The organism is Ruegeria sp. AA3 (assembly GCF_056542905.1).
The window spans coordinates 567,283-681,680 of record NZ_JBQGAQ010000001.1; the positions used below are offsets into that span (position 1 = coordinate 567,283).

Annotated in this window: 104 protein-coding genes, 5 tRNA genes and 1 pseudogene (2 of these 110 only partly in view); 65 read left to right on the forward strand and 45 right to left on the reverse strand. The window is 55.4% G+C overall.

What is annotated here, in order from left to right; genetic code table 11:
* From ACR0JR_RS02840 to ACR0JR_RS02850, 3 genes are all read left to right on the forward strand, one after another.
* Positions 1 to 501: the 3' end of a Ppx/GppA phosphatase family protein gene (locus ACR0JR_RS02840; RefSeq protein WP_010440229.1), read on the forward strand. 612 nt of this gene lie to the left of the window's left edge; the window shows 501 of its 1,113 coding nt (coding positions 613-1,113); its start codon lies beyond the left edge, outside the window; it ends in the stop codon at positions 499 to 501.
* Positions 501 to 1,217: an RlmE family RNA methyltransferase gene (locus ACR0JR_RS02845; protein ID WP_480454929.1), complete on the forward strand. Its 717-nt coding sequence runs from the start codon at positions 501 to 503 to the stop codon at positions 1,215 to 1,217. Before ACR0JR_RS02840 ends, ACR0JR_RS02845 begins: the two co-directional genes overlap by 1 nt.
* A 154-nt stretch (positions 1,218 to 1,371) precedes the next feature.
* Positions 1,372 to 2,025, forward strand: a complete 654-nt coding sequence (locus ACR0JR_RS02850; RefSeq protein ID WP_480454930.1) for a leucine-rich repeat domain-containing protein — start codon at positions 1,372 to 1,374, stop codon at positions 2,023 to 2,025.
* Positions 2,026 to 2,044: 19 nt separating this feature from the next.
* Here ACR0JR_RS02850 and ACR0JR_RS02855 read toward each other — a convergent pair whose 3' ends face one another.
* The 3 genes from ACR0JR_RS02855 to ACR0JR_RS02865 form a co-directional block, all read right to left on the reverse strand.
* Positions 2,045 to 2,239: a hypothetical protein gene (locus ACR0JR_RS02855; RefSeq protein ID WP_480454932.1), complete on the reverse strand. Its 195-nt coding sequence runs from the start codon at positions 2,237 to 2,239 to the stop codon at positions 2,045 to 2,047.
* Between the two features lie 91 nt (positions 2,240 to 2,330).
* A complete protein-coding gene (locus ACR0JR_RS02860) occupies positions 2,331 to 4,235 on the reverse strand; it encodes a cytochrome c3 family protein (protein WP_480454933.1) in 1,905 nt (634 codons plus the stop codon).
* On the reverse strand, positions 4,235 to 5,092 hold the full coding sequence (locus tag ACR0JR_RS02865) for a YihY/virulence factor BrkB family protein (protein WP_170703207.1): 858 nt from the start codon (positions 5,090 to 5,092) through the stop codon (positions 4,235 to 4,237). The genes ACR0JR_RS02860 and ACR0JR_RS02865 overlap by 1 nt, the downstream gene beginning before the upstream one ends.
* Before the next feature lie 123 nt (positions 5,093 to 5,215).
* Here ACR0JR_RS02865 and ACR0JR_RS02870 point away from each other — a divergent pair, with 123 nt between their 5' ends.
* From ACR0JR_RS02870 to ACR0JR_RS02905, 8 genes are all read left to right on the forward strand, one after another.
* Positions 5,216 to 6,352 (forward strand): AI-2E family transporter, encoded by a 1,137-nt coding sequence (locus ACR0JR_RS02870; RefSeq protein ID WP_480454934.1) that lies wholly within the window; start codon positions 5,216 to 5,218, stop codon positions 6,350 to 6,352.
* Complete coding sequence (locus ACR0JR_RS02875; RefSeq protein ID WP_480454935.1) at positions 6,327 to 7,463, forward strand: acetoin utilization protein AcuC; 1,137 nt, start codon at positions 6,327 to 6,329, stop codon at positions 7,461 to 7,463. The genes ACR0JR_RS02870 and ACR0JR_RS02875 overlap by 26 nt, the downstream gene beginning before the upstream one ends.
* 114 nt (positions 7,464 to 7,577) lie before the next feature.
* Complete coding sequence (locus ACR0JR_RS02880; RefSeq protein WP_480454936.1) at positions 7,578 to 8,555, forward strand: AAA family ATPase; 978 nt, start codon at positions 7,578 to 7,580, stop codon at positions 8,553 to 8,555.
* 20 nt (positions 8,556 to 8,575) lie between these two features.
* Positions 8,576 to 9,523: a DUF58 domain-containing protein gene (locus ACR0JR_RS02885; protein ID WP_480454937.1), complete on the forward strand. Its 948-nt coding sequence runs from the start codon at positions 8,576 to 8,578 to the stop codon at positions 9,521 to 9,523.
* Positions 9,520 to 9,993, forward strand: coding sequence for a DUF4381 domain-containing protein (locus ACR0JR_RS02890; protein ID WP_480454938.1), 474 nt, complete (start codon positions 9,520 to 9,522; stop codon positions 9,991 to 9,993). The genes ACR0JR_RS02885 and ACR0JR_RS02890 overlap by 4 nt, the downstream gene beginning before the upstream one ends.
* The gene (locus ACR0JR_RS02895) at positions 9,993 to 10,979 is read left to right on the forward strand and encodes a vWA domain-containing protein (RefSeq protein ID WP_480454939.1); all 987 of its coding nucleotides are present in this window, start codon (positions 9,993 to 9,995) and stop codon (positions 10,977 to 10,979) included. The genes ACR0JR_RS02890 and ACR0JR_RS02895 overlap by 1 nt, the downstream gene beginning before the upstream one ends.
* Positions 10,979 to 12,475, forward strand: a complete 1,497-nt coding sequence (locus tag ACR0JR_RS02900; RefSeq protein WP_480454940.1) for a VWA domain-containing protein — start codon at positions 10,979 to 10,981, stop codon at positions 12,473 to 12,475. Before ACR0JR_RS02895 ends, ACR0JR_RS02900 begins: the two co-directional genes overlap by 1 nt.
* A complete protein-coding gene (locus tag ACR0JR_RS02905) occupies positions 12,472 to 13,701 on the forward strand; it encodes a hypothetical protein (RefSeq protein WP_480454941.1) in 1,230 nt (409 codons plus the stop codon). The genes ACR0JR_RS02900 and ACR0JR_RS02905 overlap by 4 nt, the downstream gene beginning before the upstream one ends.
* A 3-nt stretch (positions 13,702 to 13,704) precedes the next feature.
* Here ACR0JR_RS02905 and ACR0JR_RS02910 read toward each other — a convergent pair whose 3' ends face one another.
* Positions 13,705 to 14,385 (reverse strand): Crp/Fnr family transcriptional regulator, encoded by a 681-nt coding sequence (locus ACR0JR_RS02910; protein WP_480454942.1) that lies wholly within the window; start codon positions 14,383 to 14,385, stop codon positions 13,705 to 13,707.
* A gap of 241 nt (positions 14,386 to 14,626) precedes the next feature.
* On the opposite strand from ACR0JR_RS02910, the gene ACR0JR_RS02915 reads away from it, so the two are divergent.
* The 3 genes from ACR0JR_RS02915 (at position 14,627) to cls (ending at position 18,678) form a co-directional block, all read left to right on the forward strand.
* A complete protein-coding gene (locus ACR0JR_RS02915) occupies positions 14,627 to 16,195 on the forward strand; it encodes an arylsulfatase (RefSeq protein WP_037321012.1) in 1,569 nt (522 codons plus the stop codon).
* Positions 16,196 to 16,267: 72 nt separating this feature from the next.
* Positions 16,268 to 17,242, forward strand: a complete 975-nt coding sequence (locus tag ACR0JR_RS02920; RefSeq protein WP_480454943.1) for an HAD family hydrolase — start codon at positions 16,268 to 16,270, stop codon at positions 17,240 to 17,242.
* Between the two features lie 23 nt (positions 17,243 to 17,265).
* On the forward strand, positions 17,266 to 18,678 hold the full coding sequence (gene cls / locus ACR0JR_RS02925; protein ID WP_170470506.1) for a cardiolipin synthase: 1,413 nt from the start codon (positions 17,266 to 17,268) through the stop codon (positions 18,676 to 18,678).
* Here cls and ACR0JR_RS02930 read toward each other — a convergent pair.
* Positions 18,675 to 19,109: a potassium channel family protein gene (locus ACR0JR_RS02930; protein ID WP_170540417.1), complete on the reverse strand. Its 435-nt coding sequence runs from the start codon at positions 19,107 to 19,109 to the stop codon at positions 18,675 to 18,677. The genes cls and ACR0JR_RS02930 overlap by 4 nt on opposite strands.
* 158 nt (positions 19,110 to 19,267) lie before the next feature.
* Between ACR0JR_RS02930 and ACR0JR_RS02935 the strand changes: the two genes are divergently transcribed.
* The 3 genes from ACR0JR_RS02935 to ACR0JR_RS02945 are packed head-to-tail and all read left to right on the forward strand — an operon-like array spanning position 19,268 to position 23,350.
* Entirely contained in the window at positions 19,268 to 19,915 is a 648-nt protein-coding gene (locus ACR0JR_RS02935; protein WP_480454944.1) for an ABC transporter ATP-binding protein, read from the forward strand.
* On the forward strand, positions 19,912 to 22,326 hold the full coding sequence (locus ACR0JR_RS02940; RefSeq protein ID WP_480454945.1) for an FtsX-like permease family protein: 2,415 nt from the start codon (positions 19,912 to 19,914) through the stop codon (positions 22,324 to 22,326). The genes ACR0JR_RS02935 and ACR0JR_RS02940 overlap by 4 nt, the downstream gene beginning before the upstream one ends.
* Positions 22,316 to 23,350 (forward strand): lipocalin-like domain-containing protein, encoded by a 1,035-nt coding sequence (locus tag ACR0JR_RS02945; RefSeq protein WP_480454946.1) that lies wholly within the window; start codon positions 22,316 to 22,318, stop codon positions 23,348 to 23,350. Before ACR0JR_RS02940 ends, ACR0JR_RS02945 begins: the two co-directional genes overlap by 11 nt.
* A 271-nt stretch (positions 23,351 to 23,621) precedes the next feature.
* On the opposite strand, the gene ACR0JR_RS02950 is transcribed toward ACR0JR_RS02945, so the two are convergent.
* Positions 23,622 to 23,707 (reverse strand) — tRNA-Leu (locus tag ACR0JR_RS02950).
* Between the two features lie 145 nt (positions 23,708 to 23,852).
* Between ACR0JR_RS02950 and ACR0JR_RS02955 the strand changes: the two genes are divergently transcribed.
* Together ACR0JR_RS02955 and ACR0JR_RS02960 are read left to right on the forward strand one after the other, a co-directional pair.
* Complete coding sequence (locus tag ACR0JR_RS02955; RefSeq protein ID WP_029621823.1) at positions 23,853 to 24,431, forward strand: YqaA family protein; 579 nt, start codon at positions 23,853 to 23,855, stop codon at positions 24,429 to 24,431.
* On the forward strand, positions 24,428 to 24,889 hold the full coding sequence (locus ACR0JR_RS02960) for a disulfide bond formation protein B (protein ID WP_480454947.1): 462 nt from the start codon (positions 24,428 to 24,430) through the stop codon (positions 24,887 to 24,889). Before ACR0JR_RS02955 ends, ACR0JR_RS02960 begins: the two co-directional genes overlap by 4 nt.
* A 3-nt stretch (positions 24,890 to 24,892) precedes the next feature.
* On the opposite strand, the gene ACR0JR_RS02965 is transcribed toward ACR0JR_RS02960, so the two are convergent.
* Positions 24,893 to 25,480 carry an HNH endonuclease gene (locus ACR0JR_RS02965; RefSeq protein WP_480454948.1) on the reverse strand — a complete coding sequence of 196 codons (588 nt, stop codon included), beginning with the start codon at positions 25,478 to 25,480 and terminating at the stop codon, positions 24,893 to 24,895.
* Positions 25,481 to 25,692: 212 nt separating this feature from the next.
* Here ACR0JR_RS02965 and ACR0JR_RS02970 point away from each other — a divergent pair, with 212 nt between their 5' ends.
* Both ACR0JR_RS02970 and ACR0JR_RS02975 read left to right on the forward strand, forming a co-directional pair.
* Positions 25,693 to 26,298, forward strand: a complete 606-nt coding sequence (locus ACR0JR_RS02970; RefSeq protein ID WP_480454949.1) for an rRNA large subunit pseudouridine synthase E — start codon at positions 25,693 to 25,695, stop codon at positions 26,296 to 26,298.
* 31 nt (positions 26,299 to 26,329) lie between these two features.
* Positions 26,330 to 26,755, forward strand: coding sequence for a VOC family protein (locus tag ACR0JR_RS02975; RefSeq protein ID WP_480454950.1), 426 nt, complete (start codon positions 26,330 to 26,332; stop codon positions 26,753 to 26,755).
* Between the two features lie 4 nt (positions 26,756 to 26,759).
* On the opposite strand, the gene ACR0JR_RS02980 is transcribed toward ACR0JR_RS02975, so the two are convergent.
* From ACR0JR_RS02980 to ACR0JR_RS02990, 3 genes are read right to left on the reverse strand one after another with little or no spacing between them, the layout of a single operon-like run.
* Positions 26,760 to 27,062: a putative quinol monooxygenase gene (locus ACR0JR_RS02980; protein ID WP_170774106.1), complete on the reverse strand. Its 303-nt coding sequence runs from the start codon at positions 27,060 to 27,062 to the stop codon at positions 26,760 to 26,762.
* A gap of 29 nt (positions 27,063 to 27,091) precedes the next feature.
* Positions 27,092 to 27,757 (reverse strand): alpha/beta hydrolase, encoded by a 666-nt coding sequence (locus ACR0JR_RS02985; protein WP_480454951.1) that lies wholly within the window; start codon positions 27,755 to 27,757, stop codon positions 27,092 to 27,094.
* Complete coding sequence (locus ACR0JR_RS02990) at positions 27,754 to 28,386, reverse strand: DNA-3-methyladenine glycosylase family protein (protein WP_480454952.1); 633 nt, start codon at positions 28,384 to 28,386, stop codon at positions 27,754 to 27,756. The genes ACR0JR_RS02985 and ACR0JR_RS02990 overlap by 4 nt, the downstream gene beginning before the upstream one ends.
* 98 nt (positions 28,387 to 28,484) lie before the next feature.
* Between ACR0JR_RS02990 and ACR0JR_RS02995 the strand changes: the two genes are divergently transcribed.
* Positions 28,485 to 29,711, forward strand: a complete 1,227-nt coding sequence (locus ACR0JR_RS02995; RefSeq protein WP_480454953.1) for an MFS transporter — start codon at positions 28,485 to 28,487, stop codon at positions 29,709 to 29,711.
* 1 nt (position 29,712) lies between these two features.
* Here ACR0JR_RS02995 and ACR0JR_RS03000 read toward each other — a convergent pair whose 3' ends face one another.
* Genes ACR0JR_RS03000 through cysS form a run of 3 tightly spaced genes read right to left on the reverse strand, consistent with a single transcriptional unit; the run spans position 29,713 to position 33,522 of the window.
* Entirely contained in the window at positions 29,713 to 30,489 is a 777-nt protein-coding gene (locus ACR0JR_RS03000) for a squalene/phytoene synthase family protein (protein ID WP_480454954.1), read from the reverse strand.
* Position 30,490: 1 nt separating this feature from the next.
* Positions 30,491 to 32,125, reverse strand: a complete 1,635-nt coding sequence (gene cimA / locus ACR0JR_RS03005; RefSeq protein WP_480454955.1) for a citramalate synthase — start codon at positions 32,123 to 32,125, stop codon at positions 30,491 to 30,493.
* Positions 32,122 to 33,522 (reverse strand): cysteine--tRNA ligase, encoded by a 1,401-nt coding sequence (gene cysS / locus ACR0JR_RS03010; RefSeq protein ID WP_480454957.1) that lies wholly within the window; start codon positions 33,520 to 33,522, stop codon positions 32,122 to 32,124. The genes cimA and cysS overlap by 4 nt, the downstream gene beginning before the upstream one ends.
* A 218-nt stretch (positions 33,523 to 33,740) precedes the next feature.
* On the opposite strand from cysS, the gene ACR0JR_RS03015 reads away from it, so the two are divergent.
* Positions 33,741 to 34,085, forward strand: a complete 345-nt coding sequence (locus ACR0JR_RS03015) for an MmcQ/YjbR family DNA-binding protein (RefSeq protein WP_170779289.1) — start codon at positions 33,741 to 33,743, stop codon at positions 34,083 to 34,085.
* 53 nt (positions 34,086 to 34,138) lie between these two features.
* Here ACR0JR_RS03015 and ACR0JR_RS03020 read toward each other — a convergent pair whose 3' ends face one another.
* Positions 34,139 to 34,657, reverse strand: coding sequence for an outer membrane protein (locus ACR0JR_RS03020; protein WP_480454958.1), 519 nt, complete (start codon positions 34,655 to 34,657; stop codon positions 34,139 to 34,141).
* A gap of 419 nt (positions 34,658 to 35,076) precedes the next feature.
* Here ACR0JR_RS03020 and ACR0JR_RS03025 point away from each other — a divergent pair, with 419 nt between their 5' ends.
* The gene (locus ACR0JR_RS03025; RefSeq protein ID WP_170778490.1) at positions 35,077 to 36,621 is read left to right on the forward strand and encodes a trimethylamine methyltransferase family protein; all 1,545 of its coding nucleotides are present in this window, start codon (positions 35,077 to 35,079) and stop codon (positions 36,619 to 36,621) included.
* 54 nt (positions 36,622 to 36,675) lie between these two features.
* Here the strand turns inward: ACR0JR_RS03025 and ACR0JR_RS03030 are convergent, their stop codons facing one another.
* Both ACR0JR_RS03030 and ACR0JR_RS03035 read right to left on the reverse strand, forming a co-directional pair.
* A complete protein-coding gene (locus tag ACR0JR_RS03030) occupies positions 36,676 to 36,921 on the reverse strand; it encodes an EF-hand domain-containing protein (protein WP_170539906.1) in 246 nt (81 codons plus the stop codon).
* 542 nt (positions 36,922 to 37,463) lie between these two features.
* Complete coding sequence (locus tag ACR0JR_RS03035) at positions 37,464 to 41,081, reverse strand: vitamin B12-dependent ribonucleotide reductase (protein ID WP_480454959.1); 3,618 nt, start codon at positions 41,079 to 41,081, stop codon at positions 37,464 to 37,466.
* Positions 41,082 to 41,624: 543 nt separating this feature from the next.
* Here ACR0JR_RS03035 and ACR0JR_RS03040 point away from each other — a divergent pair.
* Positions 41,625 to 42,059: a hypothetical protein gene (locus ACR0JR_RS03040; protein WP_170539912.1), complete on the forward strand. Its 435-nt coding sequence runs from the start codon at positions 41,625 to 41,627 to the stop codon at positions 42,057 to 42,059.
* Positions 42,060 to 42,068: 9 nt separating this feature from the next.
* Here the strand turns inward: ACR0JR_RS03040 and ACR0JR_RS03045 are convergent.
* The 4 genes from ACR0JR_RS03045 to pdxH form a co-directional block, all read right to left on the reverse strand.
* Positions 42,069 to 42,145 (reverse strand) — tRNA-Pro (locus ACR0JR_RS03045).
* Between the two features lie 43 nt (positions 42,146 to 42,188).
* A complete protein-coding gene (locus ACR0JR_RS03050; RefSeq protein WP_170539915.1) occupies positions 42,189 to 42,653 on the reverse strand; it encodes a DUF192 domain-containing protein in 465 nt (154 codons plus the stop codon).
* 10 nt (positions 42,654 to 42,663) lie between these two features.
* Positions 42,664 to 43,191: a cold-shock protein gene (locus ACR0JR_RS03055; protein ID WP_260026218.1), complete on the reverse strand. Its 528-nt coding sequence runs from the start codon at positions 43,189 to 43,191 to the stop codon at positions 42,664 to 42,666.
* Positions 43,192 to 43,312: 121 nt separating this feature from the next.
* A complete protein-coding gene (gene pdxH / locus ACR0JR_RS03060) occupies positions 43,313 to 43,918 on the reverse strand; it encodes a pyridoxamine 5'-phosphate oxidase (RefSeq protein ID WP_010440273.1) in 606 nt (201 codons plus the stop codon).
* 134 nt (positions 43,919 to 44,052) lie between these two features.
* Here pdxH and fabI point away from each other — a divergent pair, with 134 nt between their 5' ends.
* From fabI to trpE, 5 genes are all read left to right on the forward strand, one after another.
* Positions 44,053 to 44,859: an enoyl-ACP reductase FabI gene (fabI, locus tag ACR0JR_RS03065; protein ID WP_480454960.1), complete on the forward strand. Its 807-nt coding sequence runs from the start codon at positions 44,053 to 44,055 to the stop codon at positions 44,857 to 44,859.
* A 6-nt stretch (positions 44,860 to 44,865) separates the two neighbouring features.
* A complete protein-coding gene (gpt, locus tag ACR0JR_RS03070; RefSeq protein ID WP_010440275.1) occupies positions 44,866 to 45,375 on the forward strand; it encodes a xanthine phosphoribosyltransferase in 510 nt (169 codons plus the stop codon).
* 39 nt (positions 45,376 to 45,414) lie between these two features.
* A complete protein-coding gene (locus ACR0JR_RS03075) occupies positions 45,415 to 46,590 on the forward strand; it encodes an aminotransferase (RefSeq protein WP_480454961.1) in 1,176 nt (391 codons plus the stop codon).
* Between the two features lie 81 nt (positions 46,591 to 46,671).
* Positions 46,672 to 48,513: a SurA N-terminal domain-containing protein gene (locus ACR0JR_RS03080; protein WP_170774082.1), complete on the forward strand. Its 1,842-nt coding sequence runs from the start codon at positions 46,672 to 46,674 to the stop codon at positions 48,511 to 48,513.
* Positions 48,514 to 48,524: 11 nt separating this feature from the next.
* A complete protein-coding gene (gene trpE / locus ACR0JR_RS03085) occupies positions 48,525 to 50,036 on the forward strand; it encodes an anthranilate synthase component I (protein ID WP_480454962.1) in 1,512 nt (503 codons plus the stop codon).
* A 24-nt stretch (positions 50,037 to 50,060) separates the two neighbouring features.
* Here trpE and ACR0JR_RS03090 read toward each other — a convergent pair whose 3' ends face one another.
* Entirely contained in the window at positions 50,061 to 51,542 is a 1,482-nt protein-coding gene (locus tag ACR0JR_RS03090) for a divergent polysaccharide deacetylase family protein (protein WP_480454963.1), read from the reverse strand.
* A 197-nt stretch (positions 51,543 to 51,739) separates the two neighbouring features.
* Between ACR0JR_RS03090 and ACR0JR_RS03095 the strand changes: the two genes are divergently transcribed.
* From ACR0JR_RS03095 to lexA, 6 genes are all read left to right on the forward strand, one after another.
* Entirely contained in the window at positions 51,740 to 52,321 is a 582-nt protein-coding gene (locus ACR0JR_RS03095) for an anthranilate synthase component II (RefSeq protein WP_480454964.1), read from the forward strand.
* The gene (gene trpD / locus ACR0JR_RS03100) at positions 52,318 to 53,337 is read left to right on the forward strand and encodes an anthranilate phosphoribosyltransferase (RefSeq protein WP_170778476.1); all 1,020 of its coding nucleotides are present in this window, start codon (positions 52,318 to 52,320) and stop codon (positions 53,335 to 53,337) included. The genes ACR0JR_RS03095 and trpD overlap by 4 nt, the downstream gene beginning before the upstream one ends.
* On the forward strand, positions 53,334 to 54,146 hold the full coding sequence (gene trpC / locus ACR0JR_RS03105; protein ID WP_480454965.1) for an indole-3-glycerol phosphate synthase TrpC: 813 nt from the start codon (positions 53,334 to 53,336) through the stop codon (positions 54,144 to 54,146). Before trpD ends, trpC begins: the two co-directional genes overlap by 4 nt.
* Positions 54,146 to 54,619 carry a cyclic pyranopterin monophosphate synthase MoaC gene (moaC, locus tag ACR0JR_RS03110; RefSeq protein ID WP_480454966.1) on the forward strand — a complete coding sequence of 158 codons (474 nt, stop codon included), beginning with the start codon at positions 54,146 to 54,148 and terminating at the stop codon, positions 54,617 to 54,619. Before trpC ends, moaC begins: the two co-directional genes overlap by 1 nt.
* Positions 54,616 to 55,788, forward strand: a complete 1,173-nt coding sequence (locus tag ACR0JR_RS03115) for a molybdopterin molybdotransferase MoeA (RefSeq protein ID WP_480454967.1) — start codon at positions 54,616 to 54,618, stop codon at positions 55,786 to 55,788. Before moaC ends, ACR0JR_RS03115 begins: the two co-directional genes overlap by 4 nt.
* Before the next feature lie 70 nt (positions 55,789 to 55,858).
* Complete coding sequence (gene lexA, locus ACR0JR_RS03120; RefSeq protein WP_480455178.1) at positions 55,859 to 56,557, forward strand: transcriptional repressor LexA; 699 nt, start codon at positions 55,859 to 55,861, stop codon at positions 56,555 to 56,557.
* Here lexA and ACR0JR_RS03125 read toward each other — a convergent pair.
* Entirely contained in the window at positions 56,551 to 58,578 is a 2,028-nt protein-coding gene (locus ACR0JR_RS03125) for a ComEC/Rec2 family competence protein (RefSeq protein WP_480454968.1), read from the reverse strand. The genes lexA and ACR0JR_RS03125 overlap by 7 nt on opposite strands.
* A 78-nt stretch (positions 58,579 to 58,656) precedes the next feature.
* Here ACR0JR_RS03125 and gltX point away from each other — a divergent pair, with 78 nt between their 5' ends.
* The 4 genes from gltX to ACR0JR_RS03145 all read left to right on the forward strand — a co-directional run bounded on the left by gltX (position 58,657) and on the right by ACR0JR_RS03145 (position 62,587).
* Positions 58,657 to 60,063, forward strand: coding sequence for a glutamate--tRNA ligase (gene gltX / locus ACR0JR_RS03130; RefSeq protein WP_480454969.1), 1,407 nt, complete (start codon positions 58,657 to 58,659; stop codon positions 60,061 to 60,063).
* Positions 60,064 to 60,177: 114 nt separating this feature from the next.
* Positions 60,178 to 61,473, forward strand: coding sequence for a citrate synthase (gene gltA, locus ACR0JR_RS03135; protein ID WP_010440288.1), 1,296 nt, complete (start codon positions 60,178 to 60,180; stop codon positions 61,471 to 61,473).
* Positions 61,474 to 61,645: 172 nt separating this feature from the next.
* Positions 61,646 to 61,768: a hypothetical protein gene (locus ACR0JR_RS03140; RefSeq protein ID WP_480454970.1), complete on the forward strand. Its 123-nt coding sequence runs from the start codon at positions 61,646 to 61,648 to the stop codon at positions 61,766 to 61,768.
* Between the two features lie 42 nt (positions 61,769 to 61,810).
* The gene (locus ACR0JR_RS03145) at positions 61,811 to 62,587 is read left to right on the forward strand and encodes an autotransporter domain-containing protein (RefSeq protein ID WP_480454971.1); all 777 of its coding nucleotides are present in this window, start codon (positions 61,811 to 61,813) and stop codon (positions 62,585 to 62,587) included.
* Positions 62,588 to 62,596: 9 nt separating this feature from the next.
* Here ACR0JR_RS03145 and ACR0JR_RS03150 read toward each other — a convergent pair whose 3' ends face one another.
* On the reverse strand, positions 62,597 to 63,664 hold the full coding sequence (locus ACR0JR_RS03150) for a PA0069 family radical SAM protein (protein WP_480454972.1): 1,068 nt from the start codon (positions 63,662 to 63,664) through the stop codon (positions 62,597 to 62,599).
* Between the two features lie 308 nt (positions 63,665 to 63,972).
* Here ACR0JR_RS03150 and ACR0JR_RS03155 point away from each other — a divergent pair, with 308 nt between their 5' ends.
* Together ACR0JR_RS03155 and ACR0JR_RS03160 are read left to right on the forward strand one after the other, a co-directional pair.
* Positions 63,973 to 64,671 carry a corrinoid protein gene (locus tag ACR0JR_RS03155; protein ID WP_170392964.1) on the forward strand — a complete coding sequence of 233 codons (699 nt, stop codon included), beginning with the start codon at positions 63,973 to 63,975 and terminating at the stop codon, positions 64,669 to 64,671.
* A 96-nt stretch (positions 64,672 to 64,767) separates the two neighbouring features.
* Positions 64,768 to 65,433, forward strand: a complete 666-nt coding sequence (locus tag ACR0JR_RS03160) for a DUF1638 domain-containing protein (RefSeq protein WP_480454973.1) — start codon at positions 64,768 to 64,770, stop codon at positions 65,431 to 65,433.
* Between the two features lie 3 nt (positions 65,434 to 65,436).
* Here the strand turns inward: ACR0JR_RS03160 and ACR0JR_RS03165 are convergent, their stop codons facing one another.
* Positions 65,437 to 65,847, reverse strand: coding sequence for a SufE family protein (locus ACR0JR_RS03165; protein ID WP_170539959.1), 411 nt, complete (start codon positions 65,845 to 65,847; stop codon positions 65,437 to 65,439).
* A gap of 140 nt (positions 65,848 to 65,987) precedes the next feature.
* Between ACR0JR_RS03165 and ACR0JR_RS03170 the strand changes: the two genes are divergently transcribed.
* Positions 65,988 to 66,512, forward strand: a complete 525-nt coding sequence (locus ACR0JR_RS03170; protein WP_480454974.1) for a hypothetical protein — start codon at positions 65,988 to 65,990, stop codon at positions 66,510 to 66,512.
* Here the strand turns inward: ACR0JR_RS03170 and rnd are convergent.
* The 3 genes from rnd to purM all read right to left on the reverse strand — a co-directional run bounded on the left by rnd (position 66,509) and on the right by purM (position 69,416).
* The gene (rnd, locus tag ACR0JR_RS03175) at positions 66,509 to 67,666 is read right to left on the reverse strand and encodes a ribonuclease D (RefSeq protein ID WP_480454976.1); all 1,158 of its coding nucleotides are present in this window, start codon (positions 67,664 to 67,666) and stop codon (positions 66,509 to 66,511) included. The genes ACR0JR_RS03170 and rnd overlap by 4 nt on opposite strands.
* Positions 67,667 to 67,776: 110 nt before the next feature.
* The gene (gene purN, locus ACR0JR_RS03180) at positions 67,777 to 68,373 is read right to left on the reverse strand and encodes a phosphoribosylglycinamide formyltransferase (RefSeq protein ID WP_480454977.1); all 597 of its coding nucleotides are present in this window, start codon (positions 68,371 to 68,373) and stop codon (positions 67,777 to 67,779) included.
* Entirely contained in the window at positions 68,370 to 69,416 is a 1,047-nt protein-coding gene (purM, locus tag ACR0JR_RS03185) for a phosphoribosylformylglycinamidine cyclo-ligase (protein WP_480455179.1), read from the reverse strand. Before purM ends, purN begins: the two co-directional genes overlap by 4 nt.
* Positions 69,417 to 69,523: 107 nt before the next feature.
* On the opposite strand from purM, the gene ACR0JR_RS03190 reads away from it, so the two are divergent.
* Positions 69,524 to 69,600: transfer RNA gene (locus ACR0JR_RS03190), tRNA-Ile, on the forward strand.
* A 2-nt stretch (positions 69,601 to 69,602) separates the two neighbouring features.
* On the opposite strand, the gene ACR0JR_RS03195 is transcribed toward ACR0JR_RS03190, so the two are convergent.
* A complete protein-coding gene (locus ACR0JR_RS03195; RefSeq protein ID WP_480454978.1) occupies positions 69,603 to 70,922 on the reverse strand; it encodes an ATP-binding protein in 1,320 nt (439 codons plus the stop codon).
* Positions 70,923 to 70,966: 44 nt separating this feature from the next.
* Here ACR0JR_RS03195 and ACR0JR_RS03200 point away from each other — a divergent pair, with 44 nt between their 5' ends.
* From ACR0JR_RS03200 to ACR0JR_RS03215, 4 genes are all read left to right on the forward strand, one after another.
* Positions 70,967 to 71,881 carry an MBL fold metallo-hydrolase gene (locus ACR0JR_RS03200; RefSeq protein ID WP_480454979.1) on the forward strand — a complete coding sequence of 305 codons (915 nt, stop codon included), beginning with the start codon at positions 70,967 to 70,969 and terminating at the stop codon, positions 71,879 to 71,881.
* Positions 71,882 to 71,955: 74 nt separating this feature from the next.
* A tRNA-Asn gene (locus ACR0JR_RS03205) sits at positions 71,956 to 72,030 on the forward strand.
* Positions 72,031 to 72,257: 227 nt separating this feature from the next.
* Positions 72,258 to 73,106 (forward strand): hypothetical protein, encoded by an 849-nt coding sequence (locus ACR0JR_RS03210; RefSeq protein WP_480454981.1) that lies wholly within the window; start codon positions 72,258 to 72,260, stop codon positions 73,104 to 73,106.
* Positions 73,107 to 73,392: 286 nt separating this feature from the next.
* Positions 73,393 to 73,467, forward strand: a tRNA-Asn gene (locus tag ACR0JR_RS03215).
* A gap of 19 nt (positions 73,468 to 73,486) precedes the next feature.
* Here the strand turns inward: ACR0JR_RS03215 and ACR0JR_RS03220 are convergent.
* From ACR0JR_RS03220 to zwf, 4 genes are all read right to left on the reverse strand, one after another.
* On the reverse strand, positions 73,487 to 75,106 hold the full coding sequence (locus tag ACR0JR_RS03220; protein ID WP_319547262.1) for a long-chain-fatty-acid--CoA ligase: 1,620 nt from the start codon (positions 75,104 to 75,106) through the stop codon (positions 73,487 to 73,489).
* Between the two features lie 106 nt (positions 75,107 to 75,212).
* Complete coding sequence (gene pgi, locus ACR0JR_RS03225) at positions 75,213 to 76,823, reverse strand: glucose-6-phosphate isomerase (protein ID WP_480454982.1); 1,611 nt, start codon at positions 76,821 to 76,823, stop codon at positions 75,213 to 75,215.
* A 5-nt stretch (positions 76,824 to 76,828) separates the two neighbouring features.
* The gene (gene pgl / locus ACR0JR_RS03230; protein WP_170470609.1) at positions 76,829 to 77,500 is read right to left on the reverse strand and encodes a 6-phosphogluconolactonase; all 672 of its coding nucleotides are present in this window, start codon (positions 77,498 to 77,500) and stop codon (positions 76,829 to 76,831) included.
* The gene (gene zwf, locus ACR0JR_RS03235) at positions 77,497 to 78,951 is read right to left on the reverse strand and encodes a glucose-6-phosphate dehydrogenase (RefSeq protein ID WP_480454983.1); all 1,455 of its coding nucleotides are present in this window, start codon (positions 78,949 to 78,951) and stop codon (positions 77,497 to 77,499) included. The genes pgl and zwf overlap by 4 nt, the downstream gene beginning before the upstream one ends.
* 163 nt (positions 78,952 to 79,114) lie before the next feature.
* Between zwf and ACR0JR_RS03240 the strand changes: the two genes are divergently transcribed.
* Entirely contained in the window at positions 79,115 to 80,068 is a 954-nt protein-coding gene (locus ACR0JR_RS03240; protein ID WP_480454984.1) for a radical SAM protein, read from the forward strand.
* Here the strand turns inward: ACR0JR_RS03240 and ACR0JR_RS03245 are convergent, their stop codons facing one another.
* Positions 80,069 to 80,764 carry a lipid-binding SYLF domain-containing protein gene (locus ACR0JR_RS03245; protein WP_480454985.1) on the reverse strand — a complete coding sequence of 232 codons (696 nt, stop codon included), beginning with the start codon at positions 80,762 to 80,764 and terminating at the stop codon, positions 80,069 to 80,071.
* Between the two features lie 102 nt (positions 80,765 to 80,866).
* Complete coding sequence (locus ACR0JR_RS03250) at positions 80,867 to 81,136, reverse strand: usg protein (protein ID WP_170470617.1); 270 nt, start codon at positions 81,134 to 81,136, stop codon at positions 80,867 to 80,869.
* 224 nt (positions 81,137 to 81,360) lie between these two features.
* Between ACR0JR_RS03250 and gyrA the strand changes: the two genes are divergently transcribed.
* Positions 81,361 to 84,066, forward strand: coding sequence for a DNA gyrase subunit A (gene gyrA, locus ACR0JR_RS03255; protein WP_319547318.1), 2,706 nt, complete (start codon positions 81,361 to 81,363; stop codon positions 84,064 to 84,066).
* Positions 84,067 to 84,170: 104 nt separating this feature from the next.
* Here gyrA and ACR0JR_RS03260 read toward each other — a convergent pair.
* Both ACR0JR_RS03260 and ACR0JR_RS03265 read right to left on the reverse strand, forming a co-directional pair.
* A pseudogene (locus ACR0JR_RS03260) lies at positions 84,171 to 84,530 on the reverse strand (IS6 family transposase); the annotation flags it as partial.
* A gap of 192 nt (positions 84,531 to 84,722) precedes the next feature.
* The gene (locus ACR0JR_RS03265) at positions 84,723 to 85,424 is read right to left on the reverse strand and encodes a DUF6629 family protein (protein ID WP_480454986.1); all 702 of its coding nucleotides are present in this window, start codon (positions 85,422 to 85,424) and stop codon (positions 84,723 to 84,725) included.
* A gap of 137 nt (positions 85,425 to 85,561) precedes the next feature.
* Here ACR0JR_RS03265 and ACR0JR_RS03270 point away from each other — a divergent pair, with 137 nt between their 5' ends.
* The 3 genes from ACR0JR_RS03270 to ACR0JR_RS03280 all read left to right on the forward strand — a co-directional run bounded on the left by ACR0JR_RS03270 (position 85,562) and on the right by ACR0JR_RS03280 (position 90,561).
* Complete coding sequence (locus ACR0JR_RS03270; RefSeq protein ID WP_480455180.1) at positions 85,562 to 85,828, forward strand: helix-turn-helix domain-containing protein; 267 nt, start codon at positions 85,562 to 85,564, stop codon at positions 85,826 to 85,828.
* Between the two features lie 650 nt (positions 85,829 to 86,478).
* A complete protein-coding gene (locus ACR0JR_RS03275) occupies positions 86,479 to 88,953 on the forward strand; it encodes a response regulator (protein WP_480454987.1) in 2,475 nt (824 codons plus the stop codon).
* Between the two features lie 3 nt (positions 88,954 to 88,956).
* Positions 88,957 to 90,561, forward strand: a complete 1,605-nt coding sequence (locus ACR0JR_RS03280) for an adenylate/guanylate cyclase domain-containing protein (RefSeq protein WP_480454988.1) — start codon at positions 88,957 to 88,959, stop codon at positions 90,559 to 90,561.
* Here the strand turns inward: ACR0JR_RS03280 and ACR0JR_RS03285 are convergent.
* The 4 genes from ACR0JR_RS03285 to ACR0JR_RS03300 all read right to left on the reverse strand — a co-directional run bounded on the left by ACR0JR_RS03285 (position 90,558) and on the right by ACR0JR_RS03300 (position 94,895).
* Positions 90,558 to 90,944 (reverse strand): response regulator, encoded by a 387-nt coding sequence (locus ACR0JR_RS03285; protein ID WP_170470627.1) that lies wholly within the window; start codon positions 90,942 to 90,944, stop codon positions 90,558 to 90,560. The two genes, ACR0JR_RS03280 and ACR0JR_RS03285, sit on opposite strands and share 4 nt — an antisense overlap.
* Before the next feature lie 524 nt (positions 90,945 to 91,468).
* Complete coding sequence (locus tag ACR0JR_RS03290; RefSeq protein WP_480455181.1) at positions 91,469 to 92,938, reverse strand: carboxypeptidase M32; 1,470 nt, start codon at positions 92,936 to 92,938, stop codon at positions 91,469 to 91,471.
* Between the two features lie 5 nt (positions 92,939 to 92,943).
* Positions 92,944 to 94,089: a heme A synthase gene (gene ctaA / locus ACR0JR_RS03295; RefSeq protein WP_480454990.1), complete on the reverse strand. Its 1,146-nt coding sequence runs from the start codon at positions 94,087 to 94,089 to the stop codon at positions 92,944 to 92,946.
* 62 nt (positions 94,090 to 94,151) lie between these two features.
* Positions 94,152 to 94,895 carry an RNA methyltransferase gene (locus ACR0JR_RS03300; protein ID WP_480454991.1) on the reverse strand — a complete coding sequence of 248 codons (744 nt, stop codon included), beginning with the start codon at positions 94,893 to 94,895 and terminating at the stop codon, positions 94,152 to 94,154.
* A gap of 154 nt (positions 94,896 to 95,049) precedes the next feature.
* Here ACR0JR_RS03300 and ACR0JR_RS03305 point away from each other — a divergent pair, with 154 nt between their 5' ends.
* The 4 genes from ACR0JR_RS03305 (at position 95,050) to ACR0JR_RS03320 (ending at position 98,272) form a co-directional block, all read left to right on the forward strand.
* Entirely contained in the window at positions 95,050 to 95,670 is a 621-nt protein-coding gene (locus ACR0JR_RS03305) for a thiamine phosphate synthase (protein WP_010440318.1), read from the forward strand.
* Positions 95,671 to 95,725: 55 nt separating this feature from the next.
* Positions 95,726 to 96,619 carry a PfkB family carbohydrate kinase gene (locus ACR0JR_RS03310; protein WP_170540008.1) on the forward strand — a complete coding sequence of 298 codons (894 nt, stop codon included), beginning with the start codon at positions 95,726 to 95,728 and terminating at the stop codon, positions 96,617 to 96,619.
* Positions 96,616 to 97,530: a pseudouridine-5'-phosphate glycosidase gene (locus ACR0JR_RS03315; protein WP_480454992.1), complete on the forward strand. Its 915-nt coding sequence runs from the start codon at positions 96,616 to 96,618 to the stop codon at positions 97,528 to 97,530. Before ACR0JR_RS03310 ends, ACR0JR_RS03315 begins: the two co-directional genes overlap by 4 nt.
* Before the next feature lie 64 nt (positions 97,531 to 97,594).
* On the forward strand, positions 97,595 to 98,272 hold the full coding sequence (locus ACR0JR_RS03320; RefSeq protein ID WP_010440321.1) for a DUF502 domain-containing protein: 678 nt from the start codon (positions 97,595 to 97,597) through the stop codon (positions 98,270 to 98,272).
* On the opposite strand, the gene ACR0JR_RS03325 is transcribed toward ACR0JR_RS03320, so the two are convergent.
* Together ACR0JR_RS03325 and ACR0JR_RS03330 are read right to left on the reverse strand one after the other, a co-directional pair.
* Positions 98,273 to 99,298, reverse strand: coding sequence for a patatin-like phospholipase family protein (locus ACR0JR_RS03325; RefSeq protein WP_480454993.1), 1,026 nt, complete (start codon positions 99,296 to 99,298; stop codon positions 98,273 to 98,275).
* Positions 99,299 to 99,357: 59 nt separating this feature from the next.
* Positions 99,358 to 100,131 carry a 3-hydroxybutyrate dehydrogenase gene (locus tag ACR0JR_RS03330; RefSeq protein WP_170470641.1) on the reverse strand — a complete coding sequence of 258 codons (774 nt, stop codon included), beginning with the start codon at positions 100,129 to 100,131 and terminating at the stop codon, positions 99,358 to 99,360.
* 294 nt (positions 100,132 to 100,425) lie between these two features.
* On the opposite strand from ACR0JR_RS03330, the gene ACR0JR_RS03335 reads away from it, so the two are divergent.
* Positions 100,426 to 102,252 (forward strand): extracellular solute-binding protein, encoded by a 1,827-nt coding sequence (locus ACR0JR_RS03335; RefSeq protein WP_480454994.1) that lies wholly within the window; start codon positions 100,426 to 100,428, stop codon positions 102,250 to 102,252.
* Between the two features lie 531 nt (positions 102,253 to 102,783).
* Complete coding sequence (locus tag ACR0JR_RS03340) at positions 102,784 to 103,020, forward strand: hypothetical protein (protein ID WP_010440325.1); 237 nt, start codon at positions 102,784 to 102,786, stop codon at positions 103,018 to 103,020.
* Here the strand turns inward: ACR0JR_RS03340 and ACR0JR_RS03345 are convergent.
* Positions 103,009 to 103,632 carry a helix-turn-helix domain-containing protein gene (locus tag ACR0JR_RS03345; protein WP_010440326.1) on the reverse strand — a complete coding sequence of 208 codons (624 nt, stop codon included), beginning with the start codon at positions 103,630 to 103,632 and terminating at the stop codon, positions 103,009 to 103,011. The genes ACR0JR_RS03340 and ACR0JR_RS03345 overlap by 12 nt on opposite strands.
* Positions 103,633 to 103,697: 65 nt before the next feature.
* Between ACR0JR_RS03345 and ACR0JR_RS03350 the strand changes: the two genes are divergently transcribed.
* The 5 genes from ACR0JR_RS03350 (at position 103,698) to ACR0JR_RS03370 (ending at position 109,549) form a co-directional block, all read left to right on the forward strand.
* Positions 103,698 to 105,215 (forward strand): class I adenylate-forming enzyme family protein, encoded by a 1,518-nt coding sequence (locus ACR0JR_RS03350; protein WP_480454995.1) that lies wholly within the window; start codon positions 103,698 to 103,700, stop codon positions 105,213 to 105,215.
* Positions 105,212 to 105,871 carry a DsbA family oxidoreductase gene (locus ACR0JR_RS03355; protein WP_480454996.1) on the forward strand — a complete coding sequence of 220 codons (660 nt, stop codon included), beginning with the start codon at positions 105,212 to 105,214 and terminating at the stop codon, positions 105,869 to 105,871. Before ACR0JR_RS03350 ends, ACR0JR_RS03355 begins: the two co-directional genes overlap by 4 nt.
* A gap of 73 nt (positions 105,872 to 105,944) precedes the next feature.
* Positions 105,945 to 107,153: a multidrug effflux MFS transporter gene (locus ACR0JR_RS03360; RefSeq protein WP_480454997.1), complete on the forward strand. Its 1,209-nt coding sequence runs from the start codon at positions 105,945 to 105,947 to the stop codon at positions 107,151 to 107,153.
* Between the two features lie 57 nt (positions 107,154 to 107,210).
* Positions 107,211 to 108,875, forward strand: coding sequence for a hypothetical protein (locus ACR0JR_RS03365; RefSeq protein WP_480454998.1), 1,665 nt, complete (start codon positions 107,211 to 107,213; stop codon positions 108,873 to 108,875).
* The gene (locus ACR0JR_RS03370; protein WP_170470653.1) at positions 108,872 to 109,549 is read left to right on the forward strand and encodes an SH3 domain-containing protein; all 678 of its coding nucleotides are present in this window, start codon (positions 108,872 to 108,874) and stop codon (positions 109,547 to 109,549) included. Before ACR0JR_RS03365 ends, ACR0JR_RS03370 begins: the two co-directional genes overlap by 4 nt.
* Here the strand turns inward: ACR0JR_RS03370 and mfd are convergent.
* Both mfd and ACR0JR_RS03380 read right to left on the reverse strand, forming a co-directional pair.
* Positions 109,546 to 113,001: a transcription-repair coupling factor gene (mfd, locus tag ACR0JR_RS03375; protein WP_480455182.1), complete on the reverse strand. Its 3,456-nt coding sequence runs from the start codon at positions 112,999 to 113,001 to the stop codon at positions 109,546 to 109,548. The two genes, ACR0JR_RS03370 and mfd, sit on opposite strands and share 4 nt — an antisense overlap.
* An 18-nt stretch (positions 113,002 to 113,019) precedes the next feature.
* On the reverse strand, positions 113,020 to 113,547 hold the full coding sequence (locus tag ACR0JR_RS03380) for a hypothetical protein (protein ID WP_010440333.1): 528 nt from the start codon (positions 113,545 to 113,547) through the stop codon (positions 113,020 to 113,022).
* A gap of 120 nt (positions 113,548 to 113,667) precedes the next feature.
* On the opposite strand from ACR0JR_RS03380, the gene hemB reads away from it, so the two are divergent.
* Positions 113,668 to 114,398 carry the 5' portion of a porphobilinogen synthase gene (gene hemB, locus ACR0JR_RS03385; protein ID WP_480454999.1) on the forward strand. 268 nt of this gene lie beyond the right edge of the window, so 731 of the gene's 999 nt are visible here — the first part of the coding sequence; it begins with the start codon at positions 113,668 to 113,670; its stop codon lies beyond the right edge, outside the window.

Consider the following 114,398-nt stretch of genomic DNA (forward strand, 5'->3'; position numbering starts at 1 on the left):
GTCGTGGATTGGATCAGTGTACCGTTGGGAGTGGCCACTTTGCGGGACCAGTTCAACGACGTCGAAGACGATGCAGCGCGATTTGCGCTGATGAGCTGGTTCTTTGAAGAAAACCTTGCTGATTTTGCACCTTACAAAGATGAACAGGCTCGTGAGGGGTTCCAGATCGTGGGCACAAGCGGAACCGTCACCACGGTGGCTGCTTCGCATCTGGGTCTAAAACGCTATGACCGAACCAAGGTGGACGGATTGCGAATGACCAGCGATCAGATTGACAAGGTCATACGAGGCTATCTAGAACTCGGCCCTCGTGGGCGCCGCCGTGATCCCCGGATCGGAGAAGATCGGCAGGCCCTGATCATGTCCGGCTCGGCCATTTTGCAGGCATTGTTGCGCTGCTGGCCCACTGATCGCCTTTCTGTGGCGGATCGGGGGCTACGCGAAGGTTTGCTCTATGCGCAGATGAGCGCGGACGGTGTATTGGAAGACGGACCGTTCTGATGGCGAAGACACCAACCGGCAAAGGCAACTCGGGTCGCGGGCAACGTGACCTGAAGGTTAAAGTTAAGACAGCGCGCGGGCGTAAGCTCAGCTCGACCCGCTGGCTTGAGCGGCAATTGAACGACCCTTATGTCAAGCGGGCGCAGGTCGAAGGGTATCGCGGACGCGCAGCGTTCAAGATACTGGAGCTAGACGATAAATTCCGGTTCCTTGTGCCCGGCGCGCGCGTGGTTGATCTGGGTTGTGCGCCCGGTGGTTGGCTGCAAGTTGCAGTGCAACGTGTTAACGCATTAGGCGAGAAGAGCGGTAAGCGTATTGGCACGGTTCTAGGTGTCGATCTTCAAGAGGTCGAACCCGTTGCGGGGGCCACCGTGCATGTGCTTGATTTCATGGAGGATGATGCCGACCAGAAGGTCAAAGACTGGCTGGGCGGTAAAGCGGATGTGGTCATGTCCGACATGGCGGCTGCCTCCTCAGGCCACAAGCAGACCGATCACCTTAGGATTATGGCCTTGTGCGAAACGGCAGCCTATTTTGCGTTTGATGTGCTGGAAGAGGGTGGCACCTTCGTCGCAAAGGTTCTTGCAGGCGGGGCCGAGGGAGACCTTCAGAAGCTGCTCAAGCAGAAATTCAACAAGGTGGCCAATGTAAAGCCACCCGCGTCACGCTCGGACAGCTCGGAGAAATTCGTTGTCGCCACCGGTTTCCGTGGCTAAGCGACTGAAAGGTTAAATCTTTTAACCACTATTATTCTCGGATGGCGATTAAGTCCTATAGCACGACACGTTGCGGTTTACCGTGATTGCCTGCATTTCGCGCTGCGCTACACGGTCATAGATTGGCCGCATTGTCGTTTTATCCGCCGATCACATGAGAAAAACTGTCCTAGCACTTATTATTGCCCTGATTGCGTTGGCCGCCTGGCAGTACAAGCTGCAGAAAACTGCAAACCAACAACTACTGATAGCCGAGCAGCGGGTTAAAGATGTCGTTTCTGCGGGAACGAACGATCTTGATTTCAAAGATCTTACTGAACTTCGAAAGCTGCCGGCCAACATCCCGGATATTCCGAATCTCAAATCTCTGAATGCACGGGGAACCAATTTAAGTGATCTGACCGGGCTGGAAGGGAACGCAACACTCGAGCGGCTTGACGTGAACATGACGCGGGTCTCCGATCTTAGTCCACTTAACGGTTTGCCGAACCTGAAACTGGTTTATCTCCATGATACCTGGGTTTCTGATGTTTCTACTCTCGCGACACTGCCATCGCTTGAACGTCTTGATATCGGCAATACCCAAATTGAAACGCTGGTGCCTGTTTTACAAATCGAGAAACTGAATTGGCTGAATCTTCACAACAGTCATGCGCTTGACGGGTCTGGTGAACAATTTGCGATCTTGCAGGAACGTCCATTTCTTCAGTTGTCAGGCGGTTCTGGCTTCCGACAAAATTATCAACCGGGCTGGCAGTACAACATGATGCAGCACCTATCGCGTTTGCGAGAAAAGCTTGGGCTTTAGGGTTCGTACGGTCGCCGTCCTAGTCCAGATCGATCTTACCCTGAGCAATACGCTGTTTCTTGAGTGACGCCGTCGCAATCCCCTGAAACAAGATTGCCTCTCCATGATTTATATCGACAGGCTCGCGCGCGCGAAGTTCTTCGATGCGCTGATCCAACGTTGTTTTCCGATCAGCAGAAATCGGCTTTATGTTAGTAGCTGTGCGATCCGGCATACATCACCTGTTGACAGTCCAAGTGCTGACATCGGTGTCTAGCCAACAAATGGGCCCGTAACGTGGCGTAAATCTGCCGGATTGGTGCCTGCTACCGCCCCATATCGCGCGCCAACTGCATTAGGTTCGGATCATCTGGAAGGACGGATAAAGCCTCGTCCAATGTCGCAATCGCTGCCTGTGGACCACGATTTATGTGGGCCAGCTGAACCAGCATCGGCCAGGCCTCAGACCGCTGTGGATCTAGTGTAACAACCTCTCGGAATGCCTTTTCCGCGGCTTGGGCATTTCTCAGCGCCAGTGCCCAGCCTCCCAAAACTAAGTGGGTTTCAGGAAAATCCAGACGATGCGATATACTGCGCTGCCAGTCGGCCATACCCTGCTGAGCCGCCGCCCGTTGATCCTGCGACATGGCTTGTGCGGGAATGGCAAGAAACTCCTTGGCTGCCGAAATTCGGACATTGCGCAAGGGGTCGGACAATAGCGGCTCAAGCCGTGCAACACGTTCCGGCATTGGCGCTTGGCGTTGCAAAACCGGCCCGTTGGCGCGAACCAGCGGATCCGGATCGGATAAGAGCGGCGCCACCCGCTGCGCAAGTACAGGCGTCGCAAAGGGTTGCAGCAGATAGAGTGCAGTCGCGCGGACAATTCCTGCCTGCTCTTTGTCCAAAGCGATCGCGATTAACGCTTCGGGATCGTCCAATTGACCAATGCCCGCCGCAGCAAACGCTGTACCATAATGAACGGTTCGATGGGCAGAGTTTGGGAACCAGTCAGAAATCTGTTGCGCAGCCCAGGGCTGCCCCTCTTCCGCATGACAATCGGTACAAGCGTCAATTCCAAGCCCCAAATCCGGTCGGGGGATTCGGAAACTGTGATCGTGCCTGCCGTCCACGCCCATATAGACTCGCTCGATCATGTGGCAGTCCTTGCATTGGGAGCCATCAGAGTTTTCTGAATGGTGATGGTGTTCGGGCGTGTCATAACTGGCCAATCGAAGGGTTGGGAATTCCGAATTTCCAGCGGGCGAATGACACTGCGTGCACAAGCCATTCCCTTCGGCTTTTACCTCGGCCCGGTGAGGATCATGGCAATCCATGCACCCTACCCCCTCAGCATACATGCGCGACTGAAGGAACGAGCCATATACGTAGACCTCGTCCAAAATCTGCCCATCCGGGTGGTAAGCGCCCGGTCGCAGGACAGCCAAATTATATGCGTCATGAAAAGGCGTACCGGGGACCGGATTACCATCCTCCAGCGCCTCGCGCCGAGAATGGCACCCGGCGCATTGCTGGATGTCTGCCTCGGTTTGCCCCTTGCCCAAATTGATTGGAAACCCAAACGCGCCCAACCCGTCGTCAAGCGCTTTCCCAGTCGTCCACTCAAGATGCGCTGATCCCGGCCCGTGACAAGCCTCACAACCGACGCCGATTTCAACTTGTGTCGACGCATAGCGCCTTGTCTCGGCATCGTAATTCTTCACGTAACCGGTCGCATGGCACTCGGCACAGCGCGCGTTCCAGTTCTTGTACGGCCCTGTCCAATGCAGCCCGTCATTGGGTGGTAAATCTTGTTCTGGATAGAGGTGATACCAGCGGCTTTCTTCCGTGTCCCAGACGACATCGAAACTCTGCAATCTGCCTGGTTCAGTTTCAAAGAGGTATTGCTGCAACGGCGCAATGCCGACCACCGAATGCACCGGATAGTCGGTGATAACGCCATCTTTTTCGGTGACTTGCGCTGAAAGAACGCCGTTTTCATCCACGAAAGAAACGCTCATCCCATCATGGGAAAAGCTGGTCCCATCGAAATCAGCCAGAACTCGGCCATCTTCTACCTCGGTCCAAGCGAGATCGTGATGTGACCCTTTCCAGGCTTCAGTTTCGTCTTGATGGCAATCTGCGCACAGCTCGGATCCGACATATTCCTGTGCCCAGCTGGGCGGCGTGGTTGCCCACAAGATCGCAATCAGAATGAGCTTGCGGAAGTACATCAAGTGGTTTCCGCATTTTTTAAGTCTATCAAGGCCCCGTTATACTCGGCACCCAGGATCAGCATGGCGGAACACAGGTACAGGAAAATCAGCGCTGCCATTGCCCCTGCGAGGCCCGCATAGGTCGCGCTATAGGTGGCAAACTGGGCGATATAGATCGAAAACCCCCATCCACCTGCAGCCCATAATGCCAAGGTCAGGATGACCCCCGGAAGTATTTGCGAAAGCCTGTGACGCCGTGTGGGTAAGATCAGATGAGCCAGAATAACTGTTCCTGCCGGTACTGCAACGGTGAACGTCCATCGCAGGCGGTCAACGGACAGCCAGTTATCAACATCAACAGCCGTCTTTTCCGAGACCAGACGCGTGTAGACAGGCAAAACCACCTCAACCGCTGCGATGGCCAAAATTGCGGCCCCACCGATAATAACAAGCGCAAAACACAACAGCCGGGTTTTCCAGAACGGCCAGATATCTTTGTCATGATAGGCTTGCGTCATGGCGCGACGTACGGCAGCAACACCATTGGATGCGAAGTAGATCGCTAACAAACCGCCCAATGTGATCACGCCCGACCCTGCCCCTGCCAGCACAGCCCGCAACTCAGAAACAATCGGATCGGCGACGTCTTTGGGCCAGGCACCAAAAATCAGCTCTATCAACTCGTCCGTCACATATCCCTGTGACAAAGCCCCCGCCAACGCCACTGTGAATAGCACAAACGGAAACAGCGCCATCATCAATGACATCGCCACATGGCTGCTCATGACAAAACCGTCTTTGTCGTTGAACCGACGAACAGCAAGCCAGAGCGCGCGCAGAAACTGATTGGATGAGAGAATCGATACACGTGACATCGCAACAGCCTAACGCGCCTTTTGCGCTGGCAGAACCGCCAATTCACCATTTGCCAGGAATTCCAGCGCTTAACCTTCTGTATGGATTGCATAAACTGGTAAGCCTGTGCAGGATCGTGCAAGATGTCCCAAATCACGCACCAGCGGCAAGCAGACCCAGGCCAACTCATGACCTCTGATCCCGAAAATAGCCCATCAAGAGCGCGCCTGCAGCTGGGCGTTTTGAGGGATGTTGTGATCGTGGCTACTCTTGTGGTGCTTGGCCTTTATGCAGGGGCGAATTTTCTGGTGCCGTTGACCATGGCACTGCTGATCAATGTACTGATCCTGGCCCTCAGTGACCGGGTCATCGCGGTGACACGTGTACCAATCTGGATCGCGAACTTAGCCGGAGTTACTGTCGTTTTGGCAGGCTTGTTTATGATCATGTATATTCTCGGCAGTCAGGCCACGCAATTTGCGCGTTCGATCAACACCTATGAAAGCCAGTTTGATGGTGCGGTGCACAGAATTACCGGATTGGTCGGAAATGACGTCACCAGTTTCATTCGGGACAATCTGGTCAGCATCGACATGTCCTATGTTGCACGGCTTTTGCTGGGCAGTGCCACATCTCTGCTGAACCAGTTTTTCCTCATCAGCCTGTATGTCGCATTTCTGATGGCTGAGCGCCTGGCATTTCGCAAGAAAATCCAACTTGCAGCAGGCAACCCGCAGCTCGGCGCTGATCTGGCTTCGGTTTTGGATGCTATCTCGTACAGTCTGCAGCGCTATGTCGGGGTGAAGACTTTGATCAGCCTGATCACGGCCCTCATAAGCTATTCCATATTCAAAGCACTGGGACTGGAATATGCCGAGACATGGGCTGTTCTAACATTTGCGCTGAATTTCATCCCGTCTATCGGCTCGATCATTGCAGTGATCTTTCCGTCCATGATCGCATTGGTGCAATTTGAAACCATTGGACCATTCCTTATCATCGTCTTGGGTTGTGGCACGCTGCAATTTGTGATCGGCAATTTCCTGGACCCAGCCATGCTTGGCCGGTCTCTGAATATGTCGACCTTTCTTGTCATATTGGCACTAACATTCTGGACCACAGTCTGGGGTCTGATCGGAGCGTTTCTAAGCGTGCCCTTAACGGTGTGTATCCTGATTATTTTCAGTCATATTCCAGCACTCAGGCCCGTTGCCGTTCTGATGTCGCTGGATGGTCAATTGGGCGATGACAACCATGCGAGTGTTGAAGACAAACAATAAACCTCGACCCATCTTCATAGGCTCGGAAATCTATCGCACCTCGAGCTATGGCGCAAAACACCCGCTTGCAATCCCGCGCGTTTCCACTGTGATTGACCTCTGCAGATCGATGGGTTGGCTGAACTCGCAGAACTATCGGACCAGCCCGTGTGCCAAACCTAAGGCACTGCAGCGATTTCATTCACCTGCTTACATTTCAGCATTACTAAACGCCGAAAAAACACAGTCGGTCTCCGACGAGGTAAAACGCAGGTTTGGTCTGGGCACATTGTCCAATCCGGTATTTGGAGAAATGTATCGACGGCCAGCCACTGCCGCCGGAGGATCGATTCTGGGAGCCGAGTTAATTTGGAACGGTGGTATTGTGTTCAACCCAGCAGGAGGTACGCATCATGGATTAGAAAGTCGCGCCAACGGCTTCTGTTACCTAAACGATCCAGTTCTCGCGATCTTCAGACTGCTCGATCTTGGGCTTGAACGAATTGTCTACATAGACATCGACGCCCATCATTGCGATGGCGTCGAGGCTGCGTTCCACGGTTCGTCAATGGTGCGCATAATTTCGATTCATGAGGCGCGCAGATGGCCCTTTACCGGACTACTAGAAGATGACGCAGGTGGCGCCGCATGGAATTTACCTGTTGGTCGAAGTCTAAACGACGATGAATTCCAAGCCATTCTGGAGGGGATGATCCTCCCTGTAACTAAGGCTTTCCACCCGCAAGCCATTATCCTGCAATGCGGCGCCGACGCCGTCACCGAAGACCCATTGTCGCGCCTCGCATTGTCAAACAATGCGCACTGGTGTGCCGTTTCCAGCCTCCAAAAATTAACACCTCGGTTTTTGATCTTGGGTGGCGGGGGTTATAATCCTTGGTCTGTCGGCCGTCTGTGGAGCGGTGTTTGGGCAACCCTGAACGGATATGAAATCCCTTCTCATCTGACAGAAGAACAGCAATCTATCCTAAACGCCCTGAGTTGGAACCGAAAGATCGGTCGCGACCGACCAACCCACTGGACAACCACACTACGTGATCCCAGTAATCCCGGGCCCATACGGGAAGAGTTAAAGAGTGATATTCAAAAACTCAGAACTCGGAATTCATTGTAGTCTGAGCAACTTCGCCCTGCTAACGTTCTATCATTACTTCAAGATCCCGACTCTCGGCCATCGCAGACAATAGAACGCGAGACCGGTATTTCGGGCTATTACGGGACAATTGTTATGAGCGCACTCAACCAGATTATGGATCTCAGATCCCGTATGGGCCAATCAATCATTGGCCAGATCGAGGTGATTGATCGCCTGCTGATCGGTCTCTTGGCCAATGGTAACCTTTTGATCGAGGGCCTGCCTGGTCTGGCCAAGACACGCGCGGTCAAGGCAATGGCGAAGAATATGGATGCAAGCTTTAGCCGCATTCAGTTTACGCCGGACCTACTGCCTTCGGATGTGACTGGGACCGAGATATTCCAGCAGATCGATGCGGGGGGTGAGTTCAAGTTCGAACCGGGACCGATTTTTGCGAACATCGTACTAGCGGATGAAATCAACCGTGCGCCCGCCAAGGTGCAGGCGGCGTTGCTGGAAGCGATGGAGGAACGGCAGGTCACTGTTTCAGGAACCACGCATAAAATGGATCCACTGTTTATCGTCATGGCCACCCAGAACCCCATCGAACAGGAAGGTACCTACCCACTGCCCGAAGCACAGATGGATCGATTTCTGATGCATGTTCAAATCACTTACCCCCCCGTCGAAGACGAGGTTGAAGTTATTCGCCTGGTCCGGGGCGAAGATATCGCAGCCAACAAAGGTGGGGCGCGTGAAACTCCAGCTGCAATACCACAGGAAGCCATCTTTGCGGCAAGGTCAGAGATTGGTCAAATCCATGTGTCTGACGCGATGGATCGTTATATGGCCGACCTCGTGCAGGCGACGCGCACGCCCGAAGCTTTGAGCCCCGAACTCGCTAGTTGGATTGAGATCGGTGCCAGTCCACGCGCCTCACTGGCGTTGGACAAATGCGGGCGCGCCCATGCCTGGATGAACGAACGCGATTATGTTGATCCTGCAGACATCCGCGCCATTGCGCATGACGTATTTCGTCATCGCGTTACACTCAGTTTCGAAGCACAAGGATCGGGCAAATCCGCAGATGACGTAATCGCAGAACTCCTTCGCCTGGTGGCGCTTCCCTAATTGCTAAGGAAAACGGCTGCATGAACCAGACTGCGCCATATCCGAACGACCCACGCGTCCGTGTTGACGCGGACCATCTATTGCAATTGGGCCCCAGATCGCAGGCACTCAGCCTGTTACCGCGTCAACCCGCGCGTTCGATCCTGAATGGTCGTCACGCCTCGCGTCTGCGTGGTCGCGGCCTGAATTTTGAAGAATTGCGGGGCTATTTGCCGGGCGACGATATCCGAACCATCGACTGGAAGGTCACTGCACGCACCGGAAAGCCCCATGTTAGGGTCTACACCGAAGAACGTGATCGCCCTGCCCTGCTGTTGGTCGATCAGCGCATATCGATGTTCTTCGGAACAGAAGTCTATATGAAATCTGTCATCGCTGCCGAAGCCGCAGCAATTTCTGCGCATCGAATTCTTGGTCAAGGCGATCGTGTTGGAGGTCTCGTATTCAGCGATACAGACGTTGCCGAGCACAGACCACAGCGCCGCGCGGCAGCCCTTACGCGGTTCTTGTCCTCCATCGGAACAGCAAATTCCTGCTTGCATGCGGGCTTGACCCCACAGCCAACCGTGTTTCTGAATGACATGCTTTTTGAGGCAACCCGCATCACCCAAACCAGTGGACTAATTTGCCTGTTCTCAGACTGCGACGGGCTCAATGAAAGATCGGAGAATTTGTTGCGTCAACTGGCGTTCTCAAACGATTTAATCGTTTTCAATGTCGCGGATCCAACTGCAACGGCCCTCGCGCCGAACCTGAAGATGACGGTCTCTGATGGTAGCGAGCAGATTGAAATCGACGGTTCCGACCCTGAGTTATCAGACAAAATTCGAAAATCCATGGAGGATCGGTTAGCACAACTGCACACTTGGTCCCGACGATATGGTTTTCCGGTAGTTCCTTTGACAACCTCGGAACCGGCTTTGGATCAGCTATTGCGCTTATTCGGGCACCGCGGAGGTCGGCGATGAGCATCGATACCACAGGAAAGTCGCTGGTTGATCTGTTGGAAATGCTCGAACCAGCGCCAGAACCTGAAGCTATTTCAATGATTCCCCAGACCTGGGGATGGGTCGTGGTCGCTGTCATCCTGCTGGCAATTTGTTCGGTCGCTACAGTCCTGATACTGCGGCACAGGCGTGCGAACGCCTATAGGCGGTACGCGCTGGCAGAACTCGCAGCGCCTGGCATCTCTGTGGCCAAGGTTGCCGAGATCCTTCGGCGTACTGCGTTGGCCGCATATCCTCGCGAGCAGGTCGCAGGGATTCATGGCGAAGAATGGCTGAGCTTTCTATCCCAAACAATTGATAGCAAATCATTAAATTCGGAAGTTTGCCGAGCGTTAGTTGAAGCTCCGTATAAAGCCATACCGCCAAACCCTGCCGTCACGCAGCTTGCGCGCCATTGGGTTAAAGCCCACAAACCATATCGGAGAAAGTGATGTTTTCCTTCGCTGCTCCGTGGGTTTTTCTGCTACTTCCGCTTCCGGCGCTGGTCTATTTTTTTGCTCCACCCCATCGCGAAAAAAACACTTCAATTCGTATTCCCTTCTTTCGCCGCGTTGCGCAGGCCGCAGGCGTCGAGCCGAAATCCGGCTCAGTCATCCCAGTTCGATCCCGCCTTCAAACCGCAAGCGTCGTGTTAATCTGGATTTTGTTGGTTCTGTCGCTGGCTCGACCAGAACAGTTGGGTGATCCCATAGTGATTGAAAAATCTGCGCGGGACGTCGTCCTTGCCTTGGATATCTCGGGCTCGATGGATCAGCGCGATTTCAAATCCGAGACTGGCGGCCCGGTGCAGAGGCTGGAAGCAGTTAAAGATGTCCTAAAACAATTCATCGCCGAACGCGATGGTGACAGGATGGCCCTCATCATTTTTGGAACACGCGCGTTCATTCAAGCGCCGTTTACAGAAGATCTTAATAGTTTGAATGGCTTCCTGGATCAAACTCAAGTTGGCATGGCTGGGCCGAACACTGCCCTGGGTGACGCAATCGGGCTTGGGATCAGAACATTCGAGTCCAGCGAAGTGGATCAACGCCTGATGATCGTACTAAGCGATGGGGCCGATACGTCCAGCCGTATGACGCCTGTAAACGCGTCGGCGATTGCCGCAAAAAAGAATGTGGTCATCTATACGATTGGTGTTGGAGACCCTAATGCTACGGGCGAAGATCGCGTGGACCTGCAAGCGTTAAAGGACATCGCGGATCGAACCGGTGGAGAATATTTCTTTGCAGATGATGGGTCAGCCCTCGCACAGACCTACGAGCGAATAGATCAGTTAAACCCCAGAATAGTAGAAGTTCAAAGCTATCGCCCGACAAACAGCCTTGCCCATATTCCATTGGCGAGTGCGCTGATCGTTATTCTTATCAGCACAATCTGGTTCCATTTTGCCCAGCGGCGCAAGGAGGTTGCTCAATAATGGAACTTCCTGATTTCCATTTTATTCGAGGTTATTACCTTCTGTTTCTAATCCCAATTGTGGCGCTATGGTGGTTGATCAGACCCAAGCCTGCGGCCGAAACCAAGCTACCCTCAGGGATCGTTCCGCATCTGGCGACCGCATTGCAGCTTGGCAAGACTGAAACCCGTCGCATTCAACCAATTGATATTGCGATGGTCATCGCCACACTTGTTGCCCTCGCGGCCTCCGGTCCAACCTGGTCGCGTGCACCCAACCCGCTGATTGCAGATACCGCCCCGTTAGTGATCGCTCTAAAGGTCACCGACAGCATGGAGAACACGGATATTGCTCCTTCACGGTTGGACCGAGCACGGTTCAAGATCGCTGATCTGATTGATGAGCGCGCTGGAGCCCACACTGCCCTGATCGCTTATTCCGGAACGCCGCACCGAGTTGCTCCCCTAACCGAAGACGCCAACATTCTTCGCCCTCTGCTTGAAGGCTTAACGCCGGCTGTGATGCCAACCCCAGGCGACGCAGCGGCCGATGCTCTCGATTTAGCGCAATCCATACTGGATGAAAGTGAGAGCCCAGGGGCAGTGCTTTTTGTTTTGGATGACTTAGACCCGTCTCAGGTATCTGGGTTAAACACTTCGACTAACGACATTTTCTTTCTCACTATGCTGCCCAATGGTGAGCGAATTGTACAGCTAGGCAACATCCAAGGCGCATCCGTGGTAGCGTTTTCGGATGACGATCGGGACATCAGTCGTCTGCAGCGTCAAATCCAAACTGCCTACACTGCAGCTCTGGATGATGATGAACGTCTTGATTGGCAGGACAATGGCTGGATCTTGGCATGGCCTGCTGCGTTACTATCACTTCTTTGGTTCAGAAAAGGCTGGGTGATCCGCTGGGCACTACTGGCTTTGATGATGATACCACCATCAGGAGCTCGAGCCGAAGGATGGAAAGATTGGTTCCTTACGGCCGATCAGCAAGGTCAGATTGCAATGAATCAAAAGCGCTTTTCTGAAGCGGCGGAATTGTTTGAGGGCTCGTATCACAAGGGATATGCCTATCTCAGGGACGGTCAATATTCAGAGGCGTCCTCCATATTTGCAGGGCTGGACACACCGGAAGCCGCGTTTGCTGAAGGTATGGCACGAATACGGAACCGTGAGTATCGCCCAGCCATATCCGCCTTCGAGACCGCCTTGGAACGGCGTCCTGAATGGCCCGAAGCGCAGCACAATCTCGAGGTGTCGAAAGCCATCCTTGATTACATTGAAACGACCCGCGAACAATCTGATACGGGTGAAGAGGCTGGCATTGGTGCGGATGACACGGTGTTCGACAATGATGCGGCCCGCGGTAACGAAACTACGGTTCAAGCTCCTAAAGAAGGGCCGCAAACCCTTTCGGCCGATCAATGGATCAGCTCAATAGATACTGACATGCAAGACTTTCTGCGCAATCGTTTTCTTCTTGAAAATCAGGAGCGAACAGAATGAGATACGTTACTTTCTTTATTCTTTTTCTTGCTCTTCCAGTATTTGCGCAGAATAACGATGCGACTGCCCCTCAGGTCTCGGTCGAAGCGCCTGATGAACCGGTCATTGTAGGGCAACCAGCGATCGTTCGAATCAAAGTTCTAGTGCCAACATTCATGCCACAACCTCCGGTGTTTCCCTCTTTAGAACAACAAAACCTCGTGGTTCGTCTTCCTGAACGTGCCTCTGGACCAATCAGCGAGACGGTGAACGGAGCGACCTGGTCCGGTGTGCAGCGCAGCTATCGCCTATACCCTCTGGCAACAGGTCCGGTTGCGTTTGACTCGCAAGAGGTGGTTGTAACTTATGCCGATCCTCAAACCAACGATCCAATTCAGGTTTCGTTGGCGCTTCCGCCTGTACAACTCAGCGCCGAGATTCCAGAAGGTGCCCGTGGTCTAGATCCGTTAATCATCGCAAACGGGTTTTCGCTCCAGCAGCAAATAGAAGGCACAACAGATATGCAGGCTGGTGACGCCATTACACGCGAATTAAGCGCGCAGATATCTGGCACGACGCCTCTTTTGATCCCAGTGCTCACACCTCACGAGCAAGACCCGTTGGTGCGCGCATATCCTAAGGAGCCGCGCATTACAGAAACCGAAGATCGAGGGGTGTTGTCCGGACAACGCATGGAGAAGACGGTATATATTGCGCAAGAGGGTGGCCAGACAAGGTTGCCAGCTGTGTCAATCGATTGGTTTAACTTGCAAACCAAACAAATTGAAACGGCCTCGGTCCCAGCGACCGAGCTAACGCTGGCACCACCAAAATGGCAGCCGCCGGATATTGAAACCCTTGCAAAGGCTGCATTCTGGATCGCGGTTGTTGTTTTGGCATTGTGGGCCGCAGTGCGATCTCTTCGCCCACGCTATCAGCGCTGGAAAGACAAGCGACACAGTAGATATCTTGCCTCCGAGGAATACGCCGCCGAAGCTTTGAGAGCAGCATTGAGAGCTCGGGATTTGTCTGCAGCTTATGAAGCTATAGAACTTTGGAAAGAGCGCAGCCTCCAACCAGAACGCGCCGCGCCCCTTGAGAGCAGCCTGACCCAGATAGGTGCTGAGCGGTATTCAAAGAAGAGCCAAACCGGCTTTGAGGATTGGAGTGCGGTCATGCGGAAACTGAATACCCTGAATCACTCTAGTCGTCCCAAACCGGGTGTGTTGCCGCCACTTAATCCCTAGGCTTCAACTTTGGCAGCTTGCGATAAGTTTGCGCCTGTCGATTAGACGTAGTCGACCATATCCCAGCTCAACTAGGCCTAAACCTGAAAGTCGATGCAAGTTACGATGCAACGTTGGTTGAGACACTGCGACCATCGCAGCCAGCTCATCCTGCGATACAATAATCCAGCCGTCTGATTTCGAGGCGCCCTCGTCCAAATGCAGCAGACGTAAGACAAGGCGCTTCTCCGACCCCGTAACTGCCAAGTTGGCCATGATCCGGAGGGCTGTTTTCATGTTTTCACGTGTTAACGCGTAGAAATCGCGGACATATTCCGGATTCTCTTGCACCATTCTTTCCACCCGTGAACTGGGAAAAAACAATGTACGCGTCTGTTGGGTGGTCATCACGCTGACCAGTCTTTGCGCTTCGGCGAAAAGAGCAAGATCTCCAATCCAGAAACCTGCACCTTCCCGATGCACAACAAATTCTTGCCCGTCATCGGCGGGTGCCGTGATCTGAACAGACCCATCAAGCACAGCGTGAATACCATTTGCCGGGTCACCATGGTGATAGAGTGTTTCGCCTGGTTCAAACGTTCGGACAACCGCACAAGTCATCAGATCATTCTGAAATTTCGGCCCGCGTGCCCCAAACCAGTCGGTTTGGGTCAGGATCTGCATATCATCATCATTATCAAACATTTGTATCTTTCAAAATGATCATATGATAAGTTTTAGACACGTTTCATCGCTTAAAGTAGTTCTGTTCGATTCCCGGTCCATTACATATTTTTTCTTCCGGTAATCAACAGTTTGCACGCGGCTATCGAGTTCAATTTAGCCGCTGCCTCTAAAACTAAATTTGCTGGGCCATTAAGGCTCGTTTAATCAGGAGCACCCTATGTCACCTCCACAAATGATTGCATATAGCTGGCGCAAATCGATGCGCAAGTTCGCAGTGGCAACCGTTGCTGTTGCGCTTGCACTGCCCGCCTGGGCGCAGGATCAAAAACCTAATATTCTTGTGATATGGGGCGATGACATTGGGCAATCGAATATCTCAGCCTACACCATGGGCCTCATGGGATATCAGACACCCAATATCGATCGCGTGGCCAATGAGGGCATGATCTTCACCGATTACTATGGTGAGCAATCCTGCACTGCTGGTCGATCATCCTATATCATGGGACAGTCCGTGTTCCGGACAGGCCTGTCGAAGGTCGGTCTTCCGGGGGCTGATCTTGGCATGCAGGTCGAAGACCCAACCATACCTGGTTTGTTGAAAGACCACGGTTATGTCACTGGTCAGTTTGGCAAAAACCATCTTGGAGACAAGGATGAGCACCTGCCAACAAACCACGGTTTTGATGAGTTTTTTGGCAATCTCTATCACTTGAATGCTGAAGAAGAACCAGAAAACGAGGACTATCCGGGTGACCGGGTATTGGCTGATGGCCGCACCTTCCGCGAGGCGTATGGGCCGCGCGGCGTTATCAAATCAAAGTCAGATGGTACCATTGAAGATACGGGCCCCTTGACCCGCAAACGCATGGAAACTGTTGATGACGAAACCGTGGCGGCAGCGATTGATTTCATCAAGCGGGCACATGAGCAAGGGCAACCCTTCTATGTCTGGTGGAATGGTACCCGCATGCATTTCCGTACCCACGTCAAAGACGAGATGCGCGCAAAAGCCAATGAGATCTCAGGTCGCGTTGCGGATGAATACACCGCGGGCATGATCGAACATGACATGCATGTGGGTCAGCTGCTGGATCTTCTGGACGAGCTTGGCATCGCCGACAATACCATAGTTCACTATTCCACAGACAACGGTCCGCACATGAACACATGGCCCGATGCGGCCGCAACGCCGTTCTGGGGTGAAAAGAACACCAACTGGGAAGGCGGATGGCGCGTTCCCTCGATGGTCCGCTGGCCCGGTCAAATCGAAGCAGGATCTGTCACCAACGAGATCGTGCACCACATGGACTGGTTGCCAACATACCTCGCGGTCGCCGGTGATCCCGAAATTAAGGACAAGTTGAAAGCAGGTTATAGCTCGTCTGGCATGGGGCGCGAATACAAGGTGCACCTGGATGGCTATAACATCCTGCCTCTGTTGACTGGTGAGACTGCCGAAAGTCCTCGCAAAGAGATTTTCTATTTCTCGGATGACGGAGACCTAACGGCACTGCGCTTCGAAGATTGGAAGCTCATCTTCCTCGAGCAAAAAGCTTGGGCGACCCTGCGGGCCTGGATCGAACCTTGGACCGAACTGCGCATCCCTCTGATCGTCAACCTGCGCCGGGACCCGTATGAACGGGCCTACCGGACTTCTAACACTTATTACGATTGGTTGTTGGATCGCGCCTATTTCCTTGTTCCGGCCCAGCAATATGTCGGTAGTTTCCTGAGCACATTCCAGGAGTTTCCACCTCGCCAGAAAGCGGCCAGCTTCAACTTGGATCAGGTTATGGAGAAGCTAACAACACCGACCAACAATTAGGCCTTGAATGTCACTCTTAGGGTCGCCCTCCACAGGGCGGCCTTTTCCCTTTTTGAAAATGTCGAGAGTCATATGCGATACGCCGCTCTAGCTGCCGTGCTCAGCTGCACCCCCCTCACACTGTTCGCAGACCCACTTCCGAGTTGGAACGATTCTGATTCAAAAAATACGATTGTTGAGTTCATAGGCAACGTCACAGATCCTGGAGGGCCGAACTATGTCACCCCCGCCGACCGGATTGCAGTGTTTGACAATGACGGCACGCTCTGGGCTGAACAACCGGTCTATTTTCAGTTCATATTTGCCATGGACCAACTGGCAGAGCTTGCTGAACAAGACCCGTCGATCTTATCGACGCCAGCCCTGAAAGCGGCCGCCGAGGGTGATCTGCAAACCATTCTGGAAGGCGGGCACGACGCTCTGATCGAAGTGGTTAACGCGTCGCATTCCGGCAGCAGCGTTGAAACGTTCCAGGCGTCGGTCGCCGACTGGCTTGACACTGCACGACACCCGAAGACCGATCTGCCCTACGACCAGATGACCTATCAGCCGATGGTTGAGCTGTTGCGTTACCTGCGGGATAAAGATTTCAAAACCTATATCGTTTCAGGCGGAGGCCTGCATTTCATGCGCGTATTCGCCCAACAGGCATATGGCATCCCGCCCGAACAGATTCTGGGCACGTATGGAGAAACAACCTATGACATCGTGGACGGCACACCTGTAATCAACAAGGCCCCCGGCATCGCCTTCATCGATGATAAAGAAGGCAAGCCAATTAACATCGAGCGCACCATCGGCAAGCGCCCCATATTTGCTGGGGGAAACTCGGACGGGGATTTTGCCATGCTTGAATGGACCACCGCAGGCAACGGGCCACGGCTGGGCGTTTTGATACACCACACTGATGCGGACCGTGAATGGGCCTATGACCGTGAAAGCCCGATCGGGCGTCTTGTCGACGGGTTGGATAAAGGCCCTGATATGGGGTGGGTCATCGTTGATATGGCCAATGACTGGTCGCGCATCTACACTGGGGCCAACTAAACAAACCGGATCATTGCGCGCCTATGTGGACATTGCTCGTTTCGTTTTTTCTGTTTGCTCTCTATTGCCTAGCGGTCGTCTTTGCCGTGCGCGCTGCGCAAACGGCGCGTACACCTCAGGGTGCAGTTGGGTGGGTGGTTTTCCTGCTGTCTGCGCCGGTGTTTGGCGTTCCGTTCTATCTGTTTTTGGGGCACCACCGCTTCAAAGGCTATCGCATCGCGCGACAGGAAAGCGAACGTGTGGTGGAAGGGATCAAAACCTTTGCCGACTACTCGAAACCTGATCCTAAGACGATGCGCATCAATCCGCGGCCATTCGAGGCTCTGGCCCACCTACCCGTCTCACGCGGCAACGGAGCCGAATTACTGATTGATGGTGATGCCACTTTTCAGTCAATACTGGACGCAATCGACGGGGCAGAGAATTATGTCCTGATCCAATTCTACATCGTGCGCGATGATGAGCTGGGGCGCAAAGTACAAGATCGGCTGATTGCAGCGGTCAAACGCGGCGTTCATGTTCGGTTTATGACTGATGCCGTAGGCAGCTATGGCCTGCCGTCGAGCTATCTGGAAACACTGCGCGGGTCGGGTGTGGATGTGGCTGATCCGCGCGAACAGCGCGGGCCGAACTTCCGCTTTCAACTCAATTATCGCAACCATCGAAAGACCGTGATCATTGACGGTGAGACAGGCTTCATCGGCGGCCATAACGTTGGTGTCGAGTATCTGGGGCAAAGCCCTCGGTTCGGGCGTTGGCGGGACACGCATATTAAGATGACCGGTCATGTTGTGCGGCAGTTGCAACTAATCTTTACCGAAGATTGGCACTGGGCACGCAACGAAGACTTGATCGATAAGCTCGATTGGGCAGGCAGCGAATCTGAACAGGATATGAACGCGTTGCTGGTCGCTACTGGTCCGGGCGATGATACCGAAACCGGCGCGATGATGTTCTTTTCTGCCATCACCGAGGCCAAGGAACGGCTTTGGATCGCCTCACCTTATTTTGTGCCCGATATCGACATCATGACCGCGTTGCAGCACGCGGCGTTGCGTGGCGTAGATGTGCGGATTCTCGTGCCGGATGTCATCGACCATCGCCTGCCCTGGCTAGCGGCATTTGCCTATTTCGATGAAATTCGCGACTGCGGTGCACGTGTGTTTCGCTATACCGATGGATTTATGCATCAGAAAGTGTTTGTCGTTGACGATACACTGGCAGCTGTTGGTACCACCAATCTGGACAACCGGTCTTTCCGCCTGAACTTTGAGGCGATGGCGCTGTTTTTTGATCCCCGCGCGGCAGGCGCTGTATCTGACATGCTGGAAACCGATTTTCATTCTAGCTACGAGTTGACACGCGACCTGCCCCAGCAGCCGTTTCACATCCGGTTTTTTGCGCCGCTCGCACGGCTGTTCGCACCCATCCTTTAGTTCAGGAACCGTTCTTCAAACACCCGCGTCATCAGGGCCACGAGGAATGCCGTGGACAACCCAAAGGCCAGTAGTCCAGTAACCGAGGCGAATGCGCCGAAAATACGCAAGCCCTCGCCCAATACGATGTCTCCGTAACCCAGCGTCGTGAAGGTCACCAACGAGAAGTAAAGGGCGGAATTCCAATCCGGCAGCACATCGCCCCACACCCATACAATCGCCCAAATCCAGACTTGTACCGTATGGGTAAGCACAATGAACACGAGCGCAACGCTGATCGGGCCCGCGGTTGCCAGGATCGTGCTCCGGGTCTCCCATCTTTCGACGAGTTTGCGGATGACCAGAACGCACCATGTCAGCAGCATGATTTCGATCAGAAAACAAATACCTAAGTAAAAGCTGCCCCAAATAATCTGCTGCGACAATGTCATATAGATGGCCTTTGTTCCGATTGCAGCCAGCATGGAACTTTCGCGCGCGCTGGACAACCCCGCCCTCAAGGTGCGGGGCTGCGGCGAATAGAACCGATCTCTGCTCTGGACACTGTTTCGTTGCGCTGCACATTGTGACAGAACGAATGAGTGTTCAAATGTTGCTATCGATTGATCACGTCCAAAAATCCTATCCCGGCGGACGCCCGGTCCTGAATGATGTCTCGCTGACCTTGGAACAAGGCCAGACCCTGGCGCTGACCGGGGAAAGCGGCAGCGGCAAAAGCACTTTGCTGCACTTGGTTGCCGCTTTGGATGGGTTCGATGGCGGGGAAATCAACCTAGATGGAAGGCCCATGTCGTCTCTGAATGACATTGAGCGTGCTGCCTTGCGCCGAAATACGCTGTCATTGGTGTTCCAACAGTATAATCTGATCCCGTCGCTGACCATCGCTCAAAACCTTTCAATCCACGCGCGGCTTGCTGAACATGAGGACCCAGAGTGGATCGAGCATCTGACCAAGCGTCTTGGACTGGCCGATCTGCGGAACCGCTACCCTGAACAGCTATCGGGTGGGCAGCAACAGCGCGTTGCCATCGGACGGGCCATGGCCATCCGGCCGCGTTTACTGCTGGCTGATGAACCGACAGGTAATCTGGATGAGACAGCAAGCGCGGTAGTGTTGGATCTGATGCTTTCATTGGTGGCCGATACAGGGGCCGCCCTCTTGCTGGTCACCCACTCGAACGAGATCGCCAGCAGACTGGACCGTCGTGCCCATTTGACGGGCGGACGGATCGAATGACACGCGCTGCAGTCCAGGCGTTGCTGTCCCATTGGCGGGCGCACCCATTGCAGTTGCTGACCCTTCTGACCGGCATCGCGCTGGCGACCTGCCTCTGGTCGGCGGTACAAGCGATCAACGCTGAAGCGCGTGCCAGTTATGAGCGCGCCAGCGCACAGCTTGCCATTGGACAGTTTGACGAGCTGCGCGCGACCGGGTCCATGATCCCTCTGTCGCGATATACGGAACTCAGGCGCGCAGGCTGGCAGGTGGCCGCGGTGCTCGAGGGCACACTGCGCGTAAATGGACGTTCAATACGCCTAATGGGCGTGGATATGGTCACATATCCTGCCCTGCCCGCCATTCTGCAACTCGAACAAAGCACCAATGCGCCAGACCCGGCTGATATGCTGACAGCTCCGGGAAGACTGCTGATGTCACCTCAACTTTCGCAGGTACTTCAACCCGCTGGCCGATTTCCACCAATTCTCACCAGCGGCGCGCTACCGCCTGATCTGATCCTGACAGATATCGGAGTAGCCGAGCAACTGCTCAACCGCCCCAATCAAATATCCCGACTGAAAATTTTGCCGGATCAGCCTCGCAAATTGCCACCTCTGTCGGAAATCGCACCTGAACTGCAGCGTATTGCACCATCTTCACAATTGGATACCGCCCAACTCACTGACAGTTTTCACCTGAACCTGACCGCTTTTGGTCTGCTGTCATTCGCTGTTGGCTTGTTCATCGTCCATGGTACTGTCGGCCTTGCTTTCGCGCAAAGGCGCGGCACAATCCGAACATTACGGGCCTTGGGTCTTCCAATGCGGAACCTGATCGGGATTGTTCTGGGTGAACTTTTGTTGCTGGCTCTGATCGGAGGTCTATTCGGGCTTGTGCTGGGATATTTCCTGGCCGGTGCGCTTCTTCCAGACGTTGCTTCGACCTTACGCGGCCTCTACGGGGCACCAATCGACGGGCAAATGTCACTGCGCCCTCAATGGGTCGCCGCAGGTCTTGCCATGGCAACAGGTGGCACTCTGGCTGCAAGCGGGCAAGCGCTCTGGCGGCTTTCCCGCATGCCCATACTCGCCGGACCCGGCTTGCAGGCCTGGGGAGGCGGAAAGATATCTGCCTGGATTTCTGGCGGAATTGGATTCGCTTTGATTGCTTTGGGTATCATTGCCTACTTTACTTTCGGCGGACTTATTGCCGGATTTGCACTGCTCGCCGGGGTACTGACTGGGGCTGCATTGGTACTGCCACTTTTCATTTCGGCTGTGTTGGGCTTGTTGACCCAAAAGGCAAAAAAGCCAGTCACACAATGGGTCCTTGCCGATATGCGCGCGCAACTGCCCGGCCTTTCCTTGGCGCTAATGGCCCTATTGCTGGCACTGGCGGCAAATATCGGAGTCGGAACCATGGTTTCCAGTTTCCGTCTGACCTTCACCGGATGGCTGGATCAACGTCTAACTTCGGAGCTTTACGTGACCGCTGAGGATGAAACCCAAGCTGAGGCTATTACTGAATGGCTTGCACCAAGAACTTCAGCAATCCTTCCGATCCGCAGCACCGAGATAACGCATGAAACCGGACCGCTTTTCCTGTATGGGATCGTTGATCACCAAAGCTATCGCCGAAACTGGCCCTTGATCGCCAAAGAACCTGATGTCTGGGACAGCGTCCTGAACCGGGGCGCAATTCTGATCAACGAACAACTTGCCCGCCGCGCGAATTTGTGGCCGGGAGATACGGTCGCGATCACGCCAGAGCACGTTCTGACCATAAGCGGGGTCTATTCCGACTACGGGAACCCAACCGGACAGGCGATCGTATCAATGCCAATGTTGGATCGGATAGCTCCGGATACGGAAACCCGGCGCTTTGGAATCCGCATTGCGCCAGAGAAAGCCACGGAGTTGGCGCAAGCGTTGCGTGCCCAGTTTGAACTGTCGCCCACGGCCGTGGTGCAACAAGCTGCCATGAAGGCCCGGTCGCTTGCTATCTTTGAGAAAACCTTTGTCATCACCTCAGCCCTGAACGTGCTGACCTTAGGCGTCGCAGGATTTGCGATCTTGACCAGTTTGCTGACGTTGTGGACCCAACGCTTGCCTCAGGTCGCGCCGGTTTGGGCGTTGGGCCTGACACGTTCGAAACTTGCCCAGCTGGAACTTTTGCGCAGCGCCCTGCTTGCTGCTTTAACTGCCTGTCTGGCTTTGCCACTTGGGCTGATATTGGCCTGGGTATTGTTGGCCGTGATTAACGTACAGGCATTCGGTTGGCGTCTGCCTATGCATCTGTTTCCGGGTGATTGGCTGGCGCTGTTTCTGCTGACATTGATTGCCGCAACCCTTGCCGCCGCTTGGCCTGCCTGGCGACTACTCCGCCTACCACCTGCGGCTTTGCTACAGGTTTTTGCCAATGAACGTTAGAGCTTTCTTCCTATTCTTAATATTCCCCATAGCCAGTTGGGCACAAGGCTATGCCGGACTGGGAGGTAATGCCGAAGGGTTTACGCGGCCTGAAGCAGGTTACCAATTCCAGTTCCCGAAAGATCACGGCCCGCACCCTTCTTACCGGATTGAATGGTGGTATCTGACTGCAAATCTCAAAGACGCAGAAGGCAATGACTATGGTGTTCAATGGACTTTATTCCGGTCGGCCCTGAAACCAACTGAGACAGAGGGCTGGCAGAGCCCTCAGATCTGGATGGGTCACGCAGCAGTAACAACATCAGACACGCACTATTTCGCGGAACGGCTATCCCGTGGAGGTATCGGACAGGCCGGTGTCACCGCCCAACCTTTCGAAGCCTGGATCGACGAGTGGCATATGCGTGGAGGTGATTTAACCCAATTGAGTCTGAGCGCGTCAGGATCAGATTTTGGTTACGACTTAAGCCTACAAGCGCAAGGCCCGTTGGTGCTCCACGGGGACAGGGGTTATTCGGTGAAATCTGCCGATGGTCAGGCCAGCTTCTACTATTCACAGCCATTCTACACAGTAGAAGGTATCCTTCACCTACCAGACCAAGACATCGAAGTGACTGGGCAGGGCTGGCTGGACCGCGAATGGTCCTCGCAACCATTGGCCGAAGATCAAAGCGGTTGGGACTGGTTTTCGCTCAGCTTTGACAACGGCGACAAATTGATGGCGTTTCGCCTGCGTGGGGAACGTGGGGATTTCACAGCCGCCACATGGATCGAGGCGGATGGGCAAACAACATCTCTGCCGGACGGTTCGGTACTATTGACACCACTAGAAACAAACCGCATCGCTCAGCGCGAAATACCTACCAGATGGCAAATATCACTACCTGAGAAAGGTATTGATGTAGTTGTATCGGCCCTTACGCCCAAAGCCTGGATGGGGACTCGGTTCGAGTATTGGGAAGGCCCTGTCACGATCTCTGGCAGCCATTTAGGACGGGGGTATCTGGAAATGACCGGGTATTGAATAAGAACCAACTACCCTTGAAGATCTGTCGAGATGCCCATCGAGAGCATTCGATACTCAAACCAATACGACGAATACCAAACAAAATAAGATATTTACCGAATACTCAAAAGATTCGATTTTTCTGAACGTCTAACCGGTCACTGAATAATGTATCTTGATATCGCCAAATTACCGACTAGCGCAGGAATGCGAGGTTTCTCTGTGACAAAACAAAATCCCCAAAAAGAAAAAACAGCAGGCCGGTTCCCCTAACCTACTGTTTTTACTTTGGTACCCAAGGCCGGACTCGAACCGGCACGGTATCACTACCGGGGGATTTTGAATCCCCTGCGTCTACCATTCCGCCACTTGGGCCACGGACAATGGATTAGCGCTCAAGCGCAGGAAGGTCCAGAGGCAAAAAACAACCAGAGCATCGATTGTTTCGGCGACGGAGGTTGACGGTCAGGCAGGTGCGTGGTTTGCCTTGCAACAACAGTTATCAGGACAACGGTTCTTTATGTTACGACCACTTTATGACTGGACCCTTCGTCTGGCCGAACATCCTCATGCGCTGTGGGCACTGGCCATTGTGGCCTTTGTTGAAAGCTCCTTCTTTCCGATTCCACCCGACGTCCTGATGATTCCGATGATCATCGCGAGACCATCGCGCGCCTGGCTGATCGCCACCGTTGCCTTAGTGGCATCTGTACTGGGCGGAATGCTGGGTTACGCCATCGGGGCATTCTTCTACGAGAGCCTCGGGCAGCCAATTCTCGAAGCCATGGGCAAGGCCCACGCGATGGAAGAATTTAACACCCGCTTCAACGATTTCGGTTTCTGGGCCGTGCTCGCAGCTGGGGTAACTCCGTTCCCCTATAAGGTCATCACAATCATGTCCGGTTGGACCGGGATGCCGCTGGGGACTTTCATTGCCACTTCGATTCTGGCACGCGCATTGCGGTTCTTCCTTGTTGCCGGACTGCTGTGGAAATTTGGTGAGCCAATCCGCGATTTCATCGAAAAGCGGTTGGGTCTGATGTTCACCTTGTTCATCGTGCTGCTGTTTGGTGGCTTCCTTATTGTGAAATACCTATGACCAAGAAAACGCTCATACTTATTGCAACCACAGGTTCGGCCGCCCTATTGCTAGGTGCTTGGGGATTTCAATACATCGGCGGGTTGGCGCCGTGCAAAATGTGCATCTGGCAACGCTATCCGCACGGCGCGGCGATCGTTCTGGGTGTGCTTGCTTTCGCCTTTCCGGGCATTCGACCATTGCCCCTGTTGGGAGCCCTTGCGGCAGCCACAACCGCAGGGGTTGGATTCTATCATGCGGGTGTCGAACAAGGCTGGTGGGAAGGCCCATCAACATGCACTTCTGGTGATATTGGAGGCCTCAGCGCCGAAGAGCTGATGAACCAGATCATGTCCGCCCCATTAGCGCGCTGTGATGAAATTCCATGGGAAATGTTCGGGATATCAATGGCCGGTTGGAATGGATTGATCTCGGCGGGTCTGGTCCTGGTCTGGATCGCAGCTTGGCGCGTGCGTTAGGTGTTATTGCTGATCCAATTCGGCATCCCAGTATAGAAAATCAATCCAGCTATCATGCAGATGGTTAGGTGGAAACTTACGGCCAATATTTCTAAGAGCTTCAGCGTCCGGCTGACGCGGCGGTTTGCTCAGAGACATTCTGGCCTGCCGAAGCGACTTTGACCCCTTACGCAGATTGCATGGGCTGCAGGCTGCCACGACGTTCTGCCAACTGGTCACACCTCCGGCAGCGCGCGGGACGACGTGATCGAAGGTCAGTTCTCCGCGGCCTCCGCAGTACTGGCATTTGAATTCGTCCCTCAAAAATAAATTAAAGCGCGTGAAGGCCACGCGCTTTCTGGGTTTTACATAATCTTTCAGGACAACAACCGAAGGTATTCGAATTTCGGTGCTCGGGCTTCGGACGACCTCGTCGTACTCGGCCACAATATCCACCCTGTCCAACCAGGCCGCCTTGATCGCCTCTTGCCAGGGCCACAGGGATAACGGGTAATACGACAGCGGGCGATAATCGGCGTTCAGAACCAATGCCGGATGATGCTTTAGCGCACCGGGTTCCCTGACAAATTCGGTCCTGAAGTCTCCGTCCATAACAGAATCGCTCCTCGCTCTGTACTGCCCGTTTGTGACATCAGAGCGGGGAACACCCGCCCCGGCCTTAACTTAACTATATATCGTGTTAAAACTCTGACAAGTCCCGATTTTACACAACATCTCGAGTAATGCTTAGGCCGATTCCGTAACAGTTAGGTAACATTTATCCACAGGTTGCGCTGCCGTGGTCTGGGCGGTATGGCGGGGGCATGTCCTGGTTTATCCGCTTTAACAAACCTTATGATGTGTTGCCGCAGTTCACAGACCGCGCCAATGCGGATTCACCTCGCAGCACGCTGTCGGATTTCATCGATCTGCCCGGCGTTTATCCTGCCGGGCGTTTGGATCGGGACAGCGAGGGTTTGATGCTGCTGACCGACAATGGGAAGTTGCAGGCACAGATATCCGATCCCAAGCACAAGATGGCCAAGACCTACTGGGTTCAAGTCGAGGGTATCCCGGATGGGGCCGTGCTGAAGGCACTACGCGATGGGGTTGAGCTAAAGGACGGGCTGACACGCCCTGCCAAAGCCCGTCTGATTGACGAGCCCGAAGGCTTATGGCCGCGAAACCCGCCGATACGTGTCCGCCAGACCGTACCGGACAGTTGGGTCGAACTGACCATACGCGAGGGCCGCAATCGTCAGGTTCGCCGGATGACCGCAGCAGTCGGACATCCAACCCTGCGCCTGATCCGTGCACGGATCGGCGACTGGTATTTGGACGGCCTCGACCCTGGTCAGTGGGGCAGCCTGCCGATGCCTTCTATAAGTGCAGCGCCAGCGCGCAAACGCGACCGACGTCCGCGCCGATGACAAAAACTGCGTGATGTGATATACTTACGGCATGAAAGTCACACCAGACATTCCTGCCCCGTCGGCGATCCTTGAAGCCGCACTTTATGTCGACGATCTGGACGCGGCCGAGGATTTCTACGGTCAAATACTGGGCCTCGAAAAGATTCAGCGCGCAACCAACCGCCATGTCTTCTATCGGATCGGCGGGTCAGTCCTGTTGTTGTTCATTGCCGACGAGACCGAAAAACCGCCGAGCAACCCGGAACTTCCGGTCCCACCACATGGCGCTCGCGGCCCCGGTCACGTATGTCTTGTCCTCACCCGCGACGAGATCGCAGTGATGCGCAAGCACCTGTTGGACTGGAACATCCCTATCGACGCCGAATTTGACTGGCCCAATGAGGCCTTGTCGCTGTATGTGCGAGACCCGGCGGGCAATTCGGTCGAGTTCTCAGAAGGTTGGTTGTGGGACTGACCGGCTAGCGCAGCGGCTGCTTTTCGCCCCCGATCACGCGGTAGATCTCGCTTGAGGTCACGCCGACCTCACCCAATTCAGCCTGAAACGCGGCCATATGCGGGGTCGCAAAGTGGGCTTCCAGCGCAGTCTGATCCTGCCACTCTTCATAAACCCGAAACCGGGTCGCATGGCCCAGAACTTGGCTGAACTCATAGATCATGCATCCTGGCTCTTTCAGGGTTTCCGCGACCATTTTCTGCGCAGCAACCGAGGCTTTTTCGACGCCTTCTTCGGCAACTTCCACAATACCTGTCACGATCAGCATCAAATGCTCCTTTAGTAGACGCCCAGAGATCAGAGGCTGAGCTTATCCCGCATGAAGGCCAGTGCAACACTCAAGCCATCCGGAGCGATCCCGTGGCCGGTGCCTTTCATCACATGGGCGTAGACCTCTTTGAAACCAGCGGCCTGCAACGCCTCAGCCGCCTCAGGCAGCGATTGCGGCGGCACCACATCATCGGCATCGCCATGCACCAGCAGCACCGGCATCCGACTGACGGTTTCGTCCGGCAACAAATCAGGTTCCAACAACCGACCCGAGAACGCGACAATTCCGGCCACAGGATCTTCACGGCGCGGGGCGACATACAGGCTCATCATCGTACCCTGGCTGAAACCGAACAGCACAACCTGTTCGGGCAGGACATCCTCGTCAACCATCAGCGCGTCGAGGAACGCGTTGAAATCCTCGGCGGCCATTTCCATACCACGGCGGGCCTCTTCTTCGGACGAGCCATCAATCCACGGAATCGGAAACCATTGAAACCCATTGGGCATACCTGGGATCTGTTCCGGCGCGTCGGGTGACACGAACAGAGTATCCGGCAGATGTTCCCCCAGCGGATCGGCCAGCCCCAAAAGGTCAGCCCCGTTGGCGCCATAACCATGAACGAACACAACGACCGAGCGTGTATCCCCCGAAACCGGCTCTTTTCGGAGCGCATTCAAAACTCGTGTCATCTGATCCCTTCTCTGTCTTTTGCGACCCGGTAATAGGCCCACAACACCCGGGCCGCAACCGATCGCCAGGGCGACCATGCTTCAGCCATCTGACGTAACTCTTTGTCTTTTGGTCGTTCTGGCAGGTCGTAAAGAATTCGAGCCGCTTCCTGCAGCGCCAGATCACCCGGCGCAATCACGTCAGCGCGACCAAGCGAAAACATGGCATAAATCTCGGCGCTCCAGACACCGATTCCCGGTACCTCGGTCAGAATTGCGACCACCTCGTCATCCGGGGCATCACGCAGTGCTTTGTAGTCGATCCGCGCTTCGGCCAAGGCGCGGGCATAACGGATTTTCTGACGGCTGAGACCCACCGCCCGCAGATCATCATCCGTGGCCCAAATGATCTTGCGCGGGCCGGTCAGTTTTGCGTCCTGCAACCGCTTCCAGATCGCGTTTGCCGAGGCCACGCTGACCTGTTGGCTGACAATGGCGCTGAGCAGTTGGGCAAACCCGTCAGGCTTGCGCCTGAGCGGCAGAGGGCCGGTTTGCTCCATCGCATAGGCCATACGGGGGCAGGTCCCTGCCAGCCATTCGGCCCCTTCACTCACGCAGTCCGGGGTTTCGATGATGCGTCCGACGGACATGCGCTCTCCGATAAGTGATCCTCGTCCGCACGTTAGGCGGATGTGCCGCATATGCAAGCCGCTTGTGCCTAGTCTCAATCGTAGATAACCATTCGCCCATGACAATGATTGCTGCCACCCCCGACGACAGTCAGGCCAAACGAAACGTCGCCGTTCTGGTGGCGGCTCAGGCGATCTTGGGTGCGCAGATGCCGATCATGTTCATTGTCGGCGGATTGGCCGGGCAATCGCTGGCCAGCAACGCCTGCCTCGCGACGCTGCCGATTTCACTGATCGTTCTGGGTTCGATGCTGGCGGCCACTCCGATCTCGGCCATCATGCAACGCTGGGGACGCCGCGCAGGATTCCTTGTAGGCTCCACAGCCGGTGCTACCGGTGGCATTATCGGGGCTTACGGCCTCTATCTCGGCTCATTCCCTGTGTTCCTTGTTGGCAGCTTCCTGACCGGCATCTATATGAGCGCACATGGCTTCTATCGCTTTGCGGCAGCCGACACCGCTTCTGATGCGTTCCGGCCCAAGGCAATTTCTTACGTCATGGCCGGGGGGCTCGCGGCGGCCATCATTGGACCACAGATCGTAAAGCTGACCTCGCAAGCCTATGTGATCCCGTTTCTGGGCACTTATTTGGCTGTGATTGCAATCAACATACTGGGTTCTGCCCTTTTCTTCTTTCTTGATATTCCCACTCCACCCAAACCTACCGAGGATGAACCCAAGGGCCGTACGCGGCTGGAGCTGCTAAAAACCCCGCGTATCGCAGTGGCGATCATCTGCGCGATGGTTTCTTACGCGCTTATGAACCTTGTGATGACATCGACACCGTTGGCTGTTGTCGGATGCGGATATACCGAAGGTGATGCCGCGGATATCGTAACCAGCCACGTACTGGCGATGTATATTCCCAGCTTTTTCACCGGCCACCTAATTGCAAGATTTGGCGTTGAAAAGATCGTGGCCCTTGGTCTGGCCATCCTCGGCGGCGCGGGCCTTGTTGCCCTGCAGGGTGTAGATCTGGGTAACTTTTTCGTCGCCCTCATCCTGCTGGGAATCGGCTGGAACTTTGGATTCATCGGCGCCACCAGCATGCTCGCCGACTCGCACGAAGTGCACGAGCGCGGGCGGATGCAGGGCCTGAACGACCTTATGGTCTTTGGCGGCGTCACCTTTGCGTCGTTGGCGTCCGGCGGGCTGATGAATTGCTCGGGCGGCTCAGCGGTCGAGGGCTGGACAGCCGTGAATTTAGCAATGATCCCGCTGCTGACACTGGCAGGAGGCGCGCTGTTGTGGCTGGTGCTAAGGCCGTCAGACCCTCAAACTGCCTGACTTACCAGCGCCCTGTCGCGGCTGTCTTCATCAAAGAAAACCGACGGCGAACTTCGCCCTGCGCTAAGGCACCCGCAGCCACACGTTCTGGCCGTGCCAAGGCCGCCTGCAGCACCCATTCTGTCTGCCACCCTGCAAAGAGTGCTGGCCGTGCTGCCGCCGATATTTCGCCACGCGCAGATCGCGCACGCGCCAGCCGGTCCAACGCTTTCTGCGCTAAGGTCCGAACACCATCCTGTGTGCCATCTAACAATGGGATACGACCTCGCGACTCGAGCTCGGGAATAGCACGCATCCAATTCGCAATCCCGGCCGCATAACCAAAATTTCGAAGAACAGTCTCATCCGACGCACCCAAGGCCTGCCCCGACACAACCATCAAAGATCCGGCGCTGTGATCGATATAGGAGTCAAAATGCTCCTCATCCTCAAACGGATCTCGGTATATATCCCAACGCCTTACGGCGACATATTCATCCAATTTCGCCGCCAGATGCGGTGAGAGAATACGCGACAACGGCGTGACAACCTCGTGCCGACGCACGGATGGACCTTCGGCAATTTCCTGCAAGGCATCGCGCCACCATTGCAGCCGCATCTCAGCGATCATGCTCTCCTGAGTCACCCATGGAGCGCGGGCCACTTCGACGTTCAGCGCATAGATCGGGAACAGGACAGCCCGTGCCTCGACCGGTGCGGCCATGGCCGCCATAAAGCGATCGGGATCGGCCCGATGCACCAGCGCTGCACAAGCCTTGATGTCGTCGTCGAACTCCACCTTATTCGGCTGCCGCGGACTGCGGGGCGCAATCGTTCACCAGTTTCCACTGGATCGCGTCCAATAGCGCCTCGAACGAGGCATCGATTATGTTCGCGCTGACACCGACAGTGGACCAGCGCCGTCCCTGCCCGTCTTCGCTATCGATGATCACGCGAGTCACCGCCTCGGTCCCGCCTTGAGTGATGCGCACCTTGAAGTCGACCAGCCGCATATCCGACAGTATCTGCGAATATTGCCCCAAATCCTTGGCCAAAGCCTTTGCCAGCGCGTTCACCGGGCCGCGATCACTGCCGCTTTCATCCAGCGACTCACTGACCGACAGCTTCTTCTCGCCATCCACTTTCACAACAACAACCGCCTCTGACAGGCTAACCATCTTGTTGTATTTGTTCTTGCGGCGCTCAACGGTGACCTTATAGCGCTTGACTTCAAAGAACTCTGGCAATTGCCCCAACTCATCCCGCGCCAACAGCTCGAAACTGGCCTGCGCGGTGTCATAGGAATAGCCCTCGGCCTCGCGCAGTTTGATCCGCTCAAGGATGCGTCCCAATGCCGGATCACCCGCCTCAACGGCCAATCCCGCATCGGTCAGACGTTTGCGCAGGTTCGATTGACCAGCCTGGTTAGACATCGGAATGATGCGCGCATTCCCGACGCTTGCAGGATCGATATGCTCATAGGTCGTTGGATCCTTGAGGATCGCGCTGGCATGCAGCCCGGCCTTATGGGCGAACGCCGACGCGCCGACATAGGCGCTCTGCTTGCTGGGCACGCGGTTCAGGATGTCATCCAACATCCGGCTGATCCGGGTCAGCCCAGCCAAAGCCTCGGGCTTCACGTTAACCTCATAGCGTGAAGCATAGGGCTCTTTCAGCATCAGCGTCGGGATCAAAGCGGTCAGATTAGCATTGCCACAGCGCTCACCCAACCCGTTCAGAGTGCCCTGGATCTGCCGCGCGCCAGCGTCCACAGCGGCCAGCGAACAGGCGACCGCGTTTTCAGTATCGTTGTGGGTATGAATACCCAAACGATCCCCTGGCAGACCGGCAACAATCACCTCAGACACGATCCGCCCGACCTCGGCGGGCAACGCGCCGCCATTGGTATCGCACAAGACGACCCACCGTGCACCGGCGTCAAGCGCTGCACGACAGACCTCAACCGCATATTCCGGGTTGTCCTTATAGCCATCAAAGAAATGTTCGGCATCGAACAAGGCCTCACGCCCCTGCGCCACGATATGCGCGACCGAAGCCCTTACGTTCTCAGTGTTTTCCTCCAACGAGATGCCAAGCGCATGAGTCACATGGTAATCATGTGACTTTCCCACCAGACAAACGGCTGGCGTTCCGGCATTCATGACGGCCGCCAAAACGTCATCATTCTCTGCCGACCGGCCAGAGCGTTTGGTCATCCCAAACGCGGTCATACGGGCCGAGGTCTTGGGAGCGCTCTCAAAAAACGCACTGTCGGTCGGGTTCGCCCCAGGCCAACCCCCTTCGATATAATCGAGACCCAGCCCATCCAACGCCTGCGCGATCTGCACTTTCTCAGCGGTCGAGAACTGCACGCCCTGCGTCTGTTGCCCGTCGCGCAAGGTGGTGTCGTAGAGATAAAGGCGTTCCTTGGTCATTCGACCCCCTCCAGCTTGGTGGCATCGAACCCGGCGCCGGGTACCAACTCCACACCATCCTTGCTCATCCGAACCTCAAGCCCTGCAGCGATATATGCTGCCTTAAGACGATCAACCTCAGAGAAATCCTTGCTCTGCATAGCAAACGCCCTCGCATCGGCAAGTTTTTCCGCGTGGGAAGATAGGTCGATCGTAGCACTTTCTGCCCAAGCACCCATCTCGTCGACCAACAGCCCGACCACTTGAGCACTTGCCAACAGTGATGCGGCCTCTCCCTCGGCCGCGAGCCGATGGAGTTCCGCGATTGCACCTGCCGTGTTCAGATCATCCGAAAGCGCATCGATGACCGCAGGTGCCGCGGTGGTGGCGGGCTCGATACCCGACGTCAGCGCCCGCCACTTGCGTAACGTCGCCTCGGCCTCACGCGCCTTCTTCTCGGTCCAATCCATTGGCTTACGATAGTGTGTCTGAAGGAATACAAACCGGATCACTTCACCCGGCACACCTTGCTCCAACAGGTCATGCACAGTGAAGAAATTGCCCAGCGACTTGGACATCTTCTTGCCCTCGACCTGCAGCATCTCATTGTGCATCCAGACGCGCGCGAATTCTCCATGCGGATGGGCGCATTTGCTCTGAGCAATCTCATTTTCATGATGCGGGAACATCAAATCGTTGCCGCCGCCATGAATATCAAAGCTCTCGCCCAACAGCTCATAGCTCATAGCCGAGCATTCAATATGCCAGCCCGGACGCCCGCGTCCCCAAGGACTGTCCCAGCCAGGCAACTCATCGGACGAAGGCTTCCACAGCACGAAATCCATCGGGTTTTTCTTGTAAGGCGCGACTTCAACCCGCGCACCGGCAATCATGTCATCGACCGAGCGGCCAGACAGCCTACCATAGTCTTCTTTCCAACTGTCCACCGCGAACAGGACATGACCCTCAGCAGCATAGGCATGCTCTTTGGCAATCAGGTCCTCAATCATTGCTACCATCTGCGCGATATATTCCGTGGCGCGCGGCATTGCATTCGGCTCCATCGCCCCAAGCGCGCCCATATCATGCAAGTACCAGCCTATGGTCTCGTCCGAGCGCTCCTGAACCAACTGCTCCAGCGTACCTTCTGCTCCGGCCTGTTTGCGCGCCAAAGCAGTGGCGTTGATCTTGTCGTCCACATCGGTGAAATTGCGCACATAGGTCACGTGATCCGCACCATAAGCGTGCCGCAGCAAACGATAGAGCACGTCGAACACCACCACGGGCCGCGCATTCCCAAGATGGGCGCGGTCATAAACCGTCGGACCACAGACATACATCCGCACATTGCCTGGATCGATCGGCACGAAATCCTCTTTCGTCCGTGTCCTCGTGTTGTGCAGTTTGATCGTCGTCATCGGGTCGTGCTCCTGAAACAGCATGTTCGTCACGCGTTGGCGCGGGCTTAGCAACTTGTCTCAGGGATGAAAACGAAAGAAACCGGCCCGCTTGATAAATCAGCAGGTAATGCAGCAGATAATGATGCAGGTTTTCTGGTTCATGCGCCGTGGGTAGCACGAGTTCTACGCTGAGCCAAGTCTTGAGTTTTACCAGCCGTATCGGCACTCTGCCTCTCATGAGCCGTGAATACGTCAATTCCATTTGCGCTGAACTGCCCGGGGCCGAGCTTTCCGATCCTTGGGGCGGAGGTCACGACGCCTGGAAAGTGGGCGGCAAGATGTTCGCCTGCGTCGGCTCAGTCGGGGATGGGGTGTCAGTCAAGACACCTGACATTGAGACAGCTCAAATGCTGATCGATGCTGGAGTTGGGATCAAGGCACCATACTTCCATCGCAGTTGGGTTCGTCTGCCCTGGTCAACAGAATCTGAAGAAATGCGCCACCGCCTTGAATCATCCTACGATATCATACGCACGTCGCTCCCCAAGAAAGTTCAAGCAACCTTAACCAATCGTATCTGATTGGTGGTTTTGAAGAGCGCGAAGTGGTTTATTCAACCTACCTAAAGCGTTTGTTAAAAGCGGAATGTAGTGCGCAGGTTGAAGACGTTTGCGTCAAGATTCCCTCCTGACTGAGGAACATTCTCAAAATCCTGTCTTAACGCCTCGCCGCTGATCACGAAGCGATCACCCAGAGGATAAGCCACACCGATGCCGTATACCGCTGCCGTGTCGCTATCGCCCGATGTGCTAGCCCGCGCTGCGCCGACGACGACGTATCCCAGTGCAGAGCCGAAATCGTAGCCCCCACGTAATTTCAAACGCGACATGCTGTCTAAACTGCCTTCCGACTGGCCAAGATCAAGGTTGAGCCAGTTGTATTCGAGTTCACCACCCAACACGAAATTTCCAAAATCGTAGTCGTATCCGATCACAGGGCCAAAACCGACATCGCTTCCGCCAGCATTGCCCGATCCATCAACATCCGCATAGCCGAAACTGAAACCTGCATATGCTCCGGTCCAATCTTCCGACAATACCGGCCCGACACCTGCGAACAGCGCGATGACGAGTGCGGCAATCGTTGACTTCATCAAGCCCTCCAATAAACCAGAAGCGGTCCATAAAAGAATGCGGCGATAACCAACAGAAGGAAAATCCGCACCTACTTCCAATTCAAACCAACAGTTGTCTCAAAATTAACTAGGGATAGGTTAACAGATTTTTAGCGTAACGGAAAAAAAACATTTCTGTATATCAATTTAACCTATTCCCATCGCCGGTGAAATTTTTGCGCGGAAATTCATTTGCAGGTCGCAAACAGAACAGATTGTGACGCTGAGCGTTGAAACTATGAGCTCAGTTAGATTGGAACACAATGCACAACGAAGTTTGGAAAATACGTCTCGTTAGCCGCACCATCGGAGCGGATCGTGGACGTGCGGCACGAGGGCGACCAGCGGCGGTCTGAGTTCACTCAACCCAATACGCATTTCTTCGACCGGATTCCAAAATGAACGAACAAACCCGAAACTCATCCCGTAGCGGTGGACGCGCTGCGCGCCGTGCAGCCCGCGCCTCGGCACTGCCAGAGCATTTGCGCCCTATTCGACCTGGCATGGAGGGTGGAACGCTGAAGGTTCTGACTCAGCACCAGATTGAGCGTATCCATGAGGCCGCGTTGACTGCGCTGGAAACTATTGGACTTGCCGATGCGCCACAAAGCGGGATCGATTATCTGGTGGCCGCCGGTTGTTCCCTAGGCGACGATGGCCGCATCCGCTTCCCGCGTGCATTGGTCGAAGACACTATCGCCAAAACAAATCGTTCGGTCACGCTGTACAGCCGGGATGGAAAGTCCGATCTGGAGCTGTCGGGAAACCGGGTTCACTATGGAACGGCCGGGGCGGCGGTCAGCATGGTCGATGTGCACGGGCAGGAATATCGTGATTCGACCCTTCAGGATCTCCACGATGCCTCCCGCATCTGTGAACAGCTTGAAAACATTCACTTTGTTCAACGTCCTATGGTGTGTCGCGATATTGCGGACAACCTCGAGATGGACCTGAACACGGTCTACGCCACCACTTCCGGTACGTTCAAACACATCGGCACGTCCTTTACTGAACCCAGCCATGTCGCACCCGCGATCGAAATGCTGCACATGATTGCAGGCGGAGAGGACAAGTGGCGCGAACGGCCTTTCATGTCCAACTCCAACTGTTTTGTTGTACCACCGATGAAATTCGCCACCGAAAGCTGCGAGGTGATGGAGGAATGCATCAGGGCTGGCATGCCGGTTCTGCTGCTGTCCGCCGGCATGGCCGGAGCCACAGCGCCCTCGACAGTTGCCGGGGCGATAACGCAAGCCACGGCTGAATGTCTGGCCGGTTTGGTTTATGTAAACGCCGTAAAGCCCGGTGCGCCTGCGATTTTTGGCACCTGGCCCTTTGGGTTGGATCTGCGCACCGGTGCAATGTCTATCGGCTCTGGGGAACAAGCCCTGCTGACCGCTGGTTGCGCCCAAATGCACCATTTCTATGACCTGCCTGGCGGAGCCGCCGCGGGAGCATCGGACGCGAAACTGCCTGATATGCAGGCCGGTTGGGAACAGATGTGCTCGAACGTCATGGCCGGACTTTCGGGCCTGAATATGGTTTATGAGGCCGCAGGCATGCACGCCTCACTGCTGGGCTTCTGCCATGAGAGCTTAATCCTAAGCGACGATCTGATCGGACAAGCGCAGCGCTGCGTACGTGGAATCGAAGTGTCGGATGAAACTCTGGCGCTGGATCAGATGGCCGAGGTCTGCATGGGCGGCCCCGGTCACTATCTAGGGACAGATGCGACACTGGGCCGTATGCAGGCGGACTACGTCTATCCAACCTTTGGCGACCGTTCGTCTCCAAAAGAATGGGTTGAACTTGGAAAACCTGATCTGATCGAGAAAGCGGTGAAACGGAAAGATGAGATTCTGGCGGTGCCATCGCCGGCCAGATTTGATCCTCTGCTGGATGCCGAACTCCGCGATAGGTTTAACATTCACTTGCCTGCGTAACCTACTGAAATATAAGCGGCCCGAATAAATCGGGCCGCCATTTTTCTAAGTGGATCAACCGTTGGAGGGCGGCAACAGTCCTGCCTGTTGGGCGATTGTGATCTCATCCTGATCAAGCGCGCCGTCGCCGTTTGCGTCCATCTGCGCGAAACCCTCGGCGTCAACTTCTGGCACAACGGCCTGAACCTCGTCGATTGTCAGCACGCCATCGCCGTTGGTGTCAGCTGCGTTCTGGGCCAACGCCAATGTCGGCAGTCCAAGGGCCAGCGCCGAGATTACGGCCAATTTCTGCGGTTTCATATTTGCCTCCTGAGTGAGTTTTCTTAAGTGTTTGTGTCCGGACGAGCGCCAAAAGAAAGCCACCCAAAGGATAAGTCACCCGCTCAGATTGATTTTGCTCCATTCGAGCCAATCTCTGCGTGTTTGTCCGAGTCGCATCTGCGGAGGTTTGCCGGGCAAAATGGCCCACACAGGTTTCGGCAACTCTTGCCCGACCCGGGCAAGATAATCTGGCAATCCCCTGCTCAAAAACCGACTCGCACTTGAAAAAAGAAAGGGGGCCGAAGCCCCCTGTCAGTTTCGCCTTCCAGGCTCATTTCGTTGACCGCCCGGTGTTTTTTTGCCTGCGGCCTGGACTGCGCATGGGACGAGCGCACCCGCCCCGTGAGAGAGTGGGAGGGAGCAAATATTCCGCCCCACCCTGTTCCCGGCCAACACGGGCATGTCGGCCGAGTGGACCAAGGCATCGATGGTAAGTCTCAGCGCCTTGCTCCGTATTCGTCGGGGTCGGTACCTGTGGCAGCTATCCGACCCCTGCACCCCGGGTTGCCGGGGCGCTAAACTCAGCTACACCCGCTTGTCGCACCGCAAGTGTTGCACTTCATGCAGGTTCCGTTGCGCACCAGCGTGTAGTTTCCACATTCCCCGCAGGGATCACCCTCGTATCCTTGCATCTTTGCTTTGGTGCGGGCGTCCATTCCTGTCGCAACCGCCGTTTCAGCAGGAGCTTCGAATGTCGTTGCGGTCTCCGCCATACCGGTCACGTCGGCTTGACCACCGTTGAAGACCATCAGATCCTGTGGCAGACGCTTACGCAGATAGCCGGTCGAGCTGATTTGTTTCAACACTTCCAATGACTTGGTCGCCGCAGTTTCACTGATTTCTGAAACATTCGAAAGACCGTCTTCTTCGCCCCGACCCAAATCATCGAAGGTTGCGCCTTCTGGCTTCACATGGGCCAGATCGGTGCGGTCCAGATAGGACACGGCCAGTTCACGGAATATGTAATCCAGGATCGACGTTGCGTTCTTGATCGAGTCGTTGCCCTGAACCATTCCCGCCGGTTCGAACTTGGTGAAGGTGAAGGCGTCGACAAACTCCTCCAGCGGCACGCCGTATTGCAGACCGACTGACACGGCGATGGCAAAGTTGTTCATCATCGCTCGGAAGCCAGCACCTTCCTTGTGCATGTCGATGAAAATCTCACCCAGCTTGCCGTCTTCGAACTCACCGGTGCGCAGATAGACCTTGTGGCCGCCAACGATCGCCTTTTGGGTATAACCTTTGCGGCGATGCGGCAGTTTCTCGCGATGGCTGCGGATCATTTCCTTGACCACGACCTTCTCGATTACCTTCTCGGCCAGAACGACGGCTTTTTCCTGCGTCGAACCGCTTTCCAGCACTTCTGCTGCTTCGTCGTCGTCCTCAACCAGTGCCGCGGCCAGAGGCTGAGACAGTTTCGAGCCGTCACGATAGAGTGCGTTCGCCTTCACACCCAACGACCAGCTGAGTTCATAAGCCTTCTGGCAATCCTCGATGGTGGCGTCATTCGGCATATTGATCGTCTTCGAGATCGCGCCCGAGATGAAGCTCTGCGCTGCAGCCATCATGGTGATGTGGCTATCAACCCCAAGGAAACGCTTACCTTTCTTGCCACACGGGTTGGCGCAGTCGAAGATCGAGTAGTGCTCTTCCTTCAGATGCGGCGCGCCTTCCAGTGTCATGGTTCCGCAGACATGGTCGTTCGCTGCGTCGATATCCGCCTTGGTAAAGCCCAGATGGCGCAGCAGATCGAAGGTCGGATCGTTCAGCTTGGTCGCCGGGATGCCAAGAACGCCAGTGCAGAAATCCTCGCCCAGTGTCCACTGGTTGAAGACGAACCGGATATCAAAAGCACTTTCCAGCGCGGCGTCCACTTTCGCCAGTTCGTTCGGACCAAAGCCGTGACCGGTCAGCGAAGTGTGATTGATCCCCGGCGCGTTGCCGATGGTGCCGTGACCAACCGCGTAGCTCACGATCTCTTCGATCTGAGCCGAGGAATAGCCGAGCTTCTCGAGCGCCGAAGGCACCGAACGGTTGATGATCTTGAAGTAGCCACCACCGGCCAGTTTTTTGAATTTAACCAGCGCAAAATCAGGCTCGATCCCGGTTGTGTCGCAGTCCATCACCAGACCGATGGTGCCGGTCGGCGCGATAACAGTGGCCTGGGCATTGCGATAACCGTTCTTCTCGCCGAGGCTCAGAGCCTCATCCCAAGCGGACATGGCCAAATCGACCAGACGTTTATCCGGGCAGTTGCCGTGATCCAGAGGAACTGGTTTGACTGCCAGTTTCTCATAACCCTCGGTCACACCTTGTGACGCACGGCGGTGGTTACGAATGACGCGCAGCATGTGGTCTGCATTGCGCTCATACCCTTTGAACGGGCCAAGCTCGCCTGCAATCTCCGCCGAGGTCGCATAGGCCACACCGGTCATGATCGCAGTCAGCGCGCCACAGATCGCCCGCCCCTCATCCGAGTCATAGCTGTAGCCCATGTTCATCAGAAGGCCGCCGATATTCGCATAACCTAGACCCAGCGTGCGGAAGTCATAGGACAGCTGCGCGATTTCCTTCGACGGGAACTGCGCCATCGTCACCGAGATTTCCAGCGTCAGGGTCCACAGCCGCGAGGCGTGCATGTAATCCGCCGCCTGGAACTCACCATCCTTAAGGAAGGTCAGCAGGTTCATCGACGCCAGGTTGCAAGCCGTGTCATCGAGGAACATGTATTCAGAGCACGGGTTCGATCCACGAATCTCACCGTCTTCGGGGCATGTGTGCCATTCGTTGACGGTATCGTGGAACTGGATGCCCGGATCGGCGCAGGCCCATGCTGCGTGGCCGACTTTCTCCCACAGATCGCGTGCCTTGACGGTGCGAGCAACCTTGCCGTCGGTACGGTTGATCAGTTCCCAATCGGCGTCTTTCTCAACGGCAGTCAGAAAGGCGTTGGTCACGCGGATCGAGTTGTTCGAGTTCTGGCCAGAAACCGAGCTGTAGGCTTCCGAATCCCAGTCCGTGTCATAGGTCGGGAATTCGATGCTGTCGTGGCCCTGCTTGGCGTAATCCAGCACGCGCTTGATATAAGTCTCGGGGATCGCAACCTTTTTCGCCTCGCGAACCGCTTTCTTCAGGCTGTCATTCTTATTGGGATCATACGCATCATCCTGCGCGCCGTCCCAGCTGCGGATGGCCTCGAAAATGCCATTCAGCATCTTCTCGTGCATCTTTGATCCGGCAACGATCGAGGCCACCTTCTGCTCTTCGATCACCTTCCATTCGATGAATTGCTCGATGTCCGGGTGATCTGCATCGACGATCACCATCTTTGCTGCCCGACGGGTTGTCCCGCCTGATTTGATCGCGCCAGCGGCGCGGTCGCCGATCTTGAGAAAGCCCATCAAGCCCGAGGATTTACCGCCACCCGACAGCGCCTCGCCTTCTGCGCGCAGGTGGCTGAAGTTGGTCCCGGTGCCCGAGCCGTATTTGAACAGGCGCGCCTCACGCACCCATAGGTCCATGATGCCGCCTTCGTTCACCAGATCATCATCGACGGACTGGATGAAGCACGCGTGCGGTTGCGGATGCTCGTAGGCGGATTTCGATTTTGTCAGCTTGCCGGTTTTGTAATCGACATAATGGTGACCCTGCGCCGGGCCATCGATGCCATAGGCCCAGTGCAGACCCGTGTTGAACCATTGCGGCGAGTTCGGTGCAGCACGCTGGGTCGCCAGCATATAGCGCATCTCGTCGAAATAGGCGCGCGCGTCTTCCTCGGTCGAGAAATAGCCGCCCTTCCAACCCCAATAGGCCCATGCACCTGCAAGGCGATCGAACACCTGTTTCGAAGACGTCTCACCATCAAATTCAGCGCCATCTGCGGGGACCGAACGCCACAGGAATTCAGGAACGTCCTTTTCTTTGACCTTCTTCAGTTTTGATGGAACGCCAGCCTTGCGGAAGTACTTTTGGGCGATGACGTCGCTGGCCACCTGGCTCCATTTCGCGGGAACGTCGATTTCGTCCAAACGAAAAACGATAGTACCGTCCGGATTGCGAATCTCGGATGTTGCGGACACAAAATCCAGATCGGCATATGCATCCTGTCCAGGTTTGGTGAATTTTCTTTCAATTTTCATGTCCGCTGCCCCAGCTACGATCTGTCCAAATTTTAGTACCCGGCACAAAATCTTGATGTCGCGGTGTGCCGCCCGCCCTGCCGTAATATTGAGACGCAAGGGACCAAGCGCTGCCGATAACAGCGCAGAACCGTAAATACGGTTTCACGTCATACTGGTTTGCATTCCGTCCCTCGTCCGATGCCTTTTCTGGTTATTGCTACCAGATTTAGTGGCTCGTCCTTCGGCCTATACAATCTGACGTATATTCCCATAGATGGTCAACGGGCTTTTTCAGTCATTTTTGGAATCTTTTAGCTTGACCTGATCTGACGAACCGGCGGTTTCTTGCCGGATCGCGATTCCTCCACAGGCCTATCCCCGGACACCAATCAATCTACGTTCGTTGCGTCAGAGTGATTTCTCTTTTTTTCCACCACAGTTAGAGGAAATTGATCAACCAGTCCGGCATTAAGGACATATTCAGAGAATCATCGTCACCGCAATGTGGCGCGTGCCATAGTTTGTAAATCACGACATTTCTGGATGGGAAATCTATTCAACATGCGTTTGATTTCGTTGTTAACTATTATGGGCTTAATCGTGTCCTGCACAGCACAGGACGTTCCGCCTGCGTCTCGTAGCGCTCAATTCGATGGGTACCCGCAGAACCTGTTCAATTCCTTCAAGACAGACTGCGCTGGCCCTGGCGACAAATTCGTCAAAACCGGGACAAGCAGTTTTGAATGCCGCGAGATACTTTCGCCCGAGGCGACAGCCTATCTGATTCTCAATTTTGATGGATATTCTCAAAATCTCCCGAAGATCGTGACGCGGCTAAGCTCAGCAAAGAATCAAGCAGGCTACCGTGTGGATGCCGAATTGTTTTTTATCGTTCCCCAAAAAAGCGGAAGCACACTTAAGATTCCAATCGAAAGCGATGAATTGGACAGGGATTTTTCGAGACTCTACACCGACTATGGCGGAACGCCGGTGTAAGAGTGGAAATGGTCGGGGCGGCAGGATTCGAACCTACGACCCCCTGTACCCAAAACAGGTGCGCTACCAGACTGCGCCACGCCCCGGACCGTGCGCCTTCCTAAACGTGCCGATCTGATTTGAAAAGCCCTAACAAGGCCAAATTGCAGGACCTTGCGAAAAAACTTGGTGACGCATCTGTGTTCCTGGTCGAATACCATAGCGCGCGGCAAGTCCCGCATTGATTTCAAGCACGGCATAAACCGAATCGCCACCTTCGATCGGGGTTAGATCGCCGGGGATCGCACCCTCATGCACGCGGGTGACGGTTCCTGCTTTGTCGGTAAAGATCATGTCCAAAGGGATCAGCGTGTTCTTCATCCAAAACGCCACCCGCTGCGGTGGATCAAAGATGAACAGCATGCCAGAGCGGCTGGGCATATTCTCACGAAACATCAGCCCGCGTGATCGCTCCTGAGGGGTAACGGCTAACTCGATATCAAATCGAACCTGCGCAAGTTCATTTCGCAACTCAACACGGTCAGAACGGCATTCGGCTTGCGCGCCACCACTGATCAGAAATGTCAGGGCCGCAACGAGTAATGCTGTTCTCATTCTCAAAGACCTAGGTGTTCAACGCCGCTTCCCAGGCAAGAACCTGTGCCGCCATCCGTCCGCGTTTTCCGTCAATCACACGCATGGCCAAGGCTTCTCCCGGTTGCAGATCCGCAAGACCTGAACGGCGAAGAACCTCAATGTGCAAGAATACATCTTCGCTGCTTCCGAAGACATTGGCAAAGCCGAATCCCTTGCCTTTGTCGAACCATTTGACACGCGCTGCCTCTAGTGGAGCATTGCCGATCACGGTCGGATCAAGCTCCGCAAAGTCGGCCAGCATCATTGTTTCTGCCCGTACGGGTGGATCGACGCTGATCACTTCGACCGCCTGAACACCGCGATCAGTTTTGTGCGTCATAATCTCGATACCAGCACCGTCGGCGACCGAGCTCTGACCAAAATTGCGCAACACATTGACATGCAACAGAATGTCCGGACCGCCATCGTCGGACACAACAAATCCGTATCCCTTTGCGGGATCGAACCATTTTACGTGTCCATGGACGCGATACATGCTGTTCAAATCTTCTGGCACTGTTTTCCCGTTACGATAATAGGCAAGCCGTTAAGGGTTTGTTGTTTATGATATTCACTCGCAAATTCAAGCTGAAAAAAACTATTAATAGCAATCAGTTGCATTTCACGGTACGCGAACATCACGGATTCAACCTCTGCACTTGCCAATCGGAATCGGCGTTACGCCTCTTCCATTGAAACCTGTCATGCAACCTGAATGCTCCATCAGCCCAGAATTCCACTTCGACAGGTGAAACCCGATACCCTCCCCAGAATTCCGGGCGCGGCGGATTGGGTCCCAACTTTGCCGTCACCTTTGCCACCTCGGCCATCAAAGATGCCCGGCTCTCCAGAGGTTGCGACTGGCGAGAGGCCCAGGCACCCAGACGGCTCTTAAGCGAGCGCGAGGCATAATACGCGTCTGCCCCAGGCCCGTCTTCTTTGCTGACTATACCACGAACTCGAATTTGACGCCGCAAAGATTTCCAGTGCATCACAAATGCCGCTTTATGGGCACTGTCCAGTTCCTGTGCCTTGGCGCTGTTATAGTTCGTATAGAAGACAAATGCGTCTTTTTCGATTTCTTTCAGCAGAACCATTCTTGCATTAGGTAAACCTTCCGAATCCACGGTTGCCAATGCAATCGCGTTCGGATCGTTTGGTTCGGTCTTTTCCGCCTCAGCCAGCCACCGACCCGCGATTTCAAACGGATCAGTCCCGGCAAAGATGCCATTATGCTCGTTCATTTCCATCCCCTGGAAATAATTAACCCGACCCTAAGGCGAGAACCCGCTGCGGGCAAGAGCGCATGGCCTTGCCGCAGGACAATCAATGGCATAAACCAACTCAACACAATGCGACGACAGGCGGAGAACCGAAGATGTCAAATCAGTTGATGGCCGGAAAACGCGGCCTCATCATGGGACTGGCCAATGACAAATCAATCGCATGGGGGATAGCCCGCGCCTTGTCCGACGCCGGGGCCGAACTGGCCTTTTCCTATCAGGGAGACGCGCTGAAAAAACGTGTCGACCCGCTGGCTGCGCAATTGGGCAGCAAAATCGTTCTGCCCTGCGATGTCAGCGACGAGGAATCGATTGATAACCTTTTCAACTCGCTTGAAGAGAAATGGGGAAGGCTTGACTTTGTAGTTCACGCCATTGGCTTTTCTGACAAGAACGAGCTTCGTGGGCGCTACGTCGACACATCGCGCGCTAACTTCAATCTGACGATGGACGTATCGGTCTACTCTTTTACAGCCGTTATGCAGCGCGCAGAGAAGATGATGGGCGAAGGCGGTAGCGCAGTAACCCTCACCTACTACGGCGCTGAACAGGTCATGCCCCATTATAATGTTATGGGTGTCGCCAAGGCTGCGCTTGAGGCATCGGTCAAATATCTGGCTGAGGATCTGGGAAAAGACGGTATTCGCGTCAACTCGATCTCAGCGGGTCCAATCAAGACACTCGCAGCCAGCGGCATCGGCGATTTCCGCTATATCATGAAGTGGAACGAGTATAATTCTCCGCTGCGTCGCAACGTGACCATCGATGATGTCGGCAAATCAGCGCTGTACCTGCTGTCAGACCTCAGCAGCGGTGTGACCGGAGAGAATCTGCACGTGGATTCGGGATATCACATCGTCGGAATGAAGGCCGTCGACGCGCCGGATGTTGAAAAAGGATAAAAGACCATGAGCGCCAAGGACCGCCTGCCCCACGAAAAAGGCTTCCACATCAGCTGGGATCAGATTCATCGCGACTCGCGCGCCTTGGCTTGGCGTCTGGATGGGCAAGGCCCCGATGATGGCGCTTGGCGTGCCGTCGTAGCGATCACTCGAGGCGGCATGGCCCCTGCGATGATCGTCAGCCGTGAACTGGATATTCGCACGGTCGACACTGTCAGCGTGCGGTCCTATCACCATCAGTCACAAGGAGAGGCTGAGATCCTAAAAGCCCCCAATGCTGATTTGATGGGCGATGGGACCGGTATCCTGATCATAGATGATCTGGTCGACAGTGGAAAAACGCTTGAACTCGTGCGCGAGATGTATCCCAAGGCGCATTTCGCGACCGTATATGCCAAACCCAAGGGCCGACCGATGGTTGATACCTTTATTACCGAGGTCAGCCAAGACACCTGGATCTTCTTCCCATGGGATATGGCCTTGCAATATGTCGAACCTTACCGAGGTACCGATTGATCGAGCGTTTTGCTTGAACGCTAAAAACACGGACTGTCCATGAATATGACCCGTACCGCCGCCACCTTTGCCCCTCCGGTGATGGAGGCGCGGCGTTGGTTGGAAGGGGTCGAGTTTCCTGAAGACCGTCCGCTGATCAATGTCAGTCAAGCGGCTCCGGTCGATCCACCGCCACTGGCCTTGCGGCAAGCTATGGCCGAATTCGCAGTCGAACAGGACAGCGCACATCTCTATGGCCCAGTTCTGGGCAATGATGAATTACGGACCGAGCTGGCTGCACAGATCAGCGAACACTACGAAGCAAGAATTAAGGCTAATCAGGTCGCGATTACCTCGGGCTGCAATCAGGCTTTCTCGGCCGTGATCGCGGCGATTACGGATCAGGGAGATGAGGTCATTCTGCCAACCCCGTGGTATTTCAATCACAAAATGTGGCTGGATATGGCCGGTGTCAAAGCCATCGACTTGCCCACCGGTAACGATCTGTTGCCCGACCCCGAGATGGCGCGCGCACTGATCACCGAGAAAACACGGGCCATTGCATTGGTCACGCCGAACAACCCCGGTGGTGTCGAATACCCATCAGACCTGGTACGCCGCTTCTATAAACTCGCGCAGGAAACAGGGATTCGTCTGTTGGTTGATGAAACCTATCGCGATTTCGACAGCCGATCTGGTGCGCCACATGAATTGTTCCAGCAGCCTGATTGGTGCGAAACCTTTGTGCATCTCTACTCGTTCTCGAAAGCCTATCGCCTGACTGGGCACCGAGTCGGCGCAATTGCTGCCGGTTCGCCGCTTTTGTCGGAGATTGAGAAGTTTTTAGACACAGTTGCGATCTGCCCCGGCCAGATCGGTCAATTCGCTGCGCTTTGGGGAATGCAGAACCTGTCTCATTGGGTTGCCGGTGAGCGTAATGAGATTCTGGACCGAAGGGCTGCAATTGCCGAAGGAATGCCTCGGTTAGAGGCAAAAGGCTGGCGTCTTCTGGGGCTGGGTGCCTACTTCGCCTATCTCAAACACCCCTATCAAATCGCATCGGACGATTTGGCCCGGCAGTTGGTGCCTGAGGCGGGCATTCTGCTGTTGCCCGGAACCATGTTCATGCCCGCGCATGACCCGGCAGGGAAACAACAGGTCCGCATCGCGTTTGCCAATCTCGACCGCGCCGGATTCGCGCAATTGTTCGACCGTTTGCAGGCCCTGTCCTTCTAAGCTTGCCCCTCGGCTGCACGCATCGTATTCAGGGCCGCAACTAGCAGGGCAGACACTTGCCGACCAAACCAAGAGGGCACCATGGCCGCAGGCATGAAAAACCTATCCAAAACCTTTGTCTGGATTCTCATGGGCCTTCTGATGCTGGGTCTAGCCGGATTTGGTGCGACCAGCCTGACCGGAACCGTGCGCACTGTGGCGCAGGTTGGCGATGAAAGCGTTTCGGTCGACGAATACTTCCGCGAACTTCAGCGCGAGATCAGGGCGGTTGAGGCGCAAACCGGACAGCCAATGCAGATTTCGCAAGCGCATGATCTTGGATTGGACCAATTGGCCTTGTCGCGCCTGATCGCACTGGCTGCGCTCGACAATGAGGTCGGGCAGCTTGGCATTTCAATCGGCGACGAGAACCTGCAGAACGAGATCGTCCAGATACCCGCATTCCAGGGGGTGAACGGTACATTCGACCGCGAAGCCTATCGCTTTCAGCTTGAACAGGTCGGGATGAGCGATTCCGAGTTCGAATCGGATCTGCGCAAGGAATCGGCACGCACAATCGTGCAGGGTGCAGTCATGGGCGGGGTTGAGATGCCACGCACTATGACCGAAGCAATGGCGAACTATGTACTGGCCCGCCGCAGCTTTACCGTGGCGACGCTGTCCGCAGACGCGTTGGAGACGCCAGTGGCAGAACCGACAGAAGATCAGATTCAGACATTCTATGACGAGAACACTGATCTGTTTACCCTGCCCCGCACCAAGCAACTGACGTATGCCATTTTGTCACCAGAGATGCTGCTTGATACGATTGAGATCGACGAAGACTCGTTGCGCCGCCTCTACGACCAGCGCGCAGAACAGTATTTCCAACCCGAGCGCCGTTTGGTCGAACGCCTGACCTATCCCAGCGAAGAGGCCGCAACCGAGGCCTTGGCTCAGCTGGAGGTTGGTGGAGCAGATTTTGAACAACTGGTCCGCGATCGGCAACTTGAGCTAGGCGATGTAGATCTGGGTGACGTCACCCGAGAGGACCTTGGCGATGCCGCTGACGCTGTATTCGCTGCCGAGATCGACGATGTCGTTGGCCCACTCCCATCTGTTTTTGGTCCGGCCTTGTTCCGGATCAACGGATCACTGGCAGAAAACAATGTAAGCTTTGAAGATGCTGAGCCCGAGTTGCGTGATGAACTTGCCTCAGATCGCGCGCGCCGTCAGATCGAGGCGCAGGCCGAGGACATCAACGACTTGCTTGCTGGCGGCGCAACGCTGGAAGAATTGGTCGATGAGACTGAATTGGAACTTGGCCAGATCGACTGGACCCAGCAAAGCGATGATGGCGTTGCCGCCTATGATGGCTTCCGTGCCGCTGCCGAGGCCGTGCAAGAGGGTGATTTTCCCGAAGTCGCGTTCCTCGAAGACGGTTCAATCTTTGCTTTGCGCCTGAATGAAGTGCTTGAGCCCCGCCCCGAACCGCTTGAAAATGCCCGAGGGCGGGTTGCTGAGGCCTGGACACAAGCAGAGACCGCGAAGGCGCTACAAAATCAGGCAAACTCGGTGCTGACCCAATTGGCGACGGATGGAGATTTCACGGCGACTGGCCTGCCCTTCCGGGTCGAAAACGCCCTGACGCGTACCGCGTTCCTTGAGGATACTCCGGTAGATTTCATGACACAGGTCTTCGAGCTCGAACCGGGTGAATTACGTGTCATTCCCGGAAACGGCACTGCCCTGATCGTGCGCTTGGATGAAGAGCTGCCACCGGCCGAGACCGACGAACAGCGTCAGATGCAGGATGCTCTTGCAGCACAGTTTGACCAGGCACTGGCGCAGAACATCTTTGATATCTATGTGCGCAACGCCCAGACCCGCGCGCGCCCTGTACTGGATCAGCAAGCGCTGAACGCTGTACGGTCAAGCTATTAAAGAGACAGCACATGGCCCTGACCCCGGAATTCGAAACTTTCGCGCGCGCCTATGACGCGGGTGAAAATCAGGTTGTCTATACCCGGCTTGCCGCCGATCTTGACACGCCCGTGTCCTTGATGCTCAAGCTGACGGGTGCACAAAAAGACGCCTTCATGCTCGAATCGGTGACAGGTGGCGAAGTGCGCGGTCGCTACTCGATCATTGGCATGAAACCCGATCTCGTCTGGCGGTGTCACGGCGAAACATCGGCCCTGAACCGATCGGCCCGGTTTGATGCCGACGCGTTTCAGCCACAGGATGGCAACCCGATGGATAACCTGCGCGATTTGCTGGCCGAAAGCCGCATCGCGCTGCCGGATGACCTACCACAGGCGGCTGCCGGGCTGTTTGGCTATCTGGGCTATGACATGGTGCGGCTTGTGGAATACTTGCCGGATGTGAACCCCGACCCGCTGGGCCTGCCGGATGCGATCATGCTGCGGCCTTCGGTGATCGCCGTATTGGACGGTGTTAAAGGTGAGGTCACTGTGGTGTCTCCGGCCTGGGTCAGCGACGGACAATCCGCTAAGGCCGCATACGCACAAGCTGCAGAGCGTGTCATGGACGCTGTGCGTGATCTGGAGCGCGCAATGCCCGCCGAGACACGCGATCTGGGCGACGCGATTGAAGTTGGCGCTCCAGTATCCAACTTCACCAAATCGGGTTACATGGAGGCCGTTGAAAAGGCCAAGGAATATATCCGCGCAGGCGATATCTTCCAGGTTGTCCCAGCCCAACGGTGGACGCAGGACTTTCCGCAACCTCCGTTTGCCCTCTACCGGTCTTTGCGGCGGACGAATCCGTCGCCCTTCATGTTCTATTTCAACTTCGGTGGCTTTCAGGTCGTAGGCGCGAGCCCTGAAATCCTGGTCCGCGTCTTTGGGGATGAAGTCACGATCCGCCCAATCGCTGGCACTCGACCGCGAGGCGCAACGCCCGAGGAAGACAAGGCCAACGAAATCGATCTGTTTGCCGACAAAAAGGAACTGGCCGAGCACCTCATGCTGTTGGACCTTGGACGCAACGATACGGGCCGTGTGTCCAAGATCGGAACCGTCCGCCCCACCGAAGAGTTCATTATCGAACGCTACAGCCACGTGATGCACATCGTGTCGAACGTGGTCGGCGAACTGGCCGAAGACAAGGACGCGCTGGATGCGTTCTTTGCCGGGATGCCTGCGGGTACAGTCTCGGGCGCGCCAAAAGTGCGCGCGATGGAGATTATCGACGAGTTGGAGCCCGAAAAACGCGGCATCTACGGCGGCGGTGTCGGGTATTTCAGCGCTGGTGGCGACATGGACATGTGCATCGCATTGCGTACGGCCATCGTGAAAGACCACAAGCTTTATATTCAGGCTGGCGGTGGTGTTGTCTATGACAGCGACCCCGAGGCGGAATATATGGAGACCGTGCACAAATCGAACGCGATCCGACGCGCGGCGGCAGATGCGGCGCGTTTTACCGGCAGCGGAAACAGCTGAGCAAGCGGCGACAAGGTGCCGCTATTACCCGTCCGTCAAGGCTTCGGAAGCACCTTGTTCGACCTCTTTCATCATCACGGCTGAGATCGGTGCCATCGCCACCCGGCTGCCGCGATCCTCAAGCCCCCACAGCAACAAGGCCGAGATCGTTTCGGGGCGCAATCGGCCAAGCATTACGACCGCACCCTCCTGCCCGGCGCGGAATGCGGCCTGATCTAGAAAGCGCCGCATTATCTTGGGATCCTGCTTGGCCCCATCGAAATCGCGGAACACGACGCTAGACGGTACGCCATTGCGGGCGGCGAGTTTCTGCGCGGTGTTCAGACCATTGTCCTGCGTAACCAGCCCCCGGCCGGTATCACCTACAATCGCTGCGACCTGGTCTGCCAGTTTTCGGTTGCCCTGAATACCGCTTTCGACGCCCTCTAAAATGCCTACTGTGTGGGGTAACTCATCCAACCACACCGACAAGGATACTTCTGCATCCTGAGCGCTGGCAGCTTCGTGCATGTCAATCATCGCCAGCACCTCAAAACCCGCTTCGCGATGGCGCGCCATTTTTTCGGCTGCATCCGGGTCTGACGGGCTGATGGCAAAGCTTAGCGGGTATGGAAAATCCTGAAGCGCCTCGACTCCAAATGCTCCTTCATCGTCGATCAAAATGATAGACATCAGTGGCTTGGCTTCGGGGTTCTCAAAGATCGCGGCATGCGCTTCGATAGGTTTTGCCGCCACCTCAGGCACTACCTCGGTTTGCTCAACGGGTGCGTCATCCCTTTCGGTCAGGGGTACGACACGTTTGCCGATCAGTGAATTAGAGCTCGCTGTCCCTTCCCCGCCAACTTGAGGCAGCGTCAGCACGCGCGGCTTGCTGACCGGGCGTGTATCTTCTTCGCCCTCAACGGCAATCGGGTTATCGTTAGACATGCCCTCGGTTACCGGAACCTCATAAGTTACGTCCGGCAATTCTTCGGTCTCGGGTTCCAGTGCCGCCACTTGAGGTGCTTGTTTCTCAGGCGCTTCTTCCACGATCCGGGGCTCAGGTACCGCTTCAGGCTCTGGCGCTGGAGGCGCGTCTGCAACCCTGGCCGGTTCAGCCTCTGGTCTGGGCGTTTCTGGTTCCGCAAGCGGCGGCGGTGCTGTCGGCGCATCTGTCTGAACGGTCACCGCGGGTGTCGAAATTCCAGCAGGTGCTGCGGTGGCAACAGGCGAGTCACTTGACTGGGGAGGAGGCCCAGGCTCAAGCTCGACGTCTGCCAAACCATCCAGAGTATCTGACGAGAGTTCCGGGCTTTCGGGACCCGATGGTGGCAACTCAACCAGATCTGCATCGACACCAGTGCTATCGACATTCGCTGTTTCAGGCGCATCAGGCGCATCAGCCACTTCGGGTGCGGTTGCCGCGACTTCTGGCTTGCGCGACAAGGGTGTGGACAGCGACAAGACCGCGCCCAATGCCAGTACAGAGACCGCACCAGCGATCAATCCACCATAAAATCCGCTCATCGAAATCTCGCCTCTCGCGTTGTTTCGTGCCTCAACCACTCATACGCCATCTTCTGCGGCGCTCACTTGCACTGCGCCAAGTTGGGTATGTCCTCTTGACGCTGCCGCACAAGCCTGAGCATGTATGTCCCGACATTATACCGCGCTCAAGGGCTGCATCGCCAGTCTGAAATGCCGATAGGAAGATAAGTACCCAAATGCTGCTGCTGATCGACAACTATGACTCGTTTACCTACAACCTCGTTCATTATCTGGGCGAACTTGGGGCCGAGATGGTCGTGCGCCGGAATGATGCGCTGGACGTACAGGAAGCGATGGCGATGAATCCGGCTGGCATCCTGCTGAGCCCCGGCCCTTGTGATCCCGATCAGGCAGGCATCTGCCTTGCGCTGACCGAAGCGGCAGCCGAGACGCAGACGCCGCTGATGGGTGTCTGTCTGGGGCATCAAACCATCGGTCAGGCATTTGGCGGCAAAGTCGTGCGATGCCATGAGATCGTGCATGGCAAGATGGGCAAGATGAATCACACCGGCAAAGGCGTATTCGCTGGTTTGCCATCACCATTCGAGGCGACCCGCTACCACTCATTGGTCGTTGAACGCGAAAGCCTGCCCGAGTGCCTTGAGATCACCGCCGAACTTGAGGATGGCACCATCATGGGCTTGCAGCACAAAGAGCTTCCCATTCACGGCGTCCAGTTCCACCCGGAATCCATCGCATCCGAGCACGGTCATGCCCTGCTCAAGAATTTCCTGAATGAAATGAAAGTCCCCGCATGAGCGATGCTCTGAAACCGCTGATCGGTGCTGCGGCCGATCGACCTTTGACCCGTGCCGAGGCTGAACAGGCCTTCGGAATCCTGTTTGACGGTGCCGCGACTCCGAGCCAGATCGGCGGATTGCTGATGGCGATGCGTACTCGGGGTGAAACGGTAGATGAATACGCTGCGGCTGCCGCCGTGATGAGGGCGAAATGCAATGCAGTGAAGGCCCCGGCTGGTGCGATGGATATCGTTGGAACCGGGGGTGACGGCAAGGGTACGCTCAACATCTCGACGGCCACGGCCTTTGTAACGGCGGGTGCCGGTGTCACCGTTGCAAAACATGGCAACCGGAACCTAAGTTCGAAATCCGGTGCCGCGGATGCACTTGGTCAGCTTGGAATTAATGTGATGGTCGGCCCGGAAGTGGTTGAAAAGGCGTTACAAGAGGTCGGTATCGGCTTCATGATGGCGCCGATGCATCACCCTGCGATTGCCCATGTCATGCCTTCGAGGCAAGAACTTGGTACGCGCACGATTTTCAACATTCTGGGTCCTCTCACCAACCCGGCTGGTGTGAAACGCCAACTGACCGGAGCGTTTAGCCGTGATCTGATCCGCCCAATGGCCGAAACTCTCGGCCTGCTGGGCGCCGAGCATGCCTGGTTGGTGCATGGTTCGGACGGGACCGACGAGTTGACGATTACAGGCGTCAGCTGGATCGCCTCCGTTGAGGACGGCGTTGTCAAAGAGGTCGAGCTTCACCCTGAAGACGCAGGTCTGCCAGTCCACCCATTCGAGGATATTGTCGGTGGAACACCGGAAGAAAACGCCATCGCATTCCGTGCCTTGCTGGACGGCCAGCCATCGGCCTACCGTGACGCTGTACTGCTGAATTCTGCCGCCGCACTTGTTGTCGCAGATGCCGCCAGTGATCTGCGTGAAGGAGTGGCAATGGCCGCTGAAAGCATCGACAGTGGCAAAGCCCGTGAAAAGATCAACGCTCTGGCACGCATTACACAGGAAGCCGCATGACCGAGACCGTTCTGGACAGGATCAAAGCCTACAAGCTTGAAGAAGTCGCCTCAGACAAGGCAGCCAAATCGCTGGAAACACTAGAATCAGAGGCGCGCAATGCACCAGAGGTCCGGGGGTTTGCAGAAGCTCTGCACAAAGCCACGCGATCCGGCTATGGGCTGATCGCCGAGGTTAAAAAAGCCAGCCCTTCCAAGGGATTGATCCGCGAAGACTTTAACCCACCCGCGCTGGCCGAAGCATATGAAGCGGGCGGAGCTGCGTGCTTGTCGGTGCTGACCGATACACCTAGCTTTCAAGGGGCAAAGGAATTCCTGACTGAAGCCCGTGCAGCATGTTCTCTGCCCGCTTTGCGTAAAGATTTCATGTATGACCCCTATCAGGTGGTCGAAGCCCGTGCGCTGGGTGCGGACTGTATTCTGATCATCATGGCCTCGGTTGAAGATGCGCAAGCTGCAGAGCTTGAGCAGACAGCGTTCGACTGGGGTATGGATGTTCTGATCGAAGTACACGACGCCGAGGAGCTAGAGCGGGCGACGCAGCTAAAAAGCCCTCTGATCGGGATAAACAACCGCAATCTCAAAACCTTCGAAACCACACTTGATACGACACGCCACCTGTCGAAGTTGGTTCCAGCAGATCGCACGATCGTGTGCGAAAGCGGTCTGAGCACGCCTGCTGACCTTGCTGATATCGCCCGCTATGGCGCGCGCTGTTTCCTGATTGGCGAAAGCCTGATGCGGCAAAACGATGTGGCCAGCGCAACCCGTTCGCTACTGGCCAATCCACTCATCCCCGGAGTGATGTGATGCCACTGACGCATTTCGATGCCAAGGGCGAGGCACACATGGTGGATGTGTCCGATAAGGCCGTCACCGACCGGGTTGCAATCGCCGCAGGTTACATCAGGATGGCCCTAGAAACCTATGAAATTATTTCAGAAGGTCGCGCCAAGAAAGGCGACGTTCTTGGTATTGCGCGTCTCGCTGGCATCATGGGCGCAAAGAAAACTCCGGACTTAATTCCGCTGTGCCACCCTCTGCCCGTTACCAAAGTTGCGGTTGAGCTGACCCTGGATCCGGATCTTCCCGGCGTGCAGATCGAAGCCACCGTCAAAACTGCGGGACAAACTGGTGTCGAGATGGAGGCGCTGATGGCGGTCTCAACCGCCGCTCTGACTGTCTATGACATGACTAAGGCCGTGGATAAGGCAATGGAGATTGGCGGCATCCGAGTTCTTTTGAAAGACGGCGGTAAATCAGGTCGTTACGAGGCGTCATGATCTCCGTCGAAGACGCCCGAGCCCTATTGTTCGATCTTGTCACGCCTCTGTCTGCGGAAACGGTTCATCTTGCAGAGGCAGGTGGTCGCATCTTGGCGCAGGACGTCGCTGCAACCCGTGATCAACCCCCTTTTGCAGCGTCTTCGATGGACGGATACGCGGTGAAAGCGACCGAAGTTGAATTGCATGCGATGTTCAAAGTGATCGGCGAATCCGCAGCCGGAAAGCGCTTTGAAGGCACGGTCGGGCCCGGTCAAGCAGTGCGAATATTTACGGGTGCGCCGATGCCTGACGGCGCGGATTTTGTCGTTATTCAAGAAGATATCGAGCGCAGAGACAGCCTGATCACAATCTCTCATCCTCCCGGCGAAAAGACCAATGTCCGCCCTGCTGGCATAGATTTCACCGTCGGCACCCAAATCATGGCCCCACGACAGCTCCGGCCCGAAGATATTGCGCTTTTAGCCGCGATGAATATCGCCTCCGTCCCTGTGACCCGAAAACCTGTGGTGGCATTAATATCGACGGGCAATGAACTGGTGATGCCCGGCGAGACGCCTGGGCCCGATCAAATCATCGCGTCAAACACGTTTGGCCTGAAAGCGCTCCTTGAAAACAACGGTGCGCATGTGCGCGTGCTACCGATCGCACAAGACACGGTTGGCTCGCTGGAAACGGCTTTTGGTCTGGCGCAAGGCGCGGACCTCGTGGTGACAATCGGCGGAGCGTCGGTCGGAGAATACGATCTGGTTGCAGATGTCTCGGAAGGCCTTGGGCTGGAGCAGTCGTTCTACAAAATCCGCATGCGCCCCGGTAAGCCACTAATGGCTGGACGCCTCGGCGACGCAGCAATGGTTGGCCTGCCCGGCAATCCGGTTAGCGCAATGGTCTGTGGGTATCTGTTTTTGGTTCCGATGGTTCGGCGCATGCTGGGAATAGAACAGGTACTTCCAACTCTGCAGCAGGCCCAGCTGACGGCACCACTCACTGAAAACGGCGGGCGCGAACACTATATGCGCGCGATTGTGGACAGAGATGGCATTCGGGCTTGTGACGATCAGGACAGCTCACTCCTAAGTGTTTTGGCACATGCAAACGCATTGCTGGTACGACAGCCCAATGATCCCGCGCGCCCTGCCGGTGATATGGTCACCTACCTGCCTATCTAGCAAATCCGTTGACACAAAACGTGAACATGCGTAGAACAAAAGAAAACGCATGAGCGATGAGGTGCGAGCGATGCTGACCAAGAAGCAATTGGATTTGCTGGAATTCATCCACAAACGCGTGCAAGCGGACGGTGTTCCGCCCAGTTTTGATGAAATGAAGGCTGCGTTGGACCTGCGTTCCAAATCCGGGATCCATCGATTGATCACGGCGCTGGAAGAACGTGGCTTTATCCGCCGCCTTGCTCACCGGGCACGCGCCATTGAAATCGTCAAGCTGCCCGAAAGCCTTGGTGGTGAGCCGACGGCGGGCTTCAAACCCCGCGTGATTGAAGGTGACCGGCCCGATGGGACCCGCCCAGCGAACTTCGAACCCGTCACCGTTGATGCGATGGAACTACCCGTCATGGGGCGGATCGCGGCCGGTGTCCCAATCGAAGCGATAAGCCATGTTTCGCACCGCGTGGCAGTACCGGGCTCGATGATTTCAGGCAGCGGTGAACATTACGCGCTTGAAGTGCGGGGCGACTCGATGATCGACGCCGGAATCAACGATGGCGATGTCGTCGTGATCCGTGAAACCACGGCAGCAGATAACGGGGATATCGTCGTGGCGCTGGTTGAAGATCAAGAAGCCACGTTAAAGCGCTTTTTCCGTCGCGGTCAGGCCATTGCACTTGAGGCTGCAAACCCGGCTTATGAGACGCGTGTGTTGCCCGAGGATAAGGTGAAAGTACAGGGTCGGTTGGTTGGTTTGATCCGTAGCTACTGACGGAGTTGAGGTGACCATAGGCGGCGCCCTGAAGCCTCTGAACTGGTGAGCAAACTCCCTTTGGAAATGGCAAGACTGCCTGTGTTTCGCAGTGCATCCGGGTCATAGATCTGACATGCACCTGTCAGAGACAACGACACAGACGAGATAATAATTTGATCTGGCAAGCACTCTTCAAAGGCAAGCGCAGCGCGTTTGCCTGTTAGGTGCACTAGCTCTTTGTCACCCAGCAGATAACGTTGGACACCGCCTGAGGACTCAGGCCAGCGCTTCGCCGCCTTTGGCTGATCCGCGTCGTCTCCGTCATTCTCCAACCAAACCGATGCGACAAAACCGCTGCCTTTTGGTTTACTCAGCGCACGGCCTTGATCGGTCATCACGCCGACGAGCCCCCCGGTATCTGCGATCAGAACATCAGGACGGCTCCCCTGCCCCCAAGTCGCAATAGCGACCACCGCCGGGGCCAATCCAATCCATCGCGTGCGCCCTTGCCACAGAATCAACCAGAGGAAAGACACTGCTGTAACGGGCAGTACAAATGCGCCTGGACTAACAACAAATCCCCGCGCACCTTCAAGTCCCGAAACCCAGGACGCAACCGCAAGGATCCAATTCAGCCCTAAACCCATCATGTGCAGTGCGATCGCCTCAAGCCCGAATGGCGCAAGAAGTGCTGCGACAACGGCGCTCGGCACGACCAGAGTGCCCATCACCGGGACCGAGACGAGGTTTGCGATTAATCCATAGTGGGACAGGGTGTTGAAATGAGCCGCTCCGATGGGGGCAGTTGCGATCCCCGCGATGGCCGATGAAATCAACAAGGCCAACACCGGCCGCATCCAGAGTGGACCGGGCATTGGACCATAGTCTCTCAGGGCTCCGAAACCCGCGACCAGAGCGGTCGTCGCAGCAAATGACATCTGGAACCCGGGGCTCAGCAGTGTTTCAGGGCGCAGTACCAATACGATCATTGCGGCAACAGCCACCGCCCGTAGCGAGATCGCGCGGCGGTCCAGCATCACGGCTCCCAGCATGACGCAAACCATGACAAATGCGCGCTCCGTCGCGACGTTTCCGCCAGAGAGAGATAAATAGATAGTGGCAGCGACTAAGGCGCAGATCGCTGCCATTTTTCGTACAGGCAAACGCAGGGCCAGCATAGGCACCATCGACAATCCGATGCGGCATGCCACGAATACAAAACCAGTCAGCAAGCCCATATGCAATCCAGAGATCGCCAGAAGATGCGCCAGATTTGAGGCACGCAAGGACTCAAGCGAGACCTTGCTCATACCGCTGCGATCCCCTGTGGTGACGGCGGCAGCAAATCCGCCGATCTCGCCAGGCAAAATTGCACGAACTCTGTCCGAGATAGCCATACGCCACACCGTAATACGAACACCGCTTTGTCCATCGCGAGCCGGGGTCGAAGACAAAACTGGAACACGGGTATATCCAACTGCGCCAAGCCTTTGGAACCAAGCGTGGCGGCGAAAATCAAATCCACCCGGTTCGACCGGACCTTGCGGCGGAGAAAGGTGCGCGGTGGTCATGATCCGCTGACCCGGGGACAACGCAACAGTATCGCCATGTATCGAAAGTCGGATGCGCCCGGGCCTTTGATCAGCGGGAATATCGACAATCCGCACCTGATCCAACATAACCCGCAGCGCATCCGACGCAGAGCGGTCCAGCGCTATGACCCTCCCCTCGACCGGGCCATAATAGCGCCATTGCAAGACTGGCTCTGCAACCATATGGGCCCGCGTTCCGGCCAGCAGGAAACCCAACGCGATCAGCGTCATCCCGATGGGCAACGGACGCCAGGCCTCTCTCAGCCAAAGACTGGAACCAATCGCCAACAACACAAACGCAATGACCATTGCGTACACGCCCGCGCCGGGTTCAAACCTCAGGCTAAAGTACCAGCCGATCCCGACCGCAAGACAGACCGGAGACCACGGGAACAGATATCCCCGCTGGATCAGCAATGCGGTCTCGACCCGTGTCAGAACACGCATGGTTGCCCCCGTCCTTCGGGCTGGGTAGATAGTCGCCAAACTATGCCCGCTAAGGTTACCAAAAGGTTAATCCACACAATGTCCGATCAGGTCGTCACTCGCTTTGCCCCTTCTCCCACCGGATTTCTGCATATCGGTGGCGCGCGCACCGCTCTGTTCAACTGGCTCTATGCGCGGGGCCGCGGGGGCAAGTTCCTGTTACGGATCGAAGATACAGATCGGGAACGTTCGACTCCGGAAGCAACGGCCGCGATCCTGCAGGGTATGAAGTGGTTGGGGCTGGACCACGACGGGGACGTTATCAGCCAATTCGAAGGTGCCGCCCGTCATGCCGAGGTTGCGCGTCAGTTGCTTGCTGAGGGCAAGGCCTACAAGTGCTATTCGACCCAAGAGGAAATCGCTACGTTCCGCGAACAGGCGCGCGCCGAAGGTAAGTCGACGCTGTTTCGCAGCCCATGGAGGGATGCCGACCCAGCCACGCACCCAGATGCCCCCTATGCGATCCGCATCAAAGCGCCGCAGGAGGGTTCCACCGTGATCCGCGATCAGGTGCAGGGCGACGTGACCATTCGCAACGATCAGCTTGATGATATGATCCTGCTGCGCTCGGATGGTACGCCGGTCTACATGCTGGCGGTTGTGGTCGATGATCACGATATGGGCGTGACTCATGTGATCCGGGGAGACGACCACCTCAACAACGCTGCCCGTCAGATGATGATCTATGAGGCGATGGGGTGGGACATCCCGGTCTGGGCGCATATCCCGCTAATACACGGCCCGGATGGAAAAAAACTTAGCAAACGCCACGGCGCATTGGGTGCGCAGGAATATCAAGCCATGGGCTATCCTGCCGCGGGGATGCGCAATTATTTGGCGCGCCTTGGTTGGAGCCATGGAGACGATGAATTCTTTACTGATGCTCAAGCCAAAGAGTGGTTTGATCTGGAAGGGATCGGCAAAAGTCCCGCACGGTTTGATTTGAAGAAACTGGAAAACCTATGCGGACAACATATTGCCATAGGAGAGGATGCTGCGTTGCAGCAGGAAATCCAGGATTATCTGTCTGCAGCAAACAAATCACAGCTGACCGAAACACAATCGAGTGATCTAGCGCGTGCGATGTATTGCCTCAAGGATCGAGCGCGCACTTTCCCCGAACTCCTTGATAAAGCCCATTTTGTTCTGACGTCCAGAACTATCCAACCCGACGAGAAGGCGGCTAAGGCCCTGACGTCAGTATCCGACGGTATACTGAGTGAATTGACGCCGCATCTGCAAAATGCTAGCTGGTCTCGGAACGAACTGGAGGAGACCCTGAATTCGTTCGCAGAGGCGAACGGGGTTAAGTTCGGCAAATTGGCCGGCCCGCTGCGGGCCGCGCTGGCAGGCCGGGCAGTTACACCTTCGGTATTTGACATGATGCTTGTGCTTGGGCGGAATGAAACCCTGGCGCGGCTTGATGATGCAGCGAACCCTGACTGATTTCACATTCGGGTAATGCTGCTCCACTAAGAACGAACTGCGCGACACCACGCAGTCGTTGCCTGCTTTGACGGACAGCGATCCGGCAACTGTACGAATGAGGAAGGGATAAACATGACCGAGAGCCAACAAACAGCCAAACTGACTGTCCACGGCGAAAGCTACGATCTGCCGGTATTTTCTCCGACTGCGGGGCCCGACGTGATCGACATTCGTAAGCTCTATGGTCAAGCTGGTGTATTCACTTATGATCCGGGTTTCACGTCGACGGCGAGCTGCGACAGCACCATCACTTTTATTGACGGCGACAAGGGCGAACTCCTGCACCGCGGTTATCCGATTGAGCAGATCGCATCGAAATCTCACTTCCTCGAACTCAGCTATCTGCTGCTTTATGGCGAACTGCCATCGGCAAAAGATCTGGAGAAATTCGAGACTACCATTACGCGCCACACAATGCTGCACGAGCAAATGCAGTATTTCTACCGCGGTTTCCGTCGCGATGCGCATCCGATGGCCATCATGGTCGGCGTGGTCGGCGCCATGTCTGCCTTCTATCACGATTCGACCGACATTTCGGATCCGCGTCAACGCGAGATTGCGTCTCATCGCCTGATTGCAAAGATGCCGACGATCGCGGCTTGGGCTTATAAGTACCATATTGGGCAGCCCTTCGTGTACCCGCGCAATGATCTGGACTATGCGTCGAACTTCCTGCAAATGTGTTTCGCAGTTCCTGCAGAAGATTATGAGGTGAACCCGATTCTAGCCCGCGCCATGGATCGTATCTTCATGCTGCAGGCGGACCACGAACAGAACGCGTCGACATCGACGGTACGTCTGGCGTCTTCGTCTGGTGCGAACCCGTTCGCCTGTATCGCGGCGGGCATCGCGTGCCTCTGGGGTCCGGCCCATGGCGGCGCAAACCAGGCCTGCCTTGAAATGCTGGAAGAGATCGGCAGCGTGGATCGCATCCCCGAGTTCATTGAACGCGCCAAGGACAAGGACGATCCATTCCGCCTGATGGGCTTTGGCCACCGCGTTTACAAAAACTTCGATCCGCGCGCGACTGTGATGAAACAGTCTGCAGATGAGGTTCTTGATCTGTTGGGTATCGAAGATAACCCTAAACTTCAGGTCGCCAAAGCGCTTGAAAAGCAGGCCCTGGAAGATCCATATTTCATCGAAAAGAAGCTGTTCCCGAATGTCGATTTCTACTCGGGCATTGTGATGGAAGCTATGGGTTTCCCGACCTCGATGTTTACTCCGATCTTTGCGCTGTCGCGCACAGTTGGCTGGGTCAGCCAGTGGAAAGAGATGATTGCAGATCCCCAAAACAAGATCGGCCGTCCGCGCCAACTATATCTGGGCGCGACAAGCCGCGATTACGTAGATATCGAAAACCGCTGATCGGTGACAGAAATTGAAATGAAGGCCCCGCCTAGCCGGGGTCTTTTTTGTTTCTAGCGTTACCTAAAAGATACCGTTCTGAGGCAATCTTGGACTAGCGCTTCGTTCGTTCTTTTCGCGGCACGCCACTCAACCTAGTGTTGCTGCGTCCAGCAATAAGATTCCGGTTATCATGCGTTCCGCCCTTGTGTTCCTTTTGCTGCTGTTTGCACAGACCGCCGCCGCACAAAGCCTGCTTGAAAGAGCTTTTGAACAGCAGCAGCAGGAAAATGCTGCTGGCTCGCTTGCGATTTAGGGGCTGGCTGGCATCCCGGACGATTCTGCCAGTGCAATTTCGTTGCAATCGAACACGGATAATCGCGACTACGATTTCAAATCCGCACAGCTGGGTGGCGGATTTCGTCTTGCCGAAGGCGTACCGATCTATCTCGAGGGCTACATCGGATACGCGCGCTATGATCCCGTTCTGACCTTCAGCGGCACCGGAGAAACTAATCGTGTACCTCTGAAATGGACCAGCCTCGCCCTCACTGGTGGAGTCGGCTATCAATTTGACATTGGGGAGTTTTGGAAACTGACTCCGATGGCCCATATTTCGGTCGGGCGCACGCAATCCGATGCATCGATAGGGGCGCAAGCCATTGCCAACCGCCTTGGCCTTGACCGAGATTACCTTGATAGCGGTGGTATCTGGGCTGGTGGCGCGGGTGGCTCGATGACAGTTGCGTACGAGAAGTCGCTATCTAATGATCGGGAGTTCGAAGCAAGCCTGCGCTATACGCATATCGAATATTGGCCTATCGGCGACAACGAAGACCTATTGGTTGAATCGACCGCCGCGAATGCCGTCCTTTGGTCACGATATCGTTTTCCAACGGGTAAACGTATGTTCGGGCGCCCGGTTCGATGGGTTGGTGATCTGTCGGTATCCTATCTGATCGGGGATCAGGCACTGGTGCTGGGCACGGATTGGCTGGCCCGCGTCGGTGGCGGGATTGAGGTTGATCTATCCGATACCTGGGTGCCCTGGGTATCAACGACACGTTTCATGGTCCGCTATTATGGAAGCGATACGGTAAACGGTTTCTCGGCCGGAATCGGTATCAGCTTCTGACTCATGAATTCAGAATAAACTTAACTGATCACCAGACTGGGGCGGTGGCGCGAAATCCGCACAATTCAGCGGCGGTAGGTCTACGGCGAGCCCCAGCCGTTTCACGGCGGCGCTGAACCGTTGCGCAATCATTTCGGCATAAGTCCCCTCGCCCCGCATTCGATGACCCCAACGCGGATCATACTCTTTTCCTCCATGCATCTCCCGTAGCCGCGCCATGACCTTCTCGGCCCTGCCTGGCTGATGCTCGGTCAGCCATTCCCGCCACAGCTCGGACACTTCGCGCGGCAGCCGCAACATAATCCAGCTTGCGGCGTCCGCACCCGCCTGCTTGCCGGCCTCCAACAGCTTCTCAAGCTCATGATCGGTTAATCCCGGCACGACAGGAGAGGTCATAACGCGCACCGGTATACCTGCTTCGGTCAAGACGCGAATCGTGCGCAACCTGCGCAGTGGAGAAGGTGCACGTGGCTCCATCTGACGGGAAAGATTGGCGTCCAGAGTGGTCAGCGAAATCCCGACCCGCACAAGACCTTTGCGGGCCATGGGCGCCAGAATATCGAGATCACGTTCGATCAATGTGCCTTTTGTCACGATGCCGATTGGATGCTGAAAATCACTCAACACCTGAAGACAGCCTCTTGTTATCTCGCGGCTTTTCTCAGTCGGTTGATATGGGTCGGTGTTAGTGCCCAACGCAATAGTAGCCACCTTATAGCGTCGCGCAGAAAGCTCCCGTCGCAATATCTCCGCGGCATTGGGGCGTGCGATCAGACGTGTTTCAAAATCCAACCCTGGCGACAGGCCTAGATATGCATGGGTTGGCCGGGCAAAACAATAAACGCAACCATGCTCGCAACCCCGATATGGATTGATCGAACGATCAAAAGGTAAATCCGGTGATTTGTTGTAGGTGATCAGACTGCGGGCCACTTCGTCCTGAACCTCGGTCCGCAGCGGAGGTAGATCTTCGGACAAACCCCACCCATCCTCGGTCAGTTCGGTCAAATATTTCTCGAATCGACCTGCTGAATTTGATGCCGCTCCCCGGCCCGGATGGTTTATTCTTACGGCCATTTGTTCACCATATGTTCCGATTGTCAGTATTAATTTAGGCTGGGCCCAATGGCAAGGATTACACCTGCTTCATATCCGACCACCTTGAGGCGTTTTTGAAATCGGTCTGCGCGAAGGAAATCAGAACAAATGAAACAAATGCAGGATGATCTTGCAGAATTCGAGGTCGCCCGACGCCAAAATTCGGCCTATAGGTCGGTCTCGGAACGACCTAGGTCGCAATCGTCACAGTAGTCCTGCGACGAAATGGCCAAAACGGAAAAAATGCCACCACGGGCCGCGAGCCCGCACAGCTCAGGGAAATACCCATGTCTGATGAAGAAGACATCGTCCTGTCCGAACTGAATGACGACGAACTCGTCGAACAGATGTTCGATGACCTTTATGACGGCCTGAAGGAAGAAATCGAAGAAGGTGTGAACATCCTGCTCGAGCGCGGATGGCAACCCTACGACATCCTGACCAAAGCGCTGGTTGGTGGCATGACAATTGTCGGCCACGACTTCCGCGACGGCATCCTGTTCGTTCCCGAAGTTCTGTTGGCCGCCAACGCCATGAAAGGCGGCATGGCAATCCTGAAGCCATTGCTGGCTGAAACCGGTGCTCCGCGCGTTGGCAAGATGGTGATCGGAACCGTCAAGGGCGACATCCATGACATCGGTAAGAACCTTGTTGCAATGATGATGGAAGGCGCCGGGTTCGAGGTTGTCGATATCGGCATCAACAACCCGGTCGAAAACTACCTGGAAGCGTTGGAGAACGAGCAGCCCGATATTCTGGGCATGTCCGCCCTACTGACCACGACTATGCCTTACATGAAGGTGGTAATTGACACGCTGGTAGAACAGGGCCTGCGTGATGAATACACTGTTCTGGTTGGCGGCGCACCACTGAACGAAGAGTTTGGCAAGGCGATCGGTGCTGACGGCTACTGCCGTGACGCAGCCGTGGCGGTGGAAATGGCCAAGGACTTCATGTCGCGCAAGCACAACCAACTGGCCGGCTAAGGCACGCGACCATACCGTGAGACAGGCCGTCCTTTCTGGGGCGGCCTTTTTTGTCCAAAGCCTGACAAATATATAGTTGCCAACCAGAGAGATTACATGACCGACGCGCCGATACCAGATGATGACAGCCTGACCCGTCAGGGTTACGCCACTCCGCGTGCAGCCGAGTCGATTCTGCTGATCGCATGTGGTGCACTTGCCCGCGAAATTCTGGATCTCAAGGAACGGAATGGCTGGGATCATATGGCTCTGACCTGCCTACCCGCAATTCTGCATGTACACCCCGAGAAAATCACGCAAGCGGTCGAGGATGCGATTGCCAAACACCGCGATTCATACGATCGAATCTATGTTATATATGCCGATTGCGGAACCGGAGGCCTGCTGCAGACTGCATGTGAACGTCTGGGCGTCGAGATGATTCAAGGGCCCCACTGCTATTCCTTTTTCGAAGGAAATCTGGCATTTGCCGCACATGGCGACGATGAAACCACTGCGTTTTACCTAACCGATTTCCTCGCCCGGCAGTTTGACGCATTTGTATGGAAACCGCTTGGTCTGGATAGACACCCGGAACTGCGCGAGATGTATTTCGGAAATTACACCAAACTCGTTTATCAAGCACAGACCGACAACCCGGATCTCACACGTCGCGCACAAGAATGTGCCGAACGGATGGGACTGGAATTCGAGCGTCGGCAGACCGGATACGGTGACTTGGAAACGACGCTTACGGATTGGGCAACACGCAACGCTACATAAAGATCAGGCGCTGGCCAACGCGACCTCGCGAATGCGTTCAATCATGGCACGTAGCCCGTTTGAACGTTGCGCAGACAAGTGCTCCTGCAGCCCCAGCCTGGCAAGTTCTCCTCCGGCGTCGACCTTTGGCACATCGGCTACCGGCAAGCCGTTGTAAAGCGTGCGTAATACCGCAATCAGGCCCCGCACGATCAGCGCATCGCTGTCCCCGTCAAATTTGAATTGTCCATTCTCGATGCTGGGATGCAGCCAGACTTGGCTGGCACAGCCATTCACTTTGGTCGCGGGAACCTTGAACGCATCATCCAGCGGTTCCATCGCCTTACCCTGCTCGATGACATGACGATAGCGGTCTTCCCAGTCTTCCAGAAACTCGAAATCTTCGACTATATCTTCAAAGGCTGGTGTTGCCATGGCTGGTCTGTCCTTGCGTTACGCGATCACATTTGTGAACTAGGCTCAGCTTCCCCTTCTGTCCAGCCCCAGTGTGGCTTTTCAAGATGCTGAAATTGCGGTAACCCAGTGCGGGTAAAGTTGCGCAAAGTGTTGGGTCCATGCACAAATCTCTGACTGTTCTTCTGCTCTCCGCCACGGTTCTTTCCGCCTGTAACAGTTGGAGCAACTCTCGGGCGAACCCATCGAACTGGTTTGGCAGCAGCACACCTGCCCCATCAGAGGTTTCAGCCAGCGACGCAGATGCGTTGGTTCCACGTCAAAACAACGGTAAAGGTCTGTTGGCGCGGCCTGAAATTGAAGACAATAGCGTTCCAATAGCGGTCATCAACGAATTGCGTGTCGACCCCACACCTTCAGGCGCGATCATATATGCAGCTGGTACCGCCATTCGACAGGGCGCATATAATGCGCAGCTTGCCCGAGTAAGGTCCGAAGAACTTACCAAGAATGGCATTTTGGAATATACCTTCCGCGTGGATTATCCGGACTATGCAACCGTTCAGGGAAACGAACGCTCTAGAATGGTTTCTGAAGCTGTCAATGTCAGCGCTCAAGAGCTGGAAGGCATCCGCCTGGTCCGTGTCAAAGGCCAGCAGAACGCGCTAGAATCACGTCGCCGTTAAAGCGCAACCACATCCACAGCTTGCCCCTTTGCAGCCAACGCAATCTTGCCCTCGCAAAGCTTAAGTGCATCCTCGCCAAAGACCTCGAAACGCCAGCCGGACATGGCTGGAACATCGCGCTCACCAGCGGCAATCTGATCCAGGTCAGCGCTGGATGCAATCAGTTTTGCGGCGACGCCTGCGCTCTCGGTCTTTGATTTCAGCAAAACGCGCAGAAGATCGGCGAGAGCCGGATTCACTTTCAGCTTGTCACGGCTATTGTCTACCTTTGGCAACTGATCTTGCGGGCAGTTCACACCTCTTTTTACTGCCGCCAGGATACCGTCAGCGATCGCCCCTTTGCGGGCCTCTCGCAACAGCAAACGTGATCCACCAAGATCAGAGGGCGTTTTAGGCTTAGTCGACGCCATTTCGATTAGTGCATCGTCCTTGAAAACACGGCTACGAGGCACATTGTTCTCTTGCGCATGGGCTTCGCGGAACTGAGCCAGCTCTTTCACTACAGCCAGAAATTTAGCGGAATTTGTGCGGGTCTTGACCCTGCGCCAAGCTTCTTCCGGACGAATGTCATAGGTCTCGGGCCGTGTTAGAATACGAAGCTCTTCGCCGACCCAGTGATCCCGCTTGCTCTTTTTCAACTCAGTAGACAGATGTTCATAGATTTTCCGAAGATGGGTTACGTCTGCCAGCGCATAGTTTTTTTGCGCGTCCGTCAACGGACGCCGCGACCAGTCGGTGAAACGCGATGTCTTATCAACGCCTTCTCTACATATTTTCCGGACAAGTGTCTCATAACCGACTTGCTCACCAAAGCCACAAACCATCGCGGCAACCTGAGTGTCGAACAGCGGTGTCGGAAAGACGCCAGCGTCGACCCAGAAAATTTCCAGATCCTGCCGAGCCGCGTGGAATACTTTGACAACGCTTTCGTTCCGGAACAGGTCATACAAAGGCTCAAGCGACAAATCCTCAGCCAAGGGATCGACTAGAACAGCACTGCCCTCATCCTCGGACGGCACCGCGAGCTGAACCAGGCAGAGCTTTGAATAATAAGTCCGTTCGCGCAGAAATTCGGTATCAACAGTGACATAAGGATATTGTGCAGCAGCCGCGCAGAAGGCGGCCAGCTCTTGCGTCGTAGTCAGGGTTTTCATGCGCGGTGCTGTTCTTGCTTTTGTTTCTTGTGACTGCCCGTGTCGTGCTTGTCCCGAGCGATATGCGACCATAAGACGATTACCCTACGCGTGTAAATCGCCGCGCAGATTCAAGGCAACAGAACTGGGTCTTTGTTGCCCATACAATACCGGCGCAGGACCTCAGGATAGAGTTTGTGTTCCTGTACCAACACGCGAGTGGCAAGTTCCTCTGGCGTATCCTCTGCCCTTACCTCCACGCGCGCCTGTCCCAGAACCGGGCCGTCATCCAGCGCGGCTGTTACTTCGTGAACGGTGCAACCATGTTCGGAATCACCCGCCTCGATGGCGCGGGCATGCGTGTTCAGACCTTTATACTTCGGCAACAGCGAAGGGTGGATGTTCAGCATTCGCCCTTGGAAGCGAGAAACAAAATCGCCGGTTAGAACGCGCATGAAACCGGCCAAACACACAATATCTGGCTGCGAAGCCAGCAGCGGCTTGAGCAGATCCGCCTCGAACGCGGCGCGATCTTTACCGAAAGGTCGGTGATCGACGGAGGCAGTCTTTATTCCACGCTCGGCGGCCTTTGCCAGCCCTCCGGCTTCAGGGTCGTTCGACAGCACCAAGCAAGGCCGGCCAGCATGGCCCCCGATCATGCTATCGACCAGCGACAGCATGTTTGATCCGCCACCAGAAATCAGAATCGCGACGCGCTTGTGACTCACAGCAGCTTGCCTGAGTACGCGACGCCGGGTGTTTCGGTGACAGATCCGATCCGGGCAACGGTTTCACCAGTTTCGGACAGCAGTGCTTCCAGTTTGTCTGCATCCTCAGCCGCGCAGACCACGATCATCCCGATACCGCAATTGAAGGTTTTCAACATCTCGCATTCGGCGATGCCGCCAGTTTCGGCCATCCATTTGAACACAGGCGGCAATTCCCATGCGTTCAGATTGATCTCGGCCCCCAGCCCGTCGGCCAATACGCGCGGCAGGTTTTCGGTGAGGCCGCCGCCAGTGATATGAGCAAGCGCATGGATGCCCCCTGCGCGGATTGCCTGCAGCGCCGGTTTCACATACAGCCGCGTGGGGGTCAGCAGAGCCTCACCCAATGTTCCGCCACCGAAAGGCGACTCTGCATCCCAGCCCAGCCCCGACATCTCGACCAGTTTGCGCACCAGAGAATAGCCGTTGGAATGCACACCGTTCGAGGCCAGACCAAGCAGCACATCCCCGTCTTGCACACCCTCGGGCAGGGTCGCGCCGCGCTCCATTGCACCGACCGAGAACCCGGCCAGATCGAAATCGCCATCGGGATACATACCCGGCATCTCGGCGGTTTCGCCTCCGATCAGGGCGCAACCGGACTGCACGCAGCCTTCGGCGATGCCCTCGATAATCCGCGCGGCGGTATCGGTATCCAGCTTGCCGGTGGCGAAATAGTCGAGGAAGAACAATGGCTCAGCGCCCTGACAGATCAGATCGTTGACGCACATCGCCACCAGATCGATGCCCACGCCATCGACAACGCCGGTATCAATCGCAATCCGCAGCTTGGTGCCCACACCATCGGTTGCGCCCACCAAAATCGGGTCTTCATACCCAGCCGCCTTTAGATCAAACAGAGCGCCAAACCCGCCTAGCCCACTCACCACGCCCGAACGGTTAGTGCGCTTGGCCGCAGGCTTGATCCGATCGACCAGAGCGTTGCCCGCATCGATATCCACACCTGCATCGGCGTAGGTGATTCCGTTCTTGCCCGCTGTCATGGCCAATCCCTCATGAGTGCTTTGCGCGCGGGTTATTCGATTGTGGGCGATGTTGCAACGGTCAGGCTTGACGCGGGCTGCCATCGTGATACGCAAGGCGCATCGGCGGGCCTGTAGCTCAATTGGTTAGAGCAGAGCGCTCATAACGCTTTGGTTGGGGGTTCGAGTCCCTCCGGGCCTACCACATCACCGCCCTATCACGATATCTGCGCATAAACCGCCTAATTTTTCGCTGGTGCCCAGCCGAAGGATGCCGCCGTGTACACGGGCGATGTCGGCGACGATGGCAAGGCCCAACCCAACACCGCTGCCCTGATTCTGGTTCCGAGCCGGGTCCAGGCGCGTGAAAGGTTTGACCGCCTCAGTACGCTGTTCAATGGGTATACCGGGGCCGTCATCCTCGACCCGGACGCGGATCGACTTCGGTGTCATCGACAGACTAACCTCAGCCCTTGAACCATAGCGGATAGCGTTTCCAATCAAATTTTCCACCGCGCGGCGCATTGCCGACGGGCGCAACGTGGCAGTCCCCTGTCCTTCGACCGATACCAGTTCAACCTGCTGGCCAGCGCGCTGCGCGTCATCGATAATCTGACTCAGCCAAATCTCGGGCTCGACCGCCTCAGGTGTGCTTTCTGCAGTCCCTCTTGAAAAGTCCAGAAATGCATCTAGTAGTGATTGCATTTCATCCACATCCTGCAACAGCGGGGCTGCCTCATCCTCGGGCAACAATGACAACCCCAGCTTCAGACGCGTCAAAGGCGTCCGCAGATCGTGGCTGACGCCAGACAACATCAAAGTGCGCTGCTCAATCTGCCTTTCGATTCGGGAGCGCATATCAACAAAAGCGTTGCCCGCCGCACGCACTTCGATTGCCCCGCCAGGAGAGTAAGGCACCACGCGACCCCGGCCGAACGCCTGCGCCGCGTCTGCGAGCCGGGTAATCGGCCGCAGTTGGTTGCGCATGTATAAAAATGAGATCGTGGTGATCAACGCCGCAAAGAACACCATCGTAACGATAAGCTGGTGCGGTGCCGTGGGTGACAGGCGCCGTCGATCAAATTTCAATTCCAAAGTGCCAAGATGCGTGCTCAGATAAAGCCGCACCTCCTGTCCATTCGGCAGTGCGACGTCTTGCATTTGAGGCACCAACACCCGCATTTCAGCATCGACTTGTGGTGCGATGAAATCATACCAACGACGCTTTCCAACCACCGGTTCTTGGTACAGCGGCAGAAAACGAGCTGTCATATTCAATGCCGACAGATCAGGCCGTGCGGCAGCCAGCGCCTGCTGCTGCGTCTCTGCACCCTCCATCACGTTCAATATAAGCGTGACCTCACGGGCTGCCGTTCGCGTCATCTGTGCGGTCACTTCCTCGAGATGCTTTTGCAAAAAAGCGATCGCCACAACCAAGAGTACAACGATGACCGGTAGCACCAGGATAAGTGCAGCCCGCGCGTAAAGGCTGCGCGGCATATAGGGTTTGAGCCATTGGGTCGACATGCGCTAAACCTAGCGGGCTGCCTGGACAAGAGGAAGAGCTCAAAATGCAAGCCCCCGATGATTTCGACCCAGTGCCTGGACAAGCTGTGGAACTTGCTCGAGGCCTAAGACGGGTGCTTGCCCCAAACCCCTCACCGATGACATATCGCGGTACGAACACTTACCTTCTGGGTGAAACAGATATCGCCGTTATCGATCCGGGACCGCTGAGCGACGCACATTTGTCGGCGATTCTCGATGCATTACAGCCCAATCAGCGGATCAGCCATATCTTCGTCACTCACACCCATCTTGATCACTCACCCCTAGCTGCCCCTCTTGCGGTCCATACAGGCGCACCGATTCTCGCTTTTGGAGGGCCTCAAGCAGGCCGTAGTGCGGTTATGACGGAATTGGCGCAGAATGGGTTTGCGGGCGGCGGTGAGGGAATTGATATGGATTTTCGCCCTGACATTGAGCTGGAAGACAGTGCATGTATTTCTGCGGACGACTGGACGCTTGAAGTCATCCACACACCCGGCCATCTCGGCAACCATATTGCGCTCGCCTGGGGCGATGTTTGCTTTACAGCGGATCACGTCATGGGATGGGCCAGTTCGCTGGTCTCACCGCCCGACGGGGATCTGACCGACTTCATGGCCGCCTGCCATCGCCTTCGCGCGAGAGAATGGTCAGTCTTTCATCCCGGCCACGGCGCTCCTGTAACGGAACCAAACAATCGCCTGGAGTGGCTGATTCATCACCGTCTTGCGCGCGAATCTCAGATTCTTGACGAACTGATCAAAGGCCCGGCCACTGCACGTCAGCTTGCACAGCGTATTTATGTAGACACGCCTGGTGCATTGCTGCCCGCGGCGGAAAGAAATGTGTTCGCGCATCTGGTCGATCTGACCGGAAAGGCCCAGGTCGCACCCGTTGAGACGCTTTCAGCACAGTCAGAATTTAGGAGGCTCAGTTAGCAGCAAACTTTTTTCATCGGCAATGCGCTTCTCCTCTGGACGGAGAAAATCCGTGTTGTTATACGCCCCTCAGTTCCGGCGTAGCTCAGCGGTAGAGCAGTTGACTGTTAATCAATTGGTCGTAGGTTCGATCCCTACCGCCGGAGCCAATTTCCAAACAAAACTCAACGCGATAGGACGCCTGAATTCAGGGGCTGAACTGATGCAATGATATGCACGGGGTCGATCAATTTCGAACCAAAGTCACCCGCCCGTTCAACCGTGAGGATTGGCTTGCCTACATTGATGCCGCTGATTAGAAAACTCTGAGGGCTGTAAAATCTCTCCGGCGACAGACGATAGCGGATTAACAAAAGCGTAGGAATTCAGACCAGATATGGGCCGCGAATACGAAATTGGGATGCTTTGGGTCGAAGGTCCACTGAGCTATGTCGAAGTTCTTTGCGCCAAATCTTTTTTGGATGCTGGTCACCATGTAAAACTTTATCACTACCAAGATGTTCAGAACGCCCCGGAGGGAGTCGAACTGGTTCATGGTGATACTGTTCTAAAAAGCGATCGATTCATTACACATGCACGCACGGGCAGTTTGGCGCTGTTTTCGGATGTATTTCGTTACCATCTTTTGCAGAAGAATGACCGAATGATCTGGGCTGATTTGGATGCGTACTGCGTAAAAGCATTCAAATCAGAAACTGGCCATTTCTTCGCATGGGAATCTGATCATCACATCAATGGGGGTGTGTTGGGTCTGCCGATCGACAGCGACACTCTTGGACAACTCATTGAAATGACTGATGATGAGTACTGTATACCAGAATGGTACCAACCCGATGAAAAGCAACGTCTACTAAGCTTAAAAGAATCAGGATCGCCAGTGCATGTCGGTGAATTGTCTTGGGGGGTTTGGGGGCCACATGCAATTACACACTATCTGCACAAAACAGGTGAAGCCAAATTCGCCCTACCAGTAGAAGCCCTTTACCCTGTACGCTTCCGAAATCGACGCTATCTATTGCGGAGCGGGTTGTCGCGTAGAGTTGAAAAGACTTTGACTGACGATACCTTCTCGATCCATTTTTATGGAAGGCGTGTCCGGGAGTATTTGGCACGACGCGGCGGATTACCGCAGCCCGATAGCTACCTTGAAATGTTGTTAGAAAAACATGGGATTGACCCCGTTGAAGCGCCAGTCTTTGAAAGACATCACGAATCGACATCGTAATTTGCACCAAAGCGCCAACGATCCGGCATACCCTTAACCTACTGATGGAGCTGTGCAAAACCTGCGATATCTTGGTCGCAGATGAAATCCAATGATGATTTTAAAACGCTCAGAACACTGCATTTTTGCAGTGGTCTTAAACCTATTTGATACCAAGTAGATCGTGATCGGATCATGCCCGCGTAATACAACAGTACATGTTCTAAGCAGCGTCATCGCTTTTGTTGCAATTGTATTTATACCCTCTGGACGCCACTGACTCTGATTGCTATACGGCGCGGACCGTTCCGGCGTAGCTCAGCGGTAGAGCAGTTGACTGTTAATCAATTGGTCGTAGGTTCGATCCCTACCGCCGGAGCCATTCTTCCCCCGTTTGGCAATCACCCCATCAGCACGTCGCTAAAATCCGCACGCAAGTTCCGTTTCAGGACTTTGCCGGTTGCGTTCAATGGCAGAGCGTCGACGAATACAACCTTGTCTGGCACCTGCCATTTGGCGATCTTACCGTCAAAGAATGAAAGTAAATCCTGCTCGGTTGGCTCTTGGCCTTCCGCCTTCACAGCAACCAAAAGCGGGCGTTCATCCCACTTCGGATGAGGCACACCCACAACCGCCGCTGTCGCCAGTTGAGGGTGCGCGACAGCGATATTTTCCAGCTCGACCGAACTGATCCATTCGCCACCTGACTTGATAATATCCTTCGATCGGTCGCGGATGGTCATAAACCCATCTGGGTCCAATGTTGCCACGTCGCCGGTTGCGAACCAGCCATCCTGCAACAAGGCCTCATCTTGCATATGGAAATAGCTGTCTAGCACCCAATGGCCGCGCACCATCAGATCACCCTGCGTTTCACCGTCATGGGGAAGGTCGCTGCCATCGTCATCGACTATTTTCAGTTCAACACCAAAGGGCGGGCGGCCTTGGCTCTCGCGTAGTTTGTGTTGTGCTTCAATGGGCATTTCCAGATGCTTGGCCATAGGATAGTTGGTAGTGCCCAGCGGGCTCATTTCACTCATACCCCAGGCATGGACGGTATCGACACCATAGGTCTCGCGAAAGGTTTCGATCATCGAAGGCGGGCACGCTGCACCGCCTATAACTGTACGATTCAGGCTTTCCAGTTTGGTTCCACATGTCGCCGCGTGCGCCAGAAGGCCCTGCCAGATGGTTGGCACACCCATCGCCAATGTCACGCCATAAGTGTCGATCAGATTGACCAATGCTTCCCCATGCAAACCCGGCCCCGGCAATACCATGCGTGAGCCGGACATGGCGCTGGCATAGGGTGAACCCCAAGCATTAACGTGAAACATTGGCACCACCGGCAATACCACATCCATCGCGGAATAGCCGATAACATCACGTGTGTTTGACGCGAAACTATGCAGCAAAGTCGAACGATGCGAATACAGAACACCTTTGGGGTTTCCTGTTGTGCCCGATGTGTAGCAAAGGCTAGAGGCGGTATTCTCATCAAAACTGGGCCACGCGTAATCCGCATCGCCGGTTTCAATCAACTCGTCATAGAAGATCAGACCAGGGACCTGAGACAACGCGGCCTCATCTCGTGCACCCATCAGCACGAAATGCTGCACCTCGGTCAAATGCTCCTGAAGCGCGGCGACCAACGGCAGGAAAGTTGCATCAAAGAACAGAACCCGATCCTGCGCGTGGTTGATGATATAGGTCAGTTGCTCTGGGAAAAGACGCGGATTGATCGTGTGACAGACGAAGCCCGCGCCGGATACGGCATAGTAGATCTCAAGATGGCGGCGGTTATTCCAGGCCAGTGTGCCCACTCGATCCTGCGGCTGTAGCCCAAGCTTCATAAGCGCCGAAGCCATACGGCGGGCGTTCTGCGCGATCCCCGCCCAGTTGGTCTGGGTCACGGTTCCGTCCGTCTCGACCGAGATTATCTCGGTCTGTCCGTGATAGCGTTCGGCGTGATCAATCAGCGACGAAATCAGCAAAGGCTGCGTCATCATCTGTCCCAGCATGGACAATCCTCCCATCGTCAGCGCTTGGCCGCGCCCTTCTACATTGGCAGAAACCCTGCCAAGATTTTAATTGTCTGACAATAAGAGAGTTTGGCTGAGTCCCTTGTCAACCTCGATGGCGTAGCGCGTACTCGACCAGACCGGCTGTCGAACCATCCTTGCCTTCGGTGCCGACTTCGCCATCGACAATGGGCCCCAGAGACGTCGCCAATTCTTTGCCCAACTCAACGCCCCATTGATCGAATGAATTAATGCCGAGCAACACGCCTTCGACAAAAACCCGATGCTCGTACAGCGCAATAATCTGGCCCAGCACATATGGCGTAAGCTGCGGATATATCAGGGTTGTTGATGGACGATCCCCCGAGAACACACGGTGGCGTGCCTGACGCTCCAACTCTTCGCCGGTCAAACCTTTATCCACCATCCGCACGCGGGCTTCATCCAATGATCGGCCTTGCATCAGAGCCTCGGACTGAGCCAGGCAATTGGCCAGAAGCAGACGATGATGATGGGCCAATTCAGGCTCATGCCCATTGGCTGCCACCATGAACTCGCACGGGATCACGTCAGTGCCCTGGTGAATCAGTTGATAGAATGCGTGCTGTCCATTGGTGCCAGGCTCACCCCAAACCACCGGACCTGATGGCATGGCCAACGTACTGCCATCCATTGCGACAGATTTGCCGTTCGATTCCATTTCAAGCTGCTGGAAATACGCTGGAAGCCGCAGAAGGCGCTGATCATAAGGCAAAACCGCACGGCTGGCGTAACCCAAAACCTGCCGGTGCCAGACACCGACAAGCGCCAACATAACCGGCATGTTTTCAACCCACTTCGCCGAGCGGAAATGCAGGTCCATCGCCTGCCCACCTCGCAGAAAAGCATCGAATGCATTTGAGCCTACAGCGATCATCACCGGCAATCCGACCGGGCCCCAGACCGAATAGCGTCCGCCCACCCAGTCGGCGAAACCGAACACGCGCTCTTCGGGGATGCCAAACGCAGCTGTCTTATCCACCGCGCTCGAAACGGCAGCGAATTGCTGCGACGGGTCTCCGCCTCCATCCACCATCCAAGCACGCGCCGTCCGCGCGTTGGTCATGGTTTCGATGGTGGTGAAGGTTTTCGAGGCCACAACAATCAGCGTGCGCGTCGGGTCTAGCATGCGCAAGGTGTCGGCGATATGCGCCCCGTCCACGTTCGAGACGTAATGCAACTTTGGACCATCGTGATACGGTGCCAGGGCATGTGTCGCCATGACCGGACCAAGATCCGAGCCGCCGATGCCGATATTCACAACATCCGTAAAGCTGCCCCCTGCCCCCATGATCGTCCCGCCGCGCACCTCCTCGGCAAACACGCGCATCCGCTGCAATGTTTCCAGAACGTCTGGCATCACGTCCTGACCATCCACCTCGACCGGACCGCCATCGAGGTTGCGCAACGCTGTATGCAGTACCGCACGCCCTTCGGTCTCGTTGATCTTTTGGCCCGCAAACATCGCCGTCCGGCGATCCGCCAATTTGACCTGGTCACAGAGTTGAATAAGTGCGGAGCGAATGTCGTCGTTGATCTGAGTTTTAGAGTAATCAAACAACAGGTCGCCGCTGGACGAGGAAAAACCCTCGGCCCGGTTTGAATCTGCATGGAACAGATCAAGTATTCTGCGATCACCGATCGATTTAGCCAGAGATTTCAGTTGATCCAATTGCATGGTGACTACTCCGCCCAGTGGACAGTCATGCCGGTTAGCACGGCCGCGATAGGCGCCTCTTCTGGCGGTAGTGACATGGCGCGATCCAGCGCATCGCGCTTGGATTCTCCGAAGATTATGAGGTGTTTTGATAACGCACCTTCGAGCACGGGTGCGGTCAGTGTTATTCTCGCCTCGGGCTGCACGTCTGTCCTTGCCACCGCAAGTGTGGGCGCGTGGCTGTCCAGCGCGGCAGTCAGGCCCTGCATCCCAGGAAAAAGAGAGGCCGTGTGCATATCCTCACCCATGCCAAGAACCAGGACCGACAGAGGTAAGACGGGAGTGATCAGGCTTTCGATCTCTGGCAAAACCGCCTCGGGCTCATGACCTGCGACAAACAATGGCAGGTACTGCGCGACAGAGGCGCGATTGGTCAATAGACGCTCACGGATAAGCCGCTCGTTCGAACGTTCATGGTCACCCGGTACGCACCGCTCATCTGTCGGCAACACGCGCACGCGATCCCACTCAAGATCAGCCGCACATAACCCATCAAACACCGGCCCCGGGGTGGTGCCTCCGGGAACGGCAAGCGAAACAACATCGTGGTGCAACAACGCGGACTCAAGGTCTCCGGCCAGTGCATTCGCGACATCAATGGCCAGCATGTCACGGTCTGCATATTCTTTGATATTCATGGGTTTATTCCTTGCCAGCGGCGGTGATCTCTCTTCATAAGCAGTTCGGCGTCACCCGGGCCAGTGCTGCCATTTTCATAAGGTTTGGGCACGTCACCGCGCGCCAGCCAGCCCGCAATGATCGGGTCGGTCCAGGCCCATGCGGCCTCGACCTCATCACCGCGCATAAACAGGGTCTGGTTGCCGCGAATGACATCCATCACCAGCCGCTCATAGGCGTCTGGCGGGTCCTGATTTTCGGGTCCAAGCGCCTCGGCAAAGCTCATGTCCAGCGGAACGTCGACCAGCCGCATCCCACCCTGCCCCGGCTCTTTGATCGTCACTTTCAGAGTAATGCCTTCGTTCGGCTGCAACCGAATCGAAAGCGCATTTGCGTGACGCCCTGCCTCTTCGCCGAAAATCGAATGCGGCGCATCCTTGAACATCACATTGATGACCGACGACCGCGCCACCAATTCCTTACCAGTACGCAGATAAAATGGAGTGCCTGCCCATCTCCAGTTGCTGATATGCGCGCGCATAGCCACATAACTCTCGGTCGTGGACCGGATGTTACCCACAACCTCGCGATACCCCCGACCCTGTTTTCCACCGGCAAACTGTCCCCGAACAATATGGTGTGGCTCAACCGGGTCCAGCGCACGGATCACCTTGAGCTTTTCGTCGCGCACCGCATCCGGGTCAAACTTTGCGGGCGGTTCCATCGCGATCAGACACAAAAGCTGCATAAGGTGGTTCTGCATCATGTCGCGCATGGCACCTGCACGCTCGTAATACTCTTCCCGCCCATCGATGCCGACTGTTTCCGCAACGGTGATCTGAATGTGATCCACGTACTGGCTGTTCCACAATGGCTCGAACAACATGTTGCCGAACCGGACCGCCATCAGGTTTTGTACCGTTTCTTTGCCCAGATAGTGATCAATTCGATAGATTTGCCCCTCATCAAAATGCGACGCCAACGTTGCATTCAAAGCGCGCGCACTTTCCAGATCGTGCCCAAACGGCTTTTCAACAACGATCCGGGTCTGAGGGGTGGCGAGATTATGAGCTCTGATCCGCTCGGCCAGCGGACCAAACAGTCTGGGACCCACCGAGAAATAGAACGCTCGGATTCGATCCGTGCTCAGCAATTCGGACAATTGAGCCCACCCGTCTTCTGACAAGGCATCCAGCGGAACATAGCTTATGCGCTGCAGAAAGCCTTTTACCGCCTCCGGGTCTTTAGACCGTTTTGGCGCATACTGACGCAAAGATTCGGCAACTATATCCCGAAAGGATTCAACGGTCAGCGCACCCCGTGCCGCGCCTATGATCCGGGCGGCCTCGGGCCATTGTCCGGCGCAGTAACGCCGAAACAGAGCCGGAACGATCTTGCGCTGCGCCAGATCGCCGGTTCCGCCGAATATGACCAGATCAAATGGGTCAACGGGTATGACGCGAGAAACCATGGCTTTTCCTTACCTTGCCAGTCGTGGCATGTCCAATGTTAGCGCAATCAAAATGTCGATATCTTCGAACATCAAAACTCTGTCAGCAGGGTGTCAACGTACTTAACTAAACCGGCACAAACGATTAAGTCGGTTTGGTAAATGCACAAAACCGGATGCCGGAATGAAAGACAACGCCACTCAGGCTGCAAATATCGGGAAGTTTCAAAACAGTTTGGTAACAGCGGACGGGCAAACACGCGCGTCTGTTGCGTTATCCAACCCGGAAACGTTGTGGTTCAATACCGGCACGCTGTGCAATATCGAATGCGTCAACTGTTATATCGCCAGCAGTCCCACCAATGACGCGCTGGTTTACATCACAGCAGATGAGGTTCGCGCTTATCTGGATCAGGTTGAAGAACGCCAGTGGCCAATCCGCGAGATTGGCTTTACCGGTGGTGAGCCCTTCATGAACCCTGAAATGATCGAAATGACCCGCGCAGCGCTTGAACGCGGCTACGAGGTTCTGATTCTGACTAACGCCATGCAGCCGATGATGCGTCGCACGATGCGTGAAGGTTTGCTGGAGCTGCAACGTGACTATGGCGGCAAGCTGACACTGCGCATTTCGGTCGATCACTACCGCCCGGAATTACATGATGAAGAGCGTGGAAAAGGCAGCTTTGCCAAGACGCTGATCGGCATGGAATGGCTGCGGGATAACGGCTTTAAAATGGCGATCGCCGGGCGTACCGTGTGGGGAGATTCTGACGATGACAGCCGTGCAGGCTATGGCGCATTCTTTGCAGAACATGGCTTTGACGTCGATCCTCAAGACCCGGGTCAAACCGTGCTGTTTCCCGAAATGGATGAATCCGTTGAAGTGCCTGAAGTCACCACCGCTTGCTGGGGAATTCTTGATAAATCTCCGGATGCCGTGATGTGTGCCAGCTCGCGCATGGTGGTTAAACGCAAAGGCGCGGAACGCCCGGCGGTTTTGGCATGTACGTTGCTGCCATACTCACCTGAATTCGAAATGGGCGAAACCTTGGCCGAGGCCGAAGCCGACGTGCATCTAAACCACCCGCACTGCGCCAAGTTCTGCGTTCTTGGTGGGGCAAGTTGCTCCGGTTGATCAGTTAAGTTCAGGTGATTTCCAGAATTTTGTACCTGAGGCTCCCGCTGACACACGCCACCCCTTCTTGCTTAGAACAAAGAAGGATCGGCCATCGGTAAAGCGCAGCGTGTCTCCCGCGCGATCCTCACCATACATTGCGCCTGTCTCCGCGGTCGCATCGTAGCCGTGATCAATAAAATTCTCTAGATCCACAGAGGTTTCGAATAGGATCACGAACTTGGTTTCAAAGCCCCCGATCCCAATAGCTCCGCCAACGCCCCCAGTCCCCATGTTCATATAGGTGTGTTGTCCTGTGTCTTTTGAAACGGCCACACCGCGCCCATAACCTGCAGATACCGGAAAAACCGTCACCTTGCGCGAGTCAAAAACCGCGTATCCAGCGCAGACATCGTATAGTTCTTGTGCCTGTGGATCCTCGGCAAGTAGTTGATCAAGAATTTCGCCCGCCATCAAATCCAACTTGGCACGTGTCTCTTCAGGCGTGGCCTCGTTTCTTAGCAGTTCCGAAGTCGAATCAATGGTTTCGTCAACGGCGTTCGCACCTTTCTCGATTGTGTTACCAACACCTTCTGCACCGCGACCTATCGCGTTTGCAGTATTCTCAGCCCCCTTTTTGATCTTATCCAGAACCCCTTCGGCGATGGCAGGACCGGTCAGGAAAACCGCAACGGCGAGGATAAGATATCTGGGCATAGAGTGATTCCGTGTAAGACCATCAGTTTGGTCATTACATTATCTCAATCGCGACATTTGAGAACCGGACTTTCGATTCCTGAAAGGATATCCGACGCCCGATTAGTTCACACGAAACTCTCCAACCATATTCCGCCATTCGCCCGGAGCGATCATCTTTCGATGTGTGAACCGAACAGAATGCAGCGGTCCTTCAATTTCTTTTTGCCAGAATTCCACGAATTCAAAAAGTTTGGGGTGATCCGGGGCAAGATCATAATCCTGCCAGATAAAAGTATTCAGAACGTGTATGTAATCGGGCATGTGATAGAAAAATTCTGCGGTTGTCAGCCCGTACCCTTTCAACATGAGTTCGGTTTCGTTTTGCGCCATCCAGACCTCCAATTTTGTTGCAAGGTCTTCTCAGGGTAACACGAAAATCACCTAATACTTAGATAACAATATGTTACTCTACTGTTACCGGGCTAATTTGGCCACAAGACGGTTGCTTGCTTGCACCTTATATGCCGGGTCTGATAAGGTGCATCCACAAGATATAGATCAAAAACAAGACACGGGCAGCCTACGTGAGCGATACGCCAGAAATACCTGAAAACATGGATGAAACACCGCCCGAGCGCCCCGTTTATGACGGCCCGACGGTATCCATCGAATCCGAGATGCGCACGTCCTATCTGGACTATGCCATGTCGGTCATCGTGTCGCGCGCCATTCCCGATCTGCGCGATGGTTTGAAACCAGTGCACCGCCGCATCCTGTATGCAATGCACGAAACCGGGAACACGCACGAAAAGGCCTACCGCAAATCGGCCCGCCCGGTCGGCGACGTGATGGGTAAGTACCACCCGCATGGTGATAGTGCGATCTATGACGCGCTGGTGCGGATGGCACAGGATTTCTCGATGTCCCTGCCGCTACTGGATGGTCAGGGTAACTTTGGCTCGATGGACGGCGATAACCCGGCTGCCATGCGTTATACCGAAGTTCGGATGGACAAGCCTGCCGCGTCCCTGCTGGCCGATATTGAAAAAGAGACGGTCGATTTTCAGGACAACTATGACGGCAAAGACAAAGAGCCGACCGTCCTGCCCGCCCGTTTCCCAAATATGCTCGTCAACGGTGCCGGCGGTATCGCTGTGGGTATGGCAACGAACATCCCTCCGCACAATCTGGGTGAAGTGGTTGATGCAACTCTGGCGCTGATCGATGACCCGGACTTGACCTCGGAACAGTTGATCGAATACGTCCCCGGCCCCGATTTCCCGACCGGCGGCGTAATGCTGGGCCGGTCCGGCGCGCGCAAAGCTTATCTGGAGGGCCGTGGGAGCGTCATCATCCGTGCCAAGACCCGTGTCGAGGAGCTTCGTAAGGACCGCTACGCCATCGTCGTCGATGAGATCCCCTATCAGGTGAACAAAGCCGCGATGATCGAAAAGATTGCCGAGGCCGTGCGTGAGAAGCGGATCGAAGGTGTGTCCCATGTGCAAGACGAATCCGACCGCAATGGTGTGCGCGTCGTCGTCGAATTGAAGCGCGATGCAACACCCGAAGTGGTGTTGAACCAGCTCTATCGTTTCTCACCGATGCAAACTTCTTTCGGCTGCAACATGCTGGCCTTGAATGGTGGTCGCCCCGAACAGCTGACTTTGCGCCGCTTCCTGACGTCCTTCATCGACTTTCGCGAGGATGTGGTTGCACGTCGTACTGCGTACGATCTGCGCAAAGCACGCGAACGCAGCCATATCCTCTGTGGTCTAGCGGTCGCTGTTTCCAATGTGGACGAAGTGGTCGCCACGATCCGCTCGTCTGCAGACGCGGCACAAGCACGTGAAAAGCTGATGACCCGCCGTTGGCCGGCGGCAGATATCGAAGGCTATCTGCGTCTGATCGACGATCCTCTGTCAAAGATGAACGACGACGGCACCTATAACCTGACCGAAGTTCAGGCCCGCGCCATCCTCGAACTGCGTCTGCAACGTCTGACCCAACTGGGTGTCAAAGAGGTCACGGACGAGCTTGAAGAACTCGCCGCCAAGATCAAGGAATACTTGGATATTCTATCTTCGCGCGAACGCATCATGTCGATCATCGGCGATGAGCTGCGCAGCGTGCGCGACCAGTTTGCCGTTCCACGTCGCACCGAGATCGTCGATTGGTCCGGCGACATGGAAGACGAGGATCTGATCGAGCGTGAGGATATGGTCGTGACCGTCACCTCGGGTGGATATATCAAGCGCACCCCACTGGCTGATTTTCGCGCCCAGAAGCGCGGCGGCAAAGGTCTGTCAGGTATGCAGACCAAAGAAGAAGACGTGGTCACCACCCTCTTCGTGGCAAATACCCACACGCAGTTGTTGTTCTTCACAACGGATGGCATGGTCTACAAGCTTAAGACCTGGCGACTGCCGCAATCGGGGCGGACTGGCAAAGGCAAAGCCATCGTCAACATCCTGCCGATTCCAACCGGGGTTTCTATTGCTGCAATTATGCCGGTGGATGTGCCGGATGAAGAATGGGAAAACCTGCAGATCATCTTCGCCACCAGTGCGGGCACTGTGCGGCGCAACCGTTTGTCCGATTTCACCAACGTCAAGCGCAACGGCAAGATCGCCATGAAGTTCGAAGAGGATCACGCCGACACCAAGTTGATCAACGCTCGTATCTGTTCCGAAGATGATGACGTCATGCTGGTCACTAAATCTGGCCGCGCAATCCGCTTCCCAACAACAGATGTACGGGTGTTCAACAGCCGGTCGTCTGTTGGTGTACGCGGTGTACGTCTAACCGGCGATGATGAGGTGGTTTCGATGTCGGTTATCCGCCACTTCAACGCCACCTCGGATGAACGGGCCGCGTACCTTAAAATGCGCCGCCTGATGGCCGGTGTCACCGACGAATCCGAGACGGACGAAGATGAAGGAAACGCCGACAGCGTGCTGCCGCAGGAACGTTATGCCGAGATGTCGGCTGCCGAGAATCTGATCCTGACCATTACGGCAGGGGGCGCGGGCAAGCTGAGCTCAAGCCACGATTACCCGGTTCGCGGACGCGGCGGTATGGGCGTGGCAGCGATGGACAAGGCCATGCGCGGCGGTAAATTGGTGGCATCCTTCCCCGTTGATATTGACGACCAGATCATGCTGGCCACCTCAAAGGGTCAGTCGATCCGGGTGCCGGTTGATGGGATCTCTTTCCGCTCCCGCAGCGCGGGCGGTGTGAAAGTCTTCAACACGGGCAAGGGCGAAGAAGTCGTCAGTGTTGCCTGGATTGCAGACCAGGGTGATGAAGAAGCCGAAGAGTGAAGGATCGAGAAAGAAATCGGGTGAGTTAAGCTCGGTTTCTTTGGTCTAAACCTTCCAATTACCGCTCTGCGGACTTTTCTGCCATTGTTGCTCCCAATTCGAACAGCAGCTTTGTTTCGACGCTTCGTGACAACCGCTTCCAGCACCTCGCCTTCGTGATCAACAGCCCGCCAAAGATAATGACGATTGCCATTCACCTTCACGAAAACCTCGTCCACATGCCACTTCCATTTGGAGAACGCGCGCAGTTGCTGAACACGCTTCCGCCTTATCTCAGCAGCAAACATCGGGCCAAACCTGTTCCACCAATATCGGACGGTTTCGTGGCTCACGTCGATGCCTCGCTCGTGCAGCAGATCTTCGACATTCCGAAGCTAGAGCGGGAAACGGATGTACAGCATCACCGCAAGGCGGATGATTTCGGGGTTGGTTTTGAAGTATTTGAAGGAGGAAGGTTTGGTCATTCCTAAATGCCATGCATCCGCCCTGCCCCGCTCAAGCAAAGTTCTTCTGACAAGACCAGTCGAGACACCTTCAAGCTGACCCGCGCCGTCGCTCTTGCCGAATGGTGTCAACTTTGTTCCGGATAGGTTCGCAGTTTCCGCAGCAAACTGAGACTGGTTCGAATTAGTCTGACAGCACCCGTGATACGTCCATCAGACAATGGCCCGGAGATCATCACTCTGCTTCTCTAAGTATCGTACAGTCTTACCTCGAAGAACGTCATATGAAATGACGATGCTGCAAAGCGCAGCGAAGAAACACCACACTGAAGGTAGAACAAACAATTCATAACCGAAGAGCGTGACGAGAAACGACGCTGTAAGCGCTAGGCCAAACTTGAAAGCGGTGGGGTTCGATGAGGCTGCTAGCGCAGTACATGCAGTAAAGAAGTAAATGTATTGGATGTTTGGTATAAGGGTCATACCTTGTAGGTACAAAATATGCCCTCCCCATTCATCGCTAGAGGTGGGAAGTACGGGGTTATTGATTGCTTTTAGCATAAGGTAAGTTCCCACAGCCAAGCCACCAATGATAAGTCCACCGAATAGGTGCTTACGCCACTTTCGCTTTTCGATCAGAAAACCTGCAGTTGGGCCAGCAACAGGCCAATAGAAAAACGCGAAAAAAATGAAGCCATAGTTTACTATCGTAAAAAGTCTCAAAGACAATTGGTCGGATATCCCGAGCCAGACCAAACCCTCAAGACTTTGTTGTAAACCGAAAACTAACGGAAAAGATGACAGGAATATTAGGCCACGCCCTAACTTCTGTCTGCATGCTGAAATCATGGTAGCTGCACCGGCAACGGACAATATTCCCCCCGCGACAAAACTTGCCGTAGCTGAAAAGCACATCTTTAACTCCATTCAGTACATATATCTCTAGCCAGCATCATATGTCGGTGATTGTAGCAGCCAAGCTTTTCATCTCACTATAGGCACACAAGGTCGGCTTTTAATGGCCTTTTGACTTTACAGATTCCAAATTTGGTATTCCGGAAACAGCGGCAGCAGGGGGAATGTCGGTTCGGACCCTGCAATCCGGGTTGCGAAATGCGGGCACAAACCTGTCGGATACTCGGCCGGAAATTAGAAGGATGCTTGCCACAGAATGGTTGCAGACCAACGATATGAAGATCGCGGAGATCGCGGCTTCGCTTGGATACACAAGCAGTTCGAACTTCACCCGAGCGTTTCGCGCTCGGACTGGCCAAACGCCAGGTGAGTTTCGAATGGCAAAAAGGGGTGATCATTGCTGATATCAACTCGAACTGACAGGGAACGCCTTGCAGTTGTTGGTTGAAGCCAATTTTGAATGAAAATTGATGCTAGCGGCACCATCGGTCATATGGGCAAAACCATCCAACGGTTCAGCGAAACGCGAATGCCAACAATGGGTCACAAGCCTAGCTTTGCAAAGTCGGCTTTCTGCGCATTGCCGTCCTTAGCGCGGACTGCAGCACCCGGTAACTTTGGGCTCGAAGCGAACGTTGCTTTTAAGCAAAATCCTGAATTCGTAAACTATCATACGCCTAATAGAGGTTAATATTCGGCCCTCGCTCAAAGCCCATACAATGCCCCAAACTTGTTCTCAAGATAGGTCAACAACGCCTTCGGCCCGGGCTCGAAACCACTTGCCCTCTGGATGATTTCGCGTGGTGCATAAAGGCCGCCAAATTGCTGGACGTTCTCGCGCAAAACTATGGCCTCTTGAGCGTCATAGCAGAAATATAGGATGGCTCAGGAACAGTATTGAAATGAAAACTCGCTGCCCGAACCATGAGAACCTAACCGTACGCAACGAGCACATTCAAAAATGCAACCGTCGATAAATCTTGCAAGATTAGGGCCGTACCTGATTTAGTGACCGAAAATTGGGCGGCTTTTGGGGGAGAAGCGTGTGCCGGGCATGCAAGAACAGGATTACGAAGGTGAACTACGCATTTACGAAGCACTGAATGTGGTGTCTACGACACCCGTTTTTGCGCTTTCGTTTTTGACGGCGTTTGCTGTTCAGATCGTGCAGATTGGGCCTTCCCATCTGACGATCCCTGCGATCGGATCGCTTGCGGTACTGGCGATTGTGAACCTGTTGGGCATGCAGAGCTACTATAAACTGCGTACTAAACCCAGGCCTAGATCGATATCCCATCGGCGGCTGAAAGTCATCCTGGTCACCTCGATGGTTTTGGGGGCTGGTTGGGGTAGTTTCAACTTGTTCATGATGCCATACTTGGTTCCCTACGAGCAGATGATGCTGTATTTGTTTGCATTTGTCGGCGCACTGGGCGGGTCGACGACATTTTCGATGAGAGTGTCCTTTGGTTTCTCAAGCCAAATTCTGTTTTTTACTTGGATTGCCATGCTGCTGTGGGGTCCATTGGCGTGGTATATCAACACCTTCATCGTTCTTGGCGTGTTTTTGGCAATCGTAAAGCTTACGTTTCTGACACGATCAACTGCGATCGATAGCATCAAGTTGAGCCTGGCCAACTCAAGGGCCTTGAACGATCAACTTAAAGCCGAAAACCAGATACGTGAACTGGCCCGCATTCCGGAAGAGAACCCGAACCCGGTGTTGCGTATCACCGATCAGGGCGAACTGACTTACGCCAATAAGGCAAGCGCTCCATTAATCGAAGCGCTGCAGCTAAAAGTTGGTGACCGAGTGGGAACGGGTTGGCGTAAACGTGTTGCCAAGGGTTTGCAGGATGATCAACGGGCAGATTTCCAGTATAAGGCTGGTGGTCAGACCTATTCTCTTTTGCTGTGGCCGGTTCCGGAAGGAGGATACGCGAATATCTACGGTCGGGATATTACGCGGCAAAAACGTGTGGAGAGCGAGTTGCGGGTGGCCCGCGATATCGCTGAGACCGCCAATAAGACCAAAAGCACTTTCCTTGCCAATATGAGCCATGAACTGCGCACGCCGCTGAATGCGATCATTGGATATAGTGAACTGATGCTGGAAGAAGCCATCGACCAGAAGGATGACGCAAATCTGAGCGACTTGAAGAAGATCCAATCTGCCGGGAAACACCTGCTTGCGTTGATCAATGATGTATTGGACCTCTCCAAAATCGAAGCCGGAAAGATGGAGTTCGAACTGGAAACTTTCGACGTTTTCCAGATGATCAAAGATGTTAGCGCGACAGTGCAGCCGTTGGCTGAGCAGAACAACAACACGCTGGAAATTGAGTGCCCTGAAGATATCGGCGAGATGGTCTGTGACTTGACCAAGGTGCGGCAAGCCCTGCTGAACTTGTTGTCCAATGCTTGTAAGTTCACAGAACATGAAAATATCACGTTATCGGTTGTAAAATCGAACGACACAGATCGACTGGAATTTGCGGTCACCGATCACGGCATCGGCATGTCGCCAGAGCAAGTCGAGAGGATATTCGATGCGTTTACGCAGGCAGATTCCTCAACGACGCGTAATTACGGTGGTACCGGATTGGGGCTTTCTATCACAAAAGCCTTCTGCGAACAGTTGGGCGGCAACATTCATTGCGAAAGTGCGCTTGGCGAAGGTTCGACCTTCACAATTCGCCTGCCGCGCATCTGTCGCGACCCGTCAACGGGCGTGATGCGTCTGGCTGACCGGTCAGAGAATGAATTGAACAACGACCCGAATGCTCCACTGGTTCTGTTGGTTGATGACGATCCGACCGTGCATGATCTTCTGGGTCGACGCCTACTTCGTGAGGGATATCGCGTCCTCGCATCGGCCAACGGCAATGAGGCATTGGAACTGGCCCGAACAACCCGTCCTGATGCCATCACGCTCGATGTCTTCATGCCCGAAATCGATGGCTGGGCTGTTTTGTCCAAGCTCAAGGACGATCCCGAACTTAGGGATATTCCTGTCATTATGTTGACTTTCGCAGAGGATCGCAAAAGAGGTTTGTCGCTGGGAGCCAGTGAATATCTGGGCAAGCCGATTGACACGACCGAGCTGCTGAGTGTCCTTAAAGAGCACTGCCCGTCTCTGCCAACGCCACGCGTTCTGGTCGTCGAGGACGAGGTTGCAACGCGTGAGCTGATCTGTCGCGTTCTCGAAAAAGAAGGCTGGCAGATTGACGAGGCGATCAATGGACTGGATGCCCTTCAACGCCTCTCTCAGTTCGTGCCGGACGTGATTTTACTTGATCTCATGATGCCCGAGATGGACGGTTTTGAGTTCTTGGCGGGGATAAGAAAGAACCCGGAGTGGAAGAATATTCCCGTCATCATCGTGACCGCCAAATCCCTGTCCAGCGAGGACCGCGCGCAACTGAATGGCTCGTTCCAGACGCTGGTCCGCAAAGATGGGGATGAGATTGAAATCATTCTGAACCAGTTGAACGAAATCCTTTCGGCTTCTCGATCTGAAGACGTATAGGCTGTGAGTAGCGCCCCGAATACCCAACCCGAGCAGGCACAGGCAATGTGGTTGGCAAATTTACGCCAGAACCTGATTCCCCCGGTCAGTGCGATAGTCGGGCTATGTGAGTTCCTCGAAAGTGAGGCTGAGCGCCTTACTCTGAAGGAAGCAGCATCAGACTTGAACCGAATTTCTCAGGCTGCAACCGAACTAAGCGTGTTTGTGGACCAGCTTTTGCATCCCCGAATGGCCTTGAAGCTTACGGTCAGCGGTGACGAAGGAGTGAAAAGGCTTCGTCATGATTTGCGAACGCCGATGAATGCGATCAAGGGCTACAGCGAAATGCTGCTTGAGGATCTGGAGGATCTAAACGCAGGACATCTGGAGTTGGACCTGCGCGGGTTGCTGAAGCATACGGATTCTCTATTGCAAGAAATTGATGTGCTCGCATCGTTGTCCAACAACCAGTCCGGCGATGGCTTCAAAATACCCGAGGCATCGCAGAACGCAGCTGAAATGTTCGCAAATCTGGCTCAAAGCATGCGCTCGATTGATCCGGTTGCGAAGACTGCTTCGCTAACCGGAACCATCCTAGTCGTAGATGATGTCGAAGCTAACCGTACGCTGCTTGCCCGGCGGCTCGAACGGGATGGCCATCAAGTCTGGACCGCCGACGGAGGATATTCGGCTCTGGAAAAGCTATCTCATCACGCGTTCGATCTGGTCCTGCTTGATCTTATGATGCCGGATCTCAACGGTTATGATGTTTTGAAGCGACTGAAAGAAAATGATGACTGGCGCGACATTCCGGTCATCATGATTTCCGCGCTCGATGAGATCGAAAGCGTTGCGCGTTGCGTTGAGATCGGAGCAGAAGATTACCTCCCTAAACCGTTCAATCCAATCTTGTTGCAAGCTCGGATCAACGCCGCGCTTGAGAAAGGACAGTGGCGGGAGCGAGAACGCCTCTATCTCTTTCAGATGGAGGCAGAGAAGCAAAAGTACGAAGACCTGTTGCATAGTATTCTGCCGCAAAAAATCGTGACACGGTTGAACGACGGAGAGGCCACGATTGCCGACCGTCATGACGATGTGACTGTCCTGTTTTCGGACATGGTTGGCTTTACGGAGATGTCGGCGAAATTGTCACCCGCGCAAGTGGTTCACTACCTTAATCGGGTTTTTTCGGGCTTCGACAAGACGGCTTCGGAACTTGGTGTGGAAAAGATCAAGACAATCGGAGACGCCTACATGGCCGCAGCCGGAGTACCCGACCACCGGAATGACCACGCTGAAGTGATCGTTGAACTGGCTTGTCGGATGTTATCTCAGGTCGAAGCGCTGAACCACGAGCTGAACTACCCTATGCATCTTAGAATCGGCGTCCACAGTGGGCCCGTAGTAGCCGGAATAATCGGGTCACACCGTTTTCTCTACGATGTTTGGGGGGATACAGTGAATTTCGCCAGCCGTCTTGAAACAACGGGTGCGCCAGGCCGCATTCAAGTCTCAGAGGAGACCGCAAGGCGGGTTACGCATTGCTTTGACCTAACTGATCCGATGGATGTGAGAATTAAGGGCATAGGCCAGGCACAAACATATTTCATCACTGGACGGAAATCTTAGTAGTCGGATCTTCCTCCAGAGGCTGACAGCAGTTTTTCCATTATCTCAAGCAAACGGTTAAGTTCGACAGGTTTGGTATCAAAGTCATCGCAACCTGCCTCCAGCGCCTTTTCCCGGTCGCTGGCCATTGCGTGTGCCGTCAGCGCAACCACTGGGATTGAGGCCGTCTCGGGTGCTGCTTTGATGCGCCGTGTCGCCTCCCATCCATCAATTTCAGGCAGGCTCATATCCATCAAAACAATGTCGGGACTTGCTTCACCAGCCATGGACACGCCTTCCAACCCGTCCTTCGCAACGATAACTTGGAATCCTTTGCGCGCCAACCGACGCGACAACATATCGCTGTTCATTTCGTTGTCTTCCACCAACAGAACTTTAGCCAAATTTTCCCCCTTTACGCATGCGCGCCATTTGACTGCCCACGAGACAGAGTGTTTCAGGATCCATTTTCAAAATGTCAAGCATACCAAAAGATTGCGCAAGTCGTTTCGGTTGAAGCATTCTTTCATCAATTCGGCTTCACGCAATCAACAAATTAGTGCCTTCAGGCAATGTCTTCTTTTAGTCCACCCTACCTGCGACGAATTTCGCTTTCCCACACTTGCTGTTTTTTGCTGCGGTCGAGTCGCGACCAAAGCAGTCGTTCATTGTCAGATTGCCAATGGCGGTAGTGTCCGCGTCTCGTTTATTGCCTGGGGAATTCTCGCTGCGCCGGGCCCGAATGGCGGCTCCTTACGCCGCATCGCCGTACTCAAGATAATGCACACCCAGCAAAATCTGAGCTGTTTGCGTTTGCAGCGAGAAAATAGAATCCACAGGATGGGCCTGAGGCGGGCGTTTCTATTGAGCAAGATCCTGAATTCAAAAACTTGCGAACACCTTCAGGAAGTTAAAATTCGACCATCGCTCAAAGCCCATACAATGCCCCAAACTTGTTCTCAAAATAAGTCAACAACGCCTCCGGCCCGGGCTCGACACCACTTGCCCTCTGGATGATTTCGCGTGGCGCATAAAGGCCGCCAAATTGCTGGACGTTCTCGCGCAGCCATCCGGTGGCGCCCGAGGTATCTCCTGCAGCCAATTGCGTATCCAAATCGGGTACAGCCTTTCGCAAAGCCTGATTCAGACATCCTGCGTAGACATTCCCCAACGAATAGGTCGGGAAGTAGCCAAACAGCCCAACAGACCAGTGCACATCCTGCAGGCACCCATTCGAAGGCTTGTCGACCGCATATCCAAAATCTGCGGCGAAACGATCATTCCACGCGGCTTCAAGGTCGCCGACTTGCAGATCACCTGCCATCAACGCACGCTCAAGATCGAAGCGTAGCATGATATGCAGGTTGTACTGCACTTCGTCCGCTTCGGTTCGGATGTATCCACTGTGTACTCGGTTAACGGTGCCATAGAAGGCATCGGCGTCGGCGATGCCAAAATCGCCAAAGGCGTCTTTCATTTGATCGAAAAGCCAGCCGGTGAAGGCGCGGGACCGACCCAGTTGGTTTTCATAAATCCGGCTTTGGCTTTCATGCACTCCCATGGATACACCGCGCCCTAAAGGTGTCAGCAAATAATCCGGGTCGATCCCCTGTTCATAAGCTGCATGTCCCACTTCGTGGATCGTGGAATAGAAGCAATTGAACGGGTCCGTTTCGCTGGTTCTGGTAGTGATGCGTACATCCAGCCCGCTGCCAGAACTGAACGGGTGTACAGCTTTGTCCACGCGGCCATTATTCAGGTCATACCCAAAGGCGACGGCCAGCTTTTGCGTCAGGCGCATTTGGATCGATTCGTCAAATCTGCCGGTCAGAGCCGCAGGCTCGGGCCGATCTAGGACAGCTGCGCGCAAAGCAACCAGACGTGGGCGCATCTGGTCGAATATCTCCGCAATCTGCGCACCCGTCGTGTAGGGCTCGTAATCTTCGACCATTGCGTCGTAGATATCACCGCCTTGAGCGAGCGCTGCACCTTCCTCGCGCTTAAGTGCAACAACCTCTTCCAGAACGGGCAGAAAAGCAGCGACATCCTCGTTCGCACGGGCCTGCGCCCATTTTCCCTGTGCCTCGGACGTCACGCGTGCAATTGCAGTAGCCAGGTCCGATGGAACCTTCACCGCCCGATCATATTCGCGTCGAATTTCCCGCAGCTGAGCCTTGTCCGCTTCGCTGCTTGCATATGCGCTCTCCAGCCATTCCGCCACACGCGGGTCTGAGCGGCGCGCGTGAAGCACGGCTTCGATCGCGGCCATCTCTTCGGCCCGTTGTGGAGCTGCGCCACGCGGCATTACCGTTTCCTGATCCCAGCCCAGACGTCCGGCGATCTGGCCAAGGGCTGAAGTTTGGCGCTGATAGGCCATCAGGTCGTTGAAAGCTGTCATCTGGGTCATGCTCCGCGCAGAGAAGTTGCAATAGGATAGGCCGTGAGAAAACGTGCACGCAGGATCAGCGTCCAGACTACAACGGCCATGAATTGATGGAATATCGCGATTTGCCAGGGTGCCGCGTAGATCACTGTCATGATACCGACCACCACCTGTAGCGAAAGCGCAGCGAATGCAGCGTTGAATGCGAAGCGCGTCTGCGGATGCGCGCTGGCCGCACCGCGCCGCCAGACGACGACACCAAAGGCGAACAGCAGATAACCAGCGCAGCGGTGGATGAATTGCACAAGGCCCGGGCTTTCGAAGAAGTTCCGCCACATCGGTTCAAGCATCGTGGCATCCGGTGGCAGAAGCTGCCCTCCGATCAAAGGCCAATCCGTATAGGAACGACCTGCATCGATGCCCGCGACCAGCGCCCCAATGAGTATTTGAAAAAAGGCGAAATGCATCAGACCTGTGGAAAGCGAGAACAACCGGGTTTCCTTTGCGCGGCGTGCTTGCATCAGATCGCGCTCCTCGCGCGCCAACATAAAGATGTACCAAGCCAGCAACCCGAGGATGACGAAAGCAAGCCCCAGATGCACCGCTAGTCGATAGCTTGCAACTGCGGTCATCCCCTCGCCTTGCGTCACACCCGACGCAACCATCCACCATCCAACAGCCCCTTGAACGCCACCGAGCGCTCCGGGGATCAGCAATCGACCGGTCCAACCAGCCGGTATCTTGCGGGCAACAAGAAAACCGAAAAAACCGACAGCCCAGACCAGGCCGATCACGCGGCCCAGTTCGCGGTGGCCCCATTCCCACCAGTAAATTGATTTGAAATCATCCAGCTCCATCCACTGGTTCTGGATGCGCCATTGATCGATTTGCTTGTATTTGTCGAATTCGGACTGCCAGTCAGCCTCGGATGTCGGTGGGATGGCTCCGGTGATCGGACGCCATTCGGTAATCGACAGGCCGCTATCTGTCAGTCGGGTCAGTCCGCCGACCGCGATCATGATGACCACAAGCGCAAACAGGATCATAAGCCAGACGCGAATGGCCTGGCGTGCACCACCGCGCCCGCGATCGATCACACCCGGCTGAACCGCTTGTTGTTTTTCAGTGTCTGAGACGTCTTCGAAGATGCTGCGCTTACCGCTCATGCTGTCCTCTTGTGCCTTGGATTTCGTCGCAAGCTAGGTTGACTTGGGGGCGAGGTCCAGCCTCAGCCCCGATCCTTCCAGCGGACCATCTGACGCATCACCCCGTGCAGCATTTGCACATCCGCCCGCGTCATCCGCATCCTGGACCACAGATTGCGCAGGTTGGTCTTCATCCCTTCGGCCTTTTCGGGCGGGTAGAAAAATCCCGCCTCTTCCAACCGATCCTCGTAATGCTCGACCAGCTTTTCGACTTCGATCCCTGTTGCCCAGTCGCCTTTGCCCAGATCAGTGGCTTCATGCACCACATCCCCGGTTTGGCGCATCCACTCGTAAGCCGTCAGCAAAACGCATTGCCCAAGGTTCAGCGACGCGTATTCGGGATTCACTGGCACCGAGATAATCGCGTTTGCCTTGGCGATATCCTCATTTTCAAGCCCGGCGCGTTCTGGACCGAACAGCACGGCCACCTTTTCGCCAGCTGCCACCTTTTCCGCGGCGATCTGCATGGCCCGTTCGGGGCTGAATACTGGCTTGGTCAGGCCCCGTTGCCGTGCAGTAGTTGCAAAGACATATGTACGATCCCCCAATGCTCCGGCCAGATCGTCGAACAATTGTGCCTCATCCAGCAATCGCCCTGCGCCGCTGGACATCGCCACCGCCTTGGGGTTCGGCCATCCATCGCGCGGCGAGACAATCCGCATCCGATCCAGTCCGAAATTCCACATCGCCCGTGCAGCAGCACCGATATTTTCGCCCATCTGCGGGCGCACAAGCACGAAAGAAGGCTGGGATATATCGCTGGGCATGGCTGTCTCCGAAAAGGTCTGCCTGCTCTAATCGCCTCTCCCCCGCAGGGCAAGGCACCCGGCGCGTCTAATCCAGCACGAGACGGCATAAAAGTTTGCTTCCCGCCCGCAATCCGCTAAACCGCGCGAAAGACTGAAAGCGAAGGACGCGCCAATGGACACCCCCGAGCAGCCGCAGATTTATCTAATCACCCCGCCAGCGATCACACTGAGCACTTTCCCCGACCAGTTGTCCCGCGTTCTGGACGGGGCCGAGATCGCCTGTATCCGCCTGGCTCTGGCAGGAAGTGACGAAGATACCATCGCTCGCGCCGCTGATGCCTGCCGTGAGGTTGCTCATGCGCATGACGTGGCGCTGGTGATTTCGAACCATGTACTGCTGGCGCAACGGCTGGGTCTGGACGGGGTGCATCTGGACGATGCGGCACGCTCGGTCAGGGCTGCGCGTAAGGAACTGGGGCCAGATGCCATCGTCGGCAGCTTTTGCGGAGCCTCGAGCCATGATGGCATGACCGCTGGAGAAGGTGGTGCAGACTATGTTGCCTTTGGCCCGGTCGGCAACGTCGCGCTGGGCGATGGAACCCGCGCTGAGCAAGACCTGTTCCAATGGTGGTCTGAGATGATCGAGGTTCCGGTGGTGGCCGAAGGCGGGCTAACCGAAGACCTGATCCGAGACCTGACCCCCTGCACAGATTTCTTTGGCATCGGCGATGAGATCTGGTCACATGACAACCCGCTGGATGCATTGAACACTCTGATCGCCGCAATGCGCTGACGACTGTGAGCGTTAACCCTTGCACCCGCGTCGGGGCTGCGGCATGACACGAAGCATGACTCAGAACAGCGAAATCCTGTGTATCGGATCGGTCCTGTGGGACGTGATCGGGCGATCTGCCAGCGTCATGCGGCAGGGATCGGACGTACCAGGGCGGATTACCCGCTTGCCCGGCGGTGTCGCCATGAACATCGCTATGACGTTGGTGCGCTTTGGGATGACCCCTACACTGCTCACTGCAATCGGCCGCGATCCCGAAGGCGATGAACTGGTCCACTCCTGCGCACGGCTGGGCATGGTGACCGACCACATCTACCGTTCGCAAGACTTGCCGACCGACCGCTATATGGCCGTCGAAGGTGCCAATGGATTAATCGCAGCCATTGCAGACGCCCATTCACTTGAGGCGGCGGGAGCAAAAATCTTACGTCCCTTGATGCATGGACCTTTGGGCTATGAAAATACACCTTTTGAAGGCCCCATCGCGCTGGACGGCAACCTAACCCTGAACCTGCTGGAAGAGATCGCGCAAAGCCCCGCCTTTGCCCGCGCCGATCTTCGCGTGGCCCCCGCGTCCCCCGGCAAGGCCGAGCGTTTGTTACCTTTTCTGAAACACGCGCGTGCAACACTCTATGTAAACCTCGAAGAAGCTGGGCTTTTGTGCCAACGCGAATTCACCGATTCCGAAAGTGCTGCTCAGGGCTTGCTTGACCGTGGCGCATTGCGTGTTCTGGTGACCGATGGCGGCAACTCGGCCACTGTCGGCAGCGCTGAGAGTGTTCTGACCCAAAAACCACCTTCCGTTCTGGTCACCCGCGTGACCGGCGCAGGTGATACTTTCATGGCAGCCCATATCGCTGCCGAAGCAAGTGGCGCTGACAACGACGCCGCGCTCAAGCGTGCCCTGCATGCCGCTGCAACATATGTTTCCGGAGAAACTCCACTGTGATCGACATCCAATATTCCGCCGAGGTTCGCGCCGCAAAAGACGCAGGCCAACCCATTGTTGCGCTGGAAAGCACTATCATCACCCACGGGATGCCCTACCCCAAGAACATCGAGGTTGCCGCACAGGTCGAACAGGACATTCGCGATGCGGGCGCAGTTCCCGCAACTATCGCCGTGATCGATGGCGTGCTTAACATTGGGCTTGAGTCAGATCAGCTTCAGGCCCTTGGTCAGGCGCAAGGCGTTGCCAAGCTGTCGCGCGCTGACATGGCTGCTTGTCTTGCAACTGGCGGTACAGGGGCCACCACCGTCGCAGCTACCATGATCGCAGCGCATTATGCAGGCATCGAAGTATTTGCCACAGGCGGCATCGGCGGCGTTCATCAGGGGGCTGAAACCTCTTTTGATATCTCTGCTGACCTGCATGAGCTTGCGCAAACACCAGTGACGGTTGTTGCGGCCGGAGCCAAAGCTATTCTCGACCTGGCCAAAACGCTTGAGGTTCTGGAAACGCTCGGTGTGCCGGTCATCGCACACGGACAGGACGAATTTCCGGCGTTCTGGTCAGCCAAGTCTCCGCTGGCTGCTCCATTGAGGATGGACAGCGCAGAGGACATCGCCAAAGCCCATGCCGCGCGGCGGGCGCTGGGATTACCCGGTGGGCAACTCGTAGCCAATCCGATCCCGCAGACCGATCAGATCGCTGCCGAGGAACTTGCCCCGATCATTGCTTCCGCACAGGCCGATGCCGAAACACACAGGATCACCGGCAAAGGCGTTACGCCTTACCTACTGCAACGCATCTACGAACAGACCAATGGTCGCTCGTTGACCGCTAATATCGCTCTGGTACGCAACAATGCACGGCTGGCGGCGGGCATAGCAATAGCGCTGGTAAAGACGGCTGAGTGACATAAGCCTATTGTACCAAGACCTCGGACTGCTTAACTAATTCCGCAAACCACTCAGGACCGCAATGAACACGCCGTTTGACGAAGAACCACATCGCCGCTCGGGCCTTCTGTCCGGACTGCGCGCGTCATTTTTGACGGGCATTGTCGTCATCGCGCCAGTTTGGTTAACGATCTGGCTGATCTGGTCGGTCGTGGGCTGGATCGACAGCGCCGTGCTGCCATTGATCCCTCAGCAATTCCAGCCGGCCGAGTATGTTGGGATCAACCTGCGCGGCGTCGGCGTCATCATCTTCCTGATCTTCACGGTCATCGTCGGCTGGATTGCCAAAGGCATTTTGGGCCGTTCACTGATTCACTTCGCCGAAAGCCTTGTTGATCGGATGCCCGTCGTCCGGTCCGTCTATTCCGGAATCAAGCAAATCTCGGAAACAGTCTTTGCGCAGACAGAACGCTCTTTCGAAAAAGCCTGTCTGATCCAGTATCCGCGCCGCGGAATTTGGGCGATTGGATTTGTTTCGACCACAGCGCGGGGCGAAGTCAGCCAACGTGCCGAAACGGGTGGTGAGTTGCTCAGCGTCTTTGTACCGACGACCCCAAACCCCACATCCGGTTTCCTGCTGTTTTTTCCAGCCGAAGACGTGATCCTGCTGGATATGTCGATCGAGGACGCAGCCAAATTGGTGATTTCAGCGGGGCTGGTATACCCCAACGAAAAAGACCCGACCCAGCCGCCGGAGTAGTCAGCCAAACATGGCAGGCAGGTCGACAGTACTGCGTTCACCCAGATCATCCTTGTGGGCGCGCAAGAATTGATCTGCCGCAACGCGCCCGGCCTGCTTCAACCTGTTCAGAACAACCGGATTTGGAACGGTTTTTGTCGCAGCCGACAGATCGTTCATCAGAGCATCATCCGCGATCATATGAACCAGCACCCGGCTCATCTCGCCTGCTTTCAATTTTCCCTCGGCCAGTAGCCGCTGCACAAAGTTAATCGCGCGCAATTCACGAAATAGCGATGAGTTAAAGCTGATCTCATTGATCCGGTTCTGAATCTGCTGCGGCGTCTTCGGCACCTCGTCCCTTTCTAAGGGGTTGATATTTACAATCACCACATCGTCGGGAAGATCACCACCAAACAAGGGGTACAACGCCGGGTTGCCAGTATATCCCCCATCCCAATAAGCTTCGGTACGACCAGATTTTGGATCATAGATCTCTATTGCCTGAAATAGGTTGGGCAGACAGGCCGACGCCAAAATTGCGTCGGTCGATATCTCATCTTCAGCAAAGACCCGAATTTTGCCGCTGCGAACACAAGTCGCACAGACAAAAAGCTCCGGCCCTTCATCTGCACAAATCTCATCAAAATTGAACCGATCCACAACCGGCTCAAGCGGATTGCGATAGAACGGCCCGTAGGCATAGGGAGACACCAGCCGCGACCATGTTTCGGCCATCGAATACGGCAGTGAATACTCAAGCGCCTGCGATATATGCGCCGGCTCTAATCCGCGCATCCAATGACCGATCCGCATATCACCAACAGCGCCCATGCGCGTCCATAAATCGTCGAGACAGGCCCGAGCGCCTTCGCGCCCCGCATGCACCATTCCGGATTTGAACGCGGCTCCGTTAAGGGCGCCAGCCGAGGTTCCAGTGATCGCCGCAACCTCGACATCCTCCTCATCCAGTAGACGGTCCAGCACACCCCAGGTAAACGCACCATGGGCACCACCGCCCTGCAAAGCCAGATTGATCCGCTTCATACTTCCGCCTCTTCATCTGGCCAAAAATATCCCGGGGGGGGCAGCGCCTCCATGTATCCTCAAAGCGCGGTCCACCCCCCATCGACCGAAATCGTCGTCCCGGTGATCTGCGCAGCCGCATCCGAACACAAGAAGATGGTCGTGCCACCAAGTTGTTCAACCGTCGCGAACTCTTTTGAAGGTTGCCGTTCCAGCAGGACGTTCTTCACAACATCCTCGCGGCTCATGTTATATTCCTTCATCGTATTGGGGATTTGCGCCTCAACCAGTGGGGTCAGCACATAACCCGGGCAGATAGCGTTGCACGTGATCGGTTCCTGAGCCGTCTCAAGCGCAACGGTTTTGGTCATCCCAACCACACCATGTTTTGCCGCTACATAAGCTGCCTTAAAAGGAGAAGCAGTTAACCCGTGTGCAGAAGCGATATTTACGATACGGCCCCAACCTGCCGCGCGCATCATCGGCAAGGCTGCAGCCGTTGTGTGAAAGGCTGAATTCATGTTGATCGCGATGATCGCATCCCATTTGTCAGTCGGAAATTGATCGATCGGTGAAACATGTTGGATGCCCGCATTATTCACCAATATGTCGCAGGCACCTGCCTGTTCGATAAGTGCGCGGCATTCATCGCCTTTCGACATGTCCGCCTTGATGTAGCGCGCGTTGGTCCCGGTCTCTTTCCCAATCTCGGCAGCCAGCGCATGATCTACATCCCGGTCGGTAAACGAGTTCAGAACCACATCCGCACCCGCCTTGGCCAGCTCACGCGCAACGCCCAGTCCAATCCCTGAATTCGACCCTGTTATGATGGCTGTTTTTCCCGCCAAGCTCATGCCTGCTCTCCGTCCTGATTTCAATTCAGCCACACAGTGCCATGCTGCACCTGCAAAGGAAACGGGGAATGATACAGCGGGTGCATCCCGGCAGATTTTGCCAAAAAAAAACGCCCGCACGAAGCGGGCGTTAAGTTATTGAGGCAGGTTTCATACAGGCAAGAAACCTATCGAGCAGTGCATCCTTTATAAGCAATTCTTTGCATCCGTCCAAGCTAAAAGTTTGATAATAAGAAAAATCATGGCTACGGTGAATCCCAAACAAAATAAGGCCAGAGCAGGATTGTTTCCAAAATGAGCCCCGATTATCTCCTCCCCCTCCGACCAGCAATTGCGGGAATCGCCTGCATTTTTGCGGCTTCATTCGCTTCGGCAGAATCAGCCCATGGCATAGCTATGTATGGCGACCCGGCACTACCACCGGATTTTGTGTCGCTACCCTACGCAAATCCCGACGCGCCCAAGGGCGGAAAGGTCGTATTTGGAAATACCGGCGGCTATAACAGTTTGAACCCGTTTGTGCAAAAAGGCACGTCACCCTGGCAGTTGCGATTTTGGACCCACGAAAGCCTGATGGGCCGGTCCTGGGACGAACCTTTCACTCTTTACGGGTTGTTAGCCGAATCAGTTGAGACGGATTCGGACCGAACCTGGGTCGAATTCACGCTGCGCGAAAATGCGGAATTCTCGGATGGAACACCGGTCACCGTCGATGACGTGATCTGGTCGTATGAGACATTAGGCACCGAAGGTCACCTGCGCTATCGCGGGCTATGGGGCAAGATCGACAGCATCGAGCAGACCGGCCCGCGCAGCGTTCGGATCACCTTTAACGAACCGGATCGCGAACTGGCCCTGATCGCCGGAATGCGCCCGATCCTGCAAAAAGCGCAGTGGGAGGGGAAGTCGTTCGCAGACGCTCAACTGCACGATATACCCATCGGTTCCGGACCATACGTGATCGATGACTATGAGGCTGGCCGCTATGTAAACTTACGCCGCAATCCTGACTACTGGGGTGCCGATATCCCCTACCGCAAGGGCACGATGAATCTGGATGACATGCGGATCGAATTCTATGGTGACGGCACCGTTGCCTTCGAAGCATTCAAGGCAGGCGAACTTTCAGCCGTGCGCGAGTTTAACGCGGACAAATGGAACACTCAGTATAGTTTCCCGGCGGCGCAACGCGGTGATGTTGTAAAGACCGAAATCCCGCATCAAAAACCTTCGGGCATGACCGGTTTTGTCATGAATACGCGTAAGGCCCCCTTTGACGATTGGCGCGTTCGCGAAGCGCTGACTCTGGCGTTCAACTTTGAATTCATCAACGACACCATCACAGGCGGCGCGCAACCCAGAATTACGTCCTATTTCTCAGGCTCCGAGTTGGGCATGCAACCCGGTGCGGCCACCGGTCGCGTCGCAGACCTTCTGCAACCTTACGCCGCCGAACTGGCGCCGGGTACCATTGAGGGGTATGAATTGCCCGCGGGTGATGGAACCGAACGCAATCGGAGCAATATCCGCAAGGCGCTAAAACTGCTGGAAGAGGCAGGCTGGACAATTCAGGACGGTCAGCTTCGCAATGCCAATGGCAAACCGTTTGATATCGACCTTGTCATCAGCCAGGGCAGCCTGAATGTGGTGCAGGATGTCGGTGTGATCGCGGAAATCTATGCACGCGCGTTGGAGCGCCTGGGCATTCAACTGACCGTCGAAAAAGTTGACGACGCGCAGTACACCTCGCGTATCGACGCGCAAGACTTCGACATGACGCCCTTCCGCCGCGCCCTTTCGCTGTCGCCCGGCAACGAACAACGCCTGTATTGGGGCAGCGAAAACGCCGACACTCCGGGGACTAGGAATGTCATGGGGCTGACCTCTCCTGCCGTTGACGGATTGATCGATGCAATGCTGGCCTCGGAAAGCCACGAGGATTTTGTGGCCGCTACCCGCGCGTTGGACCGCGTACTAACTGCTGGCCGTTACGTCATTCCTATCTGGAGCTTCGACGTCGGCCGCATCGCCCACGTGAAGGAATTGAAGCAGCCTACCTCGCTTCCGATTTATGGAGATGGCCCCGAATACATGCCGCAGGTCTGGTGGTACGAGGACTGACAAGACCGCGCGGCTTTTAGTTCAGCGAATATCCGGGCCTAAAACTGGTTGATCCGGCAATGGCACGGCGACAGGGCAAATTGCCAGCCATAAGCGATTTTCGGCTGAACCCGTCACAAACTGTGACCAATACCAGAGCTTGTGGGTCGCGGAACCATTCGCGCCTACTGGTACACAAGTTGCACAAGTATTGCTTATTCGGTCAAATTCATCGCAAGGGGCTTTACGGACTCGTGGCATGGACTATACCTTGTACACATCCCGATGAATATCTTAGTGCAGATAATTGCAGCATTTTTCGGGTGCGAAATACTGTACTGACAGTTCAAGTCAGAAGAACAACGGACCGGCCGCCACTCACTAAAACAGCAGGTCCGTCGGCCCGTTGCGGTTTAGCCGCAGCGGGTTTTTGCCTTTGGTTGCCGTGACGGCAACCTGCGACATTTTGTCATGTCCGCAATATCCCCCCACACTCCGTACGCTAATACCGGGGAGAGCAATCCTGGAACCGAATAAAGGGAAGGCTCGTAGATGTTGAACTGGGCTGATCTGACGCAAGACTGGGGCGCGTCGTATGCGCGTGCAAAACGCAGATTTCCAAACCTGCGGGACAGGGACATGGCGCGCGTTGGTGAAGATCGTAAGCAGTTCGAAGCATATCTGGCCGAACGTCACCATCTGACTGTTAATGAAGCCCGGGAAGAGCTTGAGGATTTCCTGTATACCGAAGCGTTGAACCGCGAAGTTGCACAAACCTTAAGTAAGTGACGTCACCCAAAGGATCGTGGCGTCCTCGTCACTAACCGAAATTACATTGTGCCCCATGCTACCGTCATAATAGGCGCTGTCGCCCCGGCGCATCTCGACTGGTTCATAAAATTCGGTGAACAGGCGCACCACGCCGGTCAGGACATACAAGAACTCCTCACCATCGTGACGTACCCATCCATCAAACTCTTCCATAGATCGTGCGCGCACTCGGGCACGATAGGGTAGCATCTGCTTTTTGGTAAGCGTTTCTGCCAGCAGTTCATGCTCATAGGTCGTGGTCGCGTGCGCAGCCCCCGCGCCCATTTTGGTCACCGCCATTCGGCCTATGACCTGATCACGCTGGGGCGGAGTGAACAGCTGAGGCACCGAAATTTCCAGCCCTATCGCCAGCTTCTTCAACGCATCATAAGTCGGCGACATCTGACCGTTTTCGATCTTGCTAAGTGTCGACCTTGCCAACCCGGCCTGGTTGGCCGCCTGTTCCAGCGTCCAGTTTCGGGCTTTGCGCAGCTCACGCACACGCGCGCCCAGATCGACGGGCTCAAGCTCGGTATTAATACCATTGTCGCGGGCAATTCTGACGATGGACTTATGATCATTCTTGCTCATGCGTCTTTCTATAGGGGCAGCATGCTCTGCTTGCAACGCGCCGTGCGCAGCTGTAGCCAGTTCCCATGTTGTCGATCTTTGATCAGGGACCACCGCCGCCCTGCCCGCGCCCATTCAATCTTGCCGCGCATGTCCTGCGTCATGCCCAAAGCTATTCGGAAAAAACCGCTCTATCTGTGCTTGGGCAGAACAGCGCAGTCGACTGGACCTACAGAGCGCTGAATGCAGCGATCCTGGGAACAGGAACAAGCTTGCTTCAGAGCGGCCTCAAGCCCGGCAACATCATTTTGATGCGACTTGGCAATACAGTCGATTTCCCAATCGCATATCTTGGAGCAATCGCCGTGGGGCTGGTTCCAGTCCCAACCTCATCACAACTGACAGATGCGGAAACCGCCAAGATCATCGACGATCTGAATCCTGCCGCCGTTTTGCGCGATCCGCAGGTCGCCTGCGCCGATCACTCCAACCAAATACGGCTGGATGAGCTTGTCGGAATGCGAACGCTGCCGCCAGCGGAGTTTGCAATGGGTGACCCCGAGCGATTGGCCTATGTTGTCTATACTTCGGGCACTTCAGGCAAACCCCGCGCTGTCGCCCACGCGCATCGCGCCATCTGGGCGCGGCAAATGATGGTCGATGGCTGGTACGGTCTGCAATCTTCGGATCGATTGTGCCACGCCGGAGCATTCAACTGGACCTATACTCTGGGTACCGGGTTGATGGACCCGTGGACCATCGGCGCAACGGCACTGATTCCAGAGCCGGGAACGAACATCCGAGATCTGCCCACCCTGCTGACCCAACAACGCGCCACGATTTTTGCAGCTGCCCCCGGGGTCTTTCGGAAGATCATGCAAGGCAATCAGCGACTAGACTTACCTGATCTGCGCCATGGCCTGTGCGCCGGAGAAAAGCTCTCACGTCACCTGCACGACAAGTGGGTGCGGTCCACCGGAACAGAACTATACGAAGCGTATGGTATGTCGGAATGTTCGACCTTCATCTCGTCCAGCCCCAGCCACCCGGCGCGCGGTGAGGCGTTGGGTCAGCCGCAACCCGGACGCCGGGTTGCCATTGTTGGTCCCGACGGCCCGGTCCCGCAGGGACAAGAAGGCACGATTGCCATTCATCGTGACGATCCGGGCCTTATGTTGACTTACCTGAACGCACCCGAAGATGCCGACGCACGTATAGCTGGGAACTGGTTCCTGACAGGCGATCAGGGTGCGATGGCCGCAGATGGACAGATAACTTATATGGGCCGAGACGATGACATGATGAACGCAGGCGGCTATCGGGTCTCTCCGGTCGAAGTTGAGGCTGCCTTGTCCACCCATCCCGGTATCACGCAGGTTGGCGCCGCGTCGGTTGAGGTTAAACAAGACAGCTCGATCATTGTTGCATTCTACACCGGACCCGAGGAACTGGACGCGGAGACGTTGCGCGCCTATGTGTCTGACAAGCTGGCGCGCTACAAACAACCGCGGGCCTTTGTCCATCTGTCCGAACTGCCCACTGGGGGCAACGGCAAACTCCTGCGCCGCGCCCTGCCGGCCTATTTCAAGGCAACGTCCGAATGACACAGACCGTTAAGCTCGATATCATGTCCGACCCGATCTGCCCCTGGTGCTATATCGGCAAGACCCATCTGGACAAGGCACTGGCCGAAATCCCGAACCATCCGTTCGTGATCGAATGGCATCCTTTTCAATTGAACCCGGATATGCCCGACGCTGGGATGGACCGGCGTGAGTATCTGGAGCGTAAGTTTGGCGGCAAAGACGGCGCAGTTCGCGCCTATGCACCGGTGGTCGAGCACGCCGAGAACGCTGGTCTGAAGATCGATTTCGAGGGCATGAAACGTACGCCAAATACGCTGGACGCACACCGCCTGATCCATTGGGCCGGTATAGAGGGCAAGCAGAACGCCGTGGTCGATGCCCTGTTCAACGCATATTTCGTCGAAGCACGCGACATCGGAGATCGAGAAGTTCTGGCCGATATCGCAGACAGCGTTGGCATGGACGCGGCAGTCGTGATGAAATTGCTGCAATCGGAATCCGATCGAGAAGACATAAGAACGCGCGACAGCCATTCTCGCGAGATGGGCGTGAATTCGGTTCCCACTTTCATTGTAGCGAACCAACACGCCGTTCCCGGTGCGCAACCCCCTGAACTATGGGGTAAAGTAATATCCGAGATCATGTCTCAGATTGAGGCTTCCCCTGCAGAATAGCACAGACCCCTGTGCATTTCTGATCTAGTCCGTTCCTCGGCACCGTGATAGCGCTGCTGGGAAGGAGCTCCCCATGACCAATCGCATGTCCCGGGGCGAATTCATTGCGCTGGTCGCGATGATGTTCGCCACGATTGCCTTTTCGATCGACTCAATGCTGCCCGCTCTGCCCGAAATCGGTAAAGAGCTTAGCCCCAATGACATGAACAAAGCGCAACTGATTTTGACATCTTTTGTGCTGGGTATGGGTATCGGGACGTTTTTCACGGGCCCGATTTCGGATGCCGTTGGACGCAAACCGGTTATCTATGGAGGCGTTGCCCTCTATATCCTGGCGTCGGCAGTTGCCTGGGCCAGTTCTTCGCTCGAGCTGGTATTGGCTGCGCGGGTTGTTCAAGGCCTCGGCGCTGCTGGCCCTCGAGTTGTAGCGATGGCGATCATTCGGGACCTCTATGCGGGACGCGAGATGGCGCGCATCATCTCGATTGCCATGATGATCTTCACGTTGGTTCCAGCCGCAGCACCGCTGCTTGGTGCAGGTGTTATCGCCTTGGTTGGATGGCGCGGGATCTTCGTATCCTTCATGCTTTTTGCTTCAATCATCGTAGTTTGGATGGCAACGCGGTTGCCCGAGTCGCTGGCTCCTGAAAATCGCCGCCCCTTTCGACTGCCATTAATGATCGCAGCTGTGAAGGAGATGATGACCCATCCCACCGTGCGACTTTCAATCCTTGTGCAGACGTTGTGTATGGGATTGCTGTTTACCATGCTGACAATGGTGCAACCGGTTTTTGACGTCATACATGACCGAGCTGAGAGCTTTCCGTTCTGGTTCGGTTTTGTGGCGCTGATCTCGGGCTCGGCCAGTCTGTTGAATGCCGCGCTCGTTGTTCGCCTCGGCATGCGCCGGATCGTGACCTGGGCCCTTGGTGCGCAGATCATTATCACCGGATGCGTAATTGTCCTGAACGCGATGCCATTGTCCCCGGACGCCTCATTCGCGCTGTTCGTGACGTGGCAAACTACCGTATTCTTCATGGCGGGCGTTACCATGGGCAACCTGAACGCCATCGCGATGGAACCGATGGGCCATATCGCGGGAATGGCCGCCTCGGTCATTGGGTCTATCGCGACGGTTCTGGCTGCGGCAATCGCCGCACCCGTGGGCTTGCTATTTGATGGATCGATTACGCCTTTGACGACAGGGGTGTTGATCATGTGCATTCTGGGCTTCGGCTTGATGCTGCATATGGGTCGGATCGAAAATCGACTGCCTGCCTGATCTGTGCAGACCTTCTGAAACCCGTTAAGCTCCTGCCAATTGTTTGGGAGGGGTCTTATGCGCGACTATTATGATCTTGGCACCTATTCCTGTGCCGTCACCACTGCCTCGGCTGAGGCGCAGCTGTGGTTCGATCGCGGACTGGTCTGGACATATGGCTATAACCATGACGAGGCGATTGCCTGTTTTCAGAAGGCCGCAGACGCAGACCCCGACTGCGCCATGGCCCATTGGGGCGTCGCCTATGCGGCGGGGCCGAACTACAACCTGCCATGGGATCTGCGTGACGATCAGGGACAGACCAAATCACTGGCGATTGCCTATGACGCTACACAAAAAGCTATCGCCCTTCTAGACAAGTGCACACCGGTTGAACAGGCCCTGATCCGGGCGCTGCCGGCCCGATACCCACAGCGCGATCCGATGGAGGACATGCACTCGTGGGATTATGATTTTGCCGACGCAATGCGTGCAGCATTTGCCGAACAACCCAGCAATCTGGATCTGCGTACCATCTATGTCGAGGCATTGATGAACCTCACGCCATGGCAGATGTGGAACCTTAAAACCGGACAACCTGCCGAGGGCGCGGCCACGCTTGAGGCGCAAGAGGCATTGGAAACAGCGATGGCCGATGATCCTGATGCGATGTCTCATCCCGGCCTGTTGCATCTCTATGTCCATCTGATGGAGATGTCGCCGACCCCGGAAAAGGCTCTGCAAGCGGGGGATATTCTGCGCACGCTGGTTCCGGAAGCAGGGCATCTGGTACATATGCCGACGCATATCGACGTGCAGTGCGGCCATTATCACAACGTCGTCTATTGGAATGAACAGGCCTCGGTCGCTGATTTGAAGTATTATGAGCGCGAAGGCGCGTTCAATATCTACACCGGCTATCGTCAACACAATTACCATTTTGCAATCTACGGTGCATTATTTCTGGGTCAGATGGAGCCCGCCCTGCGCGCCAATCAAGGCCTGTGGGACACCACACCCGAGGAAATGCTGCGGATCGAAAGCCCGCCCATGGCGGATTATTTCGAAAGTTATATGTCCATGGGTCCGCATATCCTGATCCGCTTTGGCCGCTGGGAAGAGGCTAAGGCGTTGGATCTTCCCGACGATCCGGACCTCTATCGTACGCTCACGGCAACAACACACTATGCCCGCGCCATCGCCCATGCGGCCACGGATGAGGTCGCGCAGGCCGAAGCTGAAGAGCAACTTTTCCTTGCCGCTAAGACCTGCGTGCCCGAAACACGCAGACTGCACAATAATCGCGTCATCGATCTGCTTGAAATTGCTGCGGAAATGCTGCGCGGAGAAATCGAATATCGTAAGGGCAACTACGATATCGCATATGCCCATCTGCGTCGGTCGGTCGAGTTGGACGACACATTGCCTTATGACGAACCATGGGGCTGGATGCAGCCCACACGCCACGCGCTTGGGGCTTTGTTATTTGAACAGGGCCACGTCACCGAGGCCGAGGCCGTCTATCGAGAGGATCTGGGCCTGGCAGGAGCGCTCGGCCGTGCCTCGATCCACCCCGACAATGTCTGGAGCCTTAGAGGGTTACGCGATTGCCTGAAAGAGCGTGGAGAGGCCATAGAAATCAAACAGATTCAACAACGTCTTGATCTTGCGCTCGCGCGTGCGGACAGGGTTGTTGGTGCATCCTGTTTTTGTGCGCAAGCCGCGATGCGAGCCGCCGAATGAATGCACTATCATTGGCTCTGGCTTTGGTAATGTGTGGTCCCGCATTTGCGCAACGGCAGACATTTCCTCCAGTGGATCAAGCAGAACAAGACCCCACCCTGCTAAAGTTCAGGTCCGATCTGCTTGCAAAAATCGAGGCGCGCGATACCGAGGCCGTGGTGGCTGCCTCATGTCCCGATATTTATCTAAGCCATGGCAGCAATGGCGGACCGGACGAATTCCGAATAAACCTAACTGTGCCGCCCGATCAGCTGAGTGAAGAGTTCAGAGACGAAGCTGACGAACTGCGCGAAGCCTATTGGACAGATTTATACGAAACGCTGTCGCAGCCAGGTTACTTTGACGAACAGGGTGAGTTCTGGATGCCAACACATTGGCAAATCGCCCTGCCCGCTTCCCTGGATCCGTTCACAGCATATTTCGTGGCCGCTGAACAGGTAACGCTGCGCCAATCCCCCTCGCGCGGTGGCCCGATAGTTGGTTTGATCAGCCACGAGGTGGTCATTGTTCCTGACTATCAAACCGATGAAACCTATCAAAAAATTCGACTGACGGATGGAACCACAGGCTACATGCATGGCGACTTTCTGACATCGATGGTTGGGTATCGCGCTGCTTTGGTTAAATCCGAAGCGGGCGACTGGCAGCTTTGCACCTTTGTGACCGGGGACTAGGCTTTTGCCTTTTTCTTCTCAGCCATAACCTTTTCGGCCAGATCGCGCGCGATCGCAAACGCGCCCTTGATCTTGTCGCTGTCCTTTTTCCAGTCGCGCCGGACAACGATCTTGTTGTCCTTGACCTTGGCCAATCCACGCTGGTTCTGGATGAACTCGACCAACCCCTGAGGGGAAGCGAACTTGTCATTATGGAACTGGATCGTCGCGCCTTTAGGTCCGCCGTCCAGCTTGGCAATCCCTGCCCGTTTACACATCGCCTTGATACGTACGACCAGCATCAGTGTATTCACCTCTTTCGGCAAAGTGCCGAAACGGTCGATCAATTCAGCAGCGAAGCCTTCCAGCTCGACCTTCGTCGACAATGACGACAGGCGGCGATAGAGACCAAGACGCACATCCAGATCGGGCACGTAATCCTCGGGGATCAGAACCGGGACACCTAGGTTGATCTGCGGGGCCCATTGGTCGTCGGCATCCGACAGCCCTTCCATCTCGCCGGCTTTAATCTTGGCAATCGCCTCTTCCAGCATCGACTGATAGAGTTCATAGCCTACGTCGCGCATCTGGCCGGACTGCTCTTCACCCAGAAGATTACCGGCCCCACGAATATCCAAATCCTGTGACGCCAGCGTAAATCCAGCCCCGAGCGTATCCAATGAGCCCAGAACCCGCAGGCGTTTCTCGGCCGTTGCCGTCAGACGTGCGCGCGGTTTGGTGGTCAGATAGGCATAAGCGCGGGTTTTCGAACGCCCCACTCGACCCCGGATCTGATAGAGTTGTGCGAGGCCGAACATGTCCGCGCGATGCACCACCATCGTGTTGGCGGTCGGGATATCCAACCCGCTTTCGACAATCGTGGTCGCCAGCAACACGTCGTACTTGCCGTCGTAGAAGGCGTTCATCCTGTCATCCAGCTCACCAGCTGCCATCTGCCCATGGGCGACCACATAGGTCAGCTCAGGCAGCTGTTCTTTGAGGAATTCCTCGATCTCGGGCAGGTCCGAAATACGCGGGACCACATAGAAGCTCTGCCCACCTCGATAATGCTCACGCAGAAGCGCCTCGCGAATGGTGACGGCATCGAACTCGCTGACATAGGTGCGGATGGCAAGGCGATCGATGGGTGGGGTGCCAATGATCGACAGATCGCGCACTCCGGTCAGAGACAGCTGCAGCGTCCGCGGGATCGGCGTTGCGGTCAGGGTCAGGACGTGTACGTCCGAGCGCAGCTGTTTCAACCGTTCTTTGTGACCCACGCCGAAATGCTGTTCCTCGTCGATGATCAGCAGGCCGAGATTGTTGAACCGTATCCCTTTGGCCAGCAGCGCATGGGTTCCGATCACGATATCCACAGTGCCCCGTGCCAGCCCGTCGCGGGTTTGTTGCGCCTCCTTTGCCGACACAAAGCGCGATAATTGCCGGACCTCCAGCGGGAAGCCCCGGAAGCGTTCCTTAAAGGACGCTGCGTGTTGGCGTGCGAGCAACGTGGTCGGCGCGACTATGGCGACCTGCACGCCTGACATGGCTGCGACAAAGGCTGCGCGCATGGCGACTTCGGTCTTGCCGAAACCAACGTCGCCGCAAATCAAGCGATCCATCGGAGCACCAGAGTGCATGTCCTCCATCACCTCGGAAATGGCACGCAACTGATCGTCGGTCTCTTGATACGGGAAACGCGCGCTGAACTCCTCCCACGCGTGGGGCGGCGGGTCCATCACCGGGGCCTTGCGCAAAGCACGCTCGGCCGCGATGCGGATCAGCTTGTCCGCCATCTCGCGAATGCGCTCTTTCAGCTTGGCCTTCTTGGCTTGCCACGCACCACCGCCCAAACGATCTAGCAGCCCCTCGTCATGGCCGTATTTTGACAGCAACTCAATGTTTTCAACCGGCAGATAGAGCTTCGACTGTTCCGCATATTCCAGCAGCAGGCATTCATGCGCCGCACCGGCGGCAGTGACGACCTCCATCCCCATGTAGCGACCAATGCCGTGGTCTACATGCACCACCAGATCGCCGGGGCTGAGGGATTGGGTCTCAGTCAGAAAGTTCTCGGCCTTGCGGCGTTTCTTGGGTTGGCGGATCAAACGGTCACCCAGCACGTCCTGCTCAGCGATCACCGTCAAATCAGGCGTTTCAAACCCATGCTCCAATGCCCAAACGGCCAGATGCAACCCGCGCTTTCCAACTCGTGTGCCATCGGTCACTGGGATCGCCTCGGCGAGACCTTCGTCCTCGATCAAACCGGTTAGACGCTCACGCGCGCCTTCTGAATAAGAGGCAATGAGGACAGGACCTTCGTCCATCTTATCGGTGATGTGGCTGGCGAGAGCACCAAATAGCCTGATGCTTTCCTGTTGGCGTTCCGGGGCAAAGTTTCGCCCGATCCGACCACCTGCATCAATCACACCCGGTCCGCTGGCCTGCGGCAGCGGGCTGAACTGCAACACTCGCCGGTCGCCAACCGCCTTTTCCCATGCAGCATCGTCCAGATAAAGCAGCCCAGGAGGCGTCGGCTTATACACAGTATCCATGCGCGAGCGGTTTTCCAGCGCCAGCTTTCGCGTCTCATACTGATCAGCAATCGAATCCCACCGCGCCAACCGCGCTGGTGTGACCTGATCATCAAGTGAGATTGTTGCGCCCGGCAGGTAATCGAACAGCGTCTCAAGCTTTTCATGAAAGAACGGCAACCAGTGTTCGATACCCTGATGTTTACGGCCAGCGCTGACGGCCTCATACAGCGGGTCATCCGTGCCCGCTGCGCCAAATTCGATGCGGTAGTTCTGGCGAAATCGGGTGATGGCGGCTTCGTCCAGAATAACTTCGGACACTGGAGCAAGCTCGACCACATCAAGCTTTTCTGTCGTGCGCTGCGAGACAGGATCAAACCGGCGCGCGCCATCCAGAACATCTCCGAACAGGTCCAGCCGAACTGGGCCACTTTCGCCCGGTGGAAAGATATCAATGATACCCCCGCGGATCGCATAATCTCCGGGCTCCATGACAGTCGGACTTTGGGTGAAGCCCATGCGCACCAGAAAGTTCCTCAGCGCTTTTTCATCTATGCGCTGATCTACGCGGGCGGTAAACGCGGCCTCGCGTAGAATCGCGCGGGCCGGAACCCGCTGTGTCGCTGCATTAAGCGTCGTTAACAGCACAAACTGCTCTGGCATCTGATGTACTAGTGCGGCCAATGTCGCCACGCGCGCAGCAGAGATATCCGCATTGGGCGACACACGATCATAAGGCAGGCAATCCCAGCCCGGAAAAACGAACACCGGCATGTGAGGCGCAAAAAAAGCCAGCGCCGCCCGCATCGCCTCCATCCGTTTGTCATCGCGCGCGACATGACAGACCGGACCACCCGAGCGGACGATCTCATTCAGAACCAGCTGTGCGTCAAACCCTTCAGGAGCACCGCCGACTGTAACGTGGTTCGGAGCCTTCATCATGCTGCCTCTTTGATATCACCAGCCCAGAACGCCAGCCGTAAAGTTCTGATACATGCCCCAAAACGAAGTGACCAATATAGAGATCATTCCGATGATCTGAGTATAGACCCGGCACCGGCCCAGATTCTTGGCAACGTTTTCCAACGTCAGCTCTTGTTGTCTCATTTTTTTTGCGGTCGATATATTGATGAGCATGACAAAGCACATCGGGCACATCAGCAAGAACACAGCTTGCGCGAATTCAAGCCCGTAAAAGAAACCCATTGTTGCCAACCCGGTCAGCACGAAACAACAGATCGCAAATATCGCAAGACCAGAAGTCTCGACAATATACAACACGCGATTCGTGTTGATCCTGGCAATGTCCAACAAATCCTGTTCTGACTGGCCACCGGAACGGCGCGCTCGTGCCACCAGATCGTGGGGCACGCCAATCGACCAATGGCTGGCCGATGACCAAAGAACAGCCAATCCGATCCAATACCACAGATTCGAAAAGCTTCGCATATCGATGATTTCAAATATCGAAGTGTAAATGTCCAAGCGTCTGCCCTTTATTCAACGTCCGCAGGGACCGTCATCGAATGGATGCGTCCATTGTTACCCTTGAGACCACCGGGAATTCATGCCACCCAATGCGCGATTGTTCAAGGAGAGTGCGCCATGAAACCGACCATCGCCCCCTATCCACTGACGCGGTTCCGCCGGGCCCGTCAATCCGAGGCGATCCGGGGGTTGGTGCGCGAGAACACCCTGACCGTCGATGACTTTATCTGGCCGATTTTTGTGCGCGATGGTGAAGGTATCGAAGAGCCCGTGCCCTCCATGCCCGGGGTCATGCGGCGTTCGGTTGATTTGATCGCAAAAGCAGCTATCGAGGCACAGGCGCTCGGAATACCTGCTATCTGTATCTTCCCATACACCGATCAGGCGCTGAAAACCAAAGATTGTGCCGAAGCGTGGAATCCCGACAACTTGTCCAATCGCGCTATTCGGGCGGTCAAAGAAGCGGCACCAGATATCGCTGTAATGACCGATGTAGCGCTGGATCCCTACAACATCAACGGCCATGACGGCTATGTTGTGGATGGCGAAATTGTGAATGATCAGACGGTCGAAGCGCTGGTTAAAATGACTCTGGCGCAAGCCGAAGCCGGTGCTGATATTATCGGCCCTTCAGACATGATGGATGGACGAATTGGCGCAATGCGTAGTGCGCTTGAGGCGGCGGGGTATCACAACGTCATGATCCTCAGCTACGCCGCCAAATATGCCAGCGCGTTTTACGGCCCGTTCCGTGACGCTGTTGGGGCCTCGGGCGCACTGACCGGGGACAAGAAGACCTATCAGATGGATCCCGCAAACTCGAACGAGGCGCTGCGTCTGATCGAACG

Excerpts from the sequence above, each read along its gene's own strand:
- ACR0JR_RS02845 (WP_480454929.1), top strand. The coding sequence starts at position 501 with ATGGCGAAGACACCAACCGGCAAAGGCAACTCGGGTCGCGGGCAACGT.
- ACR0JR_RS02850 (WP_480454930.1), top strand. The coding sequence starts at position 1,372 with ATGAGAAAAACTGTCCTAGCACTTATTATTGCCCTGATTGCGTTGGCC.
- ACR0JR_RS02855 (WP_480454932.1), bottom strand. The coding sequence starts at position 2,239 with ATGCCGGATCGCACAGCTACTAACATAAAGCCGATTTCTGCTGATCGG.
- ACR0JR_RS02860 (WP_480454933.1), bottom strand. The coding sequence starts at position 4,235 with ATGTACTTCCGCAAGCTCATTCTGATTGCGATCTTGTGGGCAACCACG.
- ACR0JR_RS02865 (WP_170703207.1), bottom strand. The coding sequence starts at position 5,092 with ATGTCACGTGTATCGATTCTCTCATCCAATCAGTTTCTGCGCGCGCTC.
- ACR0JR_RS02870 (WP_480454934.1), top strand. The coding sequence starts at position 5,216 with ATGTCCCAAATCACGCACCAGCGGCAAGCAGACCCAGGCCAACTCATG.
- ACR0JR_RS02875 (WP_480454935.1), top strand. The coding sequence starts at position 6,327 with ATGCGAGTGTTGAAGACAAACAATAAACCTCGACCCATCTTCATAGGC.
- ACR0JR_RS02880 (WP_480454936.1), top strand. The coding sequence starts at position 7,578 with ATGAGCGCACTCAACCAGATTATGGATCTCAGATCCCGTATGGGCCAA.
- ACR0JR_RS02885 (WP_480454937.1), top strand. The coding sequence starts at position 8,576 with ATGAACCAGACTGCGCCATATCCGAACGACCCACGCGTCCGTGTTGAC.
- ACR0JR_RS02890 (WP_480454938.1), top strand. The coding sequence starts at position 9,520 with ATGAGCATCGATACCACAGGAAAGTCGCTGGTTGATCTGTTGGAAATG.
- ACR0JR_RS02895 (WP_480454939.1), top strand. The coding sequence starts at position 9,993 with ATGTTTTCCTTCGCTGCTCCGTGGGTTTTTCTGCTACTTCCGCTTCCG.
- ACR0JR_RS02900 (WP_480454940.1), top strand. The coding sequence starts at position 10,979 with ATGGAACTTCCTGATTTCCATTTTATTCGAGGTTATTACCTTCTGTTT.
- ACR0JR_RS02905 (WP_480454941.1), top strand. The coding sequence starts at position 12,472 with ATGAGATACGTTACTTTCTTTATTCTTTTTCTTGCTCTTCCAGTATTT.
- ACR0JR_RS02910 (WP_480454942.1), bottom strand. The coding sequence starts at position 14,385 with ATGTTTGATAATGATGATGATATGCAGATCCTGACCCAAACCGACTGG.
- ACR0JR_RS02915 (WP_037321012.1), top strand. The coding sequence starts at position 14,627 with ATGCGCAAGTTCGCAGTGGCAACCGTTGCTGTTGCGCTTGCACTGCCC.
- ACR0JR_RS02920 (WP_480454943.1), top strand. The coding sequence starts at position 16,268 with ATGCGATACGCCGCTCTAGCTGCCGTGCTCAGCTGCACCCCCCTCACA.
- cls (WP_170470506.1), top strand. The coding sequence starts at position 17,266 with ATGTGGACATTGCTCGTTTCGTTTTTTCTGTTTGCTCTCTATTGCCTA.
- ACR0JR_RS02930 (WP_170540417.1), bottom strand. The coding sequence starts at position 19,109 with ATGACATTGTCGCAGCAGATTATTTGGGGCAGCTTTTACTTAGGTATT.
- ACR0JR_RS02935 (WP_480454944.1), top strand. The coding sequence starts at position 19,268 with ATGTTGCTATCGATTGATCACGTCCAAAAATCCTATCCCGGCGGACGC.
- ACR0JR_RS02940 (WP_480454945.1), top strand. The coding sequence starts at position 19,912 with ATGACACGCGCTGCAGTCCAGGCGTTGCTGTCCCATTGGCGGGCGCAC.
- ACR0JR_RS02945 (WP_480454946.1), top strand. The coding sequence starts at position 22,316 with ATGAACGTTAGAGCTTTCTTCCTATTCTTAATATTCCCCATAGCCAGT.
- ACR0JR_RS02955 (WP_029621823.1), top strand. The coding sequence starts at position 23,853 with ATGTTACGACCACTTTATGACTGGACCCTTCGTCTGGCCGAACATCCT.
- ACR0JR_RS02960 (WP_480454947.1), top strand. The coding sequence starts at position 24,428 with ATGACCAAGAAAACGCTCATACTTATTGCAACCACAGGTTCGGCCGCC.
- ACR0JR_RS02965 (WP_480454948.1), bottom strand. The coding sequence starts at position 25,480 with ATGGACGGAGACTTCAGGACCGAATTTGTCAGGGAACCCGGTGCGCTA.
- ACR0JR_RS02970 (WP_480454949.1), top strand. The coding sequence starts at position 25,693 with ATGTCCTGGTTTATCCGCTTTAACAAACCTTATGATGTGTTGCCGCAG.
- ACR0JR_RS02975 (WP_480454950.1), top strand. The coding sequence starts at position 26,330 with ATGAAAGTCACACCAGACATTCCTGCCCCGTCGGCGATCCTTGAAGCC.
- ACR0JR_RS02980 (WP_170774106.1), bottom strand. The coding sequence starts at position 27,062 with ATGCTGATCGTGACAGGTATTGTGGAAGTTGCCGAAGAAGGCGTCGAA.
- ACR0JR_RS02985 (WP_480454951.1), bottom strand. The coding sequence starts at position 27,757 with ATGACACGAGTTTTGAATGCGCTCCGAAAAGAGCCGGTTTCGGGGGAT.
- ACR0JR_RS02990 (WP_480454952.1), bottom strand. The coding sequence starts at position 28,386 with ATGTCCGTCGGACGCATCATCGAAACCCCGGACTGCGTGAGTGAAGGG.
- ACR0JR_RS02995 (WP_480454953.1), top strand. The coding sequence starts at position 28,485 with ATGACAATGATTGCTGCCACCCCCGACGACAGTCAGGCCAAACGAAAC.
- cimA (WP_480454955.1), bottom strand. The coding sequence starts at position 32,125 with ATGACCAAGGAACGCCTTTATCTCTACGACACCACCTTGCGCGACGGG.
- cysS (WP_480454957.1), bottom strand. The coding sequence starts at position 33,522 with ATGACGACGATCAAACTGCACAACACGAGGACACGGACGAAAGAGGAT.
- ACR0JR_RS03015 (WP_170779289.1), top strand. The coding sequence starts at position 33,741 with ATGAGCCGTGAATACGTCAATTCCATTTGCGCTGAACTGCCCGGGGCC.
- ACR0JR_RS03020 (WP_480454958.1), bottom strand. The coding sequence starts at position 34,657 with ATGAAGTCAACGATTGCCGCACTCGTCATCGCGCTGTTCGCAGGTGTC.
- ACR0JR_RS03025 (WP_170778490.1), top strand. The coding sequence starts at position 35,077 with ATGAACGAACAAACCCGAAACTCATCCCGTAGCGGTGGACGCGCTGCG.
- ACR0JR_RS03030 (WP_170539906.1), bottom strand. The coding sequence starts at position 36,921 with ATGAAACCGCAGAAATTGGCCGTAATCTCGGCGCTGGCCCTTGGACTG.
- ACR0JR_RS03035 (WP_480454959.1), bottom strand. The coding sequence starts at position 41,081 with ATGAAAATTGAAAGAAAATTCACCAAACCTGGACAGGATGCATATGCC.
- ACR0JR_RS03040 (WP_170539912.1), top strand. The coding sequence starts at position 41,625 with ATGCGTTTGATTTCGTTGTTAACTATTATGGGCTTAATCGTGTCCTGC.
- ACR0JR_RS03050 (WP_170539915.1), bottom strand. The coding sequence starts at position 42,653 with ATGAGAACAGCATTACTCGTTGCGGCCCTGACATTTCTGATCAGTGGT.
- pdxH (WP_010440273.1), bottom strand. The coding sequence starts at position 43,918 with ATGAACGAGCATAATGGCATCTTTGCCGGGACTGATCCGTTTGAAATC.
- fabI (WP_480454960.1), top strand. The coding sequence starts at position 44,053 with ATGTCAAATCAGTTGATGGCCGGAAAACGCGGCCTCATCATGGGACTG.
- gpt (WP_010440275.1), top strand. The coding sequence starts at position 44,866 with ATGAGCGCCAAGGACCGCCTGCCCCACGAAAAAGGCTTCCACATCAGC.
- ACR0JR_RS03075 (WP_480454961.1), top strand. The coding sequence starts at position 45,415 with ATGAATATGACCCGTACCGCCGCCACCTTTGCCCCTCCGGTGATGGAG.
- ACR0JR_RS03080 (WP_170774082.1), top strand. The coding sequence starts at position 46,672 with ATGGCCGCAGGCATGAAAAACCTATCCAAAACCTTTGTCTGGATTCTC.
- trpE (WP_480454962.1), top strand. The coding sequence starts at position 48,525 with ATGGCCCTGACCCCGGAATTCGAAACTTTCGCGCGCGCCTATGACGCG.
- ACR0JR_RS03090 (WP_480454963.1), bottom strand. The coding sequence starts at position 51,542 with ATGAGCGGATTTTATGGTGGATTGATCGCTGGTGCGGTCTCTGTACTG.
- ACR0JR_RS03095 (WP_480454964.1), top strand. The coding sequence starts at position 51,740 with ATGCTGCTGCTGATCGACAACTATGACTCGTTTACCTACAACCTCGTT.
- trpD (WP_170778476.1), top strand. The coding sequence starts at position 52,318 with ATGAGCGATGCTCTGAAACCGCTGATCGGTGCTGCGGCCGATCGACCT.
- trpC (WP_480454965.1), top strand. The coding sequence starts at position 53,334 with ATGACCGAGACCGTTCTGGACAGGATCAAAGCCTACAAGCTTGAAGAA.
- moaC (WP_480454966.1), top strand. The coding sequence starts at position 54,146 with ATGCCACTGACGCATTTCGATGCCAAGGGCGAGGCACACATGGTGGAT.
- ACR0JR_RS03115 (WP_480454967.1), top strand. The coding sequence starts at position 54,616 with ATGATCTCCGTCGAAGACGCCCGAGCCCTATTGTTCGATCTTGTCACG.
- lexA (WP_480455178.1), top strand. The coding sequence starts at position 55,859 with ATGCTGACCAAGAAGCAATTGGATTTGCTGGAATTCATCCACAAACGC.
- ACR0JR_RS03125 (WP_480454968.1), bottom strand. The coding sequence starts at position 58,578 with ATGCGTGTTCTGACACGGGTCGAGACCGCATTGCTGATCCAGCGGGGA.
- gltX (WP_480454969.1), top strand. The coding sequence starts at position 58,657 with ATGTCCGATCAGGTCGTCACTCGCTTTGCCCCTTCTCCCACCGGATTT.
- gltA (WP_010440288.1), top strand. The coding sequence starts at position 60,178 with ATGACCGAGAGCCAACAAACAGCCAAACTGACTGTCCACGGCGAAAGC.
- ACR0JR_RS03140 (WP_480454970.1), top strand. The coding sequence starts at position 61,646 with ATGCGTTCCGCCCTTGTGTTCCTTTTGCTGCTGTTTGCACAGACCGCC.
- ACR0JR_RS03150 (WP_480454972.1), bottom strand. The coding sequence starts at position 63,664 with ATGGCCGTAAGAATAAACCATCCGGGCCGGGGAGCGGCATCAAATTCA.
- ACR0JR_RS03155 (WP_170392964.1), top strand. The coding sequence starts at position 63,973 with ATGTCTGATGAAGAAGACATCGTCCTGTCCGAACTGAATGACGACGAA.
- ACR0JR_RS03160 (WP_480454973.1), top strand. The coding sequence starts at position 64,768 with ATGACCGACGCGCCGATACCAGATGATGACAGCCTGACCCGTCAGGGT.
- ACR0JR_RS03165 (WP_170539959.1), bottom strand. The coding sequence starts at position 65,847 with ATGGCAACACCAGCCTTTGAAGATATAGTCGAAGATTTCGAGTTTCTG.
- ACR0JR_RS03170 (WP_480454974.1), top strand. The coding sequence starts at position 65,988 with ATGCACAAATCTCTGACTGTTCTTCTGCTCTCCGCCACGGTTCTTTCC.
- rnd (WP_480454976.1), bottom strand. The coding sequence starts at position 67,666 with ATGAAAACCCTGACTACGACGCAAGAGCTGGCCGCCTTCTGCGCGGCT.
- purM (WP_480455179.1), bottom strand. The coding sequence starts at position 69,416 with ATGACAGCGGGCAAGAACGGAATCACCTACGCCGATGCAGGTGTGGAT.
- ACR0JR_RS03195 (WP_480454978.1), bottom strand. The coding sequence starts at position 70,922 with ATGTCGACCCAATGGCTCAAACCCTATATGCCGCGCAGCCTTTACGCG.
- ACR0JR_RS03200 (WP_480454979.1), top strand. The coding sequence starts at position 70,967 with ATGCAAGCCCCCGATGATTTCGACCCAGTGCCTGGACAAGCTGTGGAA.
- ACR0JR_RS03210 (WP_480454981.1), top strand. The coding sequence starts at position 72,258 with ATGGGCCGCGAATACGAAATTGGGATGCTTTGGGTCGAAGGTCCACTG.
- ACR0JR_RS03220 (WP_319547262.1), bottom strand. The coding sequence starts at position 75,106 with ATGCTGGGACAGATGATGACGCAGCCTTTGCTGATTTCGTCGCTGATT.
- pgi (WP_480454982.1), bottom strand. The coding sequence starts at position 76,823 with ATGCAATTGGATCAACTGAAATCTCTGGCTAAATCGATCGGTGATCGC.
- pgl (WP_170470609.1), bottom strand. The coding sequence starts at position 77,500 with ATGAATATCAAAGAATATGCAGACCGTGACATGCTGGCCATTGATGTC.
- zwf (WP_480454983.1), bottom strand. The coding sequence starts at position 78,951 with ATGGTTTCTCGCGTCATACCCGTTGACCCATTTGATCTGGTCATATTC.
- ACR0JR_RS03240 (WP_480454984.1), top strand. The coding sequence starts at position 79,115 with ATGAAAGACAACGCCACTCAGGCTGCAAATATCGGGAAGTTTCAAAAC.
- ACR0JR_RS03245 (WP_480454985.1), bottom strand. The coding sequence starts at position 80,764 with ATGCCCAGATATCTTATCCTCGCCGTTGCGGTTTTCCTGACCGGTCCT.
- ACR0JR_RS03250 (WP_170470617.1), bottom strand. The coding sequence starts at position 81,136 with ATGGCGCAAAACGAAACCGAACTCATGTTGAAAGGGTACGGGCTGACA.
- gyrA (WP_319547318.1), top strand. The coding sequence starts at position 81,361 with ATGGATGAAACACCGCCCGAGCGCCCCGTTTATGACGGCCCGACGGTA.
- ACR0JR_RS03265 (WP_480454986.1), bottom strand. The coding sequence starts at position 85,424 with ATGTGCTTTTCAGCTACGGCAAGTTTTGTCGCGGGGGGAATATTGTCC.
- ACR0JR_RS03275 (WP_480454987.1), top strand. The coding sequence starts at position 86,479 with ATGCAAGAACAGGATTACGAAGGTGAACTACGCATTTACGAAGCACTG.
- ACR0JR_RS03290 (WP_480455181.1), bottom strand. The coding sequence starts at position 92,938 with ATGACAGCTTTCAACGACCTGATGGCCTATCAGCGCCAAACTTCAGCC.
- ctaA (WP_480454990.1), bottom strand. The coding sequence starts at position 94,089 with ATGAGCGGTAAGCGCAGCATCTTCGAAGACGTCTCAGACACTGAAAAA.
- ACR0JR_RS03300 (WP_480454991.1), bottom strand. The coding sequence starts at position 94,895 with ATGCCCAGCGATATATCCCAGCCTTCTTTCGTGCTTGTGCGCCCGCAG.
- ACR0JR_RS03305 (WP_010440318.1), top strand. The coding sequence starts at position 95,050 with ATGGACACCCCCGAGCAGCCGCAGATTTATCTAATCACCCCGCCAGCG.
- ACR0JR_RS03310 (WP_170540008.1), top strand. The coding sequence starts at position 95,726 with ATGACTCAGAACAGCGAAATCCTGTGTATCGGATCGGTCCTGTGGGAC.
- ACR0JR_RS03320 (WP_010440321.1), top strand. The coding sequence starts at position 97,595 with ATGAACACGCCGTTTGACGAAGAACCACATCGCCGCTCGGGCCTTCTG.
- ACR0JR_RS03325 (WP_480454993.1), bottom strand. The coding sequence starts at position 99,298 with ATGAAGCGGATCAATCTGGCTTTGCAGGGCGGTGGTGCCCATGGTGCG.
- ACR0JR_RS03330 (WP_170470641.1), bottom strand. The coding sequence starts at position 100,131 with ATGAGCTTGGCGGGAAAAACAGCCATCATAACAGGGTCGAATTCAGGG.
- ACR0JR_RS03335 (WP_480454994.1), top strand. The coding sequence starts at position 100,426 with ATGAGCCCCGATTATCTCCTCCCCCTCCGACCAGCAATTGCGGGAATC.
- ACR0JR_RS03340 (WP_010440325.1), top strand. The coding sequence starts at position 102,784 with ATGTTGAACTGGGCTGATCTGACGCAAGACTGGGGCGCGTCGTATGCG.
- ACR0JR_RS03345 (WP_010440326.1), bottom strand. The coding sequence starts at position 103,632 with ATGAGCAAGAATGATCATAAGTCCATCGTCAGAATTGCCCGCGACAAT.
- ACR0JR_RS03350 (WP_480454995.1), top strand. The coding sequence starts at position 103,698 with ATGTTGTCGATCTTTGATCAGGGACCACCGCCGCCCTGCCCGCGCCCA.
- ACR0JR_RS03355 (WP_480454996.1), top strand. The coding sequence starts at position 105,212 with ATGACACAGACCGTTAAGCTCGATATCATGTCCGACCCGATCTGCCCC.
- ACR0JR_RS03360 (WP_480454997.1), top strand. The coding sequence starts at position 105,945 with ATGACCAATCGCATGTCCCGGGGCGAATTCATTGCGCTGGTCGCGATG.
- ACR0JR_RS03365 (WP_480454998.1), top strand. The coding sequence starts at position 107,211 with ATGCGCGACTATTATGATCTTGGCACCTATTCCTGTGCCGTCACCACT.
- ACR0JR_RS03370 (WP_170470653.1), top strand. The coding sequence starts at position 108,872 with ATGAATGCACTATCATTGGCTCTGGCTTTGGTAATGTGTGGTCCCGCA.
- mfd (WP_480455182.1), bottom strand. The coding sequence starts at position 113,001 with ATGAAGGCTCCGAACCACGTTACAGTCGGCGGTGCTCCTGAAGGGTTT.